The sequence below is a fragment of the Geobacillus sp. GHH01 genome (genome assembly GCF_000336445.1).
Lineage (GTDB): Bacteria > Bacillota > Bacilli > Bacillales > Anoxybacillaceae > Geobacillus > Geobacillus zalihae.
Genome location: NC_020210.1, coordinates 2484180 through 2595867, shown reverse-complemented (window position 1 = coordinate 2595867; position 111688 = coordinate 2484180). Strand labels below are relative to the sequence as shown.

Below are 111688 nucleotides of genomic sequence, written 5' to 3'. Positions count from 1 at the left end.
TGTTTGTCGTCATCACCGTCGTGCGCCGGATCATTGAGCCGAAAGTGTTTTCCACCAATTTGGGCATTTCCCCGCTCGCCGCGCTCGTCAGCGTCTATCTGGGGTTTCAGCTGCTTGGCTTTATCGGGTTGTTCGTCGGGCCGGTCGTTGTCATTTTGGTTGAGGCGCTTGCCAAAGCCGGAGTCATTAAATGGACGATCAAGCTTTGATTTTTTCGAATAAAGGTCTTTGCGGACGAAGGAGGAAAAACCGGCGAACCGCCGGTTTTTCTGTTTGGACATGGAAAAGAGAGTTTTGGCAAAGCGACGGCTAAAGAAAACCGCCCGCTGAAGGCGCGGCGGTCACTGAGTGGATGTGGACGAATCATTGACGTCGGTGCGCGGCAAAATTAAAATTTCGACGCGCCGGTTTTTCATCCGCCCGGCAGCGGTGGCGTTGGAGGCGATCGGCTTGTATTCGCCATACCCTTTGGCGCTGAAATAGCGCGGATCGAGTTGCTTGTTTTCAAGCAGCACTTTCATGAAATTGACGGCGCGCATGACGCTCAGCTCCCAGTTGGAAGCAAATTTCTCATTATGGATCGGCACGTTGTCCGTATGGCCGCTGATAATGATATTGCGCGGCGGGTTCATGACGAGCAAAGCGGAGATTTCCGCCGCAAGACGCCGGTCTTTCATGCGCACTTCGGCGCTGCCGGAGTCGAATAAAATATCATCCAAAATGGTAATCGCGAGCCCTTCGTCCGTCAAGGAAGTCTGCAGTTTTCCCGTCAGCTTGTTGTCGTGGATGTAGCTGTCGATTTTCGCTTTGATTTGCCCTAATTCTTCTTTTTCCTTTCCGTTTACGGCTGGGGAAGGCTGCTTTGCTTGATGCCGTCCTTCTTCGTCTTGGGCCGGTGGAGTGATCGGCTCGATCGGGCTTTGAAAGTCAAGAACACCCGTTCCGCCGGCAAAGGCGGTGCTAAAGGCGCGCGCAATTTCTTGAAACTTCTTTTGGTCGATTTGGCTGCTCGCAAACAAGACGATGAATAGGGCGAGCAATAGCGTCAATAAATCCGCGTACGGAATCAGCCATGCCTCGCTCATATGGTCGTCATGCTTGTTCTTTTTTTTCTTAGCCATTGGCCGTTTCCCCTTGCACCAGCGCTTGGCGCCGCTCGCTTTCCGGCAAGTATGAGGCGAGTTTTTGTTCGATCATGCGCGGGGCTTGTCCTTCCAAAATGGACAGCACCCCTTCAATCATGATGTAGCGCACGCGCGCCTCTTCCTTCGATTTCCGCCGCAGTTTGTTGGCAAACGGATGCCAAAGCACATAGCCGGTGAAAATGCCGAGCATCGTGGCGACAAAAGCGGCGCTGATCGCCTTGCCGAGCTCGGCGATGTTTTCCATATTGCCAAGGGCGGCAATCAGGCCGATGACGGCCCCAAGCACCCCGAGCGTCGGCGCGTACGTGCCTGCTTGGGAAAAAATCGCGGCATTCGCTTCGTGGCGCTCTTCCATGGCAACGATTTCCTCTGTCATGACATCGCGGATGAACTCTTGCGTTTGCCCATCGATTGCCATGCTGAGTCCGTTGCGCAAAAACGGGTCGTCAATGTCGTCCAATTTCGCCTCGAGCGCCAGCAGCCCTTCGCGGCGGGCGATGTTGGCCCAGTCAACGAACAGTGGAATGAGCTCGTCGATCGACGGTGTGGGCGGTTCAGTAAAAATGATTTTGAACAATTTTGGCACTTTTTTTATTTCCTTCATTGGAAACGCGATAATGACCGCTGCCGCCGTGCCGACGAGAATGATGAGGATGGCGGCCGGATTGATCAATACAGCAGGCGAAACGCCCTTAAAGTACATGCCCAGCCCGACGGCAATGACGCCAAGGATGATGCCGATGACCGATGTTTTGTCCAAATGAATCCCCCCGCTTTTTCCATACGAACGATCTACGCCATTGGGCGTTTTTATGAAGAAACCATATTTATCATATACTGAATATAGGAGGTTGAAAAGGGAAAAAGGTGTGACATGAGACGCAAAAAGCCGCCCGCTCCATTAGGCTGACGGAAAGGGCAGCTCCGGTGATCATCATATTTTTTTCAGTTTAAACGTGCCGACCATTAAAAACGATAAAATAAGCGCCAAAAACATAAACGATTGCGGCGGGAAGTACGGGATGGCTAAATAACCGAGCGTCATCAGCACCCCGGCGGCGGTGATCGGCAGCCCCGCGAAGTAGCCGTTGTTTTCTGTGATGTTGAAGCGAGCGAGGCGGAAGGCGCCGCAGGCGATATACAAGATGGTGAACACTGCCCCCGGCGCGCCGAATTCATAGAACAACCCCTGATACATCAGCAAGGCGGGAGCGACGCCGAAGGAGACGATGTCGCTCATCGAATCGAGCTGCTTGCCAAGTTCGGATTCAATGTTCATCTTGCGCGCCACAGCGCCGTCAAAGCGATCGACAAACGCTGCTAAAAAAACGAGCAGCACGCTCATATGAAGCTGCCCTTTCAGCGTAGCCAGGACGGAAAAGCCGCCAAGCGACAGGTTTGTCATCGTCAAAATGTTTGCCACGTTTGCTTTCAGCTTTTTTAACGTATAATCTAAATAGTCCGATAAGAACAAGTTTCCCCACTCCTTTTCCAACAGAAAACGCCAAAAGAAAATTCTACTACCATTATACTCATTTTGGCGGTAATATGGAAGGTAGTAACGAATGGCGATGTTGCGCTACTGGAGGGAACGTGCTTGCGAAAATGGCTTTATCGTTTGTTCATCGAGCTGACCAATCACTCGCTTTCTTCAAAGCTGCTCGCTTCGTTTGCCAAATCGCGACTCAGCGGGCTATTGATATCATCGTATGCAAAAATTTATCATATTAACCAAGACGAAATGGAAAAAAGCTTAAAAAATTATAAGACGTTGCAGCAACTGTTCGTCCGCCGGCTGAAGGCTGGGGTGAGGCCGGTCGACGCTGATGAGCATACGGTCGTCAGCCCGGTCGACGCCGTCATTGAAGACATGGGCACGATTCGAGAAAACTGCGAAATGATCGTCAAGGGAAAGCCGTATTCCATTGCAGAAATGCTCGGCAGCGTTGAAGCGGCACAACCGTATGTGAACGGGTTCTTTTTTATTCTGTATTTAAGCCCGAGTCATTATCACCGCATCCACAGCCCAATATCTGGAGTGATCGAAAAGCAGTGGGCGCTCGGCCGCAAGTCGTATCCGGTCAACCGTCTTGGCTTAAAATATGGGCGTCGGCCGCTCGAGAAAAATTACCGCCTCATCACCGAGGTCACAGCCGGCGGCAAGCGCTTGGCGATCGTGAAAATCGGCGCCATGTTCGTCAACAGCATTGAATTGACCCATGAGGGTGAGCAGCTTGTCAAAGGAGAGGAAATGGCGTATTTTTCGTTCGGTTCAACGGTCGTCTTGCTGTTTGAACGCGGAAGTTTCGCCCCTGACCCGCGCATTGTTGCGCCCATGCCGATCAAAGTCGGCGAGCGGCTCGGCTATTGGCGCGAGGCGCATGAGCGCTAAGGCTTTCCGAAACAAAAAAAGCCCGAAGGCCTTCGCTTATGAGGACAGCTTAATTTTGTGGGTCAATGAACGGCGCTGGATTTCTTTTTCAATCAACTCGATGAATTCCGGGCTGAGGTTGAGCTCTTTCGCCTTGAAGTACGACTCGATCAACAGCTCGTCGGACAAATGTTTCATCGGGGGCGTCCTCCTTTTTTGGATGGAATAGGACAAGCCTGTCATACATATAATGGTAGGTTACTTACAATGTACCATGACTTGTGAAAGAGAACAACCGTTCTGTTATCCACAGAAAGTGGTGGATAACATGTGGAAAACATGTTTATAAATCGTAGGAAATGTGATGTTTAGCTTGTGTATAATGTGGACAACAGTTATCCACAAGATGGAGGGGCGCAAAATTTGTCGAAAGTTTTTTCTATTTATCATCGGTAAACTTTGTTTTGAAACAAACGATCAAATTCGCTATGATGGGAAAAGCAAAGGGAAAGGCGGGTGTCCGGCATGCTTCACTACTTTTTGCCAAGCCAATTTGCCAAGCGTGTGATCGACATTACTCCGGATGAGCTGAAACAAAAAGGGGTCAAAGGGATCATCACCGACCTCGACAACACGCTCGTTGAATGGGATCGGCCGAGCGCCACCCCGGAGCTGGCCGCATGGTTTGATGCGATGAAGCAGGCGGGCATTAAGGTCGTCATCGTATCGAATAATAATCAACAACGCGTGCAGTCGTTTGCCGAACCGCTTGGCATCCCGTTCATCTTTGAAGCGCGCAAACCGCTGACACGCGCGTTTTTGCAGGCATTAAAGATGATGGAGCTTAAGAAAGAAGAAGTCGTCGTCATCGGCGATCAGCTGCTGACTGATGTGCTTGGGGGCAACCGGCTCGGACTGAACACGATTTTAGTCGTCCCGGTCGCCCAGACGGACGGATTATGGACGCGTTTCAATCGAAAAATGGAGCGGAGAATTTTAAAGGTGATGCGCAAAAAAGGGATGATTTACTGGGAGGAATGATCGTGGAGCCACAACTGCGTTGCATCGGCTGCGGAGCGGCCATTCAGTTTGACGATCCGAAAAAGGCGGGCTATGCGCCGAAAAGCGTGCTCGAAAAAGACGAGGAAGAAATCATTTGCCAGCGCTGCTTCCGCTTGAAACATTACAACGAAGTGCAAGACGTGCCGCTTGATGACAGCGATTTTTTAAACATGCTGCACCGCATCGGGGAATCGAAGGCGCTTGTCGTCAACATCGTCGACATTTTCGATTTCAACGGCAGCTGGATTCCTGGCTTGCCGCGGTTTGCGGCCGAAAATCCGATTTTGCTTGTCGGCAACAAGGCGGATTTATTGCCGCGGTCGGTCAAATACCCGAAGCTGCTGCGCTGGATGCGCCGCATGGCGGAAGAGCTCGGGCTCTGTCCGGTTGACGTCTGCCTTGTCAGCGCAGCGAAAGGAATTGGCATGGCGAAGGTGATGGAAGCGATCAACCGCTACCGTGAGGGCGGCGATGTCTACGTCGTCGGCTGCACGAATGTCGGCAAGTCGACGTTCATCAATCGCATCATTGAAGAGGCGACCGGCAAAGGGAATGTGATTACCACGTCATATTTCCCGGGGACGACACTCGATATGATCGAAATTCCGCTTGAGAGTGGAGCGACGTTGTATGATACGCCAGGGATTATCAACCATCACCAAATGGCGCACTTTGTTGATGCGCGCGATTTGAAGATCATTACGCCGAAGCGGGAAATCCATCCGCGCGTTTATCAGCTCAACGAAGGGCAGACGCTCTTTTTCGGAGGCTTGGCCCGCCTCGATTACATCAAAGGCGGGCGCCGCTCGTTCGTCTGCTACATGGCCAATGAGTTGACGGTTCATCGGACGAAGTTGGAAAAAGCCGACTCCCTTTATGCCAATCAGCTTGGCGATTTGCTGTCGCCGCCAAACAAACGCTATGCCGCTGAATTTCCGCCGCTTGTGCCGCGCTCGCTGTCTGTCAAAGAGCGGAAGACGGACATCGTTTTTTCCGGACTCGGCTGGGTGACGTGCAACGACCCGGGTGCCCAGCTCGTCGTCCATGCTCCAAAAGGGGTCGACGTATTTATCCGTCAATCGTTGATTTAATGGAAAGCGGGAGGGGAGAAACGTGGAAAAGGTATACGGGTTGATTGGGTTTCCCGTCGAGCACTCGCTGTCGCCGCTCATGCATAATGATGCATTCGCCCGTTTGGGCATTCCGGCGCGCTATCATTTGTTTTCCGTCGAACCGGGGCAAGTCGGTGCGGCGATCGCTGGCGTGCGGGCGCTCGGCATCGCCGGGGTGAACGTGACGATTCCGCACAAACTGGCGGTCATTCCGTTTTTGGACGAAGTGGACGAACATGCGCGCCGCATCGGGGCGGTCAATACGATCATCAACAATGACGGCCGGCTCGTCGGCTATAATACAGACGGGCTCGGTTATGTCCAAGCGTTGGAAGAGGAAATGAACATCACCTTGGACGGCAAGCGGATTTTGGTGATCGGCGCTGGCGGCGGGGCGCGCGGCATTTACTTTTCGTTGCTGTCGACGGCAGCCGAGCGCATCGATATGGCCAACCGGACGGTGGAAAAAGCGGAGCGGCTCGTCCGCGAAGGGGACGAGCGCCGCTCGGCGTATTTTTCACTCGCCGAGGCCGAAACGCGGCTGGCCGAATACGATATTATCATCAATACCACTTCTGTCGGCATGCATCCGCGTGTCGAGGTGCAGCCGCTTTCTCTTGAACGGCTGCGCCCAGGGGTGATCGTTTCCGATATTATTTACAATCCACTGGAAACAAAATGGCTGAAAGAAGCGAAAGCCCGCGGCGCCCGTGTGCAAAACGGCGTCGGCATGCTCGTGTACCAGGGAGCGCTAGCGTTTGAAAAATGGACCGGCCAATGGCCGGATGTCAACCGGATGAAACAGCTTGTCATCGAAGCGTTAAGGAGGTAACATATGCTAACGGGAAAACAAAAACGGTTTTTGCGCGCTCAAGCCCATCATTTGAAACCGATTTTTCAAGTCGGCAAAGGCGGCGTGACGGAAGCGATGACCGAACAAATTGCGGCGGCGCTCGAAGCGCGCGAGCTGTTGAAAGTGAGCGTTTTGCAAAACTGCGAAGAAGACCGCCACGCCGTCGCCGAGCAGCTCGCGGCTGGAACGGGGGCGGAAGTCGTGCAAGTGATCGGCAATACGATCGTCTTATACAAAGAATCGAAGGAGCATAAACAAATCGTTCTGCCTGATTGACAATGGGAGCAGCCACGGCAGGCGGCGGGAGGAAAGAAGATGGGAAAAATCGGGGTTTTCGGCGGCACGTTTGATCCGCCTCATTACGGTCATTTGCTCATGGCGAATGAAGTGCTTGACGCCCTTCAGTTGTCAGAAATTTGGTTTCTGCCCAACCGCCTTCCTCCCCATAAGCAGCACGAACAAGTGACCAAAAGCGAAGACCGGCTGCGCATGCTCGAGTTGGCAGTGGCTGGCCATCCGCGCTTTCATATTGAGACGATCGAACTCGAGCGGGAAGGGCCTTCGTATACGTACGACACGATCCGGCAGCTTGTCGCGATGCATCCTGATGACGAATTTTATTTCATCATCGGCGCCGATATGGTCGAATATTTGCCGAATTGGCACCGCATCGATGAGCTCATCGAGTTGGTGACGTTTGTTGGCGTCAAGCGGCCGGGGTTTTCCATGGAAACGCCGTATCCGGTCATCGAAGTTGAGGCGCCGCAGTTTGCTGTTTCTTCCTCGCTCATCCGCGAGCGGGTGCGGAACGGACAGACGATTCGCTATCTTGTACCGGAAGGCGTCAGACTTTATATTGAGGAGAAGGGGCTATATGGAGCGAGAACAGGCGTTACTGATCGTGAAACAACAGCTGACCGAGCAGCGCTACGAGCATACGCTTGGCGTTGTCGAGACCGCCGTTAAGCTCGCCAAGCAATACGGCGCCGACGCGAAAAAGGCGGAACTGGCAGCGATTTTCCACGACTATGCCAAATTCCGTCCGGTCGAGGAAATGAAACAAATCATTTTGGCGCAAAATATGCCCAACGATTTGCTTGCTTACAACAGTGAGCTATGGCATGCGCCCGTTGGCGCCTATTTGGTGCAGACAGAAGTCGGCATCAACGATCCAGAGGTGCTGGATGCCATTCGCTACCATACGTCGGGAAGGGCTGGAATGACGGTGCTTGAAAAAATTATTTATTTGGCCGACTATATGGAACCAGGGCGCCGCTTCCCGGGCGTTGACGACGTACGGCGCTTGGCGGAAGAAGACCTCAACCGGGCGCTGTTGCAGGCGGTGAAAAATACGATCGCGTTTTTGCTTGAGAAGCGCCAGCTCATTTATCCAGATACGATTCATGCGTACAATTCACTCATGCGTGAAGTGAAGGGGGAAGCAAAACGGTGACGGAACAAGAGGCGTTGCAGCTTGTCGTCCGCGCGGCGGATGATAAAAAGGCGGAAAACATTGTCGTCTTGAACATGAAAGGCATTTCGCTTGTCGCCGATTATTTTGTCATTTGCCATGGCAATTCGGACAAACAAGTGCAGGCCATCGCCCGCGAAATTCAAGACCAAGCGGAAGAACACGGCTTAGCGGTGAAGAGGGTTGAAGGATTCCAGGAGGCGAAATGGGTGCTTGTCGATTTGGGCGACATCGTTGTGCATGTTTTTGCCAAAGAGGAGCGCGAGTATTACAACCTCGAACGGCTTTGGGGGGACGCCCCGACGGAAGACGTCGCGGCTGTGCTGCAGCCATGACCTATGCTCGTTTCGCCGATTGGTACGATGCGCTCATGGCCGAGGCGCCGTATGATGCATGGCAATCGTTTGTGGAACGGGCATTCGCCCAATACACCAAACGGCCGGGGAGACGGGTCATTGACATCGGCTGCGGGACGGGAGAGCTTGCCATCCGCCTTGCCAAGGCCGGATGGCAAGTATCCGGCGTTGATCTCTCTGAACATATGCTCGCCGTCGCCCAGGCGAAAGCTGAAGCGGCGGGAGTGGAGGTGCCGTTTTTCGAGCAAAACATGGCGGAGCTCGACGGGTTTTCTGATCTGGATGGCGCCTTCCTGTTTTGCGATGCTCTCAACTATTTAACGGATGAAGAGGATGTGAAGCGGACGTTCGCCGCCGTCTCCCGCGCCCTTGGCGGCGGCGGGCTGCTTTTGTTTGATGTCCATTCGGTCTACAAAATGGACGTCCTGTTCCGCGACGCCGTGTTTGCGGACCAGGATGACGACCTCAGCTACATATGGATGTGCCATCCGCTTGATTGGCCGCACAGCGTCGGGCATGAATTAACCTTTTTCGTCCGCCGCGGCGATCTATACGAACGTTTCGACGAATGGCACGAACAGCGTACGTTCGAGCGCGCCGTCTATGAGCGATGGCTCGAATCCGCTGGCTTCGAGGTGCTTGAAGTGACCGCCGATTTCACCGATGCGCCCCCGACCGAGACGGCGGAGCGGTTGTTTTTCGTCGCGCGGAAGCGGTGAGGGGCGTGTGGTGAGGGACCTTAGCAGCCAAAAAAGATGCTGTTGCAAGAGGTTGATGGAACATCACTGAAAGTGGGGAAAGAAAAAAGAGCCGGAGGGGCTCTTTTTTTATGCGCATGTGGAAAAGAAGGGGGGGAATGTATGGCCAAACGTTGCGATCGACGCGATTGACGGCTGGGAAATTGAAAAAGATGTGTGAGTTAGAAGGATTATGAAGATATTGGTCGAAATAAATAAATATAAGGCAAATGTCCTAAGAGAAAATGTCTGATGGGGGTCGAATTGAAAATGAATGATGTTTATGCTCATACGCCACGGGAATTTTGAAATAGAAGACATGCCAAGCCCAAAGAGGATCGTATCGAACAGCAATGGAAACAGCACGGTTCTTATTGGCTCAACGCCATCCCAATGATTTACATAATCCGAATATATTTCAGGAATATTTCCTCTATCTTGCCGCACATATCATCGGCATTTTGTATTGCACCCATCCAAAAGGGATGGGTGAGGATTGAAACATCAATATCTCCTCGCAAATGCCGGGCTAATAATCGATTGCACCCAGCCAAAAGGCTGGGTGAGGATTGCAACATTATCTCCTAGCTGAAGGTTCAAGGGATATCTTTTTTGCAAAACAAAGCAGGAATTTCCCTTTCTGCGTCGAATGAAACCTATGAAAATTGTTGCTTCACCTTCTCCACATCTTCTTTAAACTTCTCATGTGTTTTCGCCAGCACTTCTTCAAAGACGCCGTTCATTCGTTGTTCCAACACAGCGATTCCTTCCCCGGTAATGCCGCCTTTGACGCATACTTTTTCCTGCAACGTTGGCAATGTGTACAGATTCCGCTTGAGCAGTTCCCCAAGGCCGATGATCATGTCAGTTGCCAGCATCGTCGCCTGTTCCTTCGTGATGGCGGTTTTGGCCGCTGCGGCGTCGATGAAGCGCTGAAGCAAATAGCTGAAAAACGCCGGGCCGCAGCTTGAGAGGTCGGAAGCGACGCGGGTGATGGCCTCGTCGATGTACACCGGCGAGGCGATGCGCCGGAGAAGATCATCGATCGTTTGCCGGCAGGCGGCTGAGCAGCGCGAGCCGAAGGTGACAAGGATGCTGCCGGAGAGCGCCCGGTTTGCAATGCTCGGAATGGCGCGCACGATTTGGCAAGGGACGGCTGCTTCAAGCTGTTCGACGCTGATCGGGCTTGTGATCGACACAAGGCAATGCTCCCTTGTCCAGTGCGGGGCCAGCTGCTGCAACAATGGGTGGATGTCGAGCGGTTTGACGCATAAAAAAACGAGACTGGATTGTTTGACGACTTCAGCCGCATCGGCAACCACTGCCATGCCGGGATGCGCGCGTTGTATCGCGAACGCTTTCGCAAGCGTACGGTTCGTGATGACGAGCTGATCCGCTTTCACGGCGCCGGAGTCGAGGAACGCTTCGATTAAGATGGTGCCCATATTCCCCGTGCCGATGACGCCGATGTTCATGTGTTGTCCCCCCTCCCGGTTTTGGTTCACCGGAACTCTCTTTTTTGATATGTATGAGAAAAAGGCTCGGTTTATGACTTGAGATGGAAAGGATGGGATCGTATGTGGGAGCATGTGCAGGAGCTTGGCAAACGGTATGGAAAAGTAGGGATGTTCTTGTTGTTTGCCGCGGCGGCGGGGTTATGGGTGTTTCGTCATCCAACGGATGAAAAGGGGCAAGTCGTTTTGCCGGCGGCGGCTGAAACGGATGCCGCCCGGACGGAAGAAAAAAAGGACGAGGCGTCAAAAAACGCTGTGGTGGATGTGAAAGGGGCGGTCGCGAACCCCGGAGTGTATGAGGTGGCGGCGAACGCTCGCATCCGCGATGTCATCGTCCTAGCCGGCGGATTGACGGATGAGGCGGATGAAACGAAAGTCAATCTAGCAGCAAAAGTGCACGATGAAATGATGATTTACGTGCCGAAAAAAGGCGAGGCTGCACCGGCGTCAAATGCGGTCGGCAAGTCTCCGAGCGATGGGGATCGAAACGAGACGCAAGTGGCCATCAATACGGCGACGGAAGAGGAGTTGATGCAGCTTCCCGGCATCGGACCGGCGAAGGCAAAAGCGATCATCGCCTATCGCGAAGAACACGGGCCGTTTCGGCGGGTGGAGGATTTGTTGAATGTAACCGGAATTGGCGAAAAAACGCTGGAGAAATTGAAGCCGTATTTGCTTGTGCCGTAAGCGAGGCGGGGGAGCGCAATGCTTCTCGTTTATGGGCGGATCAGGGCTGCTGCGGACGTTTTTCGGCGTTGACGGGGGCAGGCGGCGGCGGGTAGACTAAAAGTATGGAAACGAGCGGAGGGACGTAAAATGGAACGCATCACATGGGATCAATACTTTATGGCGCAAAGCCATTTGCTCGCGCTGCGCAGCACGTGCACGAGGCTGGCGGTCGGGGCGACGATTGTGCGCGATAAGCGCATCATCGCCGGCGGGTACAACGGCTCGATCGCCGGGGGCGCCCATTGCACCGATGAAGGGTGCTACGTTATTGACGGCCATTGTGTACGGACGATCCATGCGGAAATGAATGCCATTTTGCAATGCGCCAAGTTCGGCGTCCCGACCGAGGGGGCCGAGATGTATGTCACCCATTTTCCGTGCTTGCATTGTTGCAAGGCGATCATTCAAAGCGGCATTCGCGCTGTCTATTACGCCCAAGACTACAAAAACCACCCGTACGCCTTGGAGCTGTTTGCTCAAGCTGGCGTCCGGCTTGTGCAAGTGCCGCTGAAAACGGATGTGTTCGCCTTGCTTTCCGGCGGCGGAGGGGGAGCATGAAAGGACAAGCCGTCTATCCCGCCGCGGCGGCGCTCTTTGCCGTGGCGGCGGCCTCGCCGTCCAAAACCACATGTCTTCTCCTTATCATTTATCTCCTTCTTCTTTTCATCCGCCGGCCGCACTGTTTCCTTCCTGCTCTCGTTGCAGCTCTCTTCTTTTTTGTCTATTTTCTCATCGTTGACCATCATAACAAAACTTCCCTTTCCGGCGGCCGTCATTCGCTTTCCGTTCGTTTTTCCGCCGCGCCGGCGATCGACGGCGATCGATTGCAGGCGGCGGTGCAAGCTGGCAAGGAGCGGGTGCAGCTTCGTTACATCATTCGGACGGCTGCGGAAAAAGAAGCGCTGCGTGTGCGTCTTATGCCCGGGGTCGTGTGCCGGCTGAGCGGAATGCTCGAGCGCCCTATGCCAGCCAGCAATCCGTATGCATTTGATTACCGCCGTTATTTGCGCCGCCATCGTATCCATTGGCTCTTTCTCCCTGAGGCGATCGATCTTTCCGCTTGCGTGCGCGTCCGTCCCACCATCATCGAACGGCTTGAGGCGATTCGTGAGGCTGGCGTCCGCCGCATTGAAGCCCAGTTTCCGCCGGAAGCGGCCGGCATCGCCGCTGCGCTCATTTATGGCGAACGCCGCTCGTTGGACGAGGAAGTGATTAGCGGTTACCAGCAGCTCGGGATCATCCATTTGTTGGCCATTTCCGGCGGCCATGTCACCCTGCTTGTCGGCGCTGCGTTGGCCGCTGCCATTCGGTTTGTGACGCGCGAAGCGGCCGTGCTTGCTTTGCTCGTTTTCTTGCCTATGTATGCGGTGCTCGCCGGCGCTTCGCCGTCGGTGCTGCGCGCCTGTGCGACCGGGATGATGGTGTTGGCCGTCCAGTGGAAAAAAGGAATGATCCATCCGCTGGATGCGTTGAGTTGGACAGCGCTTGCCCTGCTCGTCTTTGACCCATATATGGTTTGGGATGTCGGTTTTCAGCTGTCATTTCTTGTCACGTTTGCCCTTCTCGCCCATGTGTCGGTGCTCGCCTCTGCTCGTTCGATGCTCCAAAACTTGTTTCAGACCGCGCTCGCCGCTCAGCTTGCCGCGCTGCCGATTTTGCTTTACCATTTTTATGAAATTTCTGTTTGGAGCATAGGGCTGAATGTCTTCTTCGTCCCTTGGTATTCATTTGTCATTTTGCCCATTGCTTTTCTATCCGCAGTTTTTTCCTTTTCTCCGCTCATTTGGCTGTTTAGCCGCCTCATTGAGCTGACGGACGCGGTTGTCCGTTTTTTCTCGGTCGATTACTCGTTTATGCTTGTGCTCGGGCGTCCGGGGCCGTGGTGCTTAGCTGGCTATCTGACGGCCATCGCGGCGGCGTTTTTGGATTGGGAGCGCGGCCGCCTGATCCGCGGATTGACAGCGGTGGCGGCGGCGACGGCGCTTCAGCTGGCCGCCCCGTATGTGGATCCGAAAGGGGAAGTGACGGTATTGGATGTTGGGCAAGGGGACTGTATTTATATTGAGCTTCCTTATCGAAAAGCAGTCTATCTCATTGATACCAGCGGGACGCCGGAATGGGTGCGCGAACCGTGGCGCAAACGGTCGCGGCCGTTTGCCGTCGGCCGCGACGTTGTCGTGCCGTTTTTAAAAGCCCAAGGGGTGAGGACGCTTGATCAACTGATTTTGACGCACGATGATGCCGACCATATCGGGGCTGCTCCCGAGGTGATGGGAGCCGTGCGCGTCAAGAAGATTGTCACAAGCCCAGGAGCGCTGCCGGCCGTCAAGGCGATGGCGCGCCCGTTTTCTGTGTCGGTGGCCGCCAGCGTGCGGGGGGATCGGTGGAAGGTGGGGGATGCCGCGTTTTCCGTATTGCACCCGGAGGCGGGAAACAATGAGGATAATAACGGCTCGCTTGTATTGCTCGCCCGCCTCGGCCGCTTGACATGGCTGTTTGCTGCGGATATCGAGGAAGAGGCGGAACAGGCGCTCATCCGCGCTTATCCAGAGCTGCGCGCCGATGTATTGAAAGTCGCCCACCACGGCAGCAAAACGTCGACAACAGAGCCGTTTTTGCGGACGATCAAGCCGCGAGCGGCCATCATTTCCGTCGGCCGCTACAATCGCTACGGGCATCCGTCCCCCGAGGTGCTTATGCGGCTTCGGCAACAACGGGCGATCATTTGGCGGACGGATGAAAACGGGGCCATTCGCTATGTGTATGACGAAAACGGTGGAACCTTTCAGGTGATGAAACCATAAGATGTAGTGCACAAAAAAGCGGAACGTTTCAGCAGAAACAAAAAATAAGGATTGCTTATGTAAGCAATCCTTATCGACCGAAAAATTCGATCAACGTTGCGATGATGAACATGGTAGCGAAAAAGCCGAACGACACGATGAATCCGACGGCGGAATCGACGGCGTCATTTCGTTGGCTTTGCACTTCCTTTTCAAATACGTTCATCGTTTTCCCCCTCCTCGTTCAATCATTTTTAGTATAGACGAAAACGCGTGAAAAATCTACCGCCGCTCGCTTCTTTTCCTTCCTTGACAACAGTTGACACAAATACTTTCAAACAGCCGGGAAAACATAAAAATAACCCGCTGGCCAATAAGGTCCTAGGACTTATAGGCTGGCGTTTATATAAAGGGGAACCGGTTTTTTCGGCAGCCGGTTCCCTTGTAAAATGACGAAAAACGGTGTATCTTTTCTAGCAGAGACGTTTGCTAGGGAATGGAGACGGGAACATGCTGGAACGCGTATGGGGAAACATTGAAAAACGGCGTTTTTCTCTTCTTTATTTATTATACGGCAATGAGCCGTTTTTATTAACGGAAACGTATGAGCGATTGGTGAACGCAGCGCTTGGCCCCGAGGAGCGCGAGTGGAACTTGGCTGTGTACGACTGCGAGGAAACGCCGGTCGAGGCGGCGCTTGAGGAGGCCGAGACGGTGCCGTTTTTCGGCGAGCGGCGTGTCATCCTCATCAAGCATCCATATTTTTTTACGTCTGAAAAAGAGAAGGAGATCGAACATGATTTGGCGAAGCTGGAGGCGTACTTGAAGGCGCCGTCGCCGTTTTCGATCGTCGTCTTTTTCGCGCCGTACGAGAAGCTTGATGAGCGAAAAAAAATTACGAAGCTCGCCAAAGAGCAAAGCGAAGTCGTCATCGCCGCCCCGCTCGCCGAAGCGGAGCTGCGCGCCTGGGTGCGGCGCCGCATCGAGAGCCAAGGGGCGCAAGCAAGCGACGAGGCGATTGATGTCCTGTTGCGGCGGGCCGGGACGCAGCTTTCCGCCTTGGCGAATGAAATCGATAAATTGGCCCTGTTTGCCGGATCGGGCGGAACCATCGAGGCGGCGGCGGTTGAACGGCTTGTCGCCCGCACGCCGGAAGAAAACGTATTTGTGCTTGTCGAGCAAGTGGCGAAGCGCGACATTCCAGCGGCGTTGCAGACGTTTTATGATCTGCTTGAAAACAATGAAGAGCCGATCAAAATTTTGGCGCTGCTCGCCGCCCATTTCCGCTTGCTTTCGCAAGTGAAATGGCTTGCCTCCTTAGGCTACGGGCAGGCGCAAATTGCTGCGGCGCTCAAGGTGCACCCGTTCCGCGTCAAGCTCGCTCTTGCTCAAGCGGCCCGCTTCGCTGACGGAGAGCTTGCTGAGGCGATCAACGAGCTCGCTGACGCCGATTACGAGGTGAAAAGCGGAGCGGTCGATCGCCGGTTGGCCGTTGAGCTGCTTCTGATGCGGTGGGGCACCCGCCCGGCGCAAGCGGGGCGTCACGGCCGGCGGTGAAGCGATCGCCCGGCCGTTTGCCGTGAACATAAAGAAAAACAAAAAAACGACCTGGCGCCAGGTCGTTTTTGATTAGGAAGCTTGGATGCTGTTCAATTTTTTCGCTAAGCGCGATTTTTGCCGGCTGGCGGCGTTTTTATGGATAAGGCCTTTGCTTGCAGCTTTGTCTAATTTTTTCGACGCAATAATGAATGCCTCGCGCGCTTTTTCCACGTCTTTCAATTCAACAAGCGCTTCAAATTTTTTGATCGCCGTACGCATGGCCGATTTCATCGAGGCGTTGTGAGCCCGGCGCTTTTCGCTCGTTTTCGCGCGTTTGATCGCTGATTTGATGTTAGCCACGTTCGTTCACCTCCGTTACCATTCCTACTTTCTGTTGTGAACAACAGGAAGAACAAGTGTTATTCTATCAAACGTGTTTGGATTATGCAAGAGTGTTCAAGCGAAAATCCTTTACGAAACATGAATGACCGGGCCTGATTGCGGCGACAATAAAAGAAAACGGCAGAAATGGGGAGGAACGACATGGAACAGCCGCTCGATTTACGCCAGTACTCGGTGCGCACGGATTTAGCGATCGAAGCGCATGAGATCGCACTCGAGGAGCGCTTGCAGCAAAAACAAGAAAGCGCCGCGCCGATTGAGGGGGTCATCATTCATGACGAGGAGATCAACGGCGTCAAGCTGTCGCATGTGCATGTCACGGAACAAGGAGCGGCCTCGATCGGCAAGAAGCCGGGCCACTACGTGACGATTGAAGCGCAAGGCATCCGCGAACAAAACACCGAGTTGCAGCAAAACGTGCAGCGCATCTTCTCCGACCAGCTCAGCGCCTTTTTCAAGCGGCTCCGCATCCCCGATCAAGCGAGCTGCTTGATTGTCGGGCTCGGCAACCAAAACGTCACTCCGGACGCGCTCGGGCCGCTGACGGTGGAAAACGTGCTTGTCACCCGTCATTTGTTCCAGCTGCAGCCGGAAAGCGTCGAGGAAGGCTTCCGGCCGGTGAGCGCTCTTGCTCCGGGGGTGATGGGGACGACCGGGATTGAAACGAGCGACATTATCGACGGCGTCGTCCGGAAAACAAAGCCGGATTTTGTCATTGTGATTGACGCCTTGGCTGCCCGCTCGATCGAACGGGTCAACGCGACGATTCAAATTTCTGACACCGGCATCCATCCTGGCTCCGGGGTCGGCAACAAGCGGAAAGAGTTAAGCTATGAAACGCTTGGCATTCCGGTCATTTCGATCGGCGTTCCGACGGTTGTCGATGCGGTCTCCATCACGAGCGACACGATCGATTTCATTTTGAAGCACTTCGGCCGCGAAATGCGCGAAGGGAAACGGCCGTCAAGCGCGCTCGCTCCGGCGGGCTGGACGTTTGGGCGCAAACGAAAATTGACGGAACAAGACATGCCGTCGCCGCAAGAACGGTCGACGTTTCTTGGCATGGTCGGCACGCTTGGCGATGAAGAAAAGCGGCGTCTCATCTATGAAGTGCTCGCCCCGCTCGGGCATAATTTGATGGTGACTCCAAAAGAGATCGATTCGTTTATCGGCGATATGGCCAACTTATTAGCCGGCGGCTTGAATGCGGCGCTGCATCGGCAAGTCGACCAAGGCAATGTCGGCTCCTACACCCATTAAACAAAAAACAGTTCTATCTTTTCCCGCTTGGCCATACGTTAAACTGAGGAGACAAGCCGGGAAAGGGTGGGAATATGAAACGATGGCGCTCCCCAAACGTCATGATCGCGATTCCAGGAGCCAGCATAAAGAAACTGTTGATGCTCATCATCCTTGGCTGCATGATGATGTTTATGCTTGTCGGAGCGCTCACATCGCTGCGGCCGGAATACCGTCCGTCGTCATCATCGCTGAACGATATGGCGGCCCATTTTCCGGAAGAGACGTTCATTCGTCTGTTCGCCTTGGAAAATCGATATTTTGCGCAGCTGCTGCCGAAAGATCGGCGGCAGACGAATTACTCATCGCTATTGTTCCGCCTGGCGACGAGCATCAATCCCGATGACCCGCGCAGCCTGCTTGGCAGCGAGCTGCCGGGCTTTGCCCTTTATGACAGCAAAATTCTCATCGCTGGTGAAGGAACGGATTATACGAACATGCCATACGAATCAGCGCCGCCGCTTGAGGCGATGCTTGCGGAACGGCAAGCCTCGGTCGATGAACTCGAACAAGCAAACAAGAACGAAGATGAAAAACCGGTTCCCCCGCCATCGCAGACGACCGGAGGGAAAAAAGTGGTCTACATTTACAATACCCATACGCATGAGTCGTTTTTGCCGGCGCTCAAAGGGGTCACTGACCCGGATTTGGCGTTTCACCCGACGGTCAACATCACAAAAGTGGGGGAAAAGTTAGCGGAAGAACTGGAAAAGCGCGGCATCGGGGCTGAAGTGAGCAAAATCGACATTGTCAGCGAATTGTTAAAGAAAGGGATGAAATACTCCCAATCGTATGATATGTCCCGCCAAACAGTGGTCGCAGCGATGAAGCAAAATCGTGACTTGCACTACTTCATCGATATCCATCGCGATTCGCGGCGGCGGAACTATACGACGGCTACGATCCACGGCGTTGATTATGCGCGTGTCGCATTCATTATTGGCGGAGAAAACGCGACATACGAGAAAAACTTGCAGCTGGCTACCGCGTTGCATCAGTTGCTGCAAAAGAAATATCCAGGGTTGAGCCGCGGGGTGATCGAGAAAAAAGGAGCCGGGACGAACGGCAAGTTTAATCAAGATTTATCGGAAAACGCGATTTTAATTGAAGTCGGCGGTGTTGACAATACGTTTACGGAGTTGTTTCGTTCCGTGTCGGCGCTCGCTGACGTATTCAGCGACTATTATTGGCAGGCGGAAAAAGTCGAAGCGCCGGCTCCGGCGGAGAAAAAGTAAAGGAGCGTCACTATGGCACGATGGTTCATCCGCTTTACTCTAGCGATCTTTCTTCTTTTTTTCGGCGTGTTGTTTGGCATGCAAGAGGCGCATCGCGGCATGGAACGGATGCGCGGTTATGCCGATCCGTCGTTTCCATCCGTCATCGATATGAAAAAAAGGGAAAATGGTGAGGTGGAAGCGGCGGTGTTTGGCCGGCCGGTCGTTGCTGGAGATTTAGGAGAAAAGCAAGAAACGATTCGCGAGCTGAAAACGTTCAACTTGTTCTCTAGGCTCGGCCAACTTTTTGCCGATGCCGTCACCGCGCTCATGGAAATGCTGTTTTCGCTCGTCGGCCGGGTGTTGGACTAGCCCGTTCATGTGCGGACGAAACAGGAACGTGCCGTCACAATGGCGGCTTTTTCTTTTTTACGCCGTCCGCCGGCTGGAGCACAAAGTGCTGCGCTTTCCATATTGTCGATTGTTTTCTTGGCGCGGCTCTTTCTGTTTCGCGTCTTTCCGGAAAGCTCGAACGGCGGCTTGGCTTTTCGTTCATCATTGAATCTTCTTCGCGCTGTTGCTATAATCAAAGCTAGTGTAGTTTTGCGAAGAAGCAGGAGTGAGAGACGATGAACCGGGAAGAACGGTTGAAACGGCAGGAACGGATCCGCAATTTTTCGATTATTGCCCACATTGACCACGGAAAATCGACGCTGGCGGACCGCATTTTGGAAAAAACGGGGGCGTTGTCGGAGCGCGAATTGCGCGAGCAGACGCTCGATACGATGGAGCTTGAGCGCGAGCGCGGCATCACGATTAAATTGAATGCGGTCCAGTTGACATATAGAGCGAAAAATGGCGAAGAGTACATTTTCCATTTGATCGACACGCCGGGCCATGTCGACTTTACGTACGAAGTGTCGCGCAGTTTGGCTGCCTGCGAAGGGGCGATTTTGGTCGTCGATGCGGCGCAAGGCATTGAAGCGCAGACGCTCGCCAACGTGTATTTGGCGATCGACAATAATTTGGAAATTTTGCCGGTCATTAACAAAATCGATTTACCAAGCGCCGAACCGGAGCGTGTGCGTCAAGAAATTGAGGATGTCATCGGCTTGGACGCCTCTGACGCGGTGCTTGCTTCGGCCAAAGTCGGCATCGGCATCGAAGAAATTTTGGAAAAAATCGTCGAAAAAATTCCGGCTCCCTCGGGAGATCCGGATGCGCCGCTGAAAGCGCTCATTTTTGATTCCCTTTATGACCCGTACCGCGGCGTTGTCGCCTATGTCCGCGTCGTCGACGGAACGGTGAAGCCGGGACAGCGCATTAAAATGATGTCGACCGGCAAAGAGTTTGAAGTGACGGAAGTCGGCGTGTTCACGCCGAAGCAAAAAGTCGTCGACGAATTGACGGTCGGTGATGTCGGCTATTTGACTGCCTCGATTAAAAACGTGAAAGATACGCGCGTCGGCGATACGATCACCGATGCCGAACGGCCGGCAGCTGAACCGCTCCCGGGCTATCGGAAGCTCAATCCGATGGTGTTTTGCGGGATGTATCCGATCGATACGGCGCGCTACAACGATTTGCGCGAGGCGCTCGAGAAGCTGCAATTGAACGATGCGGCGCTCCACTTTGAGCCGGAAACGTCGCAGGCGCTTGGGTTCGGCTTTCGCTGTGGATTTCTCGGCTTGCTTCATATGGAAATCATCCAAGAGCGGCTCGAGCGCGAATTTCATATCGATTTGATCACGACCGCGCCGAGCGTCGTTTACAAGGTGCATTTGACCGACGGAACGGAAGTTGACGTCGACAACCCGACGAACATGCCCGACCCGCAAAAAATCGACCGCATTGAAGAGCCGTATGTGAAAGCGACGATCATGGTGCCAAACGACTATGTCGGGCCGGTGATGGAGCTGTGTCAAGGAAAGCGCGGCACGTTTGTCGATATGCAATATTTGGATGAAAAGCGCGTCATGCTCATTTACGATATTCCGCTCTCCGAGATCGTCTACGACTTTTTCGACGCTTTAAAGTCGAACACAAAAGGGTACGCGTCATTCGACTACGAATTGATCGGCTACCGGCCGTCCAATCTCGTCAAGATGGATATTTTGCTAAACGGCGAAAAAATCGATGCCTTATCGTTTATCGTTCATCGCGACTCTGCGTACGAGCGCGGCAAAGCGATCGTTGAAAAGCTGAAAGATTTGATTCCACGCCAGCAATTTGAAGTGCCGGTGCAGGCGGCGATCGGCAACAAGGTCATCGCCCGTTCGACAATCAAAGCGTTGCGCAAAAACGTGCTCGCAAAATGTTACGGCGGCGACGTGTCGCGGAAGCGGAAGCTGCTTGAGAAGCAAAAAGAAGGAAAGAAGCGGATGAAACAAATCGGGTCGGTCGAAGTGCCGCAAGAAGCGTTTATGGCCGTCTTGAAAATCGACGACCAGAAAAAATAACGAGCAAGGCTGTCTCCGTTGGGGATAGCCTTGTTTGTTTCCTGCGGCGCCGCCGGCTGAAAGGAGGAGGACCGATGGCCGTTTCAGCGTATTTTCATATTCCATTTTGCGCCCATATTTGCCATTATTGCGATTTTAACAAAGTATTCGCCGCCGGCCAGCCGATTGACGACTATTTGCGGGCGATGGACAAAGAAATGGCGTGGACGGCGGCGGAATTTGGCAGCCAACTCAAGACGCTGTTTATCGGCGGCGGTACGCCGACGGTGCTTGAGCCGACGCAGCTCGGCTGTTTGCTTGCGAGCATCCACCGCCATTTTCAGTTTGACCCACAAACGGCCGAATTTACCGTCGAAGCCAACCCGGACGGCTTGACGAAAGAAAAGCTCGCTATTTTGCGCGATGCCGGAGTGAATCGGCTGAGCCTGGGGGTGCAGACATTTGACGATCAGCTTCTGCAAACGATCGGCCGCACGCACCGGCGAGGCGACGTCATACGGGCTGTAGCGTTGGCCAGAGAAGTCGGGTTTCAGAACATCAGCATTGATGTCATGTACGGTTTGCCGGGGCAGACGCTTGAGCAGTTTACGGCCGATTTAGAAGCGGCGTTTTCGCTTCATGTGCCGCATCTTTCTGCTTATTCCCTCATTTTGGAGCCAAGGACGATTTTTTATAACGAATGGCGGAAAGGGCGGCTCCGTCTACCGGGCGAAGAGATGGAAGCCGAGATGTACGAAGCGGCGATGGAGCAGATGGCTGCCGCTGGCTATCGGCAATACGAAATCAGCAACTATGCTTTGCCGGGATTTGAAAGCCGGCACAACTTGACGTACTGGAACAATGAGGAGTACTACGGCATCGGCGCTGGGGCGCACAGCTATATCGATGGGGTGCGGCGGGCGAATATCGGCCCCATCCGGCATTACATCAGCGCGATCGAACGCGGCCAATGGCCGCACCGCGATGTGCGCCGCTTGACCGTTCGCGAGCAGATGGAAGAGGAAATGTTTTTAGGGCTGCGCAAGACGGAAGGGGTGTCCAAAGTCTGCTTTCGGCAAAAGTTCGGCCGCGACCTCCATGACATATTTGGCGCGGCGATCCGCCGGGAAATCGAAAACGGACGCCTCGAGGAAACGGAGACTCACATCCGCTTGACAAAACGGGGCAAGCTGCTCGGCAATGAAGTGTTTGCCGCGTTCCTTTGCGAAATGTAAACATTGACATTTGCCGGGCGATTTGCTACCCTAGTAGTAGATTTAGCACTCGAATTGTTCGAGTGCTAACAGAGGTGAGACACGTGCTAACGGACCGCCAACTGCTGATTTTGCAGGTGATTATCGACGATTTCATTCGTTCTGGGCAGCCGGTCGGTTCGCGGACGTTATCGAAAAAGCATCAAATCGCGTTCAGCTCGGCGACGATCCGCAATGAGATGGCGGATTTGGAGGAGCTCGGCTATATTGAAAAAACGCACATTTCTTCCGGCCGTGTGCCGTCGGAAAAAGGGTACCGCTACTACGTCGACCATTTGCTGCCGCCGCAGCGGCTGACAAGGGCGGACATTCAAAAAATCCGCTCTGTGTTTGCTGAGCGCATCTATGAGCTGGAAAAACTGATGCAAAAGTCAGCGCAAATTTTATCCGAGCTGACGAACTATACATCCATTGCGCTCGGGCCGACGTTTAAAGAAAGCAAACTGAAGCGGATGCAAATCGTTCCGCTCAACGAGCAGACAGCTGTCGCCATCGTCGTGACGGACACCGGCCATGTTGAAAACCGGGTCGTGACGATTCCGTCATCAATGGACGCAGGCGACCTCGAAAAAATGGTCAACATTTTCAACGAGCGGCTCGCCGGCGTTCCGCTCATGGATTTGAAAGAAAAAATGGAGACGGAAGTGGCCGACGTATTGCGCCGGCACATCCGCAACTACGACAGCGTGCTCAATACGCTCATGGAGACGCTCGATGCCCCTGAAGAAGAAAAAGTGTTTTTCGCTGGCAAGGCGAATATGCTCAACCAGCCGGAGTTCAGCGACATCCAAAAAGTGCGCCCGCTTCTGGACATCATTGAGCAGGAAAAAGACATTTATCGCCTGCTCCGCAAGCAAACCCAAAAAGGAGTGCGGGTTTCGATCGGGCATGAAAACGAACTGCGCGGCATGGAAAACTGCAGCTTGATTACAGCGACCTATTCGGTCGGCGATGAGCCGCTCGGGGCGATCGCGATTCTTGGTCCAACGCGCATGGAATACTCGCGCGTCATCACGGTCTTAAACCGTGTCGCTTCCGATTTGTCGGCCGCGCTCGCGAAATGGTATCAAAGTCAATAAGAATGGCCATATTGGATAACGGATGGATCGCGCATCCATCCTTTCCTTGTGGCCATTGATACATAAAAGGGAAGAGCCCCGGCAGGGAGGTGAAAGCGATGGAGCAAGGAGAAAAACAAGTGATGGAACAAGCTACATACGATGAGCCGGAGCGGGAGCAACCGATCGAGGAAAAAGCCGCCCCGCAGCCCGAGGGGGAATCAGGCGGCGTTCCGCTTGAAGAGGCCGGTGGGGAGGAAGCGGCGGAGCCGGCGGAAAAAGCGCCAACGGCCGAGGAGTTGGCGGCGGCCAAGGCGCAGATCGCCGAATTGAAAGCGAAGCTTTCAGAGATGGAACACCGGTATCTCCGCCTGTACGCCGATTTTGAAAACTTCCGCCGCCGGACGCGCCAGGAGATGGAAGCGGCTGAAAAATACCGCGCCCAAAGCTTGGCGAGCGATTTGCTTCCGGTGCTTGACAACTTTGAACGCGCGTTGAAAATAGAGACGGACAACGAACAGGCGAAATCGATTTTGCAAGGGATGGAAATGGTGTACCGGTCGCTTGTTGACGCCTTGAAGAAAGAAGGCGTCGAGGCGATCGAGGCGGTCGGAAAGCCGTTTGACCCTTATTTGCACCAAGCCGTCATGCAGGCGGAAGCGGAAGGCTATGAGCCGAACACGGTTGTTGAGGAGCTGCAAAAAGGTTATAAGCTGAAAGACCGCGTGCTGCGGCCCGCCATGGTCAAAGTAAGCCAATAAACGGAAACGGAGGGTGATCAGTGATGAGCAAAATTATCGGCATCGACTTAGGAACGACGAACTCTTGCGTCGCCGTGTTAGAAGGCGGCGAAGTGAAAGTCATTCCGAATCCGGAAGGAAACCGCACGACCCCGTCGGTCGTCGCGTTTAAAAACGGCGAACGCCTAGTCGGCGAAGTCGCCAAACGGCAAGCGATCACGAACCCGAACACGATCATCTCGATCAAGCGCCATATGGGGACGGATTACAAAGTCGAAATCGAAGGGAAGCAATATACGCCGCAAGAAATTTCGGCGATCATTTTGCAATACTTGAAGTCGTACGCCGAAGACTATTTGGGCGAGCCGGTGACGCGTGCGGTCATCACGGTGCCGGCGTATTTCAACGACGCCCAGCGCCAAGCGACGAAAGACGCCGGCCGCATCGCCGGCCTCGAAGTCGAGCGCATCATCAACGAGCCGACGGCCGCGGCGCTTGCTTACGGCCTTGATAAAGAAGAAGACCAAACGATTCTCGTCTATGACTTAGGCGGCGGGACGTTTGACGTCTCGATTTTGGAGCTTGGCGACGGCGTGTTTGAAGTGAAGGCGACGGCCGGCGACAACCATTTGGGCGGCGACGACTTCGACCAAGTGATCATCGATTATTTGGTCAATCAGTTCAAGCAAGAGCACGGCATCGATTTGTCGAAAGACAAAATGGCGCTCCAACGCTTGAAAGATGCCGCGGAAAAAGCGAAAAAAGAGCTGTCCGGCGTCACGCAGACACAAATCTCGCTTCCGTTTATCAGCGCCAATGAAAACGGTCCGCTCCATTTGGAAATGACGTTGACAAGAGCGAAATTTGAAGAGTTGTCCGCCCACCTCGTCGAGCGGACGATGGGGCCGGTCCGCCAGGCGCTTCAAGACGCCGGCTTGACGCCAGCCGATATTGATAAAGTCATTTTGGTCGGCGGTTCGACGCGCATTCCAGCTGTCCAAGAAGCGATCAAGCGCGAGCTTGGCAAAGAGCCGCACAAAGGCGTCAACCCGGACGAAGTCGTTGCCATCGGTGCGGCGATCCAGGGCGGGGTGATCGCCGGCGAAGTGAAAGATGTCGTCCTGCTTGACGTGACCCCGCTTTCGCTTGGCATTGAAACGATGGGCGGCGTATTTACGAAACTGATCGAACGGAACACGACGATCCCGACAAGCAAATCGCAAGTGTTCACAACGGCGGCTGACAATCAAACGACGGTCGACATTCACGTCTTGCAAGGAGAGCGCCCGATGGCGGCGGACAACAAATCGCTCGGCCGCTTTCAGCTGACCGGCATTCCGCCGGCGCCGCGCGGCGTGCCGCAAATTGAAGTGACGTTTGATATTGACGCCAACGGCATCGTTCACGTGCGCGCCAAAGATTTAGGAACGAACAAAGAGCAGTCGATTACGATCAAATCGTCGTCCGGCCTGTCGGAAGAAGAAATTCAGCGCATGATTAAAGAAGCGGAAGAAAACGCCGAAGCCGACCGTAAGCGGAAAGAAGCCGCCGAGTTGCGCAACGAAGCCGACCAGCTCATTTTCATGACCGACAAAACGTTAAAAGAAGTCGAAGGAAAAGTGAGCGCCGATGAGATCAAGAAGGCGCAGGATGCGAAAGAGGCGTTGAAAGCGGCGCTCGAGAAAAACGACATCGACGACATCCGCAAGAAAAAAGACGCGCTGCAAGAAGCGGTGCAGCAGCTGTCGATCAAGCTGTATGAACAAGCAGCGAAACAGGCGCAAAGTGCAGGATCGCAAGGCGGCGCTGCCAATCATAAAGACAACGTGGTGGACGCCGAGTTTGAAGAAGTGAACGACGATAAATAATGCAACCGAAAGTCAAAGTCAGGCCTGCCTTGGCTTTGACTTTTTTTCTAGCATTGACATATTGCCTTGCCGCAGAGGGAAATGATAAAATTAAATTTATGTGAGTGAATCGGGAGTGGATGATCAACGATGGCGAAGCGCGATTATTACGAGATTCTCGGCGTCAGCAAAAACGCGACGAAAGACGAGATCAAAAAAGCGTATCGAAAGCTTTCGAAGCAGTATCATCCAGATGTGAACAAAGCCCCGGACGCCGCGGAGAAGTTTAAGGAAATTAAAGAGGCGTACGAAGTGTTAAGCGATGATGAAAAGCGGGCCCGCTACGACCGCTTCGGCCATGCCGACCCGAACGAAACGTTTGGCGGCGGCGGATTCCAAGGCGGAGGGTTTGATTTCGGCGGCTTTAGCGGCTTTGGCGGTTTTGAAGATATTTTTGAAACGTTTTTCGGCGCCGGTCCGCGCAGGCGGGCGAGCGGTCCGCGCAAAGGCGCGGATGTCGAGTATATGATGACGCTTACGTTTGAAGAAGCGGCGTTCGGAAAAGAAACGGAAATTGAAATTCCGCGGGAAGAGACGTGCGACACGTGCCAGGGCAGCGGAGCGAAACCGGGCACAAGCCCGACGTCTTGTCCGCATTGCCACGGCAGCGGGCAAGTGACAAGCGAACAAGCGACGCCATTTGGCCGCATCGTCAACCGCCGGACATGTCCCGTCTGCGGCGGCACGGGCCGGTACATTCCGGAGAAATGCCCAACGTGCGGCGGCACGGGACGCGTCAAACGGCGGAAAAAAATTCACGTCAAAATTCCAGCCGGCGTCGACGACGGCCAGCAGCTGCGCGTCGCCGGCCAAGGGGAGCCAGGGGTCAATGGCGGGCCGCCGGGCGATTTGTACATCATCTTCCGAGTCGAACCACATGAGTTTTTCAAACGCGACGGCGACGATATTTATTGCGAAGTGCCGTTGTCGTTCGCCCAGGCGGCGCTCGGCGATGAGATCGAAGTGCCGACGCTCCATGGCCATGTAAAGCTGAAAATCCCGGCCGGCACGCAAACGGGCACGCGCTTCCGCTTGAAGGGAAAAGGGGTGCCGAACGTGCGCGGCTACGGCCAAGGCGATCAGCACGTCATTGTCCGCGTTGTGACGCCGACGAAGCTGACCGAAAAGCAAAAGCAGCTGTTGCGCGAGTTTGATCGGCTCGGCGGAGACACGATGCACGACGGGCCGCACGGCCGTTTTTTTGAGAAAGTCAAAAAGGCGTTTAAAGGAGAAGCGTAAGCGCGATGAAATGGTCAGAAATCAGCATTCATACGACGCATGAGGCGGTCGAGGCGATTTCGAACATTTTGCATGAAGCGGGCGCCGGCGGTGTCGTCATCGAAGACCCATACGATTTGGTCAAAGAACGGGACGACTGGTACGGCGAGATCGTCGAGCTCAACCCGGACGACTATCCGGAAGAAGGGGTGATCATTAAGGCATATTTGCCGGTCAACAGTTTTCTTGGCGAAACGGTCGAACAAATTAAGCAGGCGATTAACAATTTATGGATGTATGATATCGACCTTGGCAAAAATAAAATTACATTGAGCGAAGTAAATGAAGAGGAATGGGCAACGGCGTGGAAAAAGCATTATCACCCGGTGAAAGTGTCCGAAAAGTTTACGATCGTGCCGACGTGGGAAACGTACGAGCCGGCGTCTAGTGATGAGCTGATCATCGAAATGGATCCGGGCATGGCGTTTGGGACCGGCACGCACCCGACAACGGTCATGTGTCTGCAGGCGCTTGAAAAGTACGTGCGCCCCGGCGATCATGTCATTGACGTCGGCACCGGCTCCGGCATTTTAAGCATCGCCGCGGCGATGCTTGGCGCTCAGTCGGTGCGGGCGCTCGATTTGGACCCGGTGGCGGTCGACAGCGCGCGGCTGAACGTGAAGCTCAATAAGGTGCAGCATATCGTAACGGTCTCACAAAACAATTTGCTCGACCATATCGAGGAACCGGCTGATGTGATCGTCGCCAATATTTTAGCGGAAATCATTTTGCGCTTTACTGGTGACGCCTACCGGTTGTTAAAGCCAGGCGGCCGCTTCATCACGTCTGGCATCATTCAGGCGAAAAAGCAGGACGTCAAAGACGGGTTGCTTGCCGCCGGCTTTGCCATTGAGGAAATCAACGTGATGGAAGACTGGGTGGCGGTTGTCGCCATGAAACCGTAAGCAAAGAAGGGATGGCTGTGCAGCGCTATTTCGTTTCCGGCCAGGCGCAACAAGGCGGGATCGTCGCGATCAGCGGCGATGATGCCCATCATATCGCCCGCGTCATGCGCATGAAGCCGGGGGACGGGATCATTTGCGTCTTTCCAGACGGGCGCACGGCGGTGTGTGAAATTGAACAAATTGCCAATGAGCATGTGCAAGCCCGTATTGTACAATGGAAAGAGGAGCGAAGCGAGCTGCCGGTGCGCATCTACATCGCCCAAGGGCTGCCGAAAGGTGAAAAGTGGGAGCTCGTCATCCAAAAAGGAACAGAGCTCGGCGCCGCCGGCTTTCTTCCGTTCGAAGCCGCCCGGTCGGTCGTGAAATGGGACGCGAAAAAGGCGGAGAAAAAAGTCGAGCGATGGAAAAAAATCGCGAAAGAAGCGGCTGAGCAGGCTGAACGAACGGTGGTGCCGGACGTGCGGGCGCCGCTTTCGTTTGTTGAGCTCCTCGCCTTTGGCCAAACGGTCGATGTTCGGCTGTTTGCCTACGAAAAAGAGGCGCGAAACGCCCGGCATGCCGCGCTTCCGGCGCTTCTTTCCCGCCTCCGTCCGGGCGGCGCGTTGCTGGCTGTCTTCGGGCCGGAAGGCGGGTTCAGCCCGGAAGAAGCAGAACAGCTTCGGCAGCACGGTTTTTCGCCGTGCAGCCTTGGGCCGCGCATTTTGCGGACCGAAACAGCTCCGCTCTATTTGCTTTCCGCCGCCTCTTATGAATGGGAGCTGCGCGCGCCGAACGGCGAAGCGGAGCGCGCTTAGTGAGCAACATTGGCTGTTTCTTATAAAAGTTCGGTCCCGCTGATCCTTAAGCGGGGGGCAGAGTGAGGTGAACAAGATGCCGACAGTGGCTTTTCATACACTAGGCTGCAAAGTCAATCATTACGAAACCGAAGCGATTTGGCAGCTGTTTAAAAAAGCCGGCTACGAGCGAAAAGAGTTTGAAAGCCGTGCGGATGTGTATGTGATCAACACGTGCACGGTGACGAACACCGGCGATAAAAAGAGCCGTCAAGTCATCCGTCGTGCGGTGCGCCGCAATCCGGACGCCGTCGTCTGCGTGACCGGTTGCTATGCGCAAACATCGCCGGCTGAGGTCATGGCCATTCCGGGCGTTGATATTGTCATCGGCACGCAAGACCGGCATAAAATTTTAGAGTACATCGAGCAGTTCCAGCGTGAGCGCCAGCCGATCAACGCTGTTCACAACATTATGAAAACGCGCGTTTTTGAGGAGATGGATGTGCCGGAATTCACGGATCGGACGCGGGCGTCGCTTAAGATCCAAGAAGGGTGCAACAACTTCTGCACGTTTTGCATCATCCCGTGGGCGCGCGGCTTAATGCGCTCGCGCGATCCGCAGGAAATCATCCGCCAGGCGCGCCAGTTGGTTGCCGCCGGCTATAAAGAAATCGTTCTGACCGGCATTCATACAGGCGGCTATGGCACCGATCTGAAAGACTATAACTTTGCGTCCTTGTTGCGCGATTTAGACGAGCAAGTGCCGGGGCTCCGGCGGCTCCGCATTTCGTCGATTGAGGCGAGCCAAATCACCGATGAAGTGATTGATGTGCTGAAGCGGTCGGAGAAAATCGTCCGCCATTTGCACATTCCGCTCCAGTCTGGGTCGAATACGGTGCTCAAGCGGATGCGCCGCAAATATACGGTGGAATTTTACGCGGAGCGGCTCGCCCGGCTGCGCGAAGTGTTTCCAGAGCTGGCGGTGACTTCTGACGTCATCGTCGGCTTCCCAGGCGAGACGGAAGACGAATTTATGGAGACGTACAACTTTATTCGTGAACAACGGTTTTCCGAGCTGCATGTCTTTCCTTATTCGAAGCGGACCGGCACGCCGGCGGCGCGCATGCCGAACCAAATCGATGAAGAAACGAAGCATGACCGCGTCCGCCGCTTGATCGCTCTGTCCGATCAATTGGCGAAAGAGTACGCCTCCCGTTTTGAAGGGCAAGTGCTCGAGGTCATCCCGGAAGAGCGCGACAAAGAGCGGCCGGATTTGTACGTCGGCTATACAGACAACTATTTGAAAGTCCGCTTCCCGGCAACCGAGGAAATGGTCGGTGAACTTGTCAAAGTGAAGATTACGAAAGCCGGCTATCCGTACAATGAAGGAGAGTTCGTCCGCGTTGTGCCGGATGAAATGGCCCGTTCGGTCAAATGGAGCTCATAACCCAGCCTAGTTGCTGGGTTTTTTCTGTCTTTTTCCGGAGACAATACGGATGGCTAGTTTTTGTCGAGGGAGCATGGTATGATGGTAGACGTCAGACCTTCCATCTTGACGGAAATGGCAGAAAGGGGTTTCTCCGAATGACGATGAATATCGCGAAAATGATCGATCATACGCTGCTCAAACCGGAAGCGACAGAACAACAAATCGTGCAACTGTGCACGGCAGCAAAGCAATACGGCTTTGCTGCCGTGTGCGTCAACCCAACGTGGGTGAAAACGGCGGCGCGTGAACTTTCCGGCACCGATGTCCGCGTCTGCACGGTCATCGGCTTTCCACTTGGGGCGACGACGCCGGAAACAAAGGCGTTTGAAACAATGAACGCCATCGAAAACGGCGCCCGCGAAGTCGATATGGTGATCAACATCGGCGCGTTAAAAAGCGGGCAAGACGAGCTTGTCGAGCGCGACATTCGCGCGGTCGTCGAGGCGGCGGCTGGCAGGGCGCTTGTCAAAGTGATCATTGAAACGGCGCTTTTGACCGATGAGGAAAAAGTGCGCGCCTGCCAGCTTGCGGTGAAAGCCGGCGCTGATTATGTGAAAACGTCGACCGGGTTTTCCGGCGGAGGTGCGACGGTGGAGGATGTGGCGCTGATGCGGAAAACGGTCGGCGACAGAGCAGGTGTCAAAGCATCAGGCGGCGTTCGCGACCGGAAAACGGCAGAAGCGATGATCAACGCCGGCGCGACGCGCATCGGCACGAGCTCTGGAGTGGAGATCGTCACCGGCGGGACGGGCCGCGCTGACTACTAAGCTCGGTTTCGGTCATGCAAAAACAGAATGACCTTTTCGATGGCGCCGACAAATGGAAGAGCAGCCACTGAGCAAATGACGTTGAACAAGACGCTCACATGAGCGAGCTGCACATCAGGCGCTGGGCTGAGCCTGGCGGCAAAACTGGCGAGCGGCTCGGTCCAAAAGGCGAACAAAGCGGCGCCGACGACGTTCAGCCATAGATGGGTGTAGGCGGTCAGCTGGGCCTCTTTGCTGGAGCCGATCGAAGCCAAAAGCCCGGTGATGCACGTACCGATGTTGGCGCCAAGCAACAGAGCAATCGCCGCGGACAGCGTCAACAGCTGTTCGTTTAAAAATCCCATGGCGATGCCGATCGTTGCCGCGCTCGAATGAACGAGAGCGGTGAGGACGATGCCGACAAGAAGGCCGACAGCGACGGATCGGTTCGTTTCTTTAAGCCATGCATCAACGAACGGATAGGCGGCAAGCGGTTTAGCGAGGCTGCCAAAGCCGTCCATGGCAAACAGCACAGCGGCGAGGCCGACAGTGGTCATGCCGATGCCGAGAACAAGGCGATGGCGGCCGAAAAAAACAAGCAGCGCGCCGCTGACAAGAAGTGGGATGGCGCCATCGCCGATATCAAGCGTCATCAGCTCGGTCGTGACCGTCGAGCCGATGTTGCTGCCTAAAATGATGCCGATCGATTGGCGGAACGACAAGTAGCCGGCGGCGACAAGGCCGACCATCATCACCATCACCGCTGAGCTGCTTTGCAGGAGAGCGGTCGTCGCCAAACCGGCGGCAAATCCTTGCAGCGGCGTGGCGGTAAAGCGCATGAGCCACCGTTTTAACCGATGGCCGGACAACGTGTAAAGCCCAGCTTTCATCATAAACATGCCAAGAAGAAACAAAGCGGTGTAAATGGCAAACAGCATCAGAAACGACCCCATGGGCGACTCCCCTTTCACCCTATATGTATGGGCCTTGTCCGCGGGTGATGACCGTTTTTTCAGCGCGGGGAAGAGGCGGCCAGCAGGCCGCCGCTGCTTTTTTTTATTGACCTTTTCTGTCAGCATGTATTATAATTGACAAGTACAATATGCAATGGTTGTTGTTCGGAGGGAGGGAAGCAGGATGTCCAAAACGATCGTTCGCAAAAATGAGTCGATCGACGACGCTCTTCGTCGCTTTAAGCGTGCCGTTTCGAAAACGGGCACTTTGCAAGAAGTGAGAAAGCGCGAATTTTATGAAAAGCCAAGCGTCAGACGGAAGAAAAAATCTGAGGCGGCTAGAAAGCGCAAGCACTAAGAGCATGCATTAAAGAGGGTGTATAATCGGTGAGTCTTCTCGATCGTTTGAATGACGATATGAAGCAGGCGATGAAAAACAAGGAGAAAGAAAAACTGTCTGTTCTCCGGATGCTGAAAGCGGCGCTGCAAAACGAAGCGATCAAGCTCGGCAAAAGCCCGCTCTCGGAAGACGAAGAGCTGACGGTTCTTTCTCGCGAACTGAAACAGCGTAAAGACTCCCTCCAAGAATTTGAAAACGCTGGCCGTTCAGATCTTGTCGAAAAAGTGAAAACCGAAATTGAAATTGTTCAATCGTATATGCCAACGCCGCTGACAGAGGACGAGCTGCGCGATTTGATCGAGCAGACGATCAAGGAAGTCGGCGCCTCTTCGAAAGCGGATATGGGAAAAGTGATGGGCGCGATCATGCCGAAAGTGAAAGGAAGAGCGGATGGTTCGCTCGTCAACAAACTTGTCCAACAACAGCTGTCATAAATGCAATGGGCCTTGCCGGCAGGCGGGCCCGTTGTTTTTGAAAAGCGGTGCTAGAACCCCCTTTTGTCTCATACATATGAGATGAAAGGGGGTTCTTTTTGATGGTGAAAAAATGGCGCCAGCAGATGAAGCGGTGGATGGCGGAAAAGCTTGAACTTCCCGCCGACATTATGATGGATCTGCCCCGCATTACGATGGTTGGGCACATACATATTTACATTGAAAACCACCGCGGGCTGCTCGCGTTCAGCGATAAAGAGCTCCGCCTTTTGCTGCGGAACGGACAGCTCGTTGTCCGCGGCGAACAGTTTGTGATTAAAACGATTTTGCCGGAAGAAATTTTGTTGGAAGGAAAAATCAGCCAAGTCGTTTATATAGATGAATAGCGAGGAGGAACGGAGATGAAAAACGAATGGGTCGACACGCTCGCCGGCAGCGTGCGGGTCAAAGCGAGAGGGAAAGGGATCGAACGGTTGATCAACGCCTGCGTCCGCCAAGGGATTGCCGTCTGGAACGTGAAAAAGCATAGCGCGGATACCGCGACGTTTTTCATTAAGCTCAGCGACGTGAAACGGCTGCGCCATGTCGCCCGGCAAAGCGAATGCAAACTTTCGTTTGTCGGGAGAACCGGGCTGCCGTTTTTTTGGCGGCGGGCCTGGCGGAACAGCGGGTTTTGGCTCGGCTTGCTCCTTTTTATCGCGATGGTGTTTTTGCTTTCGAACATCGTTTGGAAGATCGAAATCAAAGGGGCGGCTCCAGAGACGGAGCATCAAATCGCCCGCGAGTTGAAGCGAATGGGAGTCGAGCGCGGCGCATTTCAGTTTCTGCTTGATGACCCGGAGACGCTGCAAAAAAAGCTGACGGAACGCGTTCCGGACATCACGTGGGTCGGCGTTGAGTGGAAAGGGACGTCGCTTCACTTCCGCGTCGTTGAAAAAGAGATTCCGGAGCCGAAAAAACCGATTCCGCCGCGTCATCTCGTGGCAAAAAAAGAGGCGGTCATCGCTGATTTGTTCGTTGAAGAGGGACAACCGCTCGTTTCCGTCAACGACTATGTGCAAAAAGGCCAGCTGCTTGTTTCTGGCATTATCGGCGCTGAAGGGAGGACGAAGTTTGTGCCGGCGTCAGGGAAAGTGTTTGGTGAAACATGGTACAAGTCTACGGTCGTCCTGCCGCTCGAGACGACGTTTCATGTGTTGACCGGCAAGTTCACCGAACGGCATTATGTTGGGATCGGGCGCCTTTTGATTCCCGTTTGGGGATGGAAGAAGCCGGTGTTTGCCCATACCATCGTTGAGACAGAAAAACGGCCGTTTCGCTTTTGGAAATGGGACTTGCCGCTCTATTACGAGCGCATCACGATCCGCGAGGCGGAAGAAGTGAAGCGGCGCTACACGTGGGAAGAAGCGTTCGCGGAAGCGAAAGAGATCGCCCGCCGCGAGCTGCGGGCGAAATTGCCGGAGGAGGCGGCCATTCGCAGCGAAAAAGTTTTGCATCAGGCGAAAGAGAATGGTAAAGTAAGGGTAGAATTGCATTACGAAGTCATTGAAAATATTGCTGTACCACAACCCATCGTCCAAGGAGATTGAGAATGTCAGAGCAGTTCGTTACGATCAGCCAACATGTGCGAAACCCGCAGGAAGCGGCGGCGCTCTTTGGCGTCCATGACATCCATTTGAAGCGGATCGAGGAAGAGCTCGGCGTGTCGATTGTGACGCGCGGGGAAACGGTCAACGTCTCCGGCACGCCGCAGCAAGTTCAGCTCGTTGATGAATTGCTTCGCCATTTATTGATCGTCATTCGCAAAGGGGCGGCGGTCAGCGAGCGCGACGTTCTTTACGCCATTCAGCTTGCAAAAAAAGGAGCGCTTGACGGCCTTGTTCAGCTGTATGACGAGGAGATTACAAAAAACGCCAAAGGGAAGCCGATCCGCGTCAAAACGTTGGGCCAGCGCTATTATGTTGCAGCAATTGAACAGTATGACTTGACGTTCGGCATCGGCCCAGCCGGCACCGGAAAAACGTATTTGGCGGTCGTCATGGCGGTCAAGGCGTTAAAAAACGGCAGCGTCAAGCGCATCATTTTGACTCGTCCGGCCGTTGAGGCTGGAGAAAGCCTCGGCTTTTTGCCAGGCGACTTAAAAGAGAAGGTTGACCCGTATTTGCGCCCGCTGTATGATGCCTTAAACGATGTGTTGGGAGCGGAGTATACGCAGCGGTTGATTGAGCGCGGCACGATTGAAATCGCCCCACTCGCCTATATGCGCGGCCGGACGCTGGAGGATGCGTTCGTCATTCTTGACGAGGCGCAAAATACGACGCCAGCGCAAATGAAAATGTTTTTGACCCGGCTCGGCTTCGGCTCGAAGATGGTCATTACCGGCGATATTTCCCAAGTCGACTTGCCGAAGGGCGTCGAATCGGGGCTTTCGGTCGCCAAGCGCATTTTGGCCTCCATTGGCGGCATCGCCTTTGTGTTTTTGGAACAGTCGGATGTCGTTCGCCATCCGCTCGTCGCGAAAATTATTGACGCCTATGATGAGGCGGGCTTATAGAACGAGAGCGACGGGATCGGTCTTTTCTTGCAAAGCGAGGGGAAAACCGGTGGGAAGGTTTCGTTTTTTTCTTGAGCGGACAAAAACAGTCCGCTTTGTCCGCTTTTGGCTGTTTTTGCTTTTGGCTGTTCTGTTGTTTGCCGTTTTGTATTGGCAAGTGAAGCCGCGCCAGTATGAGCTGCGCCTGTTTGACGTCGCGAAGGAAACGATCCGTTCGCCGGTGACGGTCGAGGACAAAGAGGCGACCGCCAAGCTGAAAGAAGAGGCGGCGGCGAAAGTAGCGGATGTCTATACGTTAAAAAAAGAATATGCCGAAAACCGGGTCGACCTTCTTTCCTCGCTGTTTGCCGCGATTGAAAGCGTGCAGCGCGAGGCGGAGCCGGACCGCCCGCTCGGCGATATGATCGCCAAACTTGAGGAACGGCTGCCGCCGGAATGGCTTGCCTATCTGTCTGCCGCTGAATGGCAACGGCTGCTTGCCGCCTCGCCGGAGGAGCTCAAGACGGCGAAGGAAGCCGCCTTGACCGCGGTGCATGCCGTCATGAGCGAGCGCATTTCCCAAGCGGAACTTGACACGGCGCGGGCGGAAGCGGCCAAAGAGCTTGAATACGCTGCGCTGTCGCCGCCGCTTCGCGAGGCGGTCGCGAAGCTTTGCCGACAGGCGGTCATTCCGAACGTCGTCTACGATCGGGCGGCGACGGAAGAAAAACGGCGGCAGGCGATGGATGAAGTGAAGCCGGTGAAAATTTTGCAAGGGCAAGTGATCGTCGAGGAAGGACAGTTTATCACGAATGATGTTTACCGCCGGCTCGAGCTGGTCGGCTTGCTTGAGAGCGGGCGTCCGTCTTGGACCGCCGCTGGGCTTTTGGTGTTCGTTTTGTTGCTGCTTGCTCCGCTCATTTATTATTTTCGGACGGAAACGACGAATGAAAAGCTGTCGCTTTATACAGCCATTTTTGCGTTGATGATGACGACAATGGCGCTCATTCGCCTTCTGCCATCTAGCGGCGCTGTTTCCATCGGTTACCTTGTGCCGGCGGCGTTCGGGCCGATGCTCGTCCGCATTTTGCTCGGAGAGCGGCTCGCGATGATGACGACCATCATCGGAGCAGTGTGCGGCAGTTTGCTGTTCAATGAGGAAATTGGAACGGCCGGCGCGGTGTCGGTGTCGTTGATTGTTTACTTTCTTGCCGGCGGCTTGGCCGGGACGTTTTGTCTGCCAAAGGAGCTGGCGAAAGCGAACATTTGGCGGGCCGGCGTGTTTGTCGCCGCGGTCAATATCGTTTCGCTTTTTTCGCTGTTGCTGTTAAAAAACGGCCGCTATTCGCCGACGGAAATCGGTTTGTTGGTGCTGATGGCGGCGGCCTCAGGGGTTTTTTCTGCCATTTTGACGATCGGTCTCTTGCCGGTGTTGGAGGCGGCGTTTGGCATTTTGTCGCCGCTTCGGCTCATTGAACTGTCCAATCCGAACCATCCGCTCTTGCGCAAGTTGCTCACTGAAGCGCCGGGGACGTACCATCATAGCATTATGGTCGCCAATTTGGCCGAAGCGGCGTGCGAGGCGATCGGCGCCGACGGCTTGCTGGCGCGCGTCGCCTGCTACTACCATGACATCGGCAAGACGAAGCGGCCGCGCTATTTCATCGAAAATCAAATAGGCGGCAATCCGCATGACCATTTGTCGCCGCAGTTGAGCAAAAATATTATTATCGCCCATGTCGCCGACGGCGTCGCTTTGCTGCGCAAGCACCGGCTGCCGAAGGAGATCATCGACATCGCCGAACAGCACCACGGCACGACGCTGCTGAAGTATTTTTATCATAAGGCGCGCGAGCAAACCGAGTTTGTCTCGGAAGCGGAGTTTCGTTATCCCGGGCCGAAGCCGCAGACGAAAGAAGCGGCGGTCATCAACATCGCCGACAGCGTCGAAGCGGCTGTTCGCTCGCTATCCAACCCGTCGCAGGAAAAAATCGAGAAGATCGTCCGGTCGATCATCGCTGATCGCTTGCAGGACAACCAGCTGAACGAGTGCGACATTACGCTGAAGGAGTTGGAACTCGTCGCCCGTTCGCTTTGCGAGACGTTAAACGGCGTCTTCCATTCGCGCATCGAATACCCAGAAGTACGAAAGGAAAAGGTGAAGCATGCATGACCATTCACATTGATTTTCTAGATGAAACGAACGAGGTGACCGCTGAGCAAATCGAGACGATCGAGCGGCTGCTCGCTGAGGCGGCGGCCCTTGAAAACGTGCCGGACGGGGCGGAGGTGAGCGTCACATTTGTGGACAACGAACGCATCCGCGCGATGAATCGTGACTATCGCGGCAAAGATGCGCCGACCGATGTGCTTTCGTTTGCTCTTGAGGAGGAAGGGGAAGAAGAGGTTCACATCGTCGGCGCTGATATGCCGCCGGTGCTCGGCGATATCGTCATTTCGATTCCGAAGGCGAAAGAGCAGGCGGCGGCCTATGGGCATTCGTTCATGCGCGAGCTCGGGTTTTTGGCTGTGCACGGTTTCTTGCACCTGCTTGGTTACGATCATGGGACAGAAGAGGAAGAGCGCGTCATGTTCGCCAAGCAGGAAGACATCTTGGCGAGGTTCGGGTTGACAAGATAATGCGCGGCAAACGAGAGCGAGACCGGTTTGCTTGGGCGTGGGCGGGAATGAAGGCGGCGGTGAAAGAGGAAGCTCATTTGCGCTTCCACTTGGCGGCCGCTGTTGTCGCCTTTGCCGCCGGGTGGGTCGTTGGGCTGTCGCGCTGGGAGTGGATCGTGCTGCTCATGACAGTCGGCACGGTCATTGCGCTTGAGCTCGTCAACACGGCTATTGAGCGCGCCGTCGATTTGGCGACGGGTGAGTTTCATCCGTTGGCGAAAGCGGCGAAAGACATCGCTGCCGCGGCGGTGCTCTCGGCGGCCGGATTTGCGGTTGTGATCGGCATTTTGCTGTTTTGGCCGCATCTTCGCTAAACGAATGAGAGAGAAAATTCTAATTTTTCTGTTACATTTTGATTTCAAATGATGAAATGGATGGCGTTTTTTTGTAAAATAAAAGAAAGCAGCGTTTGCTTGCAGGAAAGGAAGAGTCACTCGTGGAGATGGAGCAGCTCATTGCCGAAGCGAAAAAAGCGCGCGAACTCGCCTACGTGCCGTACTCGAAGTTTCCAGTCGGCGCCGCGCTGTTGACGAAAGGCGGCAGTGTGTACCGCGGCTGCAACATTGAAAACGCCGCCTACAGCGTGTGCAATTGTGCGGAGCGGACCGCGTTGTTTAAGGCATATTCGGAAGGGGAGAAGGAGTTTACGGCTCTTGCGGTCATCGCCGACACTCCCCGCCCGGTGCCGCCGTGCGGCGCATGCCGCCAAGTGATCGCCGAACTTTGCCACGGCGATATGAAAGTCATTTTAGCCAACCTCAAAGGCGATGTGAAAGTCATGACAGTCAGCGAATTGCTGCCAGAAGCTTTTTCAGCGGAGGATTTGCATGCGTAAAGAAGGATACAAATCAGGATTTGTTGCCATTATCGGAAGACCAAACGTAGGAAAGTCGACGTTTTTAAACCGCGTCATCGGGCAAAAAATCGCGATTATGAGCGATAAACCGCAAACGACGCGCAATAAGATTCAAGGCGTGTACACGGACGATGACGCGCAAATCATCTTTATCGACACGCCTGGGGTGCACAAACCGAAGCATAAGCTCGGCGACTTTATGATGAAAGTGGCGCTCAATGCGCTTCGCGAAGTCGATTTGATTTTGTTTATGGTCAATGCCGAGGAAGGATTTGGGCGCGGTGAGGCGTTCATCATCGAACGGCTGAAAGAAGTGGACACCCCGGTGTTTTTAGTCATCAATAAGATCGACCGCGTCCATCCGGATGAATTGCTGCCGCTCATTGACCGATACAAAGATTTGTACCCGTTTGCTGAAATCGTGCCGATTTCGGCGCTTGAAGGGAACAATGTCGACCGCCTGCTTGAGCAAATTAAAGAGCGGCTGCCGGAAGGGCCGCAATATTATCCGCCGGACCAGATTACTGACCATCCGGAGCAGTTTATCATCGCCGAGCTCATTCGCGAGAAAGCGCTTCACTTAACGCGCGAGGAAGTTCCGCACTCGATTGCTGTCGTCGTCGAACGCATCGAGCGGCGAGAAGGATCAGGAACGGTGTACATTAGCGCGGTGATCGTGGTGGAGCGCGATTCGCAAAAAGGAATCATCATCGGCAAGCAAGGCCGGATGCTGAAGGAAATCGGACAGCGGGCGCGCGCTGACATCGAAGCGCTGCTTGGATCCAAAGTGTTTTTAGAACTGTGGGTCAAAGTGCAAAAAGACTGGCGCAACCGTATGGCGCAGCTGCGTGATTTCGGGTTCCGTGAAGACGAGTATTGACGGTTAGAAAATTTTACGCGACATAAACCGTTTTTGCCTGAGCCAAGCTATAGGTAGACCACCAATACGCAATGCCTGCAGGCGGAAAGAGGTGTCATTCCATGCTTGAGTTCACGTGGAAGTTGTTTAGCCAAACAGGCAATATCGACACGTACCTCCTATTTAAAGAGTTGGAACGAGAGCAACAGTTTGGCGGTGAAGAGCAAAACGCTGAACAGAACGAAATCGACCAGCCGATCTCGTAGCATCGTTGTTGGTAGAAGCGGTGGTGATGGGATGTTCGAAACGTGTGAAGCGATCGTCATGCGGACGGTCGATTATGGCGAAACAAATAAAATTGTCACATTGTTTACCCGAGAATGGGGAAAGGTGGCTGCGATGGCAAGGGGAGCGAAAAAGCCAAGCAGCCGCCTTTCTGCTGTTACGCAGCCGCTCTCATACGGCCATTATGTCATCCGCCGCAGCCGCGGCGTCGGCGTTCTTCACCAGGGAGAGCTCATCGACTCGATGCGGGCGCTGCGCGAAGATTTGTTTGCCGCCGCCTATGCGGTGTATATTGTAGAGCTCACCGACAAAAGCACGGAAGAGCAAAAGCGCAATCCGTACTTGTTTGAGCTTCTTTTGCAGACACTACAATATATGAGCGAAGGCCGCGATTTAGAGATTTTGACGTTCATTTACGAAATGAAAATGCTTGCAGTGCTTGGCATTCCGCCGGTGCTGGACCGTTGCGCCCGCTGCGGGGCGACGGAGGGGCGCTTCTCGTTTTCCGTCAAGGAGGCGGGCTTCCTTTGCCATCGCTGCGAGGCGTCCGATCCCCATCGGTTCCCGCTCTCTTCGGCTTCCGTCCGGCTGTTGCGCCTCTTTTTTCATATCGATCTTGCTCGGCTTGGGTCCATATCGGTGAAAGAAAGCACAAAGATGGAGCTGGGCGCCGTATTGTCCGCCTATTATGATGAATATGCCGGCCTGTCGCTGAAGACGAAGCGTTTTTTGCAGCAAATCGGTGAACTGAAAGACAAGCTCAGCCCCGACGGAGGGCAAGGAGCATCATTTTCATTGTGAATGGGGCGTGTAGTATAATATAAATGAGAGTGATAGCGTGTGGGACCTTTTTTGGCAAGGTGGTGAACGACGATCGAACTAAATAAACGCCAAGAGCAGATTTTGCAAATTGTGAAAGACTACGGGCCGATCACCGGAGAAAGCATCGCGGAGAAACTGAACTTGACGAGGGCGACGCTGCGGCCGGATTTGGCCATCTTGACGATGGCTGGCTACTTGGAAGCGCGGCCGCGCGTCGGCTATTTCTATACGGGAAAAACCGGCAAGCAGCTGTTCGCCGATAAAATGAAAAAGATGAAAGTCGAGGATTACCAATCGATTCCGGTTGTCGTCAATGAGAATGTGAGCGTCTATGATGCGATCGTCACAATGTTTCTAGAGGACGTCGGCACGCTGTTTGTCGTCGATGACGAGTCGTTGCTTGCGGGCGTTTTGTCGCGCAAAGATTTGTTGCGCGCAAGCCTTGGCAAGCAGGAACTGACGGCGATCCCGGTCAATATTATTATGACGCGGATGCCGAACATCGCCGTTTGCTACAAGGACGACCCGCTCATTGACGTGGCTGAACAGCTGATTGAAAAACAGATCGATGCTATGCCGGTCGTGCGCAAAACGGAGAAAGGATATGAAGTGATCGGCCGTATTACGAAAACGAATATAACGAAAGCATTCGTGTCGCTAGCCAAAGAGGACTAATCCAAACAAAGGAGGAGAAGAATGAACCAGCGCCTTGTTTATGTCGTATCCGATTCCGGCGGAGAAACGGCCGAGCTTGTCGTCAAAGCCGCGGCCAGCCAGTTTCACGCCTCGCCGATTCAAGTGAAACGCGTCCCGTATGTGGAAGATAAAACGACATTGGCTGAAGTCGTCGCTTTAGCGAAAATGAACCGCGCCATTATCGCGTTTACGCTCGTCGTTCCGGAGATGCGGGAATTCTTGCTCGCCGAAGCGGCGCGCGAAGGGGTCGTCGCATACGATATCATCGGTCCGCTCATTGAAAAGATGAGCCATTTGTTCCAGCTGACGCCAAGATATGAGCCGGGTCAAGTGCGCGTACTTGACGAAGATTACTTCAAAAAGATTGAAGCGATCGAATTTGCCGTCAAATACGATGACGGGCGCGACCCGCGCGGCATTTTGCGCGCCGATATCGTGCTCATCGGCGTATCGCGCACATCGAAAACACCGCTGTCGCAATATTTGGCGCATAAGCGGCTGAAAGTGGCGAATGTGCCGATCGTTCCAGAGGTCGAGCCGCCGGAGCAGCTGTTTCGAGTCGGTCCGGGGAAATGCTTCGGCTTGAAAATCAGTCCGGATAAACTGCTTTCGATCCGCCGCGAGCGGCTGAAATCGCTCGGCCTGAACGACCAGGCGATTTACGCCAATATGGATCGAATCAAAGAGGAGCTCGCTTATTTTGATGAAGTCGTGAAAAAAATCGGCTGCGACGTCATCGATGTGACGAACAAGGCGGTCGAAGAGACGGCGAGCATCATTATGAAAAAGTTGAAGCGCTAGCTTCGCCTCATCCGCACGATTTCTTGATTGGAGTCGTGCGTTTTCTTATGGCATATTGCCGCCACTTATATTATAATAAAAAATTGCGAGAAAAATGACCTATATAGGTTTAGAGCGGCCATGAGACGAGTAAACTATTTATAGCCGCTTGTCAAGAAGAACGAAAAAAAGATTTTCGACAAAGTTGTCAATCATTCGGCAAAAAAGCAGGATTTTTTTGCGATGGTGTAGAATAATAGGGGGTGTAAAGCAACCCTTGCTTTGAGAGCGCGGTCATCTGTTGCATAAGATCGTCAAGAAAAAAGTGAAATTTTCTTTTTCTTGCTGAAATATAATATACCGAAGCGCATCTTCGAGATGCACCGCTCTGATGAATCTTTGTCCAGACGGCGGGCTGAGGGGCGGGAAGCGGATGATCAAGCCAGCCGACTTTACGGGCAAGGGGGCGAAACGAACGTTTTGAAAAAATTTGTCGAAATGGAAAGGAAAATCGGCTTGCTGCCGAGAATAAATACGATACGGGGTTGTTCGTATGGGACATCGCATTCCCGAGGAAACGATTGAAGCCATCCGCCGCGGCGTTGACATCGTTGACGTCATTGGCGAATACGTCCAGTTGAAAAAGCAAGGCCGCAACTATTTTGGCTTATGCCCGTTTCACGGAGAAAAGACGCCATCGTTTTCCGTTTCCCCAGAAAAGCAAATTTTCCACTGCTTCGGCTGCGGGGCAGGGGGGAATGCCTTTACGTTTTTAATGGATATCGAAGGCATTCCGTTTGTGGAAGCGGCGAAACGTCTTGCGGCCAAAGCAGGGATCGACTTGTCCGCCTATGAGCTGGACGGCCGCGGGAGTGATGGCAGCCGAGCCGACGAGGCGAAGGCGATGGTCGAAGCACACACGTTGTTGAAACGATTTTACCATCATTTGCTTGTCCATACAAAAGAAGGACAAGCCGCGCTCGATTATTTGCAGGTGCGCGGGTGGACAAAAGAAACGATTGACCGATTTGAAATCGGCTATGCGCCGGATGTTCCTGATGCCGCCGTCAAGCTGCTGGAGAGCCGTTCGTTTCCGTTGGTGTTGATGGAAAAGGCGGGCTTGTTGGTGAAAAAAGAAGACGGGCGATACGTCGACCGCTTCCGGAATCGGATTATGTTTCCGATCCATGATCATCGCGGCGAGACGGTTGGTTTTTCCGGCCGTCTGCTTGGCGACGGGCAACCAAAGTACATGAACAGCCCAGAAACGCCGATTTTCCGCAAAGGCACGCTTTTGTATTTTTTTCACGAGGCGCGCGTGTCAATCCGCAAGCGTCAAGAGGCGCTGCTCGTTGAAGGGTTTGCCGATGTCATCTCTGCCGTGCAGGCCGGCGTTGACTATGTGGTGGCAACGATGGGAACGTCGCTGACCGAGGAGCAGGCACGCATTTTGCGCCGCCATGCTGAAACGGTCACGATTTGCTATGACGGCGACAGCGCCGGAACGGAAGCCGCCTGGCGCGCCGCCGAACAATTGAGCGCGTTCGGGTGCCGCGTGAAGGTAGCGTTGCTCCCGGACGGGCTGGATCCAGATGAATATATACGCACTTCTGGCGCCGACCGTTTTGCCGAAGAGATCGCCGCCGCCCGGCCGCTCATGGCGTTTAAAATGGATCGTTTGCGGCGGGGAAAAAATTTGCAGGAAGAAGGCGACCGGCTCCGTTATATCGAGGAAGCGCTCCGAGAAATCAGCAAGCTGTCGAGCCCGGTGGAAAAAGATTATTATATGCGCCAGCTTGCGGATGAGTTTTCGCTGTCGCTCTCCGCGCTTTACGAACAGTTGTCCCGCTCCAAGCCGGAACAGCCAAAGCCGCAGGTGAACGACGGCGGAAAACCGTCCCAGCCGGCATTGACGAAAAAATTGCTTCCGGCCTTTCAAAATGCCGAGCGGTTGCTGCTTGCCCATATGATGCGGAGCCGCGATGTGGCGTTCATCGTTCAGGAGAAGGTCGGCGGCCGATTTAATATCGAAGAGCATCGGGCGTTGGCTGCTTACATTTACGCCTTTTACGAAGAGGGGCATGAAGCCGACCCCAGCGCGCTCATGTCTCGGCTTCCCGGCGAGTTGCGGACGCTGGCGAGCGAGCTGTCGCTTTTGTTGGTCGCAGACGACGTTTCCGAGCGGGAGCTTGCCGATTGCATCCGGCATGTGTTGAATCACCCGAAATGGTTAATGCTAAAGGAAAAAGAGCAAGAAAAGACGGAAGCGGAGCGAAGAAAAGACTTTTTGACGGCCGCCCGCATCGCGAAAGAGATGATTGAGATGAAAAAAATGTTATCTTCTTCATAACATGGTGGTATGAGTTTTTAAAGGAGGTAATGAAATGGCTGAAAAACCAGCCCAATCAAAGCAGGCTGAAGCTGCCGGCGAATCGCTTGAACAAGTGAAAGAGCAACTCGCTGAGCTCGGCAAAAAGCGGGGGATCCTCACCTACGAGGAAATCGCTGAGCGGTTGTCTGGCTTTGATTTGGACTCCGACCAGATGGATGAGTATTATGAATACCTCGCTGAGCAGGGCATTGAAGTGATCAGCGAATCTGACCTTGAGGCCGATCCGGACATCGACGACTTGGCCAAAGAGGAAGAATTCGACTTAAATGACTTGTCCGTTCCTCCAGGCGTCAAAATCAATGACCCGGTGCGCATGTACTTGAAGGAGATCGGCCGCGTGCCGCTGTTGTCGGCGGAAGAGGAAATCGAACTGGCGAAACGGATCGAGCAAGGCGATGAAGAAGCGAAACGCCGGCTGACGGAAGCGAACCTCCGCCTCGTCGTCAGCATCGCCAAACGGTATGTCGGCCGCGGCATGCTCTTTCTTGATTTGATTCAAGAAGGGAACATGGGGCTGATCAAGGCGGTCGAAAAGTTTGACTATCGGAAAGGCTACAAGTTCAGCACGTACGCGACGTGGTGGATCCGCCAAGCCATCACAAGGGCGATCGCCGATCAGGCGCGGACGATCCGCATCCCGGTTCATATGGTCGAAACGATCAATAAACTGATCCGCGTCCAACGGCAATTGCTCCAAGACCTCGGGCGCGAACCAACGCCGGAAGAAATCGCCGAGGAAATGGATTTGACACCGGAAAAAGTGCGGGAAATTTTGAAAATCGCCCAAGAACCGGTGTCGCTCGAGACGCCGATCGGCGAGGAAGATGACTCGCATCTTGGCGATTTCATCGAAGACCAAGACGCGACATCGCCATCCGAGCACGCTGCTTACGAGCTGTTGAAAGAGCAGCTCGAAGATGTGCTTGATACGCTGACGGATCGCGAGGAAAATGTGCTGCGTCTCCGCTTCGGGCTTGACGACGGACGGACGCGGACGCTCGAAGAAGTCGGCAAAGTGTTCGGCGTGACGCGCGAACGCATCCGTCAAATTGAAGCCAAAGCGTTGCGCAAGCTGCGCCATCCAAGCCGCAGCAAACGGCTGAAAGACTTTTTAGAGTGACCGTTTTGTTCGATAGTTTACTTCTTCGGAAGTAAACTATTTTTTCTTTCTTTATGGGAAAGGTGGTCTATCTATGAATCGGCAACGACGGGAAACGATCATCCAAGAAATCGAATATTGGAAACGTTCGCGCCTTCTGCCGGAACATTATTGCGACTATTTGCTCGCGTTGTACACGGAAGGAGACGCCCGTTCGCACGGACGACGGTGGCGCAGCTCGCTCGCCGCTGGTCTCTGTTTATTGCTTCCAGCCGTTGCTCTTGTCATTTATTTTACTGAATTGTCATTCGTTTTGCAAACGCTCCTTTTCGCCCTATTTTTGGCTGCCTGCTTGTTCTTTTGTTGGCGGTGGCGGAACAAGCGGGAGCTCCTTCACTTTCCGCTCATCGGAAGCGCCTGGATTTTGCTTGTGGCATCCATTCTTGAGGTTGATCGGTATTTTCCCAGGCAAACGGGTGCGCTAGCAGCTGTCGTGCTCGGAAACTGTGTTCTCTGGTTTGTTGTCGGCCGCCTGCTTCACCTTCGCTACTTTTCGCTCGCCGCTGTCAGCGGGGCGTTGCTTGTAACCGCTGCCATCTGGTGGCGCTGAGGCGTGTTGTTGCCATTTCGGCAACTTAGGGCTTTTCCTTGTCCATTATTTACAGTAAAATAAAATTGTTTGCAGCGTTCTTCATTATACATAAGGGAGGTAAAAGAGATGAACCGCAATCCGCTCATCCCGTTTTTCATCATCATGGCATTCGGGATTGTGCTGACGTTCGTCTTGTCGTTTAAAGGGCTAGGCGATGCGAAGGAAATGGCCAAAGAGAAAAAAGGCGGCGAAAAAACGGAACAAACGGCCGAATTCAACCCAGAACAGTTTTACCAACAAACGTGTTCTGGCTGTCACGGCCAAAACTATGAAGGCGGCGTCGGTCCATCGTTGAAAGGGGTCGGGCAACGGCTGTCGATGGACCAAATTAAAGATGTCCTGCAAAACGGGCGCGGCAACATGCCGCCAGGGCTTGTGCCGGCGGATAAAGCCGATGCCATGGCGAAATGGCTCGCCGGTTTAAAATAATGGATGGTGAACATCCCTTTGCTTTTTGGCAAGGGGATGTTTTGTTTAGTACAATAGAGGCGCGCGGTGTTGGAGAGGAAAGGAGGGGAAGGCGAACCGCCTTCGCGCTGCAGGTGGCGGAAGGTTGGTAGCCATTGCGGTGCTATGAACGAATTTCGCCTGTCGAAACGGCTGGAAACGGTCGCCTCATTCATTCCAAAAGGGGCGGTGCTTGCTGACATCGGATCGGATCATGCGTATTTGCCTTGCTATGCCTGCTTGCACGGCTACGCATCAAAAGCCATTGCCGGCGAGGTGGCGGACGGACCGTTCCGCCTAGCGCAGCAGCAAGTCGAGAAGTCCGGGCTTTCTCATCTCATTTCCGTGCGCAAAGGGGATGGGCTTTCGATCCTTGCCCCGGGGGAGGTGAACTGCATCACGATCGCCGGCATGGGTGGGGCGCTGATCGCCCGCATTTTGGGCGACGGAAAGGAAAAGCTTGCCGGTGTCAAACGGCTCATTTTGCAACCGAACATCGGTGCGGAACTTGTTCGCCGTTGGCTTCTTGATCATGGGTGGGAGCTCGTGGCTGAGCGCATTTTGAAAGAAGATGGGCAAATTTATGAAGTACTCGTCGCCGAGCCTGGCGCCCCCCGACGGCCGTATCGCCATCTCGAGGCGGAGCTGCTCCTTGGACCGTTTTTGCGCCGGGAAAACAGCGAGGTGTTCCGCGAAAAGTGGAAGTGCGAGATTGAAAATTGGAAACGGATCATCGCTGATTTGACGGCCAAAGGGCAAAGTGAAGCGGCCAAGCGGAAAAAGCGTGAACTGGAGAGAAAAGTTCAATTGGTGGAGGAGGCGTTGTTATGAGCCGCGTTCCGTACGGTTATGAAATCATTCAGCTTCTTGAGCAGCTTGCTCCGAAACAGTTGGCGATGGAAGGGGATCGGATCGGTCTGCAAATCGGGACGCTAAACAAGCCGGTCAAAAAAGTGATGATCGCTCTTGATGTGCTCGAAGATGTCGTTGTCGAAGCGATCGATCAGCAAGTGGATTTAATCATCGCCCACCACCCGCCGCTGTACCGCCCGCTGAAGCAATTGCTGACTGATGATGGGCACGGGCGGATGATCGCCGCGTGCATCAAGCATGACATTGCGGTGTACGCCGCCCATACGAATTTGGATGTGGCCGATGGCGGTCTGAACGATTGGCTTGCCGAGGCGCTCGGCTTAAACGATACGGCTGTGCTTGTGCCGACGTATACCGAACCGTTGAAAAAGCTCGTTGTTTATGTGCCGGTGACGCATGCTGAGGTGGTGCGGAAGGCCTTAGGCGATGCCGGCGCCGGGCATATCGGCCGCTACAGCCATTGCACGTTCAACAGCCGCGGCGTCGGCACGTTTTTGCCGCACGAAGGGGCGCGGCCGTTCATCGGCGAGCAAGGGCGGCTCGAGGAAGTTGAGGAAGTGCGCATCGAAACGATCGTGCCGGCCTCTCTTGAACGGGAAGCGATTCAGGCGATGCTGGCTGTTCATCCGTATGAGGAAGTGGCCTATGATATCTATCCGCTTGACAATGAAGGCCGCCGCTTCGGGCTCGGGCGCATTGGCCGGCTGCCGCAGCCGGTGACGCTTGGCGCTTTTGCCGAGCAGGTGAAAACGGCGTTTTCCGTTCCGGCGGTGCGCGTCGTTGGCCGGCTGGATGATCTCGTGCAAACGGTCGCGGTGCTTGGCGGGGATGGGAATAAGTTTGTCGCTGCCGCCGCATCGGCCGGGGCGGACGTATACGTGACAGGGGATGTGTATTACCACACCGCCCATGACGCCCAAGCGCTCGGCCTTCACATCATTGATCCGGGACATCATGCAGAAAAAATCATGAAAGAAGGCGTAGCCCGATACTTAATCACTGAGCTCTCGAAACGTCAATGGGAGGCGGAAGTGGTTGCTTCCAGCGTCCATACTGATCCGTTTCAGTTCGTATGAACGGCCAACGAAAAAGGCTGTCCTGGATGAGCGGTTCAACCGTTTGTCCAAGACAGCCTCTCTTTATGGATGAAACAACCGTCACTCTTCTTTCTTTGTTTTCACTTTCGGCAAGATTTTTTGCAGCGGCACTTTCCGTTCCCTCTTCCATGTCGATGGGTCGTTCGGGTCAAACTGCTCCAAAAAGTCGATCACTTCTTTCGTAATCGGCGTCGGGGTGGAAGCGCCGGCGGTGACAGCGACTTTTTTCGCATCTTTAATCCAGTTGATGTCGATTTCCGTCACATCAGCGACGCGATACGCCTTCGTGCCGGCGATCTCTTCCGATACTTGGGCGAGGCGGTTCGAGTTGTTGCTGCGCGGGTCGCCGACGACGATCGTCACATCGGCTTCCTTCGCCTGCTCAGCGACCGCTTCTTGTCGGAGCTGGGTGGCCAGGCAAATTTCTTTATGCATTTCCACGTGCGGGTATTTTTCTTTCACTTTCGCCATGATATCGGCGACGTCCCATTGGCTCATCGTCGTTTGGTTTGTCACCATGATGCGCTCATTGTGAATGGACAGCTGTTCGACATCATCGATGGTTTCCACAAGATGGATTCTTTCCGGATTGATGCCGACCGCTCCTTCCGGTTCCGGATGTCCTTTTTTGCCAATATAGATGATATCGTAGCCATCGGCGAGCTTTTGTTCGATGAGCCGATGCGTTTTTGTCACATCGGGGCATGTCGCATCAATCGTGACAAGTCCCTTTTCGAGCGCTCGTTTTTTCACTTCCGGTGAGACGCCGTGGGCGGTGAAAATGACGGTGCCATGGTCGATTTTTTCCAAAATTTCCAAACGATTTTCTCCATCGAGCGTGATGATGCCTTCTTCGGCAAACGCGTCCGTGACGTGCTTATTATGGACGATCATGCCGAGAATGTAAATAGGACGCGGCAAAGATGGGTCCAACGCCGCGTTGCGGGCGATGACCATTGCATCGACCACCCCGTAGCAATACCCGCGCGGGGTAATTTTAATCACTTCCATCATATTCCCTCCCTGCCGCCGGTTGTGCGGCGGTTGTTCACCTTCCATTATATCGGAGCACCGGGGAGAAGACAAAGAATAACCGCCCTAAACAGCGGGTGCGCTAGGGCGGGGAAAGAAACTAGATATACAGTTTCGGCTTGGACGGCTTCGGGGCGGCCGGTGCTTCTTTTTCTTGCGGCTCTTCGCGCTTTGCCTGCGGAACGGAGCGTTTTTTTGGCGCCTTGGCGGCCGGCTTTTGTTTCGTTTCGTTGGCCGGTGCGCTTTCCGACGTTGTTTCGCCTTCCCCTTCATCGGCCGGTTTCAACTCGCGGAAAATGCGGATCATCGCCGGAAGATTGCGGATGAGCGGTCCATACTGTTGCACCATCGGCATGACGTTTTGTGCGATGCCAAGCATTTTTTGCACGTTGTTTAACATGCCAACCAAGCCGCCGCCCGTGTTGGATGCGGCGGTGTTAGCGGCGTTGGACAAAAACGGCAGCCCCCACGGAGACGATGCAGCAGCCGGCGGCTGCCCGCGCGAAAACAAGCGGGCCAAGAAGCCGCCGGGGCCGCTGGGGCCAAAAGGCGGCGCCGGCATGCGGGCGAACGGGGCTGGCGGCCTTCCGGCAAACGGAGAAGGCATCATCGGGGGCCGACTGTATCTCATAGCAGCTTCCTCCTTTCGGTCGTGCGGATGAACGAATGTCCTCCTTTCTACAATATGCGGGCAAGGCGGGAAAGGTTTGTTGCAGGATCGTCTTTAGTTGCGGCAGGGGGCAGCGATTCGCTATAATGGTGAAGCGGACGAAGCGGTGCCCATATGCCATTTGAAACGTTAACGTTTACGCTCTTTTATGGAGCCAGCCGGTATTGGATCGACTGTCGGGTGACCGAACCATACTGCTTCCAGACCGATGCATGGATTTGTGAAACGGTTGGTTGTTCCGTCGCGTCAAAGCTTGCCGCCGACAGTCGGAAAAATAGACGGCACGCTTTTGGGCCAACGAGATGGGAAACCTTCCAGTTGCGTTTATTTAATATAGAAGGGAGTGGTGCTTGATGACAGAAACGCAGTTTACTCGTTTTCCGTTTCAACCGTTTATCATCGAAGCGATCAAGACGCTTCGTTTTTATAAACCGACGGAAATTCAAGAGCGCATCATTCCGGGGGCGCTGCGCGGCGAAAGCATGGTCGGCCAATCGCAAACCGGAACGGGAAAAACACATGCGTACTTATTGCCGATCATTGAAAAAATCAAGCCGGAACGCGCCGAAGTGCAAGCCGTCATCACGGCGCCGACGCGCGAATTAGCGACGCAAATTTACCACGAAACGCTGAAAATCACGAAGTTTTGCCCGAAAGATCGGATGATCGTCGCCCGTTGTTTGATCGGCGGGACGGATAAGCAAAAAGCGCTCGAAAAGCTCAACGTGCAGCCGCATATTGTCATCGGCACGCCGGGGCGCATCAACGATTTCATCCGCGAGCAGGCGCTTGATGTGCATACGGCCCACATCCTTGTCGTCGATGAAGCCGACTTGATGCTCGATATGGGCTTTATCACGGATGTCGACCAAATCGCCGCCCGGATGCCGAAAGACTTGCAAATGCTCGTCTTTTCAGCGACGATTCCGGAAAAGCTGAAGCCGTTTTTGAAAAAATATATGGAAAACCCGACCTTTGTCCACGTCGACCCGAAGCAGACGGCGAACGAAAACATCGAACATGTGCTCATCCCGCTGCGCGGACGCGAGAAAACAAAACTTCTCCGTGATGTGCTCCTCAGCTACAACCCGTATTTGGCCATCGTATTTGTCAACACAAGGAAAATGGCTGACGAGGTCGCCGACCGTCTCGCTGAGCAAGGGTTGAAAGTCGGCGTGCTGCACGGCGATTTGACGCCGCGCGAGCGGAGAAAGATGATGAATCTCATCCGCGATTTGGAGTTTCAATATGTCGTCGCGACCGATTTGGCGGCGCGCGGCATCGATATTGAAGGCGTCAGTCATGTCATCAACTACGAGTTGCCTGATGATCTGCAGTTTTATATTCACCGCGCCGGACGGACGGCGCGCGCTGGCTATAGCGGCATTGCGGCGACGATTTACGAGCCGTCTGACCAAGATGCGATTGCCCGGTTGGAAAAAATGGGAATTTCGTTTGTCCACCGTGATCTCGTGCGCGGCGAATGGAAGGAGCTGCCGCCGTGGAACCGGCGGAGCAAGCGGGCGGGCGAAAAGGATGACGAACTGGCGCTGCTTTTCGCCAAACTGAAAAAAACGAAGCAGGTGAAGCCGGGCTACAAAAAAAAGCTGCGCGCGGAGCTGGAGAAGAAGAAAAAGCGGCTTGGCCGCTTCAAAAAATCATAATCGCCGTCCGCCTTTAACGCAAAGAAAAGGGAGAGAAGAACATGTTAAAAATCGGTTCACATGTTTCCATGAGCGGAAAGAAAATGCTGCTGGCCGCGAGTGAAGAGGCTGTCTCCTACGGGGCCAACACGTTTATGATTTACACCGGGGCGCCGCAAAACACAAAGCGCAAGTCGATTGAAGAGCTCAACATCGAAGCCGGGCGCAAGCATATGCAAGCGCACGGCATCGAAGAGATTGTCGTCCACGCCCCGTATATCATCAATATCGGCAATACGACCAATCTCGATACGTTTTCGCTGGGCGTCGACTTTTTGCGCGCGGAAATCGAGCGGACGGAAGCCATTGGAGCAAAGCAGCTTGTGCTGCACCCAGGCGCTCATGTCGGCGCAGGGGTGGAAGCCGGACTTCGCCAAATTATTCGCGGCCTAAATGAAGTGTTGACGCGCGAACAGACGGTTGAAATTGCCCTAGAAACGATGGCCGGCAAAGGGTCGGAATGCGGGCGGACGTTTGAGGAGCTCGCGTACATTATCGACGGCGTCGCCTATAATGATAAGCTGTCCGTTTGCTTTGATACATGCCATACGCATGACGCCGGCTATGACATCGTCAACGATTTTGACGGCGTCCTTGAGGAGTTTGACCGGATCATCGGCCTCGGGCGGCTGAAAGTACTGCACATCAACGACAGCAAAAACCCGCGCGGCAGCCGGAAAGACCGCCATGAAAACATCGGTTTCGGCCATATCGGGTTTGCTGCGCTCAACTATATCGTCCATCACCCGCAGCTTGAGGATATTCCGAAAATTTTAGAAACCCCATACGTGGGCGAAGACAAACACAACAAAAAGCCGCCGTACAAGCACGAAATCGCCATGCTGCGGGCGCAGTTGTTCGATGACCAGTTGCTTGAAAAAATCAACGCTGGGGCGGAATGAGAAAAGGGCTATGCGCCCTTTTATTTTTTTTGCACGAATTTCAAAAACAGCTCGTTCGCTTTTCGAGCGATGTCCGGCGAGGTGATTTTCGCTAACTCTCGCACCCATTTTTTCCGCTCCTCGGGGTCAAAGACGTTAATGTCGTTCTTCCGGGCGAGATGAAGAATTTGTTTCGCTTGGCTCGTCGTAATGGGCAAGCCGTACTCTCGGCTGTACGCAACGAGTTCTTCCGGAGTGATCGTTTTTAATTTTTGCTTGACAAGCTGTTGGTAAATGTTCATCGCAGCCGCCTCCTTGCTTCTGTTCCATCATATGACGTGAATGGAAAAGGCGTGTATGGTATAATGGAAAAAAACAAAAAGGGAAAGGGTGGTAGTTTGGCGCCAAAACAGCATAAAAAAGAACCGCTAGGCCATGTGTTGTATCGGGTGTTGATGATCTCCATCGGCGCCTCTTTGGCGGCGTTTGCCATCGAGCGGCTGCTCGTTCCAAACAAAATGATCGACGGCGGCATCATTGGCATATCGCTGATTCTGGACTACTTGACTCCGGACGAATGGCGGCTGCTCAATTTCGCCACGCTCGTCATCCTTTTAAACGCCCCGTTCATGTATTTCGGCTACAAGCAAATCGGGAAAACGTTCATGCTGTCAACGATTTTAGGCGTCGTGATCCTCGGCGTCACCGAACAGCTGTTTCACCATCTTTCCCCGCTGACAACCGAGCCGATTTTGGCCACCGTTTTTGGCGGGGTGTCGCTCGGTCTTGGCGTCGGATTGGTCATCCGTCATGGCGGATCGCTCGATGGGACGGAAATTTTGGGGATTTTGATGACGAAAAGAATCCCGTTTTCGGTCGGCGAGTTTGTCATGTTTGTCAACGTTTTTATTTTTGGCTGGGCGGCGTTTGTGTTTGGCCTCGAGCCAGCCATGTATTCGGTGATGACGTACTACATCGCCTCAAAAACGATCGATGCGGTCATTGAAGGGCTTGACGAGACGCGGGCGGCCTTTATTGTGACCGATCATTATGAGGAAATTTCCGACGCCATTTTGCACCGGCTCGGCCGCGGGACGACGAAATTGCTCGGCAAAGGCGGATATACGGACGAGCAAAAGGAAATCATTTATGCAGTCGTCACGCGCTTGGAAGTGACAAAACTAAAATCGATCGTCAATGAAATCGACCCAGATGCGTTCATCACCATTATGCCGACGCATGAAGTGCGCGGCGCCCGCTTTAAATCAGCGATTCATTGAGGTTTACAAAACGCGGATGGTGGGGTATACTTGCATAGTGAAGCAAATCGGAATGATTCTGAATTAGCAAGGGAGAACCGCCATGGAAAATGGGCTTGTTGTGCAAATTGAGGATGTGTCGTTCCGCTATGAAAACGAGAACGTGCTTGAGCATGTTAGTTTAACCGTGCCGAAAGGGGCATTTTTAGGATTGGTCGGCCCGAACGGCTCGGGAAAATCGACGCTGCTCAAATGTGTGCTCGGCTTGTTAAAACCGAACAGCGGCCGCATTTTTTTGTTCGGCGAGCCGATTGAATCGTTTCGCGAATGGCATCGGATCGGTTTCGTGTCGCAAAAAGCGAACAGCTTCAACCGCAGCTTTCCGGCGACGGTTGAGGAAGTGGCGGCGAGTGGGTTGGCGGCCAAACGCGGCTTATTTCGGCCGCTGACAAACGAAGACCGCCGTGTGGTCGAAGCGGCGCTCGCGGCCGTTGGGTTGAGCGGCCTGGCAAAGCGCAATATCGCGGAGCTGTCCGGCGGCCAGCAACAACGGGTATTTATCGCCCGCGCACTGGCGAGCAAGCCGGATTTGCTCATTTTAGACGAGCCGACGGTCGGCGTGGATGCGCGCCATGTGCACGAATTTTACGAACTGCTCGGCGACTTGAACCGCCGAGGCTTGACGCTTATCTTAGTGACGCATGACATCGGGACGATCACGGACCGGGTGACCGATATCGCCTGTTTGAACAAGCGCCTCTATTTCCATGGAAAGGCGGAAGAGTTCGAACATCTTGGCAACGAGGCGATTTCGCAGTTTTATGGCCATCCGCTCCACGTCCTCTCTCACGAGCATGAACGGGCGGAATGAAACGGTGACGGTGGAGGAATGACACGTGTGGGAAGCCATTTGGCAATACGAATTTTTGCGCAATGCGTTTGTTGCCGGCGTTTTGACCGGTTTTACGGCGCCATTGCTCGGCGTTTTTATTGTCGTTCGGCGGCTGTCGCTCATCGCTGATGCATTGAGTCATGTGACGCTTGCGGGCATTGCCGCCGGGCTCTTGCTTGAAAAAACGATTCCGGCAGCCGCGAGCTGGAACCCGCTTTACATCGGAATGGGGTTTTCCGTCGTCGGGGCGCTGTTTATCGAAAAGCTGCGCGCTGTGTATCGGCATTATGAAGAGCTTGCGATTCCAATCGTGTTGTCGTCCGGTCTTGGCTTGAGCGTCATTTTCATTTCGATGGCCAACGGGTTTACGACCGATTTGTTTTCGTATTTATTCGGCAGCGTCAGCGCCGTCAGCCGTGCTGACGTTTGGACAGCGTTTGCTGTCGCCGCAGCTGCCGCGATGGTGATTTTGACGTTTTACAAAGAGCTGTTTCTTCTTTCCTTTGACGAGGAATACGCCCGTGTCTCCGGCGTTCGCACCACATTGATCCATTTTTTGTTTATTGTGCTTGTTGCGCTCGTCATTGCTGCATCGATGCGCATCGTCGGCGTGCTCCTCATCTCGTCGCTCATGACGCTGCCGGTGGCGGCGAGCATCCGCATCGCCAAAAGTTTTAAACAGGTAATCGGGCTTTCGATTTTGTTCGGGGAGCTGGCCGTCATCGCCGGGCTTTGGGCGGCGTATGAGCTAGACTGGGCGCCGGGTGGAACGATCGTCATCGCAGCGGTTGTCATTTTGCTTTTCGCACTCGGATGGAAAAGGGGGCGGCAGCGATGAATATCGACGAAGCGTTGCAGTTGATGAAAGAGAAAGGATTTAAATATACGGAAAAACGGAGACAAATGCTTGAGTTGTTTGCCGAAAGCGACAAATACTTGACGGCCAAAGACGTGCTTGAAGCGCTCCGTCCCGTCTATCCGGGCTTGAGCGTTGATACCGTGTACCGCAATTTGTCGCTCTTTACGCTGCTTGGCATTTTGGAAATGACCGAGCTTTCCGGGGAGAAACATTTCCGTTTTGCCTGCGGCGCCCGCCGCCACCACCATCATTTCATTTGCATCCAGTGCGGAAAAACGAAGAAGATTGACGCTTGTCCGATGGATGGGCTTGCGGCGCAGCTCGATGGGTATGAGATCACTGACCATAAGTTTGAAATTTACGGCACATGTCCGCAATGTCAACAGAGGGGCTGATCCCAAAACGCATTCGCGTTTTGGATCAGCCCCTTGTTTATGGCCGGAGGCGCTGTTCGATTTCTCGCTTTGCTTCAAGCCAGTTATTGACGCGGATGACGTTTTCGGGGAGCGGGCCTTGGTTGTACGGAGTGTCAAACAAAATGACGGGAATGCCGCATGTTTTGGCGATTTCGCAGGCATTATCGTACTTGTCTTCAAAGAAGGCCGACAGCTTATATTGGCGGACGGCGGCGATTTTGTCGTGCGACCCAATCAGATCAATATGGTGGTAATGGACGCCGTGCCGCCGGAACCAGCGCTCGGTGAGATCGTACAAATGGCGGCCACGGGCGCTGATGTAATACAGCTCGTATTTGTCTTTCCAGCTGTCAATCACCTCAAGCGCATAGCGGGCAAGCGGAGCCCTCTCATAAATATCCGCTTCGTTTTCCTCAAGCCAGCGGTCCATTTCTTCCTCCGCCACGCCGTATAACGGCGCCAAATTGTATTGCGTAATGTCGTTTAATGCGAGCTCTTTGCCGAATGCTTCGTTTAAATACGGAATGAACGTGCTCGGACATGTCACCGTGCCGTCAATGTCGATGCCAAGCCGTTTTTTCACCGCTTCATCCTCCTGTTAGAAAATATTCACACTGATAAAATAACGCCGGTTTCTCATACTAATAATGCTTCTTACTTTAGGAAAGCGAGGGAAGCATATGGCAGACGACCGCGAGCGCACGTATAACGGAAGTTACGTGCAATCGATCGGAAAAGAGGAACCAGAACGCAATTTTATGGAAGAAACAGCGGCGGAAGTCGCTGAACCGATTCGCCGCGGCGACGAACGGGACGAAGAACGCGCGGACGGCGCCGGGCTCGGCTGGCTCGCTTTGGCCCTGTCCATCATCGCCTTGTTTATTTGGCCGATTTTGTTAGGGGCGGCCGGCATTATTGTCGGGTTTATCGCGCGCCGGCGCGGCGCAGAGACGCTCGGTGCGTGGGCCATCGGCATCGGCGTCATCGCGATTCTCGTCCGCCTGTTTATTATGCCGTTTTATACGTAAAAAGCGAGGGTGTCCCCAAGTGGGGACGCCCTTTCTCGTTGTGCAGGAACATTCCGCTCATTGGGCGGCGTTGCCTTTCAGAGCGGCTTTGTTTTCCTTTTGCTTTGCAAAGTATTCTTCCGCCAGCTTGTCGATTTCTTTTTTCAGCTCTTCCACCATTTGCTCTTCGGGTACTTTTCGGACGATTTTGCCGTGGCGGAACAACAAGCCTTCGCCACGGGCGCCGGCAATGCCGATGTCGGCTTCCCGTGCTTCCCCGGGTCCATTGACGGCGCATCCGAGCACAGCGACTTTGATCGGCGCTTGAATTTTGGCGATATAGTCCTCGATTTCATTGGCGATGCTGATCAAATCAATCTCAATCCGCCCGCACGTCGGGCAGGAAATGAGCGTCGCCGCATTGGAAGCGAGTCCGAACGTTTTTAAAATTTCGCGCGCCACTTTTACCTCTTCAACCGGGTCGGCGCTTAACGAAACGCGGATCGTATTGCCGATGCCTTTGCTTAAAATGGCGCCGAGTCCAACCGCGCTTTTGATCGTGCCGGAAAAAAGCGTTCCCGCTTCGGTGATGCCGACATGGAGCGGGTAGTCGAACGTGCGCGCCGCTTTTTCGTACGCTTCAATGGCGAGGCGTACGTCGGACGCCTTTAACGAAACGATAATATCGTGAAAATCAAGTTCTTCTAAAATGCGGATATGATATAAGGCGCTCTCAACCATGCCGTCGGCTGTTGGATATCCATATTTTTCCAAAATGCGTTTTTCCAGCGATCCGGCGTTGACGCCGATGCGAATCGGTACGCCGCGCTCTTTCGCCGCTTTCACGACCGCTTCGACTTTTTCGCGGCGCCCGATGTTGCCTGGATTGATGCGGATTTTATCGACGCCGCCTTCGATCGCTTTCAGCGCCAATTTATAATCAAAGTGGATGTCGGCGACAAGCGGGATGTTGATTCGCTTTTTGATTTCCGGTATGGCCTCAGCCGCCCGCTCGTCCGGGCAGGCGACGCGGACGATTTGGCACCCCGCTTCCTCGAGGCGGTGGATTTGCGCCACCGTCGCTTCGACATCGTGCGTTTTTGTCGTCGTCATGCTTTGAATGATGACTTCGTTGCTGCCGCCGATTGTCAGCGGACCGACGCGGACCGGCCGAGTCTTTGAACGATGGATGATTTCACCCACGGGAATTCGCTCCTTTAACATTCAAGTCGCTTTCTGCATTATTGTAACAGTGCCACCCGCCGTTTGACAAGCGATTCGCCGGTTAGCGATAGATCGGCACTTTATAAGTTTTCCCGATTTTTAATGTTTGCGCATGTTCGCCTGGATTTAACCGTTCAAAATCACGGATCAGCTGCTCGAGCGGAACGGGCAATGGACCGTTGAGTTCTTTCTCGATGATGGACAACAACGTATCGCCAGGGCGAACGGTCACCATCCGGTACGGGATGGCCGCCTGTTTCGACTGGACAACGGCTGCCGCTGTTTCAGATGAAGGGTGAAGCGTTCCGATGGCAAGGTCGCGGTAAACGATATAACTGGAAAGAAAGAGAAGCAGGAGAAACATGAATTTTTTCATGACGCTTCCTCCGCATGCGTATATCTATTTCATATGTATGCTTGTCCAGCGAAAATATGTCTTCCTTAGCAAGGTCGTTGAGTTCATGAGGAAAACACTTCAACAAAAGAATGTCTCCAATTTGAAAAACGGCATCACCGTTCTTCTTTGCCTTCAAGGCTCGCTTGACGGCTTTTTGAACATATTCCTGTTTTTTGTCTTTACAGAAACTTAACAACTGCTTTATAAGGGCCTAACAATGTCTCGCTACAATGGTCTTGTACGTTGAAAGTACGAAAACAAAACGGGGGGATTTCTGAATGTGGAGCAAACGAGTCAAATTGGGATTGGCCGCCTTGTTGATGACCGGCGTTTTGGCCGGCTGCGGGCAGACTGAAAACAACAACGCGGGCGGCAACGAAGGAACAGCAAAGAAAGAAGAAACCTACTCCGGAACCATTGCACTAGCGGGATCTACAGCGCTTCAGCCGCTGGCAGAGGAAGCGGCAAACGCGTTTATGGAAAAGTATCCGGACGTATCGATCACCGTTCAAGGCGGCGGCAGCGGTACGGGCGTCAACCAAGTGGCAGCCGGCGCCGTGCAAATCGGCAACTCGGATGTGCCGGCGGCGGAGAAGCTGGACGACAAATCGAAAGCGTCAGAGCTTGTTGACCATAAAGTGGCCGGCATCGCCTTTGCGATTGTGGTTAACGACGATGTGAAGGTCGATAATTTAACGACGAAGCAAATTCAAGATATTTTCAGCGGAAAGATTAAAAACTGGAAAGAAGTCGGCGGACCAGATGAAGCCATTCACGTGATCAACCGTCCGGCGTCATCGGGAACAAGGGCGACATTTGAGAAAACGATCATGAAAGGCGTAAAAATCGATGATTCCATCGGTACGGTGCAAGATTCGAACGGAGCGGTCGAACAGGCGATCAGCTCGACGCCGGGCGCTGTCAGCTATGTAGCCATGTCGTATTTAATTGGGGAAAAGAAAAACTTGAAAACGGTCAAAATTGACGGCGCGGAACCGACGGTGGAAAACATCCGCACGGAAAAGTACCCGTTTTGGTCGTATGAATACATGATTACCAAAGGGGAAGCGAAGGAAGAAGTGCGAGCGTTTATCGACTTTGTCAAGAGTGAAGAATTTGCGCCGACCGTTAAAAAGATGGGGTATATCCCGATGACGGAATTGGAGTAGAGAAGGGCGGAAGGCCGGCTCGTTAGGCCGGCCTTTGACAATGGAGGGATGAAGCCATGCAACAAATGCATACGAAACGGCGGAATCGCTGGCTTGAAGAGTACATCGGCCGCACGTTTGCGGTCATCTGCGGCTGGCTGATCGTTCTGATTACGGTGACGATGATCATCTTTTTGGCGGTAAAGGGAATTCAGTCCTTTACGGACAGCGGTCTTTCGCTTTCCGACATGTTGCTTTCGATGCAATGGGATCCAAACGGCACGCCGCCGAAGTATGGGGCGCTCATTTTTATTGTTGGCTCGATGCTCGTCTCGCTTGGCGCTTTGTTGATCAGTGCGCCGATCGCGTTGGCGTTGGCGATTTTCATGAACTTTATCGCTCCCAAATGGTTCGTTTCGTTGCTCAAGCCGGTGCTGGAGCTGCTTGTCGGCATTCCGTCGGTGGTGTATGGCTGGCTTGGGGTGACGATTCTCGTTCCGCTCTTGCGCGAATGGTTCGGAGGCTCCGGCTTTAGTCTGTTGGCGGGGATCATCGTCCTTAGTATGATGATTTTGCCGACTATCACCAGCATTGCGGCCGACGCCTTGGCCAATGTCCCGATGACGTATATGGAAGCATCATACGGGCTTGGCTCTACGCGTTGGCAGGCCATTTCCCGCGTCATCGTTCCGGCGGCGAAAGCCGGGATTGCCACCGGCGTCGTTCTCGGCTTGGCGCGGGCGTTTGGCGAGGCGCTTGCCGTGCAGATGGTGATCGGCAATACGATTAAGCTGCCTTCAGGCCTTGACAGCCCGACGGCGACGTTAACAAGTGTATTGACGATGGATATGGCGAATACGATCAACGGAACACCATGGAACAACGCGTTATGGACATTGGCGCTCATTTTGCTCTTGATCTCGTTTTTCTTCATTGCCGTGATCCGTTTGGTCGGCCCGAGAAAGGAGCGATAAGATGACAGCGCGAATGATCGATAAAGTTTGGACAGGCATTTTCTATGCGGTGGCTGCTGCAGTCATCGGGTTGCTCATGTTCTTTTTTGCCGTTGTGTTGTCGAAAGGAGCGGGGTTTTGGCAACCTGAGTTTCTGTTCGGACGGCCGAGCAATACGCAAGCGGGCGGCGGCATTGGTCCGCAGCTCATCAATTCATTTTATATGTTGGTTGTGACATTGCTTTTGTCGGTTCCGCTTTCGTTGGGAGCTGGAATTTATTTGGCTGAATACGCCAAACAAGGGCGGATCGTCGGGTTCATTCGCCTTTGCTTGGAAACGATGGCATCATTGCCGTCGATTGTCGTCGGGTTGTTTGGATTGTTGGCGTTTGTCACCTTGACGGGTTGGGGCTATACGCTGCTCGGCGGAGCGTTAGCCGTCACGATCATCAATTTGCCTGGATTGACGCGCATTTGCGAAACGGCGATTTTGGATGTTCCAGCCAACATTAAAGAGGGGAGTCTTGCCCTTGGAGCGACGCGCTGGCAGACGTTGGTCAAAGCGGTGCTTCCGGCCGCCATCCCGCAAATTGTCACCGGCGTCATTTTATCGGCTGGGCGCATTTTCGGCGAAGCGGCTGTTTTCATTTATACCGCTGGGCTGACGACTCCGATGCTTCGTTGGGATGCGGATTGGTCAAGCCAGGCCAACCCGCTGAACGTGTTCCGGCCGGCCGAAACGCTGACGGTGCATATTTGGAAATTGAATTCGGAAGGCATTGTCCCAGACGCAAAGCTGATCGCGGCCAAATCGGCGGCTGTATTGATGGTGGCCGTTCTTTTATTCAATTTGGCCGCACGGCTCGCTTCTTCCTTGCTTGCGCGGCATTTCTCCGGGGGGCGGCGCGCGCGTCGAGGACGAGGAGAAAGAAGCAAAGCAGCGTAAGCACAAAAAAAGCTGTCCTGTATCAACAGGCAGCTTTTTTATATTTCCCGTTTGGCTGATGGCACTTCCTTGACTGCCAAAAAGAGAACGACAAGCGAAACGAACCAATGGATCAACGCGCCGTAGGGCACGACCGCTTGCACCGTTTCCATCACGGTGAAAAAGACGGTCGACAGCGTAATGGCGTAAGCCGACATCACCCATGTATGGCGGTAGCGCAGCGTTTTGTCGAGCACGCCGGCCAAAATCAAGCCGAAAAAGGCAAAGATGCACACGCTGATGAATTTCCCGGCGCAGGCGAGCACGTATAAAACGAGCCCAAAAAGCGGAATGAGGACAGGGAGAAGCGACTGAAGACCGGCGATGAACGCGCGAACGTCTTCGTCGGTAATGGTCACATCCGGAAACGTGGCATAGCTGTAATGCTGCGCCTGATGGCCGGCGACGAGCACGGCCTCATGCTTCAAGAGCGCGATGGCGTTCGGAAACTGCTCGACGTTCTCACTCGTCACTTTGCCGGTGCTGTCAAAAATGATCGTAAATCCGCCTTGATCAATATGAATCGGCGTGGCCGCCTCCGAGTGAAGTTCGCCGTTTTCAATCGAAAACGGCGGCAACTCGTTATTCAATAAGGCGCTCGTTGTGCGGATGCCTTCCATAAGCGACGAGGAGACATAGTAAAACGTCGGAAGAATGGACAGCAACGTCAGCAAAAACAAATAACCGATCGTTTTCCCAATTCCCTGAAATCGAAAGCGGGCGATGTCTTTTGGAGAATATAAGCTTTTCCACAGTTGGACGAATACGTTCATCGCAGACACACCTTTCTTTGTCTCCTTTTCCATTGTAGCCGGGAAAGAGGAAGAATTCAACTTGAGACAAAGAAAAAGCGGGCATCTTCCCGCTTTAGTCAGAAGGCAAATGAAAGGTTTCAAGCAAGGCGCGCCATTGCAACACCCGTTCATTTAGTGCATCGGCTTCGGAACGAATGGCAGCCATGGCATTGTGCTGGTCGTCGGTAAAACTCGAAATTTGCTCCATCGACGAAGCAATCTGTTGGGCGACGGTGGCAATCTCTGCGATATGTTCACGCATTTCGCTGATTTGCCGCTCGATGGCGGCGAATTGTTCTGAAATTTGCAGCGTATGTGCGGATGAATGCGACACCATGGTGGTGATTTCTTCAAAGGCTTGTTGGCTTTCCGTGAACGTTTTTTTCGTTTCATCGAGTTGTTTTGCGCTTTCTTTCATCGATTGAACCGCGGCCTCGATTTGGCTTTGCACATCTTGGACAATGGATTGAATTTGTGCCAACGCTTGTCCTGTTTGCGCCGACAGCGCCCGGATTTCTTTCGCCACAACGGAGAACCCTAGGCCATGCTCCCCTGCTTTGGCTGCTTCAATGGCAGCGTTTAGGGCGAGCAAGTTCGTTTGTTCAGCGATGTTTCCGATTAGTGACAGAATGCTGGCAATATGGCGCGAATGATCTTTCAATGCATCGATTGTGTACATCGTTTTCGCAATGGATTGTTGCAGGTAAGCCATGTCGTTGCTTGCCCGCTCAACAAGCCGGTTGCCGCTTTCCGCTTGGGAATGGGCTTGTTCTTTGGAACGACGGGCTTCCTCCATTCGAAAGGACATTTGTTCCATTTCATCCGCCAGTTGTTGAAAAAAAGAAGCGATATCAGCCGATTTGCGCGCTTGTTGCTCTGCCCCGTACGCCGTGTCTGCCACCGCCGCTGCGATTTGTTCAGAAGCTGCTGTTGTCTCAGAGGATGTTTGGTTTAAAATGTTGGTAGCCGCTGCGATTTGTTCAGAGCTGAAGCGCATATGTTCGATCAGAACGGCCAAATTGCTGGACATCTGATGGAACCCATCGGTGAGGGCGAGAATATCTTTTGTCGCTGCATGCAATTCGATGCGCGACCGCCAATCGCCAGATCCAAGCCGTTCCATGGCTTGCTGGAGCCAAGCAATGGGGCGAGTGGCGCGGCGGATGATCCACCATCCGGCGAGGCATACGATCAAAATGGCGGAAACAGACCCTGCTAAGTTTGCTGCTTGTTGTTTCAAAAGCGGCCACAAATAGTCCTTTTCTGGAATGGCAATCATGTAGACCGCTCCTTGCAAATCACTTGAACTAGAAAATGCAGCCAGCCATTGGTCTGTACGCAAAACACCTTGCTTCTTTTTCAATATATCGCGCACGACCTGTTCGGGCAGCATTTGGTTAGGCGAGGATGGCCGTTTTGCCACCGCCCTTCCCGTTTTCGTTACAATCAATTGCACCGGATGAAGGTGTAAGGCGTGGAATTTCCGTTCATTTAACGTCAATGAATAATTCAGTTTTTGAGAAAACGCTTCATTGGTCGTTGTCGCTTTTAAAATAGAAATTTTTTCAACCATCGTTTCGCTTGATAGCTGCAACTGTTGTTGGATCGACTGAATCGCTGAATGGCGCCCTTGAATATAGCCGATTGAGGTGATGACAAGGGCCGACAACGTCGTTGTAAGCACCATGGCCATCATGGCAATGGTCTCAAGTCGAAAGGCGTTCCATAAAGAACGTGATCGCTTTGTTTCCATTTTCGCTGAGTTCCCCCTTAACTGGAAGCTATTTTATACTATAACTTGCCATTATGAAGAAATGGTCAACGTTGTGTTGAAAATATGTAAATAAAAAGCTCGTTTCCCCCGCCCGCAACAGGGTTCGACGATATGTGTGTTGAAAATATGGAAACAAAAAACGAGGACAAGCAAATCGATTGAAACATTGTGCCAACTTTGGTAAGCTAATCTCAAGCGAACGCGTTGGCGTTCGTGTACATAAACCAAAAAGGAGGAGATCGGTATGCCATTTGAATTGCCAGCATTGCCGTATCCGTACGATGCCCTGGAGCCGCACATCGACAAAGAAACGATGAACATTCACCACACGAAGCACCATAACACATACGTGACAAATTTGAATGCGGCGCTTGAAGGGCATCCGGATTTGCAAAACAAATCGCTCGAAGAATTGCTCAGCAATTTGGAAGCCCTTCCGGAAAGCATTCGCACGGCGGTGCGCAACAACGGCGGCGGCCATGCGAACCACTCGCTTTTCTGGACGATTTTGTCGCCAAATGGCGGCGGTGAGCCGACAGGTGAGCTGGCTGAGGCGATCAACAAAAAATTCGGCAGCTTCACCGCGTTTAAAGACGAGTTTTCGAAAGCAGCGGCTGGCCGTTTCGGTTCTGGTTGGGCATGGCTTGTCGTGAACAACGGCGAGCTGGAAATTACGAGCACGCCGAACCAAGATTCGCCGATTATGGAAGGCAAAACGCCGATTCTCGGCTTGGACGTTTGGGAGCATGCGTACTACTTGAAATACCAAAACCGCCGTCCGGAATACATTGCCGCATTCTGGAACATTGTCAACTGGGACGAAGTGGCGAAACGGTACAGCGAAGCGAAAGCGAAGTAATCAACAAAGCGGGGCGAAACAAAACGCCCCGCTTTTTTTCGCGACGGAGGGTGCAGGCAAAAGAAGCGGTTTTCTTCGCGCCGGGTGCATAGAGGCTGCGGAAACGGCCACACTACCGGATAGATGAAAAGGGGAGTTTGCAATGGCATTTTTCCAAAAACTAACCGGCCAAGAACAAGTGAACCGCGATTTGTTGCTTTTGCTTTGCATCGGTGGGGTTTACGCGCTCGGTGTTTCCCTGTCGAACACGTTTGTCAACATTTATTTATGGAAACAGACCGGCGATTTCCGCGACTTGGCGCTATACAATTTGGCGATTGTCACGATGCAGCCGCTGACGTTTATTTTCGCCGGCCGGATGGCAAAACAAATTGACCGCATTCTCGTTTTGCGGCTTGGCGTGTCGTGTTTAGCCGTTTTTTTTGTCACGGTTTTGCTGGTCGGCTCTCGCGCCCATCAATATTTGCTTTTTCTCGGTGCGCTGCTCGGCGTCGGCTATGGTTTTTATTGGCTGGCATTTAACGTGTTGACATTTGAAATTACCGAACCGGAGACGCGCGACTTTTTTAACGGTTTTTTCGGGGTGTTGACCTCATCAGCCGGCATGATCGGGCCGATTGTCGCCGGTTATATCATCTCATCGCTCCATGGAGCGAAAGGGTATACGTTCGTTTTCTCGCTGTCGCTCGGCTTGTTTCTTGTCGCTGTGCTGCTCAGCTTTTTCTTGAAGCGCCGCGCGGCCGCGGGAAACTATTTGTTCGTCCGCATTTTAAAGGAGCGGAATGAAAACCGGAACTGGCGGCTCATTACGAATGCCCACTTTTTTCAAGGATTGCGCGAAGGCACGTTTGTGTTTATCATTTCCGTGCTTGTGTACGTCACTTCTGGAAGTGAATGGGCGCTCGGCAAATTCGGGCTTGTCAACTCGTTTACATCGTTTGTCGCCTATTATGCCGTCTCCCGGCTGATCAAGCGTGAATATCGGATGAAAGCGATTTTGTTGGGAGGAGCGCTGCTATATGGGGCGATTTTTTTGATCGTTTTCCATCCGACCTATCCGCGCCTCATTCTTTATGCCATCACGATCGCCATTGCGTATCCATTGCTGCTTGTTCCGTATTCCTCCTTGACGTTTGACGTCATCGGAAAGAGCTGGAAATCGGCCGAGGCGCGCGTCGAATACATCGTTGTCCGCGAATTGTTTTTAAACGCCGGACGGGTGGCGTCGATTTTCGCCTTTTTGACGGCTGTGGCGCTCTTTGGCGAAGAAGCTGGCATCCGCGTGTTGATGTTTGTGTGCGGAGCCGGGCATTTGGTGATTTATTGGTTTGTCCGCCGCATTCGTTTCACCGATGGCCATCCGGAGCACGGCCGGCGCGAGCGGCTTTTGCTTCGGCCGAAGCTGGCCGGCGAACGAGGCCGTTCGCCGGTGTGAGAGGCCAAGTTTTTCCCTAGCCATGCCCGCTTTTTTCTTTTACAATAGGGGGGAAAGGAGGACCGGGGGATGAAACGGAAAAAGCGGGCGCAAGTGCCGATTCGGTTAAACATTTTGTTTTTCTTTGTTTTTTTGTTGTTTTCAGCGCTGATTTTGCGCCTTGGCGTCGTGCAGATCGTCTACGGTGAAGATTATCGGCGCGAAGTGGAGCGAACGCAGGATGAAATCGTCAGCACGCCGGTGCCGCGCGGCAAAATTTACGATCGATTCGGCCGCGTGATCGTCGACAATACGCCGCAAAAGGCGATTACGTACACGCGCTCCAAAACGACTCAGCCGGAAGAAATATTGGACGTAGCAAGGAAACTCGCCCAATACATCGACATTCCCGATGCAGAGAAAAAAGTGACGGAGCGCGATATGAAAGATTATTGGATTTTGACCCATCCGGAAGAAGCCAAAAAGAAAGTGAGCGAACAAGAACGGAAAAAGCTCGCTGACCAAGGGCTGACACAAAAAGAGATCGACAAAAAGGTGTACGAATGGACGCTTGACCGCATCACCAAGCAAGATTTGGCGCAAATTTCGAAGTCGGAGCTTGAAGTGATCGCCATTAAACATGAGATGGAGAGCGGCTACGCCTTGACGCCGCAAACGGTCAAAAGCAAAGGAGTGACCGACCGCGAATATGCGGTCGTCAGCGAGCATTTGAGCGAGCTGCCCGGCGTCAATACGACGGTGGATTGGGACCGGAAATACGTGTATGACAATACATTCCGCTCTGTGCTCGGCAGTGTGACGGAAGAAGACGAAGGCGTCCCGCGCGAACGGCTCGATTACTTTTTAGCCCGCGACTACAGCCGCAATGACCGCGTCGGCAAAAGCTATTTGGAGATGCAGTATGAAGAAGTGCTGCACGGCAAAAAGGCAAAAGTGAAAAACGTTGTTGACAAATCGGGCAATGTCATCTCGGTTGAGCAAGTGTATCCAGGCGAGCGCGGCAAAGACCTCGTGTTAACCATTGATGCCGAGCTCCAGCAAAAGGTTGAGCAAATCATTCAACAAGAGATTCTGGCGACGAAGCGCAAAGGCCGATCGCCGCTCTTGGACCGGGCGTTTGTCGTCATGATGAACCCGAAGACGGGCGAAGTGTTGGCGATGGCCGGCAAGCTTCTTCAAGACGGCAAATTTGTCGACTTTGCCATCGGCAACATCACGTCCGCCTATGCGATGGGATCGGCGGTGAAAGGGGCGACTGTCCTTACTGGTTTTCAAACGGGAGTGCTCCATCCGAATACGTATATCAAGGACGAGCCGCTGTATATTAAAAAGACTCCGGTGAAAAAATCGTGGAAAACGATGGGGACGATCAACGAGCTGACGGCGCTCAAGCAGTCATCGAACGTCTATATGTTCAAAACAGCGATCGCCATCGGGGGCGGTGTGTATCGTCCGCACGCGCCGCTTCGCATCAATCCAGAGGCATTTGCGACGATTCGCCACTATTTCAGCCAATTTGGCTTGGGCGTCAAAACAGGCATTGACTTGCCGAATGAACTCGGCGGCTTCCAAGGACAAAGTACAATTCCTGGTCTTTTGCTTGACTTGGCGATCGGCCAGTACGACATGTATACGCCGATGCAGCTGGCGCAATACGTCTCGACGATCGCCAACGGCGGCTATCGGATGAAGCCGCAGCTTGTCAAAGAAATTCGTGAGCCGTCGGCTGACGGAAAAAAACTTGGCCGGATCATGAAACGGTTCGAACCGGTTGTGCTAAACCGGATTGATATGAAGACGGAATACATCAAGCGGGTGCAAGAAGGATTCCGCCGTGTGATGCAAGAGCCGGGCGGAACGGCGTATTCGTACTTTGCGAGTGCTTCGTACAAGCCGGCCGGCAAAACGGGGACGGCAGAGGCGTTTTACGATGGACCGATCCAAAGCCGACGGAATGATCCAACGTACAACTTGACGCTTGTTGGCTATGCGCCGTACAACGATCCAGAAGTGTCGTTCGCTGTTGTCGTTCCGTGGGCGACGCAAGGGGAGAGCGACGGGATTAATGACCGGATCGGCCGCCGCATTTTGGACGCCTATTTTGAATTGAAAGCGAAGCGAGCCGCTGAAGGCGGGAGCAGCTTCGATGCGCAAGGCGGCGCGGAGGCCGCCGATGCGCGCTGACAGGAAAGGCGCCTAGCCAGGCGCCTCTTTTTTTGCGCTTGCAAAAAAATGGATCTTCACCAAAAGTTGTACTTGATTTTTTCTGAACATACCCTATTTACGCTTGGGAGGGAAAATCAGCACGTTTTGCATATCTTTGTGCCGGAAACCGTATTGCTTGTCAAGTGCATGTTGTGGTGAAGAGCCAAAAAAATGATGTTTGTTTACAAAAACTTTACATACCGTCCACACAGCGTTAACGATCGTTTTGTATGCTCATGATAGGAAAAACTCGATCTTCCGCTGCCAGTGAGGGCGGAAGGAAATGAAAGGAGTCACGCCGATGAGGACGATGGCGGTGGTGGAGCGCCGAAAAGAGGACATTCCTTCGGCCCAGTTGGTGAAAAAAGAGGTCGTTTACGAAACGAATGGACTGAACGTATGGTATGGAGAGCATCATGCGTTAAAACATATTCACCTGTCTTTTTATGAACGCGAGATTACGGCGATTATCGGCCCGTCAGGATGCGGCAAGTCAACCTATATCAAAACGCTCAATCGAATGATCGAGCTCATTCCAAACGTCCGGCTCGAAGGGGAGATTTTGTATCGCGGCCGCCGCATTTTTGACACGTCATACCCTGTTGAACAGCTGCGGACGCAAGTGGGCATGGTGTTTCAAAAGCCCAACCCGTTTCCAAAGTCGATTTATGACAACGTCGCCTATGGGCCGCGCATTCACGGGATCCGCGACCGGCGGCTGCTCGATGAGATCGTCGAAAAAAGCTTGCGCCAAGCTGCGCTTTGGGAGGAAGTCAAAGATCGGCTTCATGAAAATGCCCTCGGTTTATCGGGCGGCCAACAGCAGCGGCTGTGCATCGCCCGCTGTTTGGCCGTCGAGCCGGATGTCATTTTAATGGATGAACCGACATCAGCGCTCGATCCGATTTCGACAGCGAAGGTCGAGGAGTTGATGGGCGAGCTGAAAACAAAATACAGCATCATCATTGTCACGCATAATATGCAGCAGGCGGCTCGCATTTCCGATCGGACAGCGTTTTTCTTAAACGGAGAAGTGATTGAGTACGGCGAGACAAAAACGTTGTTTTCTCGTCCAGCTGATCAGCGGACGGCGGATTATATCGCCGGGCGGTTCGGATGATAAAAGCGGCCGGAGGGCGTCAGGCATGACGGACAAAAAGTTCGTTTCAAAAAAGATGTGTTTCTTTCAAAAAACGCTGTTTGATGCGCAGACACAGCCTTAAGAAAAGGTGTCCCGGTCCTTTGGGAGGGACACCTTCTTTCGTTATGGTTCGGCAATCAAACGGCCGATGGCTGCGTAGTCCATATCGCTCCGCACGTTGTAGACGCCGGGGCGGATGGAGCGCGTCAGCCCATGTTGTTCCAAGTAGTCGTTGAAGGCGCGGGCGCTTTGAACGATGCCAGCCTCTTCAAGTTCGCGGGCAAATGTCTCTGGCGTATCTCCTTTTTGAATAACGAGTCGATAGACGTAAACGGTTTGCCCTGATGGTTCGGACATCTGCTTGGACGCCGCTTTCGGAGCGGCGTTCGGCTGAGCGCTGCGGAGCCTGTCGTATTCCTCTTTCGCCACGGCGACAAGCCCATGCTGTTTGAGGAACGTCTTGATTTCCGCTTCCGTCGGTGCAGCCGGGGGTGAAGCGTAATACGAGGCGCCGATCAGTGCTGTCGATGCAAGCAGCCCGAGGGCAAACGAACGCATGGATCGCTTGTTCATCGGCGCAACCTCCTTACCGCCCGCTCGACTTCCGCAACGGTCAGCCCCGTCTCACGGGCGATGTCTTCGAGCGGGAATCCTTGTTTATGCAAAAACAAGATGCGCCGATCGGCCGGCGACAATGATCCGCCAAGCCGCGGCGAAGCGGACCGTTGCCGCTCCGGAATGAGGAGCTCCTCCTCGATGACTTGCAGCCGCTTTTTGATCTGGTACGTTTCTTGCGCCAGGGAAACGGTCAAATGATCGATTTGTTCTTCGAGCGGTTTCAGTTCATCTTTCGCAAAAAAGGAAAGAACAAGGAGAATAATGGCTAGAGCTGCCAAAGCGATGATTGCGTATTCCACCACATGCATCCCTCCCCTTTTCACTATACCATACCATTCTCTGCTTGTGGCGTTCTTATTGAACAAAGATGAAATTTAGAGGTGGAAATCGCCGAAGAAAAATGGTATCATAGAAAGGTCTGATTATATATAAAGTATAAAGCTCGTTTGGAGGGAAAAAAGATGCGCGTGAACATTACATTGGCATGCACAGAATGCGGCGAACGCAACTATATTACATCGAAAAATAAACGCAACAACCCAGAGCGTTTGGAATTGAAAAAATATTGCCCGCGCGATCGCAAAGTCACGTTGCACCGCGAAACGAAGTAAGCAGTGGGAAGATGATTCCTGCTGCTTTTTATCTTTATGGGAGGAAGGGGAAGATGATGGACGGCAAACAGGAATGGCGCCAGCGCATGTTGAATCAGCTTCGGCAGCTTAAAGCGGCAGAAAAAGAGATGTACGATCGGCAAATCGCCGCTCATTTATATCGGTGGCCATTATGGCAAACGGCGCGGACGATCGCCATGACGGTGTCGAGAGAGACGGAAGTCAACACCTTGCCGATCATGGAACAGGCGTGGCGGGAAGGAAAAACGATCGGCGTCCCGAAATGCGATCCAAGGGCAAAAACGATGTCCTTTCGGCGGCTTGAGTCGTTTTCCCAGCTCGAAAAAGCGTACGCCGGATTGTTTGAGCCGATTGAAAAACAAACAACGCCGATCGACCGCGATGAGTTTGATCTCATCATTGTCCCGGGGGTCTGTTTTGCCAAAACCGGCTACCGGATCGGCTATGGCGGCGGGTATTACGATCGATATTTGCGGGGAGCTTCGGCGGTGACGGCAGCGCTGGCTTACTCCTTTCAAGTGATGGACGACATTCCGGCCGAGGAGCATGATGTGCCGGTGAAATTCATTATTACGGATCAAGGAGTTCTTCACTGTGAGCGATGAATGGTGGTATATCGCGGTCTCTGCCCTCGCCGCCGGCGGAGGATGGCTGTTGCGCTCGTTGTCCATATCAGGAGCGGCGGCAGCCGTTGTCATCGGCGCAGCGGTTGGATGCGGCTTTTCATGGGGCGGAATATGGGTGTTAGGCTGCTTTTTTGTCAGCTCCAGCTTCTTTAGCCACATCGGAAAGCAACGCAAGGCAAAACTGTCTGAAAAATTGGCGAAAGGCGGGCGGCGCGATGCCATCCAAGTGCTGGCCAATGGCGGGGTGCCGGCCGTGTTGGCGCTATTGGCCGCTGTCCGTCCCGACCCGATTTGGGATGATCTGTTTGTTGTCGCCGTCGCTGCAGCGAACGCTGATACGTGGGCGTCTGAAATCGGTTCTTTAAGCCCGTGGCCGCCTCGGGTTTGGCCGAGTTTTCGGCCGGTGGAAGCCGGCACCTCAGGGGCTGTGACGCTCCTTGGCACGGCTGCTTCGTTTGCCGGCGCACTGTTTATTGCGGCTGTTGGCGTGTTTTTTCTCGACGTCCGACCCGTTTTTACTCTTGCCTTTTTCGGTTGGCTCGGCAGCTGGTTTGATACGTGGCTTGGCGCGGCTTGGCAAGCGGCTTACCGCTGTCCGGCATGCGGGGCGACGACTGAGCGGAAACGGCATTGCGGGCAGGCGACCATTCATATGAAAGGCTGGCGGTGGCTTGACAATGATGCGGTGAACGTTCTTTCCGTCATCTTTGCGGTGCTGGCCGCCTTCGTGCTGGCGCGTTAGGCGCGCCCCGCTTCATATTTGGAGAGAAAAAGGGAAAAAGAATAACGAGCATGTCATATGATAGGAGGAACAACGATGAATAAATGGTCGTACTCGCTGCTTGTCGTTGCCGCTTTATGTCTTGCTTACCGCTATCGCTACCGAATGGCCGCCTTCGCATTGCGCGTTCCGCCGTTGCGAAAGCAACTTGTCCGATTTGCGCTCCACATTCCTCCTGTGCGCAACGCCCTTGTTTCGCAAATGTTGCGTCCATGATGCAATAGCGGTGAATCATTTTTGAAGAAGTCGGTTATGAAAAAACCGGCCGCGGCGGCCGGCGCCCGCCGGCCCATTCGCTCCGGTTTGCCGGACGGTCGATGAGTTGGCTTTGTTGCTGTTTGTCGGACTTGGCCTCGCCAGGGAAAGGGAGAGGAGAACGTGATGGGAACGATGGATGTACTGTTTTGGCAGCTTGTTCAGCGTTTGTCTCGCGGCGGCTACCGCATCGTACGGATGTCTGAGCAGGCCGATGAAGTATGGCTGGAATCAAACCATTGGCGTCGCCCAACACTCATCCGCCTCGTGCGCGCTGATTTTGATTGGAGCCGATCGTTGCGCCTTGATATGGAATATACATGGCAATTCGTTCAGCAAATGAGGGGATGGAATTTCAGCAAAGCGGGCCGGGTCATCAATGTTTATGTGATGGCGTATCCGCCGGTTGACGATTGGGAATTTCTTGTCGCCGAGCCGTTGCCGCTCTCTGGAGCGTCCGATGGCGTGCTTCATACGCTCCTCCTCCACAGCGGCAATATGGGGGACGTGCTGCCGCGGCTTGCGGAGATGACGGGTGTTGCGCTCCGTTTTGAGCCGCCTGTGGAAACGTCCGATCCGTTTGCTGCCGCCGAGCGCTTAAAGCACGAGGTGGTCCGCGAATGGCGGCGCCGCCGTGAGGAGGAACGGCGCATTTTTGAGTATGGCAAGCCGATGTTCACCCGGCTGTTCATCGTCGTACAGGTTGCGATGTTTTTGGTTCTCGAATGGAGCGGCGGGAGCACGAATCCGGATGTGTTGATCCACTACGGCGCCAAATTCAATCCGCTCATTGAGGCGGGAGAATGGTGGCGGCTGTTGACGCCGATGTTTTTGCATATTGGTTTTTTGCATCTGCTGACCAACACGCTCGCCTTGTATTATTTAGGGATCACGGTTGAGCGGCTGTACGGCTCGTTTCGCTTTTTGTTCATTTACGTAACGGCTGGATTTTTCGGAGCGCTGGCGAGTTTTTTGTTTACACCATCATTATCGGCCGGGGCGTCGGGAGCCATTTTCGGGCTGTTCGGGGCTCTTCTTTACTTCGGCACTGTCTACCGGCATTTATTTTTTCGAACGATGGGAATGAACGTCATCAGTTTAATCATCGTCAACCTGTTGTTTGGCCTGCTTGTTCCCGGCATCGACAACGCCGGCCATATCGGCGGACTGGTTGGCGGTTTTTTGGCGGCTGGCGTCGTTCATTTGCCAAAACACACCGCTTTAGGGCGGCAGGCGGGAGCGTTGGCGGTGTCGGCGCTGCTTGTCGCCGCTGGCTTATGGATCGGATTTCGGTAAACGCCCCCACTTCGCTTTGTTTGAAGTGGGAGGCCTCTTTTCGAAATGTGTTAAAGAAGTTGCACGAGCATCACTTTTTCCCCGTTTTTCGCTTCAATGAGAACGAAGAGCCTGCTGTAATCTTTGCGAATGAGAATGAGCGGCATCGTGCTGCCGATTGGCGAGAGGATGGATCCATCCTCTTTTTTTATGCCAAGGATGTACGACTTGTACAATCCTTCCCAAAGACGGCCGATGACGGTTTGCGTTTTTGCCGTTGACAACCCCGGCAACGGTTGTTCCGTGTAGGCGACGAGCTCCGGCAAATAAAGGGCGTAATAATCTTTCTTTGACAAAGAAAAGTGGGTGATCAGCTCGTCCGCTTTATGACGAAGAAATTCATTCGTGGCTTTGTTCAAGACGCGCTGCCATTCGCGCTCGTCATCTGTTCTTGGCCGCCGGAACGATGCGCGCGGATGGTACGGTGAGTCAATGACGTACAAATAGCTGCTTGACATCGTTTGGCTGCTTGTGATGTTCTCTCTTGTATGCAGCTCGCCGTGATGGAACGAGACAGCTTGAAAAAAGCGGCTGTCCCGCATCCGGACCGTCTTTTCCATGTCGATCGCGTCCGTGTTCGTTTTCCATTTCGACAGCACATCGGCCAAGCGGCCATCGGCAAACAACAGCGAGATGTCCTGACGCAAATAGGCGCGGCGGTTTAAAATGGAAGCGGCTGACCAGCGGAGCGCGTAGCGTCCGGGTTCATTGTCGCCCTCAAGCGCAAGCGATGTTTTCGCTTCGATGAACGCCGCTTCGCGATCAAGCGGGAAAAACTTGATCGTTTCAGCGGTCTGATCGTGCTCCCACAGCGAGGCGAGCGCGGCGGCAAGGAAAAAAGCAAGCGCCATGAAGGGGATCATCCATCGTTTCATGACATCCTCCCGGATTGGACAAGGTTTTCACCAATATATGCATTGCAAGGAACATTTATGTATGAATTTCCTCATGCTTGTCTATGATGAGAAGTATACAGTGCAAACGATGCAGGGGGATGACGATGGAGAAACAGATGCCCAAACGCCCGGCGTCCCGTCGCCTTCATGACAATGCATCCTATTTAGCCGAACGGCTTGGAGTCGGCAAGAGCTTCGATGTCATTCGCCTTGACGTCGAATATGGCGGCCGGGCAATGGCGTTGTTTATGATTGACGGATTTGTCAAAGACGATATTTTGCATTATTTGATGAGATATTTGTCCCGGCTTGAGGAACACGAACTGGACGTTCACCCGCTTGAGAAGCTCCTGAAAAAATATCTTCCGTACGTCGAGATCGGACAGACAGACGACTTGGAAGAAGCGGTCGCGATGGTGCTTGCTGGGCCGACGGCATTAGTCGTTGACGGCGTTAGGCGGATCATTTTGATTGACGCTCGCACGTATCCGGTGCGCGGGCCGCAAGAGCCGGATACGGAACGGGTCGTACGCGGGGCGCGCGACGGTTTTGTCGAGACGATCGTCTTTAACACCGCGCTCATCCGCCGCCGCGTCCGCGACCCTTCCTTGCGCATGGAGTACGTGCAGGTGGCGCGGCGCTCGAAGACCGATATTTGCATTTGCTATATCGAGGAAATAGCCGACCCAGAACTCGTTCGCCGCGTTCGGGAATCGATTACCGCCATTGACACAGACGGGCTGGTTATGGCTGAGAAAACGGTGGAAGAGTTTATTTCCGGCCGGCATTGGAATCCGTACCCGGTTGTCCGCTATACGGAACGCCCCGATACGGCAGCGGCCCATTTGTATGAAGGCCATGTGCTTGTGATCGTCGATGGATCGCCAAGTGTCATTATTACCCCGGCAACGTTTTGGCATCATTTGCAGCACGCTGAAGAGTACCGGAATAAGCCGATCGTCGGGGCGTATTTGCGGCTCGTCCGCTTTCTGGCCGTTTGGGCGTCGGTGTTTTTGCTGCCGCTTTGGTATTTGCTCATGATCGAGCCGGAACTGCTGCCGGATCCACTCCAGTTTTTGGGAAAGGCCAAATTGGGAGACATTCCGCTGTTTGCACAAATTTTGATGATTGAAATCGGGATGGATATGCTGCGAATGGCCGCCATTCATACACCGTCTTCGCTGGCGACCGCGCTCGGCCTCGTCGCCGCGCTTATGATCGGCGGCATCGCGGTGGAAGTTGGACTCTTTTCCAATGAAGTGATTTTGTATTTTTCCGTTACGGCCATCGGTACGTTTGCGACGCCCAGCTATGAAATGAGTTTGGCGAACCGGCTCGTCCGCATTGCCTTGCTCATTTTGTCGGGCCTGTTCGGCCTGTACGGTTATGTCATCGGCATCACCGTTTGGATTCTTGCCTTGGCGCGGATGACGTCATTTGGCGTTCCGTACTTATGGCCGTTCATCCCGTTCTCCTACCGAGCGATGCGCGACGTGCTCATCCGGTCGCCGATGCCGCTCAAAAACCGGCGACCGGCGATTCTTCACCCGCGCGACCCTGACCGCTGACGCAGGTGCTGATTTTTAGCGCCTGCGTTTTTTGTCTTGACGGCCGCGGCCGTTTGCCGCTACATTAAAAGAGGAAAAAAGGAGCATGAATGATGATGAAGACGGTATACGATGTTCAGCAGCTGTTGAAACGGTTTGGCACGATCATTTACGTGGGCGACCGGCTCGCTGATCTGGAGCTGATGGAAGAGGAAGTGAAAGAGCTGTACCAGTCCCAGCTGATCGATGCGAAACAGCTGCAAGCCGCTTTGTTTATTTTGCGGCAGGAAGCGCAAATGGAGCGGGAAAAACGGATGAAAAAAGGATGAGGATGCAATGGAACCATGGTTGGTAGGCATTGACCTCGGGGGCACGACAATCAAAATGGCGTTTGTCACCACCGAGGGTGACATCGTGCACAAATGGGAAATTCCGACGAACACCGCCAGTCGCGGTGAGCATATCGTCGCTGACATTGCCCGATCGCTTGAAAAGACGCTCGCCCAGCTCGGCGGAGCGAAAGAGAGGCTGCTTGCCGCCGGCATCGGCGCCCCCGGACCGGTCGAAGAGGAAACCGGCATGTTGTATGAGACGGTCAATATAGGGTGGACGAATTATCCATTGAAGCAACGGCTGGAAGAGGCGACGGGGCTGCCCGTTTCGGTCGATAATGACGCCAATCTCGCCGCGCTTGGCGAAATGTGGAAAGGAGCAGGGGGAGGAGCGCGCCATTTGTTGTTTGTGACGCTTGGCACCGGCGTTGGCGGCGGTGTGATTGCCAACGGAGCCATTGTGCGCGGCATAAACGGCGCCGGCGGAGAGATCGGACATATGACGATGATCCCTGATGGCGGCGCCCGTTGCAACTGCGGCAAAACCGGATGTTTGGAAACGATTGCGTCCGCCACCGGCATCGTGCGGATCGCCAAGGAGAAATTGACCGCAGATGAGCGTCCGAGTGAGCTTCGCAACGGGGATGTGACGGCCAAAGCGGTGTTTGACGCCGCCAAAGCGGGCGATGCGCTGGCATTGGAAGTGGTCGATGAAGCAACGTACTATCTTGGTTGGGCGTTGGCGAATGCCGCCAATGTGACGAACCCGGAGAAAATCGTGATCGGCGGCGGCGTGTCCAAGGCGGGTGACATGCTTGTCGAGCGCGTGGCCGCCCATTTCCGCCGCTTCGCGTTCCCGCGCGTCGCCGCTGGGGCGAAGCTTGTTTTAGCGACGCTTGGCAACGATGCCGGCGTCATCGGCGCCGCCTGGCTGGCGAAAGAGCTTGTCGGCGCGTAAACAACGGAAGGTGTCCCAAAAAGGTCGGGGCGCCTTTTCTTATTGTTGGATGATATATGAGATGGGAACGAACTTTGAAGAAGGAGATGTTTGTGAACATTCGTGCACTGCTGCCTGCCAGGCGCTCATTTTTTGCCGTCTGCCGACATATGTTAAGGTAAAGAAATGGGAAGGGGAGACGGCGCATGCACCTTCAAGCATGGCCCGGCGATACGTTTGAAACATATGGGCGATGGTTTTCGGTGCCGACTGAACTGATCATCGATTCGAATCCGCATGTCAAAGAGGGATTGCGCCCTGGGCAGATCGTTGCCATCCCGGGATACGCGCCGATCGATACGTGGGAAGCGCTCGCTGACCGCCTATCGCTGCCGACGGAGGTGCTGCGGCGGCTGCCGGGGGCGATGGCGGTCATCAACGGAACAGCGCCGTTGCCGAAGCGGATTTCGTCCCCGGTCGTCCGCAGCGTCCGTCCGTATGATTTTGCCGCTTTGATGGAGGATATCACCGCCCTCGTCTGTCGCTATCCGTTTGTGCGCCAGCGGACGATCGGTCATAGCGTTCTCGGCTTGCCGCTCGTTGAACTGCAAATCGGCCGAGGACCGGTGCGCGTGCATATGAACGGATCATTCCACGCGAATGAGTGGATCACGACGGCCGTGATCATGGCGCTCATCGACGAGTACGCGAGGGCGTTGGTTAACGATGACGAGCTTAATGGCCATCGGGTGCTTGATTATTACCGTAAAGTGACTCTTTCCGTTGTGCCGATGGTCAATCCCGACGGCGTCAATCTTGTGCTGAACGGCCCGCCGGAAGAAGAGCCGCATCGGAGTGAAGTCGTCTGCATCAACAGTGGATCGCTCGACTTTTCGCAATGGAAAGCGAACATCCGCGGCGTTGATTTAAACAATCAATTCCCAGCTAACTGGGAAATAGAACAGGCCCGCAAACCGCCGAAAGCGCCGGCACCGCGTGATTTTCCAGGATTCTCCCCGCTTACGGAGCCGGAAGCGAAAGCGATGGCGGCGCTCGCCGAGTCAGGCGATTTTGCGATGGTCGTCGCGTTTCATACACAAGGCAAGGAAATTTATTGGGGATATGAAGGGTTCGAGCCGCCGGAGGCGAAGGCAACGGTTCAGGCGATGGCCGAAGCAAGCGGCTACCAGGCTGTTCGCTACATTGACAGCCATGCCGGCTACCGCGATTGGTTCATTCAAACGTGGAAGCGGCGCGGTTACACCGTAGAGCTCGGCGAGGGTGTCAATCCGTTGCCGCTCTCGCAGTTTGCACGAATATACCGCGACAGCCTCGGCCTGTTTTTAGCAGCGCTCAAAATGGCATAAAAAAACGCAAGAGGCATGATTGGCCTCTTGCGTTTTCAGTGCGTGCCGGTTGGAATGCCGTGATGTAAAATGGTCATAATGGTAAACCAGCCGAATACGGCGGTAGTGGCAAGTCCAAACAAAAATCCGAGCACGTTTTTCTCGCGCAATGTACGGAGCATTCCATAAAGGGCAAGCAGCGTTACAAGTGCAAAAATAATGACCGTACCCATCGTTTTACCCCCTCATGAAACAGTATGTACAAACGTGTCCATTCTTTTTCATTGTAATCTTTTTTCCCCCATTTGTCGAGGTCCCTTTCTCTTTTCTCTTCCATCGCTTGAAAAAAAACAGTAAAATAAAGTTAAATATTGGACATGCCAAGAAAAGGAGGAGATCGTATGGAATGGACGCGCATCCCTGTCGGTCCGATTCAGGCCAACGCTTACTTGTTGTCGTCTGCAGACCGACAATGCCTGATCGTTGACCCCGGCGCGGAAGGCGCGGCGCTCGTCCGCCGGATCGAGGAAAAAGGGCTGACCCCGTTGGCGATTTTGCTGACGCATGCGCATTTTGACCATATTGGCGGCATCCCGGACGTGCTTGCCCGCTGGGACATTCCAGTGTATGTGCACGAAAAGGAAAAACAATGGCTGCAAGATCCGGCATTGAATGGCTCGCTTTATTTCGGCGGTCCGGTCGCTGTCCGCTGCGAACCGACATGCCTGAAAGGACCGACGGCGCTGAACATTGGTCCGTTTGCGTTGGATGTCCGCGAAACGCCGGGTCATTCCCCGGGCAGCGTCTCGTATTATTGCAAACAAGCCAATATTGTGTTTTCCGGCGATGCGCTGTTTGCCGGCAGCATCGGACGCACGGATTTGCCAGGCGGCAACCATCAGCAGCTGTTGAAAAGCATTCATGACGAACTGCTTACGCTGCCGGAGGAAACGATCGTTCTTTCAGGCCATGGGCCAGAGACGACGATCGCCGCAGAGATGGATGCAAATCCGTTTTTGCATGGGTTTTCGTAAGAAAAAAAGCCGTCTACGCCGGCTTCACACAAGCAATCCCCTCGGGCAAACGCAGGGGGCTCCTTTGGGCAAGGAAAAGCGCAACCGAAGGCCTCCTGGCGCCGGAACACAAAAAAACCCTTCTTAGCCGCGCCAAGAAGGGTTTTTGGGGGATGTTCTATCCACAATAATGGGAGGGGATATAGTTAAGCTGCTACTATAACAATATATGATTATTTTCACTATGTCAACAGTAAAAAAGTGAACGACTCCCACTTCACTTTGCTTGAGGCGGGAGCTTCTTTCGGAATGATGAGGAAGACGGGGTAGAGAAATGGTGATGGATCGATTGTATGAACAGATTGCCGCGGCGCCGGGTGGGCGGGTGTCGTACGCCGATTACATGCAGATGGCTCTTTACGATGAACGATTCGGCTACTATATGCGAGAACGGGCGAAAATCGGCAAGGGAGGCGATTTTTTTACGAACAGCTCATTCGCGCCGGTGTTTGGCAAAGCGCTTGCTTCGCTTTGGGTTCGGATGGTGGAACAGAGCGGCCTGCCGCCGGCTGTTTGCGAGTGGGGGGGCGGAGACGGAAGATTGGCGCTTTCGGTATTGGAAGAATGGAAGAAAAAAAGTCCACATACATACGACCGCTTGTCGTATACGATCATCGACCAAAGCCCGTTCCACCGCCGGCGCCAGCGCGAAACGCTTCAACCCGCAGCCGAGAAGGTGGAGCAATATGACGATGTCTCTCGCTGGCTGGCCGAGCGTGGGCCGTTTTCCGGCATTGTGTTTAGCAACGAATTTTTTGATGCATTTCCCGTTCACGTCATTGTAAAGGAAGGCGGCGTTTTGCACGAATGTTTTGTCGCCGCCCGCGATGGCCGGCTCGTTGAAGAAAAGGCGCCGCTTTGCCGTCCCGCTATTGTCCGCTATTTACATGAGCGCGGATTGGATCTTGCTGAAGGGCAAAGGCTTGAGGTGCCTCTCGCGATGAAGGCGTTTTGGCTCGAGGTTGGGACGCTGTTTCATCAGGCGGTGATGGTGACGATCGACTATGGCTATACGGACGAACAGCTGCGCGCCCCGGCGCGGCGGCATGGAAGCTTGCGCGGATATTTCCGTCATCAGCTTGTTGCCGACCCGCTTCGCCATCCGGGGGAGATGGACTTGACGAGCCATGTACAATGGGATGCGTTTCGCTTGTACGCCCGTCAGGCCGGGTGGGAGGAAGTGGCGTTCGTTCGCCAAGATCGGTTTTTGCTCGCAGCCGGCCTTTTGCATGAATGGGACGTTTCAGAAGGCGGCGATTTCTTTTCGCCGGCAAGCCGCCAAAATCGAATGATCCGCGCGCTGATCGCCGACGATGGCGTCAGCCGCTTTTTTGACGTGCTGATCTTGCAGAAAGGGATGAGTTTTGCCGCGCGCGACTTTTGGCCAGCGCCCGAGTTTTTGCCGGCCGATTAACGGCTTCCTTCGCTGATCTGCAATGGAGAAAAGGAGTTCTGGTCAAAGCGGCAAAAAAACAGGCAGGAGGTTCTGCCTGTTTTTTATTCGCCCATGCCGGGCACCATCATAAACGTCGTCCAATACGTAAACGCCGCGAAGAAGATCGTCAAATACGCCCCGAAAATGTAAATGTACATTCTTTCGGTCAGCTTTAAAAAGCCGAGGAACAGGAAAAACACCGTTTGCCCAAAGAAGATGAGCGACGTCGTATGCATGTGGCCGAGGTAAAACATGACAGCAAAAATGCCGGTCCAAAAGGCGAGCACGCGGAACATGCGGTCCATTCTATATCCCTCCTTTGTTTGAAACCATTGGTCCTTACTTATTATAATGTACAACGATTGGGAATGTAAATAACGCTTTCGGACAAGGGGCAAGAAATAAAGCTAAGGCCGGCCGTTGATTTTTTCAGACAAAAAAGAAGGAAGGAGGGACGCTGTCACGGACGGATGACGATGCGGTAGGCGCAGCGATGGCTGCCTTCCATCATATTTTCCGTTTCCGTTACTTCAGCACCGGCAAACAGCGTCTCGACCATTCCTTCCAAAAAGGAGTGATGCATACCGCAAACCGTATCAGGTGCTTGCGCTGCGATTTCCTTGAACGGGCAGTTGAAAATATCGAGGTATAGCACTCCTTTTTCTTCATCATGGTGCAACTGCGGCAAACATCCAGCCGCTTCGGCCGCTTCTTCCATTATAGCGATTTTGTCTGCCATGGTGAGCGCGCTCGCTGCGCTGTTATGCGGCAAACGGCTGGCGACGAGCTCACGGCCGAATCGTCTTCCTGTTTCACGCAACGCCTCGCTTCCAACGGGACCGAGTTTGGCCATCGTTTGAATGGCGATGCGGGCGAGGAGTTGATAATCGCGGAACGGAAAATACAGCCCGATCACTTCGTCGGACAGCCGATACAGCCGGCTCGGCCGTCCGCCTTTTCCCGTTTTTTGCGTATCCGATACGACCATTCGAACGTCCTCAAGCTTCGTTAAGTGCAGGCGTGCGACATTTGGATGGATATGGAATTTTTCTGCGATTTCTTGAACGGAAACTTCGCGATGCACTTTTGCCATGTATTCATAAATATGAAATCTTGTCGGGTCAGACAATACGCTTGTGATTTTCAATGTTTGTTCCATCGGTTTCCCTCCCAAATGAATCATTGATATGGTTATTATAATGAAATCGTCCAAAGCGAGGAATGATTTTTGTCACTGCTTTCAGTGAGTGGACTGACATTCAAAAAAATTTCACAAAAAAGCTGCGCCAAAAGCAGGATAACGACTCATGCTCGTCGAAATAGAAAGCAACCTGTCGAAAGGAGGGAATCTGTGCTGAACGAGATCGAACAAACGGCAAACCGCCTCCTCGCTGAAGCGGTGCAGCGCCGCGCCTCGGATCTCCACCTCGTTCCGCGCCGCCGTGATGCCGCCGTTCGTCTTCGGCTCGATGGCATGCTTGTCGACGTTGGCGCTCTTCCGAAAGAAACGGCGGAACGCCTCATCGTTCACTTTAAATTTTTAGCCGGCATGGACATCGGGGAACGACGCCGTCCGCAAAGCGGCGCCATGGAAGTAGCGGAGTTTGGGGAAACGGTGTATTTGCGTTTATCGACATTGCCGACGCTCTACGATGAAAGCCTCGTCATTCGACTTCTGCCGCAGCGCCTCTCGCTGCCGCTTCGCGAACTATCCTTATTCTTCCACTCCACCGCACGATTATTTTCCTTTATGCAGCATCCGCAAGGGCTTGTGCTGTTGACCGGCCCGACGGGGTCGGGAAAAACGACGACCCTCTACACCCTTCTTGATCTTTGCCAAGCGGAAAGGCAACGCAACATCATCACGCTTGAAGATCCGATCGAAAAACAGAACGAACGATTGTTGCAAGTGCAAATCAATGAAAAAGCAGGCATCACATACGCCGCCGGGTTAAAAGCGGCGCTGCGCCATGACCCGGATGTGTTGATGGTCGGCGAGATCCGCGATCATGATACGGCGGCCATTGCCATCCGTTCAGCGTTGAGCGGCCATTTGGTCGTCTCGACGATGCACGCCGCCGATGCAGTCGGCGCCGTCTACCGGCTGCATGAATTCGGCATTCCGCTCGGCGATTTGGCTGAGACGCTGCTTGCCGTCTCTGCCCAGCGGCTTGTCGAGCTTTGCTGCCCGTTGTGCGGCGACGATTGCCATCCATCGTGCGGCCGTCTTGGGCGCCGCCGGCGCACGGCTGTTTATGAGTTGCTTTGCGGTTCAGCCCTGGAGGACGTGATTCATTTTCTCTCCAATGGGAGAGGGAAGCCCAAGCGCTCTTATATGACGCTCGCTCGCTTGATCCGCAAGGGGATTGCGCTCGGCTACCTGCCCGTCCGCATGCTTGAGCTCGTCGGAGGGGAAGAAAGATGAAACGCAAAATGTGGCCGCTTGTTGAACAGGCGTTGTTTTTCACCCGGCTCGGCCGGCTGCTCGAACGCGGTTACCCCCTTGGGCAAGCGCTTGAGTTTTTGGCCATCCAAGCTCCAACACACCGGCGGCTGGAAATAGAGCGCTGCCTGCAGCAGCTGCGCGCCGGGCTGCCGCTGTTTGCGGCTGTCGAAGCGCTGTCGGTCGATCGCATGGCGGTTAACCTTCTCTTTTTTGCCGAACGGCATGGCGACTTGCCGCGCGGCATGGCAGAGACAGGGGAAACGCTGGCGCAAAAAGCGCGCTTCCACGAGCAGCTTCGCCGCTTCAGCCGCTATCCGATGTTCCTTCTTTCTTTGCTCATCATCATGCTCGTCTTGATGGAATGGTGGCTGCTGCCGCAGTTTGAACGGGCGGCGGCGGCGTTTTCTCCACAACGCGGGCACACCGCTTGGCTGCTTGCGGTGGTCGCCCATGCCCCTATGGCGATGGCGGCCATCGCCGTCTTGGCGGTGTTCTCCGGGCTGTTTTACACCGCTTATTTCCGCCGCTGGCCGGTCTCCCGAAAACTTCAATTCGCCTTGCGAATTCCAGGGCTTGCTTCGTTTCTGAGACTGTTCCTCACCTGCCTGACTGCCCGACAGCTCGGGCGCTTGCTGCAGGCCGGGTTGTCGGTTTATGATGCGCTCGGCGTGTTCAGCGAGCCGTCGTCCTGGCCATTTTTGCAAATGGAAGGCCGGCGCCTTCGCCACGGGTTGATGAAAGGGATGGCGCTTGACAGATTAATCGGCGCCGCCCGCTATTACGAACAAGAGCTGGCGCTTGTCATCCGCCACGGCCAGTCGAACGGCGAGCTTGGCAAAGAACTTGAACATTACAGCGAGTTTTTGCTGCAGGTGATGGAGCAGCGAATCGAGTCGGTCTTAAAACGCATGCAGCCGCTTTTATTGGCGGTCGTTGGCTCGTTTGTTGTCGGCCTGTATTTGGCGATTTTGCTGCCGATGTTTTCGATGTTGAATGAAATGTGACAAGAATGGGACGGCTCTGTAGGAACAAGATGCTCAATCTTGGTGTGTTGCTCTTTGAGGAAGAGGCGCGCCCCTCGCCTCCTAAGGCTCAATCGACGAACAGATTCGATGGTCAATAGCCTGAACCGGTCATTCGCTAGATTCTATTTCTGAAATTTCGCATATGAGGAGGAGCGATGATGAATCAAAAAGGATTTACATTGATCGAAATGCTGATCGTGATGATGGTGATTTCTGTTCTGCTTCTGATTGCCATTCCGAATATAACCAAGCACAACAGCATGATCAATTCGAAAGGATGCGAGGCGTTTTTGAACACCGTGCAAGCGCAGGTGAAAGCGTATGAGATGGAGCATAACAAAATTCCGACGGTGCAGGAATTGCTCGCTGGCCGCTATATCAAGTCGGACAAATGTCCGAACGGTCATGCGATCCAAATCAGCACGAACGGCGATGTGAGTGAAAGTGGCTCGTAACGGCGGGTTTACGCTGCTTGAGATGCTGATCGTTTTCTCGGTGGTGCTCGTGCTTGCCGGGCTGGCTGTTCCGACGCTTGGCGGCGCTGTGCGCCATCAAGAGGAGATGTATATGCTGGCTGTGCTGCGCGCGGATTTGTATGGCGCGCAGCAGCATGCCATCGCCCGGCGGGTGAATGTAGCGGTTTTTTTTACAGACGGCGGCGCTGGGTACAAGGCGATTGATGCAACGAGCGGCCGGCAGATTGTCGCTCGTTCGCTCCCTTCTCCGTGGCGGTTTCGGCTCGGCACGCTGCGCAATCCGCTCATCTTTACTGACAACGGCAACATTGAACGGGCTGGAACTATTTGGATAGGGGGTGGCCAAATAACTTATAAAGTCACCTTTTTGCTGGGGAAAGGGCGATTTTATGTGCAAAAAATGTAGCGGCGGATTTTTGCTTGTTGAAGCGTTGTTCGCTTTGGCGCTGCTATGGACGACAGCGGCCGTTCTTCTTCCGCTGTTGACGCAAATGGCGCATGAGCGCAACAGCCTCATTCTCGAGGAGAAAGCGCGCCGGCTGTTGGCCATCGCGTTGTATGAAGAGCCGCTTGCTGGAGAAACCATGATCGCCGACGGGCGTACGGTATTTCGGCTGCAAGCGAGCGATGAAGGGGGGCGAATGTGGAAAGTATGCGTGCGTTGGAACGATTACGCCGGCCGCGAGATGGAGCGGTGCGGGTATGGCAAGCGGTAGCGGCAAAAGAAAACGGGTTTACGATGATCGAAGCACTGTTGGCGCTGGCGGCTGCGATGGCGGTGGCGGCGGCCGTTCCGGCGCTGTTGTCCGTCCGCTTGCTGGCTCCGGAGCCGACGGACGCGTTTTCCCGATTGGAATGGCGGCTGTTTGTGCAACAGCTGCAAATCGAGCTGAATGAAACGAAGCAATGGTCGACTGGCGGCCGTGTCCTCTATTTGCAAAAATGGAGCGGTGAGACGGTCAGTTTTTCTGTTGTTGCGTCAAGAGCCGAACTGATCCGCCAGGTGGACGGCGCTGGCAATGAAACGGCGCTCCGTCATGTGCGCACTGTTTCGTACCGCGCCGGCGCACGCGGGATATTTTTGCAAGTGACGGCTGATGACGGCACCGTTTGCGAGGCGTTTGTGGCACGGGCGTTTTAGCGGGCGGCTTGTACGGTGAGACCCCCTTGACCGCCGCTTCCCCCTTTTAGACTGGAAAAACGAGGGGAAGGGGAAATGGGTCGACAAGATGGCGTCATGTTTCCGATTGTGGCTGTTGTTTCTTTGTTGCTTGTCTTTTCTGTCATGCATGTCTTGCTCCTCTATGAAGCGGAACGACAGGCGGCTTATGCGGCCCGGCAGGCAGCCGAGGCGGACGAGCTTGTGCAGATGGCCGTGTTTGACGTAAAAGAACGCATCGCATCAGCCGATCCGTCGACCGCGGGAGAGGCTGGGGAATGGACCTATCCGCGCGGAATGGCCGCCTACCGGTGGGTGCGGGAAGATGCAGCGCACGTTCGGGTTTCTTTGTCCATCCGTTCGGCCTCTGGGCTGAGGCGCGCTGTCATGTTTACTGTCACGCTTCCGGCGCTTCATATTGTCGAATGGAGCGAGCAAAACGGTTAAAAGAGGAAAGAAGCGGAAAAACTAAAAGAAAAAAGGGGGGATTTGATGGCGGTCAACGATTATGTCAAGTTTGTCACCCAACAGTTTGTCGCCTACATGGACTTGCCGAAAGAGGAGCGGAGGCAGCGGCGTCAGGTGCGGAAACAAGAGCAGCTTCCGCTTTCATACCGCTTGTTTGGCATGGTGCCGCTTTCGCTTCGCTTGCTGTTTCGGCGCCGCCCGTAGCAGCCGCCCGCTGGCCTAGGCCGGCGGGCGGTTTTCGTGCCGACGGAAGGGAGTTCGTCGGTTTGAGCGCTGTGAGCCGGATGGACCCATCCCGGGGTTGATTCACGATGAGCGGGGCAGCAAATAAAACAGTCCGCCGTTGATGACGGAAACGGTGATGCGCGGCTTGTACTGCTTTTCCAACGCTTCCTTCTCAATATAATAGCACTCCGGCTTTTCTTCGCAGTCTTTGTAAAATTCATCAAGCAACGCCAAATCGTCGGCCCAGCGTCGGCGCGCCTCATCCGCCCACGCATGGTTGTCGGCGGCGATGCGGCTGCGTATGTATTGCTCGAGACGGCCGATGCCGCTTCTCGGTTTAATGAGCGGGGAGATGGTGAAACAGTAATCAGGGATTTTCGGCGTCAGCCGTCGCTCGCGCATCCGCTCATGAAACGACTCGACGATCGTTCCGCTAATGAGATGAAGGCCAAGGGAGACGATTTCATCTTTTTTTCGGTCGCATTCGTACGAAATCGTGACGTTCATGCCGAGCCATGGATGGAGGGCGGCGTTGCCGTCCAAAGGCGCGCTTGGCTCCTCATACAGGCGGATGAAGCTGCCGCGTTTTTGCGCTGAGCGGAACAGCTGGTGCAGCCGGGGAGCGCCGAAATGGAGGCGCTCGCCTTTGAGTTTGTCCGTCCGCTCGCTCGCGCGGGTGATGAGCGTCAGTCGCATCGGCTGCGGCACGCCGCCTGTCCGTTCAATATAATGCCAGTAAAACGGCCGATTCATCAGTTCTTTGTCCATTTCTGCCGTCAGCTGCACGGTGAGGTAGTCGTCGCTTGCTTCCACAAACGTGCAGCCGTTGGCCGCAAAATAGCGTTCGACAAAGCGGCGGATTTCATGTTGCTGCATGCCGCTCTCCTCCTTCCTTTCCAAGCTGCTCCGCCAGCTCGATCATCGCGACGATGTTTTCCATTTTGATTTTCATCTCCCCTTCGCTTCGTGAATGAACGAAGGCGTCTTCGAAGTAGCGCTCCAGGTTGGCGAGGTTCATTTTCGCCAAAATGTCGTCCAGCTCGCCGACGACTCGTTCGAACAGGCGGATTTTTTCGTACAGAAGCGTTAAAATATGTTCTTCGACCGTCTGTTTGACAGCGAAGTTATAAATGTAGACGTCATCCGTCTGCCCGAGCCGGTGGACGCGGCCGATTCGCTGCTCAAGGCGCATCGGGTTCCACGGCAAGTCGTAGTTGATGACATAGCGGCAAAACTGCAAGTTGATGCCCTCGCCGCCCGCCTCGGTGGCGATGAACACTTGGGCGTGGTGTTTAAACAGTTCCTGCATCCAGTCTTTTTTGCCGCGCCGGAAGCCGCCGCGAAACGGAACGGACGAGATGCCGTGCTGCTTTAAAAACCATTGCAAGTAAAGCTGCGTCGCCCGGTATTCCGTGAAAATAATGACTTTGTCATGAATGGAACGGATGAGCTCGAGCGCTTTTTCCGCCTTTGAGTTCGTCGTGACGGCGTTGATTTTTTCCAATACGCGTTCAAGCGGCTCCGGAACCGCTCCGCTGCATTTATCGATCATGTTTTTGATCGTGAGAAACAGCGCCTCGCGGCTGCTGCACGCCTCACGAAGAAGCGTGATGAGCGAAAACGAGCCGGCGAACGATTCGCGGCGGAGCGCCTTGACCGCTTCATACAGTTCCCGCTCCTCATTCGTAAACTCGATCAGCACCGGTTCAACGTGGCGCTTCGCCCATTCGATCGGCGTATCGGCGCGGCGGTTGCGGATCATCACTTTGTTGACGAGCGCTTTTAAATGGTCGTTCGTCTGTACGGCCCGCGTTTTTCCGTACGTTTTGGCAAACTGTTCCGAGCTGCCTAAATGGCCGGGTTTCAACAGCGAGACGAGGTTGAAAATTTCTTCGATCCGGTTTTGGATCGGCGTCGCTGTCAGGAGCAAACAAAACTTCTTTTTTAAATTTTGCACAAACTCGTAGTTTTTCGTTTTGTTATTTTTCAGTTTGTGCGCCTCGTCGATGATGATCATGTCGTACGACTGCCCGTAGATGATGTCACGGTGCGGCGGTTTTTTCGCCGTGTCGATCGAGGAAACGACGATATCGCACTGCTCCCAGACGTAGCTCTTTTTCTGCTGGACGGCCGGGATGAAAAATTTTTCGTTCAACTCTCTCACCCATTGCGAAACAAGGGAGGCGGGAACGAGAATCAGCGCTTTTTTCACAAGGCCGCGAATCATATATTCTTTTAAGACGAGCCCGGCCTCGATCGTTTTTCCAAGCCCGACTTCATCCGCCAAAATGGCTTTGCCGTTCATCTCCTCGACGACGCGGCGCGCCACTTCAAGCTGGTGCGGAAGGATCGTCAAGTGGGGCAGGTGTTTGGGCGCCTGCAAGCCATGAAATTCTGGGACGCTTAAATGATGGGCGGCCTCAAGCGCCAGTTCGTACATTTCCCAGCTCGCCCACGGACCGTCTTTTTCGACGCGTGCCAAAAATTCCTCCTTCCATGTTTCATCCATTTCAAGGTCAATGTTCATGGCGATCCCCTTCCCTTGTTGCGAATGTTTATATAGATTGCATGTGGTATGTTGGGTAAAACAAGAACATTATTATGACTAATTGCCATGAAAGTTCGATTATTTCCTATTGCCCTTTGACTGTGATTGATGGTAGTATAAATTTAGAACATTCTCATGACTCGTTGATCAGGGTGTTTGTTAGTATGCCCGATATGGAAACAATTTATTGATGGGCGGATGACGGCAAGGGGAGAGACTACGGAATGTAGCGCCGAAGGAGCAAGCGGAAACGCGAATCTCTCAGGCAAAAAGACTCTTGCTTGACGCAGCTCTGGAGAGCGCCTGCGTTCACGCAGGCCACCCAAGAGGAAACCGATCGGCCCCATGGACCGCGAACGGACGCGCCAAACGGGCCGGCGGGAAACTTTCAGGTGCCAGGACAGAGCCCCCTTACTTGTTGATAGGGGGAAGTCTGTCCTTTTTTGTGTGACGTGGATCAAAGGAGGGAATCAGATGCTAAAGCGCACGCCCCTATTCTCGGTGTACGCCCGTTACGGCGCCAAAACGATTGAATTTGGCGGCTGGGAAATGCCGGTGCAGTTTTCCAGCATAAAGGAAGAACATGAGGCTGTAAGAACGCGCGCCGGGCTGTTTGACGTCTCCCATATGGGGGAAATTGTCGTCCGCGGCCGTGGGAGCCTCGCGTTTTTGCAAAAGCTCATGACCAATGACGTCGCCAAACTGCGGCCCGGCCGGGCGCAATATACGCTCATGTGCTATGAGGACGGCGGCACAGTCGATGATTTGCTCATCTATCAAAAAGGAGAGAATGACTACTTGCTGGTCGTCAACGCGGCGAATACGGAAAAAGACTTCGCTTGGCTAAGCGGGCATGTTGAGGGCGACGTCGAGCTTCAAGATGTATCGTCCGAAACGGCTCAGCTTGCCTTGCAAGGGCCGGCAGCGGAGCGCGTCTTGCAGCGATTGACGGATTTTGATTTGGCGGCGCTGCGCCCGTTTTCATTCGCTGACGGCGTCGAAGTCTCGGGCGTGAAGGCGCTCGTTTCGCGCACCGGCTATACGGGGGAAGACGGGTTTGAGCTATATTGTAAAGCGGAAGACGCCGCCGCGCTATGGGAGGCGATCCTAGCGGCCGGAGCTCGTGACAGCGTTCTCCCATGCGGACTGGGGGCGCGCGATACGCTCCGCTTTGAAGCATGCCTGCCGCTTTACGGTCAAGAGCTGTCCGACTCGATTTCACCAGTTGAAGCCGGGCTTGGTTTTGCCGTCAAAACGGAAAAAGAGCCGCCGTTTATCGGTCAAGCTGTATTGAAACGGCAAAAAGAGGAAGGGCCGCCGCGCCGGCTCGTCGGCATTGAAATGATCGACAGAGGCATTCCGCGCCACGGATACCTTGTATTTGCCGACGGCGAAGAGGTCGGGTTCGTCACGACCGGCACGCAGTCGCCGACGCTGAAGAAAAACATCGGCTTGGCCTTGGTGAAAGCGGATGTGGCTGCCATCGGCCGGGAGGTGGAGGTGGACATCCGCGGCAAGCGGCTGAAAGCGAACATCGTGCCGATTCCGTTTTACAGGCGGGCCAAGTGACGATTCCAAAGCGACAAGGAAAGGGGAAAAACGCAGTGCTCCATCGTTATTTGCCGATGACGGAAGAAGACAAACAGGAGATGCTGAAGACGATCGGCGTTGCCTCGATTGACGACTTGTTTGCCGATATTCCAGAACAAGTCCGCTTCCGCGGCGAGCTGAAGGTGAAACCGGCCAAATCCGAGCCGGAGCTGTGGAAAGAGCTTGCGGCCTTAGCGGAAAAAAACGCCAGCGTAAAACAATACGTTTCCTTTTTAGGAGCCGGGGTGTACGACCATTATATTCCGGCTGTCGTCGACCATGTCCTGTCGCGCTCTGAATTTTATACGGCCTATACGCCGTATCAACCGGAAATTTCCCAAGGCGAGCTGCAGGCGATTTTTGAGTTTCAAACGATGGTGTGCGAGTTGACCGGCATGGATGTCGCCAACTCGTCGATGTACGACGGCGGCACGGCGCTTGCCGAAGCGGTGCTTCTTAGCGCCGCGCATACGAAGCGGAAGAAAGTGCTCATCTCGACCGCCGTTCATCCGCAATATCGGGAAGTCGTGCGCACGTACGCCAAAGGACAGAAGCTCGAAGTGAAAGAAATTCCGTATGACGGCGGCATCACCGATCTTAAGGCGCTTGAAGCGGAAATGGGGGATGATGTGGCGTGCGTTGTCGTCCAATACCCGAACTTTTTTGGTCAAATCGAGCCGCTGAAAGCGATCGCGCCGCTTGCGCATGAAAAGAAAAGTTTGTTTGTCGTCGCCAGCAACCCATTGGCGCTTGGTGTGTTGACTCCACCCGGAGCGTTTGGCGCCGACATTGTGGTCGGCGACATGCAGCCATTTGGCATCCCGACGCAATTTGGCGGCCCGCATTGCGGCTATTTCGCTGTCAAAGCGCCGCTCATGCGCAAAATTCCAGGCCGTCTTGTCGGGCAGACGACCGATGAGGACGGGCGCCGCGGGTTTGTCTTGACGCTTCAAGCGCGCGAACAGCACATCCGCCGCGATAAGGCGACATCCAACATTTGCTCCAATCAAGCGTTAAACGCCTTGGCCGCTTCCGTTGCGCTGTCGGCGCTTGGCAAGCGGGGCGTGAAAGAAATGGCGGCGATGAATATTCAAAAAGCGCATTATGCGAAGGTGGAACTTGAAAAGCGCGGACTGTCGTCGCCGTTTGCCGGTCCGTTTTTCAACGAGTTTGTCATCCGGCTTGGACGGCCGGTTTCTGATGTGAACGATCGCCTGCTCGAAAAAGGAATCATCGGCGGCTATGACCTTGGGGCTGACTATCCGGAGCTTGCCGGTCATATGCTTGTTGCTGTCACCGAACTGCGGACAAAAGAAGAAATCGATCGGTTTGTCAATGAATTGGGGGATGGCCATGCGTAACGATCAACCGCTTATTTTCGAACGAAGCAAGCCGGGGCGCATCGCCTACAGCCTGCCAGCGCTTGACGTGCCGGCTGTCGATGTCAGCGAGCTCGTGCCGGCCGATTATCTTCGCACTGAAGAGCCGGAGCTCCCGGAAGTGTCGGAGCTTGACTTAATGCGCCATTATACGGCGCTCTCGAAACGAAACCACGGCGTCGATTCCGGGTTTTACCCGCTCGGGTCGTGCACGATGAAATACAATCCGAAAATCAATGAAAACGTCGCCCGCCTCGCCGGGTTTGCCCACATTCATCCGCTTCAGCCAGAGAAAACGGTGCAAGGGGCGCTTGAGTTGATGTACGACTTGCAAGAGCATTTAAAAGAAATCACAGGCATGGATGCGGTCACCTTGCAACCGGCGGCCGGCGCCCACGGCGAATGGACCGGGCTGATGATGATCCGTGCTTACCATGAAGCAAACGGCGACTTCAACCGGACGAAAGTGATCGTCCCGGATTCAGCGCACGGGACGAACCCAGCGTCGGCAACGGTCGCCGGTTTTGAGACGGTGACGGTCAAATCGACCGCCGATGGACTTGTTGATTTAGAGGACTTAAAGCGCGTCGTCGGTCCGGATACAGCGGCGCTTATGCTCACGAATCCGAATACGCTCGGGCTGTTTGAAGAGCAGATCGTCGAAGTGGCTGAAATCGTCCACGCAGCCGGCGGCAAGCTGTATTATGACGGGGCGAATTTAAACGCCATTCTTGGCAAGGCGCGCCCGGGGGACATGGGCTTTGACGTCGTTCATTTGAACTTGCATAAAACGTTCACCGGCCCGCACGGCGGCGGAGGCCCAGGCTCAGGCCCGGTCGGGGTGAAAGCCGACCTCGTTCCGTTTTTGCCGAAGCCGGTCATCGAAAAAGGAGAAAACGGCTATTATCTCGATGACGACCGCCCGCAGTCGATCGGCCGCGTCAAGCCGTTTTACGGCAATTTCGGCATCAACGTCCGGGCGTACACGTACATCCGCTCGATGGGGCCGGACGGCTTAAAAGCGGTGAGCGAGTACGCCGTGTTAAACGCCAACTATATGATGCGGAGGCTTGCCGACTATTACGATTTGCCGTACGACCGCCATTGCAAGCACGAGTTCGTCCTGTCGGGACGCCGGCAAAAGAAACTCGGCGTCAGAACGCTCGACATTGCCAAACGGCTGCTTGATTTCGGCTTCCATCCGCCGACGATTTACTTCCCGCTCATCGTCGAAGAATGCATGATGATTGAGCCGACGGAGACGGAGTCGAAAGAGACGCTTGACGCGTTTATTGACGCCATGATCCAAATCGCCAAAGAGGCGGAGGAAAATCCGGAAATCGTTCAAGAAGCGCCGCATACGACCGTTGTGAAGCGACTTGATGAAACGACCGCAGCGCGCAAGCCGATTTTGCGCTATCAAAAACCAAAACATAGCGACAACTGATGTTTGAGCATTGATGAGCGCTCGCTCCCTAACGGAGCGGGCCGTTTCTTTGTACGACGGATGAGTCATTGACAGAAATGTTGAATTAGTTTATTATATAAACTAAGATCAAGAAAGAAAAAGCATGTGTCCATATGGAGAAGTTAGCCTTAACAGTCGGTGCACGGGCGCCCGACGGCTTGGGCGAAAAAGCTGATGGTCAAGAGTCGAACACGGCAGGAATCGACGGATGCAGCAACCGCCATAATAGCGAGGCGCCCCTGCCCTTTCGCAAGACACATTCGATCAATCAAATGAAAAGGATGACAGAGACGTGCGGACAGGAAACATTTCTCTTGTAAAAAAAATGAATAAACAGCTCGTCTTAAAATTGATTCGCGACCAGCATCCGATTTCGCGCGCCGATATCGCCAAGACAACCGGATTGAACAAGGCCACTGTCTCCGCGCTTGTTGACGAACTGATCGCCGAGCATTTCGTCCATGAAAGCGGAATCGGCGAGTCAACCGGCGGGCGCCGGCCGCTCATGCTTCGCTTCAACGCCGACGCCGGCTCGCTTATCGGCGTTGAGCTGGGGGTGAACTATTTGTATGCCGTGTTGACCAATTTAAACGCGGACATTCTTTGGGAGCAACGGCGTTCGTTCCGCCCGTCTGAAGGGCAGGAGGCGATCATCGGCGAAATGATGGAGCTCATCGAGGCGGCCATCCGCCGGGCGCCGGCGACGCCGTACGGCGTGATGGGAATCGGCATCGGCGTGCCGGGCGTCGTCCATACCGAAAGCGGGACCGTTGTGTTTGCTCCGAACTTGCGCTGGGACGATGTCGCCTTGGCGGCTGTTTTGCGGCAACGGTGGCCTGAGCGTCCTGTCATTGTCGAGAATGAGGCGAAACTGGCGGCGCTTGGAGAAAAGTGGTTCGGCGCCGGCAACGAGTTCGCCCACTTTGTTTACATCAGCGCCGGAATCGGCATTGGCGCCGGCGTCGTTCTTCACCATCAGCTCTATCGGGGTGTCAGCGGCCTAGCTGGTGAAATCGGCCATCATACGATCGATGTCAACGGCATTCGCTGCAGCTGCGGCAACATCGGCTGCTGGGAAATGTATGCGTCGGAAAAATACATTGAACGCCGTTTGGCTGAAGAAGGGCGTTCCGAATGGCTCGATGAACGCTTTTCCATCGCTGCGATGGCGTTGGCAGCAGAAAGCGATGAACAGTTGGCGCGCATTTTGGAGGAAACGGGGCGCTATCTCGGCGTTGGATTGTTGCAGGTGATTTATGCGTACAATCCAGAAGCAGTCATCATCGGCGGTCCGATTGCCCAAGCGGGCGAGTATGTGATCGGTCCGGCGCGCCAAGAAGTGAGAAAGCGAATTCTCGTCAAAAAAGAAAGCGAGCCGTCCATCATCTCCTCCAAGCTGAAAGAGAAAAGCTGCGCCATCGGCGCGGCTGCTTCGGTGCTTGAGGCGGTCGTCCTGCCGCCGGAATTTGCGGCGGTCTAGCGCATGCGAAAAGAGGCGCCTGCCTGTTTGGGCAGAGCGCCTTTTTGGTTAACGGGCTACGCTTTTTTCTTCACTTTCCCGGTCCATGTTTTAAATCCGCCTTTTAAATGGTACAAGTCGCGGTATCCTTTTCGGTAGAGCATTTGCGCGGCCCGCCCGCTGCGCAGTCCGTTTTGGCAGTACAAATAGATCGGCTGGTCTTTGCGCAATTCTTTCATGCGCATGCGAAGCTGCGTGAGCGGGATGTTGCGAGCCCCTAAAATATGTCCAGCCGCAAACTCATCCGGTTCGCGGACGTCGACGAGTTGCGCTTTTCGATAACCGGCGCGGAACTCTTCCTCTGTCAATGCTTTGACAATTCTCTTCTGCCAGAAGTACGTAATGACGGAATACACGATGATTGCGCCGAGAATAATGAGCAATGCTTCCACCCGTCATGCCTCCTTTCGCTTCGTCTGCTATTTCCTATTATATAAAGTCGCCGCCGGGAAGCAAAGAGGTTTTCGTGATGCCATTTTTCTTTCCTTCACCGGCGTTGTTTGCTAAACTAATAAAGGCGGCCAAAAGCGTCCCGCCCCTTGGCGGTGGTCGACAAGCCGCCGCAGCGTTTAGAGTATGGAACAATAGAGAAGGTGGAACGATGGCAAAAGAAGTATGGCGCTTTATCGATTCCGGCTATTGCCCGCCGGCGTTCAATATGGCGCTCGATGAGGCGCTTCTCGATTGGCACAGCGAAGGCAAAATTCCGCCGACGATCCGCTTTTATGGCTGGAATCCGCCGACGTTGTCGATTGGTTATTTTCAAAAAGTGGAGAAAGAAATTGATTTAGAGGCGGTCAAACGGCACGGCCTCGGCTTTGTCCGTCGGCCGACCGGCGGGCGCGGCGTCCTGCACGATAAAGAATTGACATACAGCGTGATCGTCTCCGAGTCGCACCCGGCGATGCCGAAGACGGTGACGGAAGCATACCGCGTCATTTCCCAAGGCATTTTAGAGGGATTTCGTTATCTTGGATTGGATGCGTATTTTGCCGTGCCGAGGACAGAAGAAGAGAAAGCCGATTTGCGCAGCCCGCGTTCGGCTGTTTGTTTTGACGCGCCGTCATGGTACGAACTTGTCGTTGAGGGGCGGAAAATCGCCGGCAGCGCGCAAACGCGGCAAAAAGGCGTCATTTTGCAGCATGGTTCGATTTTGCTCGATTTGGACGAAGACTTGCTGTTCAGCTTGTTTAAATATCCAAACGAGCGGGTGAAAGAGCGTCTGCAGCGCGATTTTAAAAAGAAGGCGGTCGCGATCAATGAGTTGACGAGCCGCACGGTGACGATCGAGGAAGCGAAAGAGGCGTTTTACAAAGGATTTGAAAAAGGATTGAACATCGTATTGGAACCGTACACGCTCACCGCCGAAGAGCGGGCGTACGTCGAAGAGCTGGCGCGGACGAAATACGAAAGCGACGAATGGAACTTCAAGCGCTGAGCAGCGACGCGGTAAATCGTTCGTTTTCCGGCAAAAACAGCGGCACTCCCCCGTTTTTCTCCGCTTTTCGCCTTGTTTTGTTTTTTTTTGCTTGACAAAATGAAATCATTTGTTCTCTTTAACAATATATAGTATGATTTTCATAAAAAATCATACTATATATTGTTTTTTTCTGTTTGATATGGTAAGGTAGAGAAGACAGGACAACTTTGCCAAAAACATGAGAGATTATATAAAAGAGGAGAGATAGGAGAATGACGGTGGCGTCATCCGAAAAAATGAAGATCAATATTGACAAGCTGAACGAGGATATCCGCCTATTTCCGCAAGTGCATCCGATTACGCCGGATATGCACATCACCCATAAAGGCGTATCCCGTTTGGTCATGCTTGACCGGTATTCATTCAAAGATACGGAGAAGCTGACGCTCACACCGGGCGACTTCGTCGTGTTGACGATCAAGGAGGATCCGAAATTCCCGGCACGAGGGCTCGGGTTTATCGTCGACATCGATTGGGAGGCGAAAAAGGCGCGCGTGTTGATTGAAGACGAATACCGGCACGTGCTCGAAGGGGAAGAGGCGGAGACCGGCATTGTGGTTCGGTCGCTCGACATTATTGATAAGCCGCTCGAGATTTTCTATGAGCAAATCGCCAAGCGCAATGCGACCGGGCTGGCGGCGGTGGAAAAGACGGAAGAAAAGCGGAAAGAGTGGTTCGAAAAGTTTTATCAAGAGCTCGCAAGCTTGAATTTTGTTCCGGCCGGCCGCGTGTTGTACGGGGCGGGTTCGGGCAAGGAAGTGACGTATTTCAACTGCTATGTGATGCCGTTTGTGAAAGACTCGCGCGAAGGAATTTCCGAACATCGGAAGCAGGTGATGGAAATCATGAGCCGCGGCGGCGGCGTTGGGACGAACGGCTCGACATTGCGGCCGCGCCATACGCTTGCGCGCGGGGTGAACGGCAAATCGTCCGGGTCGGTCTCGTGGCTTGACGATATTGCGAAGCTGACCCACCTTGTCGAGCAAGGTGGCTCCCGCCGCGGCGCCCAAATGATTATGCTTGCCGACTGGCACCCGGACATTATCGAATTCATCGTCTCGAAAATGCAAAACCCGCGCATTTTGCGCTACCTGCTCGAAAATATGGAAGACGAAGGCATCAAAAAAGCAGCGCGCGACAAACTGAAATTTACGCCGCTCACCGAGCGGGAGCGGGCGATGTACGAAGCGATCGTCCGATACAAGAACGCGCCTGACTACGGCGGTTTCACCGAAGACATCATCAAAGACGCCGAAGAAAAACTGCGCACCGGCGGTACATATACGGTGCACAACCCAGACTTTTTGACCGGTGCGAACATTTCCGTCTGCTTGACGAAAGAGTTCATGGAAGCGGTCGAAAAGGACGAAGAATACGCGCTCCGCTTCCCGGACGTGGAAACCTATTCCGAAGAGGAAATGCGCATTTACAACGAAAAATGGCATGAAGTCGGCGATGTACGCGAATGGGAGAAAATGGGCTATCGCGTCCGCGTCTACCGGAAAATCCGTGCCCGCGAACTGTGGAAGCTGATCAACATTTGCGCGACGTATTCGGCCGAGCCGGGCATTTTCTTCATCGACAACGCCAACGAAATGACGAACGCCCGCGCGTACGGGCAAAAAGTCGTTGCGACCAACCCGTGCGGGGAACAACCGTTGGCACCGTATTCGGTGTGCAATCTGGCCGCCATTAACTTGGCGAACATGGTCGACAAAGAACGGAAGGTCGTGGACTACGAAAAACTGAAACGCACGGTCGAAATCGGGGTGCGGATGCAAGACAACGTCATTGACGCCACGCCGTACTTCCTTGAGGAAAACAAAAAACAAGCGCTCGGCGAGCGCCGCATCGGCCTTGGCGTCATGGGGCTTGCAGACTTGCTCATTTACTGCGAAAAAGCGTACGGCTCTGAGGAAGGAAACCAGCTTGTCGATGAGCTGTTCCGCACGATCGCCACGACCGCATACCGGGCATCGATCGAGCTGGCGAAAGAAAAAGGCAGCTTCCCGTTTCTTGTCGGCGAAACGGAGGAAGAGACGCGCAAGCTGCGTGAAGCGTTCATCAACACCGGCTACATGAAACGGATGCCGGAAGATATTCGTCAAGATATTTTGAAATACGGCATCCGCAACTCGCACTTGCTGACGGTGGCGCCGACGGGATCGACGGGAACGATGGTCGGCGTCTCAACCGGGCTTGAGCCGTACTTCTCGTTCTCGTACTACCGGAGCGGGCGCTTGGGCAAATTTATCGAAGTGAAAGCGGACATCGTCCAAGAATATTTGGACAAACACCCGGAAGCCGACCCGAACCACTTGCCGCCTTGGTTTGTGACGGCGATGGACTTGCCGCCGGAAGCGCACGCCGATGTGCAGTGCATCATTCAACGTTGGGTCGACTCGAGCTTGTCGAAAACGGTCAACGCGCCGAAGGGCTACACCGTCGAGCAAGTGCAAAAAGTGTACGAGCGTTTATGGCGTTGCGGTGCGAAAGGCGGAACCGTCTATGTCGACGGCAGCCGCGATGCGCAAGTGTTGACGTTAAAGGCTGAGGAGAATCGGATTGAAGAGCAACTTGAACTGCTTCCAGAGGAGCTCGAGGAAAAAGAGACGAAACGCCCCGTCGTGCTCGTTGATACGATTCAAGATGTGCGCGCCACCGATGTGACAATCGGTTCCGAAATCGGCAATATTTGCCCGATTTGCCGCGAAGGGACGATCGAAGAGATCGGCGGCTGCAACACGTGCACAAGCTGCGGCGCGCAGCTGAAGTGCGGCCTGTAATGGCGATACGAATGGGTTTGAATGGATGAAACGCTGGTTTCCGTAGAGGAACCGGCGTTTTTTTTTTTTTTTACATAAAAGGCAAAAGCCAAAATATAGTGGTAAAAGGAGGGAACGAAAGGGGGAGCGTCATGATTGTTCATGTCGTAAAGCGCGGGGAGACGCTTTGGCAGTTGGCTCAGCGTTACGGCGTTCCACTCGAGCGGATTGTCGCCGCCAATGAACTGAGCGACCCGAACCGGCTAGCCGTTGGCCAAGCGCTCGTCATCCCGGTTCCATATCGTTACCATACGGTCCGCACAGGGGAAACGTTATGGCAAATTGCGCGCCAGTATGGAGTGGCGGTCGAAGCGATTATACAGGCGAACCGGATCACGAATCCGTCGCTCCTTTATCCAGGGACAACGTTGTTCATCCCAGCGCGCATCCATACGGTGCGAAGCGGGGAGACGCTGGCGCAAATCGCTTCGTTCTACGGAGTGACGGTTCAGCAGCTGATCGAAGTAAACGATATTACCGATCCGAACCGGATCGTCCCCGGACAGCGGCTCATCATCCCGCCGGCGAAGCCGCTCATCGAGGTGAACGCATTTACGGTGGACCAAGGGGAGAAAGGAGCGGAGCAAGTGCGCGAAGTCGGCCGCCATTTGACCTATGCCGCGCCATTCGCCTACACGATCCGCGCCGATGGCGGGCTCAATCCGATCAATGATACAGCATTCATTCAGGCGGCTTATGCCGCCCGTGTCGTGCCGATGATGACGATCACGAACTTTACGTACCAAGACCCGGGCTCGAGGCTGGCGCAGACGATTCTGGCCGACGTTGCGCTGCAAACGCGATTGCTTGACAACGTCATTCAAGTGATGCGAGCAAAAGGGTACCGCGCGTTGAATGTCGATTTTGAAAATGTCTATCCGTCCGACCGCAAGCGGTATAACGAGTTTTTGCAGCGGGCGGCCAACCGGCTTCACGCCGAAGGGTATGTTTTATCGACGTCGCTGGCGCCCAAAATAAGCGCTGAACAAAAAGGGCTGCTGTACGAAGCGCACGACTACCCAGCCCACGGACGCATCGCTGATTTTGTTGTCCTTATGACCTATGAGTGGGGCTACCGATTTGGGCCGCCGCAAGCCATTTCGCCGGTGAATCAAATTCGGCGCGTGCTCGATTATGCGGTGACCGCCATTCCGCGTAGCAAAATCATGATGGGGTTTCAAATTTATGCCCGCGACTGGGTGCTGCCGCACGTGCAAGGGCAAGAGGCGGAAACGTTCAGTCCGAAAGAGGCGCTAGAGCGCGCCATTCGCTACGGGGCGTCCATCCAATACGATGCGGCGGCCGCCTCGCCGTTTTACCGGTACACGGACGAGCAAGGCCGCCAGCACGAAGTATGGTTTGAAGACGCCCGCAGCGCGTTGGCGAAATTTGAATTGGTGAAAGAATACGGATTGCGCGGAATCAGCTACTGGGTGCTCGGGTATCCGTATCCGGAAAACTGGGTGCTGTTAGAAGACAATTTCCGCATTCGCAAGCGGGGATAAGCGGTTCGAGCGTATGCGCCGGTCATCGGGCATGCGCTTTTACTTTGTTTCTTGGAGTTCGAGCCGCTTTTTTAGCTGATAAATTTCCAGATCGTGCTGGCCGATCTTATGGTTTAAATATTCAATCGCAATGTTCGCGTTGCGCCAATCATGTGACAATATCTCGAACATGCGCCGATGGTCGGCCAGCTCGTCCTCGATTTTTTTGAAATGGCTGCGCGTCTCGATAATGAAATGGTCCAACTTTTCCTCGAGGCGTTGTTGCTGTTCTTCGAGGCGTTGCTGTCCGGCTTCTAGGCGGTCGAGGCGTTCATGAATCGGCTGCAACTCCTCTTTCAGCACCGAGCGAAGCAATTCGACAAGCTCGTGAGACATTCTGCATCCCTCCTTTCAGTTTAGTTTTATTGTATCATTGCGTTCATGAGCTGTCATGGCAAATCGCAAAGGTGTGCGAATGTTTTGCAGGGCAATCTGTATGTTGGAACGAATATAGTAAGCGAAAGGATCGAGTTTCTAGTTGATGGAATTCAATGGCATGAAGAGAGCGAAGAATGTTGTGAAAAGTCGAAGAATAAGGGAGATGATCAAGTTGAATTTCACATGGGTCGCTGAACGGTTTCGACGTTTTGCTGTTCATGAATGCCGTGGTTCTAGCCCGTTGTATGAACAGCTTTCTCTCCATATTGCCAGAGATGAGAAGCTTCTCTATCTTGCTTCGCATGCCCGCAGCGGTCAACCGATTCCCAACTTGTTGTTCGGAGCGGTGCATGATTTGTTGCTAAAAGGGTATGAACATGGGTTGCGCGAATTTTACGGAAGTATTGTTAAGGAGCCGCGGGCACCGGAAGCTGCTTTTCCTTATTTTCGCGATTTTTGTCTTCGTTACTGGGAGGATATAAAGAACATTTTGGTTCACCGGCTCGTGCAAACCAATGAAGTCCGGCGTTGTGCATATTTATACCCCGTGTTTTGTTGCATTTATGAACAAGTGAAAAAGCCTTTGTCACTCATTGAAATTGGCACAAGCGCCGGTCTGCAATTGGCTTGGGATCAGTACCGGTACGATTATGGCTGGGGGCGTCCGTACGGAAATCTGGATTCTGATGTCCTTATTGCATCAAACATTCGTGGCGACCAACGGCCATTATTGTTGCCGGAAAGCCCGCCGGTCGCTGAACGGATCGGTATCGATTTGCATGTGATTGACTTGAAAAAAGAGGATGATCGACGATGGATGAAGGCGCTCATTTGGCCCGAACATAAAGACCGGCGCCAATTGTTTGAAAAGGCAGCCCGATGTCTGGAACAAACGCCGATTCGTCTGATCGAGGGAGACGGGGTTGAACTTCTCTCTGATCTTGTTGCACAAGTTCCGTCCGATACCGTTGTTTGCATCTTCCACACGCATGTCGCGAACCAAATGTCAGATGAGGCAAAGCGTGGATTGCTTGAGCAGCTTCGTGAAATCGGCCGCCAACGGGATTTGTTCCATGTGTATAACAATATGTGGGATCCGAAACTGCATCTGGATCGCATGATCAATGGCCGAGAATGCCGGCAAATCGTTGCCGAAACCGACGGCCATGCCCGCTGGTTTCGTTGGGAGGCGGATGGATGTGGATGAGGAGGCGACAAGGAAACGAAAAAAGAATTCCAAATAAAGTAAGATAACGACTCCCCCGTTCTCGTCCATACTAAACTGTAAAGATGGACGAAATGGGGGAAAACGATGAAACCGTTTGTGCCAAAACTTGTGTATTTCGAACCGGAGGCGTTGTCGTACCCGCTCGGAAAGGAATTGTACGAGAAATTTACACAAATGGGAATCGAGATTCGCGAGACGACATCGCACAACCAAGTGCGCGGCATTCCGGGAGAGACGGAGCTAGCCCGGTATCGAAATGCGAAATCGACGCTCGTTGTTGGCGTGCGGCGGACGCTGAAATTTGATTCATCGAAGCCGTCAGCCGAATACGCCATTCCGTTGGCAACCGGATGTATGGGCCATTGCCATTATTGCTATTTGCAAACGACATTAGGAAGCAAGCCATATATCCGCGTGTATGTCAACTTGGACGACATTTTCGCCCAGGCGCAAACGTATATTGACGAGCGCGCACCTGAGATCACTCGTTTCGAGGCGGCATGCACGTCCGACATTGTCGGGATCGATCATTTGACCCATTCGCTGAAAAAAGCGATTGAGTTTATTGGCGCGACCGACTACGGGCGGCTCCGATTTGTGACGAAGTATGAGCATGTCGACCATTTGCTTGATGCCAAGCATAACGGCAAAACGCGGTTTCGCTTCAGCGTCAACTCCCGCTATGTGATCAACCATTTCGAGCCGGGAACGTCCTCCTTTGACGCGCGGCTTCAAACAGCGCGCAAAGTGGCCGGTGCCGGCTATAAGCTCGGCTTTGTCGTCGCGCCGATTTACCGGCATGACGGCTGGGAACAAGGGTATTTTGAATTGTTTCAGGAGCTCGCCCGGCAATTGGAAGGGGTGGACTTATCTGATTTGACGTTTGAGCTCATCCAGCATCGGTTTACCAAGCCGGCCAAGCGGGTCATCGAGCAGCGTTACCCGAAAACCAAGCTCGATTTGGACGAATCGAAGCGCAAGTATAAGTGGGGGCGGTACGGCATCGGCAAATATGTGTACCGTGACGAGGAAGCGCGGGAGCTGGAGGAAACCATGCGCTCGTATATTGCTCGCTTTTTTCCATCGGCCCAAGTGCAGTATTTTACGTAATGTTCCCTTCATGGTATAATGGGATTGATTGCTATTTTTTGTTTGCCTGGGCGGCCGACTGGCCCGGCAGCGTCTAGCCGAAGCGGGCAAAGCGGCAATGTTCATGAGAGATGCTGACGGCCGCTGCACTTGTCTGCGGCAGACAAATGTAATGGGAGGGGACAAACGTTGCCGACACCAAGCATGGAAGATTATATTGAGCAAATTTACATTTTGATTGAAGAAAAGGGCTATGCCCGCGTCTCTGACATCGCTGAAGCGTTGTCCGTCCATCCCTCCTCGGTGACGAAAATGGTGCAAAAGCTCGATAAAGATGAGTATTTAGTGTATGAGAAATACCGCGGACTCGTCTTGACGCCAAAAGGAAGAAAAATCGGCCAGCGGCTCGTCTACCGCCATGAGCTGCTTGAGCAGTTTCTCCGTTTGATCGGTGTCAGCGAAGAAAACATTTACCGCGACGTGGAAGGGATTGAACACCATTTGAGCTGGAACGCCATCGACCGGATCGGCGATTTGGTGCAGTATTTTCAAGAGGACGAACGCCGCCTTGAAGCGCTGCGCGATGTCCAAAAGCGCAATGAACAAGGAGAGTAAGCCGATGCTTGCTCTTTTTTGTTTGCCGTACTAAATGCCCTCCTTTTTTCTTACATATGTATAAACGGCAAAAAGGGGGAGGCGGCGGTGGACATTGATCTTGTCTTTTCCGGCGGCGGGGTGAAAGGGTTTGCGTTGCTTGGAGCGTATGAAGCGATTGAGGAAAAAGGTCTGCGCTGGAAGCGGCTTGCCGGCACGAGTGCGGGAGCGTTGCTTTCGGCGTTGCTATCGGCAGGCTACAGCGCCCGCGACATCGCCCGACTGCTTGAGGAGTTGGAGTTGGAGCAGTTTTTGGATGAACGGCCGCTATGGATTCCGTTTTCGCTTTGGAAATGGGTGCGCTTGTATTGGCATCTTGGGCTGTATCAAGGAAAGGCGTTTGAGCGGTGGCTCGAGGCGGCGCTCGCCGCCCGCGGCGTGCGGACGTTTCAAGATGTGCCGGCCGGCAGTTTGTATATCGTCGCTTCCGATGTGACGAACGGGCGCATCGTCGTGCTGCCGGACGATTTAGCCATATACGGCATTGACCCTGGGTCGTTTTCCATCGCCAAGGCAGTGCGGATGAGCATCAGCATTCCTTATTTCTTTGAGCCGGTCCGCCTTCGCGGGCGAAACGGTGTGGCTTTCATTGTCGACGGGGGGGTGCTCAGCAACTTTCCGCTGTTTTTGTTCGATGAAGAAAAGAAGAAAAAACGGCCGGTGCTGGGCGTTCAGCTGAGCCCAAAACCAGGGGAGCGGCCGAAACGAACGATCACCAATGCGCTCGATTTGTATGAGGCGCTGTTTGCGGCCATGAGAGAGGCGCATGATGCGCGCTACATTTCGCGTCGCCATGAAAAAAACATCGTCTTTTTGCCGGTGGACAACGTTATTTCTACGGAATTTTCCATCGAACTGGAAGCGCGCCGGCGCCTGATCGATTACGGACGCGAGCGGACGCGGCAGTTTTTGCGCCAATGGGCGTACTAGACGGGAAAGCGACAATAGGTCACACCTCTGCCGCCGATTTTTCAGCTGAACGGCAGAGGCAAACAAAAAAGAATCAAGCTAAAACGAAGCTCGATTCTTTTTTTTGCCTTTTTTGCCCTCGATCACGGTCAAGTGCGGAATGGCCGTCCGTTTTTTCAGCGGCCGCTTCAGTTTCGCCGGCTTTGCTTGTTTGCGCCCGGAGCGGGGATGGAGCTTTTTCGACTGCCGCACCGCCTTTAAATACGATAACCGATCTTTATCGGTGCGGCGTTGGTATACGAACCGGTAGAAGAGATAAATGGCGGCCAAAAACAGCGCAACAAACAACAGCTGGCGGAACAGCACCGTCGGATGGGCAAAAAGGGTATAGACAATGCCAAGCGTTCCAAGCAAAATCATAAGCCCGACAAGCGGATGAATGGCCCGGCGCCGCAATGAGTCCACCCCCTTTGATCGATTACTGCACCGCTTGTTTCCTTTCGGCTTCCGCTTCCAAATCGAGAAGCCGCTGAAACGAGGCGATGGCCACTTCCACTTGGTCATCGTCCGGTTCTTTTGTCGTCAACCGCTGCAGCCATAGCCCGGGATAACCAAGCCAGCGAAGCAGCGGAATATCTCTCAATTTATTTGTAAACTGCAAGACTTCAAACGAAACGCCAAGCACGACAGGAATTAAAGCGAGCCTGTTTGCGATTCGCAGCCAAAGCGGATCCGTCGGCACGAACAAATAAAGGAATAAGCTGATCATGACCGTAAATAAAATGAAGCTGCTGCCGCATCGGTAGTGAAGGCGCGAGGCGCGCTGGACGTGCTCAACAGTGAGCGGCCACCCCGCTTCAAAGGCGTTGATGACTTTATGTTCCGCCCCGTGGTATTGGAACACGCGCCTAACAAGCGGCGTCAATGAAATAAAGTAAATGTAGCCGAGCAAAAGAGCAAGCTTAAAGGCTCCTTCAAGCAAAATTTGCCCCATTTTCCCCGGTACGAGCGGTTTAAAGGCGTCGGCGGCGAGCGCCGGAACGAGCGTAAAAATGGTTTTGGCGAATAAAAACGATAGCACGCCGATGACGGCGGCGCCGAGAATCAGCCCGAATTTGGAGCGGCTTTCTTCGGCGGCCTGTTTTTCGTCCGAGGACGCCTCATATTGTTCGCTGGCAAACTGCAAATGCTTGGCCCCGTTTGCGCTCGCCTCAATAATGGCGACAATGCCGCGGACAAACGGGATTTTTTTCAGGGCAGCCAGCGTCGGATGGCTGCGGCGAGGCAGCGTAAAATAGTCAATCGTCCCGTCATGGCGGCGAATAGCGGTGACGGAGTGCGTCTTGCCAGCAAACATCACCCCTTCAACGACCGCTTGGCCGCCGTATAACGGTTTCTCCATTGATGATTTCATCAGGCCAACACCAACCTATTTTTTATGTTTATTATTTTATTCTACAAGAAATATCCGGAAACCTCTAGGTTGATGCTACGATTATGATTTCCAAAAAATCCATGATTTACACAAGAGCGGTCATTTTTTTCGTTTGATTCATGGGACGGTCGGCTTTCGGTCATACTACCAGACAAGGAGGTGCACGATGATGGCGGAACAAAAAGGGGAGCTCGAGCAAGAGAAAACGGAGCGGCCGATGACGCTCATACAAAAAACGATCATCATCGGGTTTGTCGGCGGGGTGTTTTGGAGTTTGATCGGCTATTTGGCCTATTTTTTCCATTTCAGTGAAATCAGTCCGAATATGATTCTCATCCCGTGGGTGGCCGGGGACTGGAAATATGGGAAAGCCGGCAATTATGCGGCCATCGTGCTGATCGGCATCATTTCCATTGCGGCGGCGCTTTTGTACTATGCGTTCCTGCGCAAGATCGCCGGTATGTGGGCGGGAATTGTATATGGCGTGGTGCTTTGGATGATGGTCTTTTATTTGTTTAATCCACTGTTTCCAAACGTCCAACCAGTTGCAGACTTAGAAGCGAATACGATTATTACGACGCTTTGCCTATACATTTTATATGGCGTATTTGTCGGCTATTCGATTTCGTTTGAAACGCAAGAAATGAATCGACCGGCGTCAAATGTCGGAAAAGAGGAGGCAAATGAAGGAAACTGATGAAGCTTCTTTTCGCTCTCACCCGCTCGAGTGAGTGCTGCATCAAGCGCCGCGCGGATGTCTAGCGGAAACGACCATCTTTATGGTAAAATAAAGAAGGTTTTGGAACGTTTCAGCATCAGGCGTGTTGATGAACCAATAAAAACCAGATGAGAAGGCTCTGTTCCCAGTCTTTCTGCCGTCGTCGGCAAGCGGTTCGCTTGCCGACTGGGCATATGACGGCATGCTCTCCTCAAACAATGAACGCTTTGCTGGCAAATGACATTTGCCAGCCGGCGTTCTTGTTCGAGGGAAGAGACAGAAAAGCTTGTGTTCAGCCATATGATTCTGTGTTTTTTTATCAATTTGAAGTTTTCGAATTTGTAGCTTTTACTGAGCATTGGATCGGCGTGACGGAGGCAAGCAAAGGCTTGCCCTCGACAGTCGAAAAATCGATAAGTGGCTTTTCTGTCAAAGATATGTTAAACGTTTTGGTTGCACCTATATAGTAAAATAATGGATCATCAACACTTGTGTTTCACCATCAGTCCATGGCTGCTGCGGGCGCTGCGTGAAACTGGCGCGCCTACGAGGTCTTTCGCGTCATCCTGACCGCGAAGATTTTCTCCGCTCTCGACGCAGGCAGCCAAGGAGACGAGCACACTCTAAGGGAAGAGGAGACGGAAACATGGAAAAGCTGGAAAAGCTTCGGGAGCTTCTTGACGAGCAGCATATCGACGGGCTGTTAATCACAAACGGCTACAACCGCCGCTATTTGACCGGGTTTACTGGCACGGCCGGCGCTGTACTTGTCAGCCGTCAAGGGGCGGTGTTGGTTACGGACTTCCGCTACGTCGAACAAGCATCGAGGCAAGCCCAAGGGTTTGAAGTCGTCCAGCACAGCGGGCCGATCATCGAAGAAATTGCCAATCAGGTGAAGCGGCTTGGCATCAAGAGGCTTGGCTTTGAGCAAGAACATGTCACCTATGCCGCATACAAGTCGTATGAAGAAGCCATCCGCGCTGAACTCGTGCCAACGTCTTGGCTCGTAGAAAAATTGCGCTTGATTAAGTCAGAGGCAGAGATTAAGATATTAAAGGAAGCAGCAGAAATCGCCGATGCGGCGTTTTCGCACATTTTGTCGTTCATCCGTCCAGGCGTTAAAGAAATCGAAGTGGCGAATGAGCTGGAATTTTTTATGCGCAAACAAGGGGCGTCTTCGTCCTCCTTTGATACGATCGTTGCCTCCGGCTACCGTTCGGCGCTGCCGCACGGGGTGGCGTCAGAGAAAACGATCGAGCGCGGCGAGCTCGTCACGCTTGATTTCGGGGCTTACTATAAAGGGTATTGTTCCGATATGACGAGAACGGTCGCCGTCGGCGACATTAGCGCGGAGTTGCGGACGATCTATGACATCGTTCTTGAAGCGCAGCAACGAGGCATGAACGGGCTCAAGGCAGGCATGACCGGCAAGGAAGCCGATGCGCTCACGCGCGATTACATCCGCGAAAAAGGGTATGGCGACTATTTCGGCCATTCGACCGGCCATGGGATTGGATTGGAAATTCACGAAGGACCGACGCTTTCGTTCCGTTCGGATGTCGTGCTTGAGCCAGGCATGGTTGTCACCGTCGAGCCGGGCATTTACATCCCGGGGCTTGGCGGGGTGCGCATCGAGGACGATACGGTCATCACTGCTGACGGGAACGAAGCGCTCACCCATTCGCCAAAAGAACTGATCATTTTATAATGGATTGCGTGAGGAGGATTTCGGCTAATGATTTCAGTCAACGATTTTCGCACAGGACTTACGATTGAGGTGGACGGCGAGATTTGGCGCGTCCTTGAATTCCAGCACGTCAAGCCGGGCAAGGGGGCGGCGTTCGTCCGTTCGAAGCTGCGCAATTTGCGCACCGGCGCCATTCAGGAGCGGACGTTCCGCGCCGGCGAAAAAGTGAACCGGGCGCAAATCGACACACGCAAAATGCAATATTTGTACGCCAACGGCGACCAACACGTTTTTATGGATATGGAAACGTACGAACAAATCGAGCTGCCGGCGAAACAAATCGAGCATGAACTGAAGTTCTTGAAAGAGAATATGGAAGTATTTATTATGATGTACCAAGGCGAAACGATCGGCGTCGAGCTGCCGAACACCGTCGAGCTGAAAGTCGTTGAAACAGAGCCGGGCATTAAAGGTGACACCGCTTCTGGCGGCTCGAAGCCGGCGAAGCTCGAAACCGGCCTTGTCGTTCAAGTGCCGTTTTTCGTCAACGAAGGCGACACGCTCATCATTAATACGGCCGATGGCACGTACGTTTCGCGGGCGTAAGCGCAAGCCCGACAGGCACCGTCTCGGACACCTTCCGGGGCGGTGTTTTTTATGCGCAAAATGGGCGCCGTTTTGCTCTCCCCCATCGTTTTCCTCAGTAAAAACTTCTTCTGAAACGGCTTGTTTTCGCATACGTTTGTACTAATCGATCCCATTTGGCAAAACAGGAGGGGAACATGAAACATTGGCTGCGATCGATCGACCCGTCCGTTATGGCCATGGCTGGCATGCGGATGGTGTCCGCGTTCATTGAACTGAGCGCGGCGCTGTTGATGCTTGTGTTCAATGACGTGAAAAAAGCGCTTGCCGTTAATGCCGCGCTTGCTGTCGTCG

At 53.8% G+C, this 111688-nt stretch carries 123 protein-coding genes and 1 riboswitch (2 of these 124 only partly in view); of the genes, 95 read left to right on the top strand and 28 right to left on the bottom strand.

Going from position 1 to position 111688, the window contains the following annotated elements:
• Positions 1–209, top strand: partial view of a sporulation integral membrane protein YtvI gene (gene ytvI, locus GHH_RS12840; protein ID WP_015375455.1) — the 3' end only. It extends 817 nt beyond the left edge of the window; only the last 209 of its 1026 coding nucleotides appear in the window; the start codon falls outside the window, past its left edge; it ends in the stop codon at positions 207–209.
• Positions 210–341: 132 nt separating this feature from the next.
• On the opposite strand, the gene motB is transcribed toward ytvI, so the two are convergent.
• The 3 genes from motB to pssA form a co-directional block, all read right to left on the bottom strand.
• Positions 342–1121, bottom strand: coding sequence for a flagellar motor protein MotB (gene motB, locus GHH_RS12835; protein ID WP_013524187.1), 780 nt, complete (start codon positions 1119–1121; stop codon positions 342–344).
• The gene (gene motA, locus GHH_RS12830) at positions 1114–1905 is read right to left on the bottom strand and encodes a flagellar motor stator protein MotA (RefSeq protein ID WP_015375454.1); all 792 of its coding nucleotides are present in this window, start codon (positions 1903–1905) and stop codon (positions 1114–1116) included. The genes motB and motA overlap by 8 nt, the downstream gene beginning before the upstream one ends.
• 174 nt (positions 1906–2079) lie before the next feature.
• Positions 2080–2619, bottom strand: a complete 540-nt coding sequence (pssA, locus tag GHH_RS12825) for a CDP-diacylglycerol--serine O-phosphatidyltransferase (RefSeq protein ID WP_015375453.1) — start codon at positions 2617–2619, stop codon at positions 2080–2082.
• Between the two features lie 123 nt (positions 2620–2742).
• On the opposite strand from pssA, the gene GHH_RS12820 reads away from it, so the two are divergent.
• Positions 2743–3537, top strand: a complete 795-nt coding sequence (locus tag GHH_RS12820) for a phosphatidylserine decarboxylase (RefSeq protein ID WP_015375452.1) — start codon at positions 2743–2745, stop codon at positions 3535–3537.
• A gap of 36 nt (positions 3538–3573) precedes the next feature.
• Here GHH_RS12820 and GHH_RS12815 read toward each other — a convergent pair whose 3' ends face one another.
• Complete coding sequence (locus tag GHH_RS12815) at positions 3574–3714, bottom strand: sporulation histidine kinase inhibitor Sda (RefSeq protein WP_008879941.1); 141 nt, start codon at positions 3712–3714, stop codon at positions 3574–3576.
• A 327-nt stretch (positions 3715–4041) separates the two neighbouring features.
• Between GHH_RS12815 and GHH_RS12810 the strand changes: the two genes are divergently transcribed.
• Genes GHH_RS12810 through GHH_RS12775 form a run of 8 tightly spaced genes read left to right on the top strand, consistent with a single transcriptional unit; the run spans position 4042 to position 9089 of the window.
• Positions 4042–4557: a YqeG family HAD IIIA-type phosphatase gene (locus tag GHH_RS12810; RefSeq protein ID WP_013144682.1), complete on the top strand. Its 516-nt coding sequence runs from the start codon at positions 4042–4044 to the stop codon at positions 4555–4557.
• 2 nt (positions 4558–4559) lie between these two features.
• The gene (gene yqeH, locus GHH_RS12805; RefSeq protein ID WP_015375450.1) at positions 4560–5669 is read left to right on the top strand and encodes a ribosome biogenesis GTPase YqeH; all 1110 of its coding nucleotides are present in this window, start codon (positions 4560–4562) and stop codon (positions 5667–5669) included.
• 22 nt (positions 5670–5691) lie between these two features.
• On the top strand, positions 5692–6522 hold the full coding sequence (gene aroE / locus GHH_RS12800; RefSeq protein ID WP_011232003.1) for a shikimate dehydrogenase: 831 nt from the start codon (positions 5692–5694) through the stop codon (positions 6520–6522).
• 3 nt (positions 6523–6525) lie between these two features.
• On the top strand, positions 6526–6819 hold the full coding sequence (gene yhbY, locus GHH_RS12795; RefSeq protein ID WP_013524182.1) for a ribosome assembly RNA-binding protein YhbY: 294 nt from the start codon (positions 6526–6528) through the stop codon (positions 6817–6819).
• A 39-nt stretch (positions 6820–6858) separates the two neighbouring features.
• A complete protein-coding gene (locus GHH_RS12790; protein ID WP_041470551.1) occupies positions 6859–7509 on the top strand; it encodes a nicotinate-nucleotide adenylyltransferase in 651 nt (216 codons plus the stop codon).
• The gene (gene yqeK / locus GHH_RS12785; RefSeq protein WP_013144687.1) at positions 7418–7996 is read left to right on the top strand and encodes a bis(5'-nucleosyl)-tetraphosphatase (symmetrical) YqeK; all 579 of its coding nucleotides are present in this window, start codon (positions 7418–7420) and stop codon (positions 7994–7996) included. Before GHH_RS12790 ends, yqeK begins: the two co-directional genes overlap by 92 nt.
• The gene (gene rsfS / locus GHH_RS12780) at positions 7993–8349 is read left to right on the top strand and encodes a ribosome silencing factor (RefSeq protein ID WP_013144688.1); all 357 of its coding nucleotides are present in this window, start codon (positions 7993–7995) and stop codon (positions 8347–8349) included. Before yqeK ends, rsfS begins: the two co-directional genes overlap by 4 nt.
• Positions 8346–9089, top strand: a complete 744-nt coding sequence (locus GHH_RS12775; RefSeq protein WP_015375449.1) for a class I SAM-dependent methyltransferase — start codon at positions 8346–8348, stop codon at positions 9087–9089. The genes rsfS and GHH_RS12775 overlap by 4 nt, the downstream gene beginning before the upstream one ends.
• A 674-nt stretch (positions 9090–9763) precedes the next feature.
• Here GHH_RS12775 and comER read toward each other — a convergent pair.
• Positions 9764–10582, bottom strand: coding sequence for a late competence protein ComER (comER, locus tag GHH_RS12770; RefSeq protein ID WP_015375448.1), 819 nt, complete (start codon positions 10580–10582; stop codon positions 9764–9766).
• A gap of 102 nt (positions 10583–10684) precedes the next feature.
• Here comER and GHH_RS12765 point away from each other — a divergent pair, with 102 nt between their 5' ends.
• From GHH_RS12765 to GHH_RS12755, 3 genes are all read left to right on the top strand, one after another.
• Positions 10685–11308: a helix-hairpin-helix domain-containing protein gene (locus GHH_RS12765; protein WP_015375447.1), complete on the top strand. Its 624-nt coding sequence runs from the start codon at positions 10685–10687 to the stop codon at positions 11306–11308.
• 129 nt (positions 11309–11437) lie between these two features.
• Positions 11438–11908 carry a ComE operon protein 2 gene (locus GHH_RS12760; protein WP_011231995.1) on the top strand — a complete coding sequence of 157 codons (471 nt, stop codon included), beginning with the start codon at positions 11438–11440 and terminating at the stop codon, positions 11906–11908.
• On the top strand, positions 11905–14154 hold the full coding sequence (locus tag GHH_RS12755) for a DNA internalization-related competence protein ComEC/Rec2 (protein ID WP_015375446.1): 2250 nt from the start codon (positions 11905–11907) through the stop codon (positions 14152–14154). Before GHH_RS12760 ends, GHH_RS12755 begins: the two co-directional genes overlap by 4 nt.
• Before the next feature lie 70 nt (positions 14155–14224).
• On the opposite strand, the gene GHH_RS18425 is transcribed toward GHH_RS12755, so the two are convergent.
• Positions 14225–14359, bottom strand: a complete 135-nt coding sequence (locus GHH_RS18425; protein ID WP_011231993.1) for a YqzM family protein — start codon at positions 14357–14359, stop codon at positions 14225–14227.
• A 284-nt stretch (positions 14360–14643) separates the two neighbouring features.
• Here GHH_RS18425 and holA point away from each other — a divergent pair, with 284 nt between their 5' ends.
• Positions 14644–15690 carry a DNA polymerase III subunit delta gene (gene holA / locus GHH_RS12745; protein ID WP_011231992.1) on the top strand — a complete coding sequence of 349 codons (1047 nt, stop codon included), beginning with the start codon at positions 14644–14646 and terminating at the stop codon, positions 15688–15690.
• A gap of 72 nt (positions 15691–15762) precedes the next feature.
• Here the strand turns inward: holA and rpsT are convergent, their stop codons facing one another.
• Complete coding sequence (gene rpsT, locus GHH_RS12740; protein WP_011231991.1) at positions 15763–16032, bottom strand: 30S ribosomal protein S20; 270 nt, start codon at positions 16030–16032, stop codon at positions 15763–15765.
• A gap of 183 nt (positions 16033–16215) precedes the next feature.
• Here rpsT and gpr point away from each other — a divergent pair, with 183 nt between their 5' ends.
• The 13 genes from gpr (at position 16216) to deoC (ending at position 31216) form a co-directional block, all read left to right on the top strand.
• Positions 16216–17334, top strand: a complete 1119-nt coding sequence (gpr, locus tag GHH_RS12735; RefSeq protein ID WP_015375445.1) for a GPR endopeptidase — start codon at positions 16216–16218, stop codon at positions 17332–17334.
• Positions 17335–17408: 74 nt separating this feature from the next.
• Positions 17409–18608: a stage II sporulation protein P gene (spoIIP, locus tag GHH_RS12730; protein WP_015375444.1), complete on the top strand. Its 1200-nt coding sequence runs from the start codon at positions 17409–17411 to the stop codon at positions 18606–18608.
• A 12-nt stretch (positions 18609–18620) separates the two neighbouring features.
• The gene (locus GHH_RS12725; RefSeq protein ID WP_011231988.1) at positions 18621–18959 is read left to right on the top strand and encodes a YqxA family protein; all 339 of its coding nucleotides are present in this window, start codon (positions 18621–18623) and stop codon (positions 18957–18959) included.
• 257 nt (positions 18960–19216) lie between these two features.
• Positions 19217–21046: a translation elongation factor 4 gene (gene lepA / locus GHH_RS12720; protein WP_015375443.1), complete on the top strand. Its 1830-nt coding sequence runs from the start codon at positions 19217–19219 to the stop codon at positions 21044–21046.
• Positions 21047–21120: 74 nt separating this feature from the next.
• Complete coding sequence (gene hemW, locus GHH_RS12715; protein WP_015375442.1) at positions 21121–22260, top strand: radical SAM family heme chaperone HemW; 1140 nt, start codon at positions 21121–21123, stop codon at positions 22258–22260.
• An 83-nt stretch (positions 22261–22343) separates the two neighbouring features.
• Complete coding sequence (gene hrcA, locus GHH_RS12710) at positions 22344–23378, top strand: heat-inducible transcriptional repressor HrcA (protein ID WP_015375441.1); 1035 nt, start codon at positions 22344–22346, stop codon at positions 23376–23378.
• 98 nt (positions 23379–23476) lie between these two features.
• Positions 23477–24118: a nucleotide exchange factor GrpE gene (gene grpE, locus GHH_RS12705; RefSeq protein ID WP_015375440.1), complete on the top strand. Its 642-nt coding sequence runs from the start codon at positions 23477–23479 to the stop codon at positions 24116–24118.
• Between the two features lie 23 nt (positions 24119–24141).
• The gene (dnaK, locus tag GHH_RS12700) at positions 24142–25965 is read left to right on the top strand and encodes a molecular chaperone DnaK (protein ID WP_011231983.1); all 1824 of its coding nucleotides are present in this window, start codon (positions 24142–24144) and stop codon (positions 25963–25965) included.
• A 129-nt stretch (positions 25966–26094) separates the two neighbouring features.
• Positions 26095–27243: a molecular chaperone DnaJ gene (dnaJ, locus tag GHH_RS12695; RefSeq protein ID WP_013524167.1), complete on the top strand. Its 1149-nt coding sequence runs from the start codon at positions 26095–26097 to the stop codon at positions 27241–27243.
• 5 nt (positions 27244–27248) lie between these two features.
• A complete protein-coding gene (gene prmA, locus GHH_RS12690) occupies positions 27249–28187 on the top strand; it encodes a 50S ribosomal protein L11 methyltransferase (protein ID WP_015375439.1) in 939 nt (312 codons plus the stop codon).
• A gap of 17 nt (positions 28188–28204) precedes the next feature.
• On the top strand, positions 28205–28981 hold the full coding sequence (locus GHH_RS12685; RefSeq protein ID WP_015375438.1) for a 16S rRNA (uracil(1498)-N(3))-methyltransferase: 777 nt from the start codon (positions 28205–28207) through the stop codon (positions 28979–28981).
• Positions 28982–29057: 76 nt separating this feature from the next.
• Positions 29058–30407, top strand: a complete 1350-nt coding sequence (gene mtaB / locus GHH_RS12680) for a tRNA (N(6)-L-threonylcarbamoyladenosine(37)-C(2))-methylthiotransferase MtaB (RefSeq protein ID WP_015375437.1) — start codon at positions 29058–29060, stop codon at positions 30405–30407.
• Positions 30408–30544: 137 nt separating this feature from the next.
• Positions 30545–31216, top strand: a complete 672-nt coding sequence (deoC, locus tag GHH_RS12675) for a deoxyribose-phosphate aldolase (protein ID WP_015375436.1) — start codon at positions 30545–30547, stop codon at positions 31214–31216.
• Here deoC and GHH_RS12670 read toward each other — a convergent pair.
• A complete protein-coding gene (locus GHH_RS12670) occupies positions 31213–32148 on the bottom strand; it encodes a Na/Pi symporter (protein ID WP_015375435.1) in 936 nt (311 codons plus the stop codon). The genes deoC and GHH_RS12670 overlap by 4 nt on opposite strands.
• Before the next feature lie 184 nt (positions 32149–32332).
• Here GHH_RS12670 and rpsU point away from each other — a divergent pair, with 184 nt between their 5' ends.
• The 20 genes from rpsU (at position 32333) to GHH_RS12575 (ending at position 49031) form a co-directional block, all read left to right on the top strand.
• Positions 32333–32506: a 30S ribosomal protein S21 gene (rpsU, locus tag GHH_RS12665; RefSeq protein ID WP_008879912.1), complete on the top strand. Its 174-nt coding sequence runs from the start codon at positions 32333–32335 to the stop codon at positions 32504–32506.
• A gap of 29 nt (positions 32507–32535) precedes the next feature.
• Positions 32536–32982 (top strand): GatB/YqeY domain-containing protein, encoded by a 447-nt coding sequence (locus GHH_RS12660; RefSeq protein WP_013144708.1) that lies wholly within the window; start codon positions 32536–32538, stop codon positions 32980–32982.
• Between the two features lie 101 nt (positions 32983–33083).
• Positions 33084–33368, top strand: coding sequence for a sporulation protein YqfC (gene yqfC, locus GHH_RS12655; protein ID WP_013144709.1), 285 nt, complete (start codon positions 33084–33086; stop codon positions 33366–33368).
• 15 nt (positions 33369–33383) lie between these two features.
• Positions 33384–34571, top strand: a complete 1188-nt coding sequence (gene yqfD / locus GHH_RS12650) for a sporulation protein YqfD (RefSeq protein ID WP_015375434.1) — start codon at positions 33384–33386, stop codon at positions 34569–34571.
• A 2-nt stretch (positions 34572–34573) separates the two neighbouring features.
• Complete coding sequence (locus GHH_RS12645) at positions 34574–35536, top strand: PhoH family protein (protein ID WP_011231973.1); 963 nt, start codon at positions 34574–34576, stop codon at positions 35534–35536.
• Positions 35537–35585: 49 nt separating this feature from the next.
• Positions 35586–37688 (top strand): HD family phosphohydrolase, encoded by a 2103-nt coding sequence (locus GHH_RS12640; RefSeq protein WP_011231972.1) that lies wholly within the window; start codon positions 35586–35588, stop codon positions 37686–37688.
• Positions 37685–38155 carry an rRNA maturation RNase YbeY gene (ybeY, locus tag GHH_RS12635; protein WP_011231971.1) on the top strand — a complete coding sequence of 157 codons (471 nt, stop codon included), beginning with the start codon at positions 37685–37687 and terminating at the stop codon, positions 38153–38155. Before GHH_RS12640 ends, ybeY begins: the two co-directional genes overlap by 4 nt.
• Positions 38155–38508: a diacylglycerol kinase family protein gene (locus GHH_RS12630; RefSeq protein ID WP_015375433.1), complete on the top strand. Its 354-nt coding sequence runs from the start codon at positions 38155–38157 to the stop codon at positions 38506–38508. Before ybeY ends, GHH_RS12630 begins: the two co-directional genes overlap by 1 nt.
• A gap of 122 nt (positions 38509–38630) precedes the next feature.
• Positions 38631–39029 (top strand): cytidine deaminase, encoded by a 399-nt coding sequence (locus GHH_RS12625; RefSeq protein ID WP_015375432.1) that lies wholly within the window; start codon positions 38631–38633, stop codon positions 39027–39029.
• The gene (gene era / locus GHH_RS12620; RefSeq protein WP_015375431.1) at positions 39022–39930 is read left to right on the top strand and encodes a GTPase Era; all 909 of its coding nucleotides are present in this window, start codon (positions 39022–39024) and stop codon (positions 39928–39930) included. Before GHH_RS12625 ends, era begins: the two co-directional genes overlap by 8 nt.
• Positions 39931–40031: 101 nt before the next feature.
• Positions 40032–40175, top strand: a complete 144-nt coding sequence (locus tag GHH_RS18415) for a YqzL family protein (protein WP_015375430.1) — start codon at positions 40032–40034, stop codon at positions 40173–40175.
• 31 nt (positions 40176–40206) lie between these two features.
• A complete protein-coding gene (gene recO / locus GHH_RS12615) occupies positions 40207–40995 on the top strand; it encodes a DNA repair protein RecO (protein WP_011231966.1) in 789 nt (262 codons plus the stop codon).
• Between the two features lie 72 nt (positions 40996–41067).
• A complete protein-coding gene (locus GHH_RS12610) occupies positions 41068–41691 on the top strand; it encodes a helix-turn-helix transcriptional regulator (protein WP_272945229.1) in 624 nt (207 codons plus the stop codon).
• Between the two features lie 21 nt (positions 41692–41712).
• Positions 41713–42513: a pyruvate, water dikinase regulatory protein gene (locus GHH_RS12605; RefSeq protein WP_011231964.1), complete on the top strand. Its 801-nt coding sequence runs from the start codon at positions 41713–41715 to the stop codon at positions 42511–42513.
• Between the two features lie 532 nt (positions 42514–43045).
• On the top strand, positions 43046–44842 hold the full coding sequence (dnaG, locus tag GHH_RS12600; RefSeq protein ID WP_015375429.1) for a DNA primase: 1797 nt from the start codon (positions 43046–43048) through the stop codon (positions 44840–44842).
• A 34-nt stretch (positions 44843–44876) separates the two neighbouring features.
• Complete coding sequence (gene rpoD / locus GHH_RS12595) at positions 44877–46004, top strand: RNA polymerase sigma factor RpoD (protein WP_011231962.1); 1128 nt, start codon at positions 44877–44879, stop codon at positions 46002–46004.
• Between the two features lie 73 nt (positions 46005–46077).
• The gene (locus tag GHH_RS12590; protein WP_015375428.1) at positions 46078–46593 is read left to right on the top strand and encodes a hypothetical protein; all 516 of its coding nucleotides are present in this window, start codon (positions 46078–46080) and stop codon (positions 46591–46593) included.
• Between the two features lie 108 nt (positions 46594–46701).
• Positions 46702–47064, top strand: coding sequence for a cytochrome c550 (cccA, locus tag GHH_RS12585; protein ID WP_015375427.1), 363 nt, complete (start codon positions 46702–46704; stop codon positions 47062–47064).
• A gap of 144 nt (positions 47065–47208) precedes the next feature.
• Positions 47209–47913 (top strand): tRNA (adenine(22)-N(1))-methyltransferase TrmK, encoded by a 705-nt coding sequence (locus GHH_RS12580; RefSeq protein WP_021322327.1) that lies wholly within the window; start codon positions 47209–47211, stop codon positions 47911–47913.
• Positions 47910–49031, top strand: a complete 1122-nt coding sequence (locus GHH_RS12575) for a Nif3-like dinuclear metal center hexameric protein (RefSeq protein WP_015375425.1) — start codon at positions 47910–47912, stop codon at positions 49029–49031. Before GHH_RS12580 ends, GHH_RS12575 begins: the two co-directional genes overlap by 4 nt.
• A gap of 81 nt (positions 49032–49112) precedes the next feature.
• Here GHH_RS12575 and GHH_RS12570 read toward each other — a convergent pair whose 3' ends face one another.
• Together GHH_RS12570 and vrrA are read right to left on the bottom strand one after the other, a co-directional pair.
• The gene (locus GHH_RS12570) at positions 49113–50063 is read right to left on the bottom strand and encodes a 4-hydroxy-3-methylbut-2-enyl diphosphate reductase (protein ID WP_015375424.1); all 951 of its coding nucleotides are present in this window, start codon (positions 50061–50063) and stop codon (positions 49113–49115) included.
• A 121-nt stretch (positions 50064–50184) separates the two neighbouring features.
• Positions 50185–50715 (bottom strand): VrrA/YqfQ family protein, encoded by a 531-nt coding sequence (gene vrrA / locus GHH_RS12565; RefSeq protein WP_015375423.1) that lies wholly within the window; start codon positions 50713–50715, stop codon positions 50185–50187.
• 392 nt (positions 50716–51107) lie between these two features.
• On the opposite strand from vrrA, the gene GHH_RS12560 reads away from it, so the two are divergent.
• Together GHH_RS12560 and GHH_RS12555 are read left to right on the top strand one after the other, a co-directional pair.
• Positions 51108–52418, top strand: a complete 1311-nt coding sequence (locus GHH_RS12560) for a DEAD/DEAH box helicase (RefSeq protein WP_015375422.1) — start codon at positions 51108–51110, stop codon at positions 52416–52418.
• A 41-nt stretch (positions 52419–52459) separates the two neighbouring features.
• Entirely contained in the window at positions 52460–53359 is a 900-nt protein-coding gene (locus GHH_RS12555; protein WP_015375421.1) for a deoxyribonuclease IV, read from the top strand.
• 20 nt (positions 53360–53379) lie between these two features.
• Here the strand turns inward: GHH_RS12555 and GHH_RS12550 are convergent, their stop codons facing one another.
• A complete protein-coding gene (locus tag GHH_RS12550) occupies positions 53380–53640 on the bottom strand; it encodes a DUF2624 domain-containing protein (protein ID WP_015375420.1) in 261 nt (86 codons plus the stop codon).
• A gap of 96 nt (positions 53641–53736) precedes the next feature.
• Here GHH_RS12550 and GHH_RS12545 point away from each other — a divergent pair, with 96 nt between their 5' ends.
• The 4 genes from GHH_RS12545 to GHH_RS12530 all read left to right on the top strand — a co-directional run bounded on the left by GHH_RS12545 (position 53737) and on the right by GHH_RS12530 (position 56743).
• Positions 53737–54618: a YitT family protein gene (locus tag GHH_RS12545; protein ID WP_015375419.1), complete on the top strand. Its 882-nt coding sequence runs from the start codon at positions 53737–53739 to the stop codon at positions 54616–54618.
• An 82-nt stretch (positions 54619–54700) separates the two neighbouring features.
• Positions 54701–55468 (top strand): metal ABC transporter ATP-binding protein, encoded by a 768-nt coding sequence (locus GHH_RS12540; RefSeq protein ID WP_015375418.1) that lies wholly within the window; start codon positions 54701–54703, stop codon positions 55466–55468.
• A 25-nt stretch (positions 55469–55493) separates the two neighbouring features.
• Positions 55494–56327: a metal ABC transporter permease gene (locus GHH_RS12535; RefSeq protein WP_015375417.1), complete on the top strand. Its 834-nt coding sequence runs from the start codon at positions 55494–55496 to the stop codon at positions 56325–56327.
• Positions 56324–56743 carry a Fur family transcriptional regulator gene (locus tag GHH_RS12530; protein ID WP_013144724.1) on the top strand — a complete coding sequence of 140 codons (420 nt, stop codon included), beginning with the start codon at positions 56324–56326 and terminating at the stop codon, positions 56741–56743. The genes GHH_RS12535 and GHH_RS12530 overlap by 4 nt, the downstream gene beginning before the upstream one ends.
• A gap of 37 nt (positions 56744–56780) precedes the next feature.
• Here GHH_RS12530 and GHH_RS12525 read toward each other — a convergent pair whose 3' ends face one another.
• Positions 56781–57347, bottom strand: a complete 567-nt coding sequence (locus GHH_RS12525; RefSeq protein WP_015375416.1) for a nucleotidase — start codon at positions 57345–57347, stop codon at positions 56781–56783.
• A 97-nt stretch (positions 57348–57444) separates the two neighbouring features.
• On the opposite strand from GHH_RS12525, the gene GHH_RS12520 reads away from it, so the two are divergent.
• Positions 57445–57792, top strand: a complete 348-nt coding sequence (locus GHH_RS12520) for a hypothetical protein (RefSeq protein WP_011231947.1) — start codon at positions 57445–57447, stop codon at positions 57790–57792.
• A gap of 57 nt (positions 57793–57849) precedes the next feature.
• Here GHH_RS12520 and ispG read toward each other — a convergent pair whose 3' ends face one another.
• Together ispG and GHH_RS12510 are read right to left on the bottom strand one after the other, a co-directional pair.
• Complete coding sequence (gene ispG / locus GHH_RS12515; RefSeq protein ID WP_015375415.1) at positions 57850–58974, bottom strand: flavodoxin-dependent (E)-4-hydroxy-3-methylbut-2-enyl-diphosphate synthase; 1125 nt, start codon at positions 58972–58974, stop codon at positions 57850–57852.
• A gap of 82 nt (positions 58975–59056) precedes the next feature.
• Positions 59057–59371 (bottom strand): LysM domain-containing protein, encoded by a 315-nt coding sequence (locus tag GHH_RS12510; RefSeq protein ID WP_015375414.1) that lies wholly within the window; start codon positions 59369–59371, stop codon positions 59057–59059.
• 299 nt (positions 59372–59670) lie between these two features.
• Between GHH_RS12510 and GHH_RS12500 the strand changes: the two genes are divergently transcribed.
• From GHH_RS12500 to pstA, 3 genes are all read left to right on the top strand, one after another.
• Positions 59671–60561, top strand: coding sequence for a phosphate ABC transporter substrate-binding protein PstS family protein (locus GHH_RS12500; protein ID WP_015375413.1), 891 nt, complete (start codon positions 59671–59673; stop codon positions 60559–60561).
• Between the two features lie 65 nt (positions 60562–60626).
• The gene (gene pstC, locus GHH_RS12495) at positions 60627–61514 is read left to right on the top strand and encodes a phosphate ABC transporter permease subunit PstC (protein ID WP_020278347.1); all 888 of its coding nucleotides are present in this window, start codon (positions 60627–60629) and stop codon (positions 61512–61514) included.
• Position 61515: 1 nt separating this feature from the next.
• A complete protein-coding gene (pstA, locus tag GHH_RS12490; protein ID WP_015375412.1) occupies positions 61516–62439 on the top strand; it encodes a phosphate ABC transporter permease PstA in 924 nt (307 codons plus the stop codon).
• 38 nt (positions 62440–62477) lie between these two features.
• Here the strand turns inward: pstA and GHH_RS12485 are convergent, their stop codons facing one another.
• Together GHH_RS12485 and GHH_RS12480 are read right to left on the bottom strand one after the other, a co-directional pair.
• Positions 62478–63251 carry a DUF1189 domain-containing protein gene (locus GHH_RS12485; protein ID WP_033006581.1) on the bottom strand — a complete coding sequence of 258 codons (774 nt, stop codon included), beginning with the start codon at positions 63249–63251 and terminating at the stop codon, positions 62478–62480.
• 94 nt (positions 63252–63345) lie between these two features.
• Positions 63346–65025 carry a methyl-accepting chemotaxis protein gene (locus GHH_RS12480; protein WP_015375411.1) on the bottom strand — a complete coding sequence of 560 codons (1680 nt, stop codon included), beginning with the start codon at positions 65023–65025 and terminating at the stop codon, positions 63346–63348.
• A 265-nt stretch (positions 65026–65290) separates the two neighbouring features.
• Here GHH_RS12480 and sodA point away from each other — a divergent pair, with 265 nt between their 5' ends.
• From sodA to pstB, 4 genes are all read left to right on the top strand, one after another.
• The gene (gene sodA, locus GHH_RS12475; RefSeq protein ID WP_011231937.1) at positions 65291–65905 is read left to right on the top strand and encodes a superoxide dismutase SodA; all 615 of its coding nucleotides are present in this window, start codon (positions 65291–65293) and stop codon (positions 65903–65905) included.
• 142 nt (positions 65906–66047) lie between these two features.
• Positions 66048–67340 (top strand): MFS transporter, encoded by a 1293-nt coding sequence (locus GHH_RS12470; protein WP_015375410.1) that lies wholly within the window; start codon positions 66048–66050, stop codon positions 67338–67340.
• A 69-nt stretch (positions 67341–67409) separates the two neighbouring features.
• Entirely contained in the window at positions 67410–69524 is a 2115-nt protein-coding gene (locus GHH_RS12465) for a penicillin-binding protein 2 (protein ID WP_015375409.1), read from the top strand.
• Positions 69525–69855: 331 nt separating this feature from the next.
• Positions 69856–70665: a phosphate ABC transporter ATP-binding protein PstB gene (pstB, locus tag GHH_RS12460; RefSeq protein WP_122983934.1), complete on the top strand. Its 810-nt coding sequence runs from the start codon at positions 69856–69858 to the stop codon at positions 70663–70665.
• 144 nt (positions 70666–70809) lie between these two features.
• Here the strand turns inward: pstB and GHH_RS12455 are convergent, their stop codons facing one another.
• The gene (locus GHH_RS12455; RefSeq protein WP_015375407.1) at positions 70810–71259 is read right to left on the bottom strand and encodes an endolytic transglycosylase MltG; all 450 of its coding nucleotides are present in this window, start codon (positions 71257–71259) and stop codon (positions 70810–70812) included.
• A complete protein-coding gene (locus tag GHH_RS12450) occupies positions 71256–71606 on the bottom strand; it encodes a sigma factor-like helix-turn-helix DNA-binding protein (protein ID WP_012820534.1) in 351 nt (116 codons plus the stop codon). Before GHH_RS12450 ends, GHH_RS12455 begins: the two co-directional genes overlap by 4 nt.
• 159 nt (positions 71607–71765) lie before the next feature.
• Between GHH_RS12450 and rpmG the strand changes: the two genes are divergently transcribed.
• The 5 genes from rpmG (at position 71766) to GHH_RS12425 (ending at position 74894) form a co-directional block, all read left to right on the top strand.
• Positions 71766–71915: a 50S ribosomal protein L33 gene (gene rpmG / locus GHH_RS12445; RefSeq protein ID WP_011231931.1), complete on the top strand. Its 150-nt coding sequence runs from the start codon at positions 71766–71768 to the stop codon at positions 71913–71915.
• Positions 71916–71968: 53 nt separating this feature from the next.
• On the top strand, positions 71969–72541 hold the full coding sequence (locus GHH_RS12440) for a 5-formyltetrahydrofolate cyclo-ligase (protein WP_015375406.1): 573 nt from the start codon (positions 71969–71971) through the stop codon (positions 72539–72541).
• Positions 72531–73304 (top strand): DUF92 domain-containing protein, encoded by a 774-nt coding sequence (locus GHH_RS12435; RefSeq protein WP_015375405.1) that lies wholly within the window; start codon positions 72531–72533, stop codon positions 73302–73304. Before GHH_RS12440 ends, GHH_RS12435 begins: the two co-directional genes overlap by 11 nt.
• A 75-nt stretch (positions 73305–73379) precedes the next feature.
• The gene (locus tag GHH_RS12430; protein WP_015375404.1) at positions 73380–73559 is read left to right on the top strand and encodes a hypothetical protein; all 180 of its coding nucleotides are present in this window, start codon (positions 73380–73382) and stop codon (positions 73557–73559) included.
• 165 nt (positions 73560–73724) lie between these two features.
• Positions 73725–74894: a rhomboid family intramembrane serine protease gene (locus GHH_RS12425; protein WP_015375403.1), complete on the top strand. Its 1170-nt coding sequence runs from the start codon at positions 73725–73727 to the stop codon at positions 74892–74894.
• A 50-nt stretch (positions 74895–74944) separates the two neighbouring features.
• On the opposite strand, the gene GHH_RS12420 is transcribed toward GHH_RS12425, so the two are convergent.
• The gene (locus tag GHH_RS12420) at positions 74945–75808 is read right to left on the bottom strand and encodes a hypothetical protein (protein ID WP_013144736.1); all 864 of its coding nucleotides are present in this window, start codon (positions 75806–75808) and stop codon (positions 74945–74947) included.
• A gap of 125 nt (positions 75809–75933) precedes the next feature.
• On the opposite strand from GHH_RS12420, the gene GHH_RS12415 reads away from it, so the two are divergent.
• The 4 genes from GHH_RS12415 (at position 75934) to GHH_RS12400 (ending at position 80012) form a co-directional block, all read left to right on the top strand.
• Positions 75934–77397, top strand: coding sequence for a spore germination protein (locus GHH_RS12415; RefSeq protein ID WP_013144737.1), 1464 nt, complete (start codon positions 75934–75936; stop codon positions 77395–77397).
• A gap of 95 nt (positions 77398–77492) precedes the next feature.
• Entirely contained in the window at positions 77493–77705 is a 213-nt protein-coding gene (locus GHH_RS12410; protein WP_011231924.1) for a YqgQ family protein, read from the top strand.
• Positions 77706–77712: 7 nt separating this feature from the next.
• Complete coding sequence (locus GHH_RS12405; protein ID WP_015375401.1) at positions 77713–78666, top strand: ROK family glucokinase; 954 nt, start codon at positions 77713–77715, stop codon at positions 78664–78666.
• A 185-nt stretch (positions 78667–78851) separates the two neighbouring features.
• Entirely contained in the window at positions 78852–80012 is a 1161-nt protein-coding gene (locus GHH_RS12400) for a M14 family metallocarboxypeptidase (protein ID WP_015375400.1), read from the top strand.
• 35 nt (positions 80013–80047) lie between these two features.
• Here the strand turns inward: GHH_RS12400 and GHH_RS18405 are convergent, their stop codons facing one another.
• On the bottom strand, positions 80048–80224 hold the full coding sequence (locus GHH_RS18405; RefSeq protein WP_011231921.1) for a DUF2759 domain-containing protein: 177 nt from the start codon (positions 80222–80224) through the stop codon (positions 80048–80050).
• A gap of 168 nt (positions 80225–80392) precedes the next feature.
• On the opposite strand from GHH_RS18405, the gene GHH_RS12390 reads away from it, so the two are divergent.
• The gene (locus GHH_RS12390; RefSeq protein WP_012820544.1) at positions 80393–81025 is read left to right on the top strand and encodes an MBL fold metallo-hydrolase; all 633 of its coding nucleotides are present in this window, start codon (positions 80393–80395) and stop codon (positions 81023–81025) included.
• Between the two features lie 319 nt (positions 81026–81344).
• Entirely contained in the window at positions 81345–82478 is a 1134-nt protein-coding gene (locus tag GHH_RS12385; RefSeq protein ID WP_015375399.1) for a class I SAM-dependent methyltransferase, read from the top strand.
• 83 nt (positions 82479–82561) lie between these two features.
• Here GHH_RS12385 and GHH_RS12380 read toward each other — a convergent pair whose 3' ends face one another.
• Positions 82562–82804, bottom strand: coding sequence for a DUF2626 family protein (locus tag GHH_RS12380; protein WP_008879854.1), 243 nt, complete (start codon positions 82802–82804; stop codon positions 82562–82564).
• A gap of 155 nt (positions 82805–82959) precedes the next feature.
• Positions 82960–83658, bottom strand: a complete 699-nt coding sequence (locus GHH_RS12375) for a metalloregulator ArsR/SmtB family transcription factor (protein WP_015375398.1) — start codon at positions 83656–83658, stop codon at positions 82960–82962.
• A 192-nt stretch (positions 83659–83850) separates the two neighbouring features.
• Here GHH_RS12375 and comGA point away from each other — a divergent pair, with 192 nt between their 5' ends.
• From comGA to GHH_RS12335, 8 genes are all read left to right on the top strand, one after another.
• On the top strand, positions 83851–84924 hold the full coding sequence (comGA, locus tag GHH_RS12370) for a competence type IV pilus ATPase ComGA (protein WP_015375397.1): 1074 nt from the start codon (positions 83851–83853) through the stop codon (positions 84922–84924).
• Positions 84921–85949: a competence type IV pilus assembly protein ComGB gene (gene comGB, locus GHH_RS12365; RefSeq protein ID WP_015375396.1), complete on the top strand. Its 1029-nt coding sequence runs from the start codon at positions 84921–84923 to the stop codon at positions 85947–85949. The genes comGA and comGB overlap by 4 nt, the downstream gene beginning before the upstream one ends.
• A 179-nt stretch (positions 85950–86128) precedes the next feature.
• Positions 86129–86425 carry a competence type IV pilus major pilin ComGC gene (gene comGC, locus GHH_RS12360; protein WP_015375395.1) on the top strand — a complete coding sequence of 99 codons (297 nt, stop codon included), beginning with the start codon at positions 86129–86131 and terminating at the stop codon, positions 86423–86425.
• On the top strand, positions 86415–86852 hold the full coding sequence (comGD, locus tag GHH_RS12355; RefSeq protein ID WP_015375394.1) for a competence type IV pilus minor pilin ComGD: 438 nt from the start codon (positions 86415–86417) through the stop codon (positions 86850–86852). Before comGC ends, comGD begins: the two co-directional genes overlap by 11 nt.
• Positions 86836–87162 carry a type II secretion system protein gene (locus GHH_RS12350; RefSeq protein WP_015375393.1) on the top strand — a complete coding sequence of 109 codons (327 nt, stop codon included), beginning with the start codon at positions 86836–86838 and terminating at the stop codon, positions 87160–87162. Before comGD ends, GHH_RS12350 begins: the two co-directional genes overlap by 17 nt.
• Positions 87141–87587, top strand: a complete 447-nt coding sequence (comGF, locus tag GHH_RS12345) for a competence type IV pilus minor pilin ComGF (protein ID WP_012820554.1) — start codon at positions 87141–87143, stop codon at positions 87585–87587. The genes GHH_RS12350 and comGF overlap by 22 nt, the downstream gene beginning before the upstream one ends.
• Before the next feature lie 75 nt (positions 87588–87662).
• Entirely contained in the window at positions 87663–88052 is a 390-nt protein-coding gene (gene comGG / locus GHH_RS12340; RefSeq protein WP_012820555.1) for a competence type IV pilus minor pilin ComGG, read from the top strand.
• A gap of 45 nt (positions 88053–88097) precedes the next feature.
• Complete coding sequence (locus GHH_RS12335) at positions 88098–88277, top strand: YqzE family protein (RefSeq protein ID WP_011231910.1); 180 nt, start codon at positions 88098–88100, stop codon at positions 88275–88277.
• A gap of 102 nt (positions 88278–88379) precedes the next feature.
• Here GHH_RS12335 and GHH_RS12330 read toward each other — a convergent pair whose 3' ends face one another.
• Both GHH_RS12330 and GHH_RS12325 read right to left on the bottom strand, forming a co-directional pair.
• Entirely contained in the window at positions 88380–89174 is a 795-nt protein-coding gene (locus tag GHH_RS12330) for a YqhG family protein (RefSeq protein WP_011231909.1), read from the bottom strand.
• A complete protein-coding gene (locus GHH_RS12325; RefSeq protein ID WP_015375392.1) occupies positions 89161–90825 on the bottom strand; it encodes a DEAD/DEAH box helicase in 1665 nt (554 codons plus the stop codon). The genes GHH_RS12330 and GHH_RS12325 overlap by 14 nt, the downstream gene beginning before the upstream one ends.
• Positions 90826–91044: 219 nt before the next feature.
• Positions 91045–91133: riboswitch (glycine riboswitch) on the top strand.
• 187 nt (positions 91134–91320) lie between these two features.
• On the opposite strand from GHH_RS12325, the gene gcvT reads away from it, so the two are divergent.
• The 4 genes from gcvT (at position 91321) to GHH_RS12305 (ending at position 96763) form a co-directional block, all read left to right on the top strand.
• Positions 91321–92415: a glycine cleavage system aminomethyltransferase GcvT gene (gcvT, locus tag GHH_RS12320; protein ID WP_015375391.1), complete on the top strand. Its 1095-nt coding sequence runs from the start codon at positions 91321–91323 to the stop codon at positions 92413–92415.
• A 35-nt stretch (positions 92416–92450) separates the two neighbouring features.
• Positions 92451–93797, top strand: coding sequence for an aminomethyl-transferring glycine dehydrogenase subunit GcvPA (gene gcvPA / locus GHH_RS12315; protein ID WP_011231906.1), 1347 nt, complete (start codon positions 92451–92453; stop codon positions 93795–93797).
• On the top strand, positions 93790–95262 hold the full coding sequence (gcvPB, locus tag GHH_RS12310) for an aminomethyl-transferring glycine dehydrogenase subunit GcvPB (protein WP_015375390.1): 1473 nt from the start codon (positions 93790–93792) through the stop codon (positions 95260–95262). The genes gcvPA and gcvPB overlap by 8 nt, the downstream gene beginning before the upstream one ends.
• 313 nt (positions 95263–95575) lie before the next feature.
• Positions 95576–96763 carry an ROK family protein gene (locus tag GHH_RS12305; RefSeq protein ID WP_014196334.1) on the top strand — a complete coding sequence of 396 codons (1188 nt, stop codon included), beginning with the start codon at positions 95576–95578 and terminating at the stop codon, positions 96761–96763.
• A gap of 56 nt (positions 96764–96819) precedes the next feature.
• On the opposite strand, the gene GHH_RS12300 is transcribed toward GHH_RS12305, so the two are convergent.
• Complete coding sequence (locus GHH_RS12300) at positions 96820–97194, bottom strand: rhodanese-like domain-containing protein (RefSeq protein WP_011231903.1); 375 nt, start codon at positions 97192–97194, stop codon at positions 96820–96822.
• A gap of 209 nt (positions 97195–97403) precedes the next feature.
• Between GHH_RS12300 and GHH_RS12295 the strand changes: the two genes are divergently transcribed.
• From GHH_RS12295 to GHH_RS12285, 3 genes are all read left to right on the top strand, one after another.
• Positions 97404–98240 (top strand): biotin/lipoate A/B protein ligase family protein, encoded by an 837-nt coding sequence (locus GHH_RS12295; RefSeq protein ID WP_012820562.1) that lies wholly within the window; start codon positions 97404–97406, stop codon positions 98238–98240.
• Positions 98241–98494: 254 nt separating this feature from the next.
• Positions 98495–101068: a vitamin B12-dependent ribonucleotide reductase gene (locus GHH_RS12290; protein WP_015375389.1), complete on the top strand. Its 2574-nt coding sequence runs from the start codon at positions 98495–98497 to the stop codon at positions 101066–101068.
• Positions 101069–101199: 131 nt separating this feature from the next.
• On the top strand, positions 101200–102612 hold the full coding sequence (locus tag GHH_RS12285; RefSeq protein ID WP_015375388.1) for a LysM peptidoglycan-binding domain-containing protein: 1413 nt from the start codon (positions 101200–101202) through the stop codon (positions 102610–102612).
• Positions 102613–102651: 39 nt separating this feature from the next.
• Here the strand turns inward: GHH_RS12285 and GHH_RS12280 are convergent, their stop codons facing one another.
• The gene (locus GHH_RS12280; protein WP_015375387.1) at positions 102652–102987 is read right to left on the bottom strand and encodes a hypothetical protein; all 336 of its coding nucleotides are present in this window, start codon (positions 102985–102987) and stop codon (positions 102652–102654) included.
• Positions 102988–103201: 214 nt separating this feature from the next.
• Between GHH_RS12280 and GHH_RS12275 the strand changes: the two genes are divergently transcribed.
• The 4 genes from GHH_RS12275 to GHH_RS12260 all read left to right on the top strand — a co-directional run bounded on the left by GHH_RS12275 (position 103202) and on the right by GHH_RS12260 (position 106930).
• The gene (locus GHH_RS12275; protein WP_033013471.1) at positions 103202–104236 is read left to right on the top strand and encodes a DUF2332 domain-containing protein; all 1035 of its coding nucleotides are present in this window, start codon (positions 103202–103204) and stop codon (positions 104234–104236) included.
• A 105-nt stretch (positions 104237–104341) separates the two neighbouring features.
• The gene (splB, locus tag GHH_RS12270; RefSeq protein WP_015375385.1) at positions 104342–105367 is read left to right on the top strand and encodes a spore photoproduct lyase; all 1026 of its coding nucleotides are present in this window, start codon (positions 104342–104344) and stop codon (positions 105365–105367) included.
• A gap of 168 nt (positions 105368–105535) precedes the next feature.
• A complete protein-coding gene (gene mntR / locus GHH_RS12265; RefSeq protein WP_011231898.1) occupies positions 105536–105961 on the top strand; it encodes a transcriptional regulator MntR in 426 nt (141 codons plus the stop codon).
• Between the two features lie 87 nt (positions 105962–106048).
• Positions 106049–106930 (top strand): patatin-like phospholipase family protein, encoded by an 882-nt coding sequence (locus GHH_RS12260; protein ID WP_015375384.1) that lies wholly within the window; start codon positions 106049–106051, stop codon positions 106928–106930.
• 78 nt (positions 106931–107008) lie between these two features.
• Here GHH_RS12260 and GHH_RS12255 read toward each other — a convergent pair whose 3' ends face one another.
• Together GHH_RS12255 and GHH_RS12250 are read right to left on the bottom strand one after the other, a co-directional pair.
• Positions 107009–107365 carry an SA1362 family protein gene (locus tag GHH_RS12255; RefSeq protein ID WP_013144760.1) on the bottom strand — a complete coding sequence of 119 codons (357 nt, stop codon included), beginning with the start codon at positions 107363–107365 and terminating at the stop codon, positions 107009–107011.
• Between the two features lie 22 nt (positions 107366–107387).
• Positions 107388–108323 carry a DUF1385 domain-containing protein gene (locus GHH_RS12250; RefSeq protein ID WP_015375383.1) on the bottom strand — a complete coding sequence of 312 codons (936 nt, stop codon included), beginning with the start codon at positions 108321–108323 and terminating at the stop codon, positions 107388–107390.
• A 187-nt stretch (positions 108324–108510) separates the two neighbouring features.
• On the opposite strand from GHH_RS12250, the gene GHH_RS12245 reads away from it, so the two are divergent.
• From GHH_RS12245 to GHH_RS12220, 4 genes are all read left to right on the top strand, one after another.
• A complete protein-coding gene (locus GHH_RS12245) occupies positions 108511–109041 on the top strand; it encodes a YqhR family membrane protein (RefSeq protein WP_015375382.1) in 531 nt (176 codons plus the stop codon).
• A 667-nt stretch (positions 109042–109708) separates the two neighbouring features.
• Positions 109709–110770: a Xaa-Pro peptidase family protein gene (locus GHH_RS12230; RefSeq protein ID WP_015375381.1), complete on the top strand. Its 1062-nt coding sequence runs from the start codon at positions 109709–109711 to the stop codon at positions 110768–110770.
• A gap of 27 nt (positions 110771–110797) precedes the next feature.
• Entirely contained in the window at positions 110798–111355 is a 558-nt protein-coding gene (gene efp / locus GHH_RS12225) for an elongation factor P (RefSeq protein ID WP_011231892.1), read from the top strand.
• Between the two features lie 176 nt (positions 111356–111531).
• Positions 111532–111688 carry the 5' portion of a YqhV family protein gene (locus tag GHH_RS12220; RefSeq protein WP_011231891.1) on the top strand. 125 nt of this gene lie beyond the right edge of the window, so 157 of the gene's 282 nt are visible here — the first part of the coding sequence; it begins with the start codon at positions 111532–111534; its stop codon lies beyond the right edge, outside the window.

Bases quoted from the DNA above. Each gene is read 5' to 3' on its own strand.
- GHH_RS12570 (WP_015375424.1), bottom strand. From the start codon at position 50,063: ATGGAAGTGATTAAAATTACCCCGCGCGGGTATTGCTACGGGGTGGTC.
- GHH_RS12325 (WP_015375392.1), bottom strand. From the start codon at position 90,825: ATGAACATTGACCTTGAAATGGATGAAACATGGAAGGAGGAATTTTTG.
- yqfD (WP_015375434.1), top strand. From the start codon at position 33,384: ATGAAAAACGAATGGGTCGACACGCTCGCCGGCAGCGTGCGGGTCAAA.
- sodA (WP_011231937.1), top strand. From the start codon at position 65,291: ATGCCATTTGAATTGCCAGCATTGCCGTATCCGTACGATGCCCTGGAG.
- GHH_RS12290 (WP_015375389.1), top strand. From the start codon at position 98,495: ATGACGGTGGCGTCATCCGAAAAAATGAAGATCAATATTGACAAGCTG.
- GHH_RS12645 (WP_011231973.1), top strand. From the start codon at position 34,574: ATGTCAGAGCAGTTCGTTACGATCAGCCAACATGTGCGAAACCCGCAG.
- pstA (WP_015375412.1), top strand. From the start codon at position 61,516: ATGACAGCGCGAATGATCGATAAAGTTTGGACAGGCATTTTCTATGCG.
- mtaB (WP_015375437.1), top strand. From the start codon at position 29,058: ATGCCGACAGTGGCTTTTCATACACTAGGCTGCAAAGTCAATCATTAC.
- GHH_RS12400 (WP_015375400.1), top strand. From the start codon at position 78,852: ATGCACCTTCAAGCATGGCCCGGCGATACGTTTGAAACATATGGGCGA.
- GHH_RS12280 (WP_015375387.1), bottom strand. From the start codon at position 102,987: ATGTCTCACGAGCTTGTCGAATTGCTTCGCTCGGTGCTGAAAGAGGAG.
- comGC (WP_015375395.1), top strand. From the start codon at position 86,129: ATGAATCAAAAAGGATTTACATTGATCGAAATGCTGATCGTGATGATG.
- dnaG (WP_015375429.1), top strand. From the start codon at position 43,046: ATGGGACATCGCATTCCCGAGGAAACGATTGAAGCCATCCGCCGCGGC.
- GHH_RS12335 (WP_011231910.1), top strand. From the start codon at position 88,098: ATGGCGGTCAACGATTATGTCAAGTTTGTCACCCAACAGTTTGTCGCC.
- yqeK (WP_013144687.1), top strand. From the start codon at position 7,418: ATGGAGCGAGAACAGGCGTTACTGATCGTGAAACAACAGCTGACCGAG.
- GHH_RS12390 (WP_012820544.1), top strand. From the start codon at position 80,393: ATGGAATGGACGCGCATCCCTGTCGGTCCGATTCAGGCCAACGCTTAC.
- GHH_RS18415 (WP_015375430.1), top strand. From the start codon at position 40,032: ATGCTTGAGTTCACGTGGAAGTTGTTTAGCCAAACAGGCAATATCGAC.
- pstC (WP_020278347.1), top strand. From the start codon at position 60,627: ATGCATACGAAACGGCGGAATCGCTGGCTTGAAGAGTACATCGGCCGC.
- GHH_RS18425 (WP_011231993.1), bottom strand. From the start codon at position 14,359: ATGAACGTATTTGAAAAGGAAGTGCAAAGCCAACGAAATGACGCCGTC.
- cccA (WP_015375427.1), top strand. From the start codon at position 46,702: ATGAACCGCAATCCGCTCATCCCGTTTTTCATCATCATGGCATTCGGG.
- GHH_RS12670 (WP_015375435.1), bottom strand. From the start codon at position 32,148: ATGGGGTCGTTTCTGATGCTGTTTGCCATTTACACCGCTTTGTTTCTT.
- motB (WP_013524187.1), bottom strand. From the start codon at position 1,121: ATGGCTAAGAAAAAAAAGAACAAGCATGACGACCATATGAGCGAGGCA.
- efp (WP_011231892.1), top strand. From the start codon at position 110,798: ATGATTTCAGTCAACGATTTTCGCACAGGACTTACGATTGAGGTGGAC.
- GHH_RS12250 (WP_015375383.1), bottom strand. From the start codon at position 108,323: ATGAAATCATCAATGGAGAAACCGTTATACGGCGGCCAAGCGGTCGTT.
- GHH_RS12465 (WP_015375409.1), top strand. From the start codon at position 67,410: ATGAAACGGAAAAAGCGGGCGCAAGTGCCGATTCGGTTAAACATTTTG.
- GHH_RS12815 (WP_008879941.1), bottom strand. From the start codon at position 3,714: ATGAAACATTTGTCCGACGAGCTGTTGATCGAGTCGTACTTCAAGGCG.
- GHH_RS12480 (WP_015375411.1), bottom strand. From the start codon at position 65,025: ATGGAAACAAAGCGATCACGTTCTTTATGGAACGCCTTTCGACTTGAG.
- GHH_RS12560 (WP_015375422.1), top strand. From the start codon at position 51,108: ATGACAGAAACGCAGTTTACTCGTTTTCCGTTTCAACCGTTTATCATC.
- gcvPB (WP_015375390.1), top strand. From the start codon at position 93,790: ATGCGTAACGATCAACCGCTTATTTTCGAACGAAGCAAGCCGGGGCGC.
- dnaK (WP_011231983.1), top strand. From the start codon at position 24,142: ATGAGCAAAATTATCGGCATCGACTTAGGAACGACGAACTCTTGCGTC.
- GHH_RS12510 (WP_015375414.1), bottom strand. From the start codon at position 59,371: ATGAAAAAATTCATGTTTCTCCTGCTTCTCTTTCTTTCCAGTTATATC.
- GHH_RS12810 (WP_013144682.1), top strand. From the start codon at position 4,042: ATGCTTCACTACTTTTTGCCAAGCCAATTTGCCAAGCGTGTGATCGAC.
- hemW (WP_015375442.1), top strand. From the start codon at position 21,121: ATGGCCGTTTCAGCGTATTTTCATATTCCATTTTGCGCCCATATTTGC.
- GHH_RS12550 (WP_015375420.1), bottom strand. From the start codon at position 53,640: ATGAACATTTACCAACAGCTTGTCAAGCAAAAATTAAAAACGATCACT.
- GHH_RS12760 (WP_011231995.1), top strand. From the start codon at position 11,438: ATGGAACGCATCACATGGGATCAATACTTTATGGCGCAAAGCCATTTG.
- GHH_RS12405 (WP_015375401.1), top strand. From the start codon at position 77,713: ATGGAACCATGGTTGGTAGGCATTGACCTCGGGGGCACGACAATCAAA.
- GHH_RS12555 (WP_015375421.1), top strand. From the start codon at position 52,460: ATGTTAAAAATCGGTTCACATGTTTCCATGAGCGGAAAGAAAATGCTG.
- GHH_RS18405 (WP_011231921.1), bottom strand. From the start codon at position 80,224: ATGGGTACGGTCATTATTTTTGCACTTGTAACGCTGCTTGCCCTTTAT.
- GHH_RS12590 (WP_015375428.1), top strand. From the start codon at position 46,078: ATGAATCGGCAACGACGGGAAACGATCATCCAAGAAATCGAATATTGG.
- comGG (WP_012820555.1), top strand. From the start codon at position 87,663: ATGGGTCGACAAGATGGCGTCATGTTTCCGATTGTGGCTGTTGTTTCT.
- GHH_RS12245 (WP_015375382.1), top strand. From the start codon at position 108,511: ATGATGGCGGAACAAAAAGGGGAGCTCGAGCAAGAGAAAACGGAGCGG.
- GHH_RS12295 (WP_012820562.1), top strand. From the start codon at position 97,404: ATGGCAAAAGAAGTATGGCGCTTTATCGATTCCGGCTATTGCCCGCCG.
- GHH_RS12440 (WP_015375406.1), top strand. From the start codon at position 71,969: ATGATGGACGGCAAACAGGAATGGCGCCAGCGCATGTTGAATCAGCTT.
- GHH_RS12425 (WP_015375403.1), top strand. From the start codon at position 73,725: ATGGGAACGATGGATGTACTGTTTTGGCAGCTTGTTCAGCGTTTGTCT.
- GHH_RS12520 (WP_011231947.1), top strand. From the start codon at position 57,445: ATGGCAGACGACCGCGAGCGCACGTATAACGGAAGTTACGTGCAATCG.
- GHH_RS12765 (WP_015375447.1), top strand. From the start codon at position 10,685: ATGTGGGAGCATGTGCAGGAGCTTGGCAAACGGTATGGAAAAGTAGGG.
- gcvT (WP_015375391.1), top strand. From the start codon at position 91,321: ATGCTAAAGCGCACGCCCCTATTCTCGGTGTACGCCCGTTACGGCGCC.
- GHH_RS12725 (WP_011231988.1), top strand. From the start codon at position 18,621: ATGGCACGATGGTTCATCCGCTTTACTCTAGCGATCTTTCTTCTTTTT.
- rpoD (WP_011231962.1), top strand. From the start codon at position 44,877: ATGGCTGAAAAACCAGCCCAATCAAAGCAGGCTGAAGCTGCCGGCGAA.
- GHH_RS12790 (WP_041470551.1), top strand. From the start codon at position 6,859: ATGGGAAAAATCGGGGTTTTCGGCGGCACGTTTGATCCGCCTCATTAC.
- splB (WP_015375385.1), top strand. From the start codon at position 104,342: ATGAAACCGTTTGTGCCAAAACTTGTGTATTTCGAACCGGAGGCGTTG.
- comGB (WP_015375396.1), top strand. From the start codon at position 84,921: ATGAAACGCAAAATGTGGCCGCTTGTTGAACAGGCGTTGTTTTTCACC.
- ybeY (WP_011231971.1), top strand. From the start codon at position 37,685: ATGACCATTCACATTGATTTTCTAGATGAAACGAACGAGGTGACCGCT.
- GHH_RS12605 (WP_011231964.1), top strand. From the start codon at position 41,713: ATGAACCAGCGCCTTGTTTATGTCGTATCCGATTCCGGCGGAGAAACG.
- GHH_RS12485 (WP_033006581.1), bottom strand. From the start codon at position 63,251: ATGAACGTATTCGTCCAACTGTGGAAAAGCTTATATTCTCCAAAAGAC.
- gpr (WP_015375445.1), top strand. From the start codon at position 16,216: ATGGAACAGCCGCTCGATTTACGCCAGTACTCGGTGCGCACGGATTTA.
- GHH_RS12350 (WP_015375393.1), top strand. From the start codon at position 86,836: ATGTGCAAAAAATGTAGCGGCGGATTTTTGCTTGTTGAAGCGTTGTTC.
- GHH_RS12755 (WP_015375446.1), top strand. From the start codon at position 11,905: ATGAAAGGACAAGCCGTCTATCCCGCCGCGGCGGCGCTCTTTGCCGTG.
- GHH_RS12415 (WP_013144737.1), top strand. From the start codon at position 75,934: ATGGAGAAACAGATGCCCAAACGCCCGGCGTCCCGTCGCCTTCATGAC.
- GHH_RS12500 (WP_015375413.1), top strand. From the start codon at position 59,671: ATGTGGAGCAAACGAGTCAAATTGGGATTGGCCGCCTTGTTGATGACC.
- dnaJ (WP_013524167.1), top strand. From the start codon at position 26,095: ATGGCGAAGCGCGATTATTACGAGATTCTCGGCGTCAGCAAAAACGCG.
- rpmG (WP_011231931.1), top strand. From the start codon at position 71,766: ATGCGCGTGAACATTACATTGGCATGCACAGAATGCGGCGAACGCAAC.
- spoIIP (WP_015375444.1), top strand. From the start codon at position 17,409: ATGAAACGATGGCGCTCCCCAAACGTCATGATCGCGATTCCAGGAGCC.
- GHH_RS12420 (WP_013144736.1), bottom strand. From the start codon at position 75,808: ATGAAACGATGGATGATCCCCTTCATGGCGCTTGCTTTTTTCCTTGCC.
- GHH_RS12385 (WP_015375399.1), top strand. From the start codon at position 81,345: ATGGATCGATTGTATGAACAGATTGCCGCGGCGCCGGGTGGGCGGGTG.
- rpsU (WP_008879912.1), top strand. From the start codon at position 32,333: ATGTCCAAAACGATCGTTCGCAAAAATGAGTCGATCGACGACGCTCTT.
- deoC (WP_015375436.1), top strand. From the start codon at position 30,545: ATGACGATGAATATCGCGAAAATGATCGATCATACGCTGCTCAAACCG.
- yhbY (WP_013524182.1), top strand. From the start codon at position 6,526: ATGCTAACGGGAAAACAAAAACGGTTTTTGCGCGCTCAAGCCCATCAT.
- recO (WP_011231966.1), top strand. From the start codon at position 40,207: ATGTTCGAAACGTGTGAAGCGATCGTCATGCGGACGGTCGATTATGGC.
- prmA (WP_015375439.1), top strand. From the start codon at position 27,249: ATGAAATGGTCAGAAATCAGCATTCATACGACGCATGAGGCGGTCGAG.
- GHH_RS12630 (WP_015375433.1), top strand. From the start codon at position 38,155: ATGCGCGGCAAACGAGAGCGAGACCGGTTTGCTTGGGCGTGGGCGGGA.
- pstB (WP_122983934.1), top strand. From the start codon at position 69,856: ATGGCGGTGGTGGAGCGCCGAAAAGAGGACATTCCTTCGGCCCAGTTG.
- GHH_RS12410 (WP_011231924.1), top strand. From the start codon at position 77,493: ATGAAGACGGTATACGATGTTCAGCAGCTGTTGAAACGGTTTGGCACG.
- GHH_RS12580 (WP_021322327.1), top strand. From the start codon at position 47,209: ATGAACGAATTTCGCCTGTCGAAACGGCTGGAAACGGTCGCCTCATTC.
- GHH_RS12230 (WP_015375381.1), top strand. From the start codon at position 109,709: ATGGAAAAGCTGGAAAAGCTTCGGGAGCTTCTTGACGAGCAGCATATC.
- yqfC (WP_013144709.1), top strand. From the start codon at position 33,084: ATGGTGAAAAAATGGCGCCAGCAGATGAAGCGGTGGATGGCGGAAAAG.
- GHH_RS12380 (WP_008879854.1), bottom strand. From the start codon at position 82,804: ATGGACCGCATGTTCCGCGTGCTCGCCTTTTGGACCGGCATTTTTGCT.
- GHH_RS12285 (WP_015375388.1), top strand. From the start codon at position 101,200: ATGATTGTTCATGTCGTAAAGCGCGGGGAGACGCTTTGGCAGTTGGCT.
- era (WP_015375431.1), top strand. From the start codon at position 39,022: ATGCGTAAAGAAGGATACAAATCAGGATTTGTTGCCATTATCGGAAGA.
- GHH_RS12540 (WP_015375418.1), top strand. From the start codon at position 54,701: ATGGAAAATGGGCTTGTTGTGCAAATTGAGGATGTGTCGTTCCGCTAT.
- GHH_RS12530 (WP_013144724.1), top strand. From the start codon at position 56,324: ATGAATATCGACGAAGCGTTGCAGTTGATGAAAGAGAAAGGATTTAAA.
- GHH_RS12375 (WP_015375398.1), bottom strand. From the start codon at position 83,658: ATGGAACAAACATTGAAAATCACAAGCGTATTGTCTGACCCGACAAGA.
- GHH_RS12470 (WP_015375410.1), top strand. From the start codon at position 66,048: ATGGCATTTTTCCAAAAACTAACCGGCCAAGAACAAGTGAACCGCGAT.
- comER (WP_015375448.1), bottom strand. From the start codon at position 10,582: ATGAACATCGGCGTCATCGGCACGGGGAATATGGGCACCATCTTAATC.
- GHH_RS12775 (WP_015375449.1), top strand. From the start codon at position 8,346: ATGACCTATGCTCGTTTCGCCGATTGGTACGATGCGCTCATGGCCGAG.
- vrrA (WP_015375423.1), bottom strand. From the start codon at position 50,715: ATGAGATACAGTCGGCCCCCGATGATGCCTTCTCCGTTTGCCGGAAGG.
- lepA (WP_015375443.1), top strand. From the start codon at position 19,217: ATGAACCGGGAAGAACGGTTGAAACGGCAGGAACGGATCCGCAATTTT.
- GHH_RS12330 (WP_011231909.1), bottom strand. From the start codon at position 89,174: ATGCAGCAACATGAAATCCGCCGCTTTGTCGAACGCTATTTTGCGGCC.
- holA (WP_011231992.1), top strand. From the start codon at position 14,644: ATGCTGGAACGCGTATGGGGAAACATTGAAAAACGGCGTTTTTCTCTT.
- GHH_RS12455 (WP_015375407.1), bottom strand. From the start codon at position 71,259: ATGAACAAGCGATCCATGCGTTCGTTTGCCCTCGGGCTGCTTGCATCG.
- GHH_RS12575 (WP_015375425.1), top strand. From the start codon at position 47,910: ATGAGCCGCGTTCCGTACGGTTATGAAATCATTCAGCTTCTTGAGCAG.
- grpE (WP_015375440.1), top strand. From the start codon at position 23,477: ATGGAGCAAGGAGAAAAACAAGTGATGGAACAAGCTACATACGATGAG.
- GHH_RS12430 (WP_015375404.1), top strand. From the start codon at position 73,380: ATGAATAAATGGTCGTACTCGCTGCTTGTCGTTGCCGCTTTATGTCTT.